This is a genomic window from Halomonas sp. V046 (genome assembly GCF_052645355.1).
Genome location: NZ_JBQXYF010000006.1, coordinates 1 through 110839 on the forward strand (window position 1 = coordinate 1; position 110839 = coordinate 110839).

General features: G+C 64.0%; 111 protein-coding genes and 1 tRNA gene (1 of these 112 cut by a window edge). 52 read left to right on the top strand and 60 right to left on the bottom strand.

The annotated features are described in order from the left end of the window. From ACUN9Y_RS09100 to leuC, 5 genes are all read right to left on the bottom strand, one after another. A partial coding sequence (locus ACUN9Y_RS09100) for a retention module-containing protein (protein WP_445460389.1) occupies positions 1 to 947 on the bottom strand: 947 nt, incomplete at its 3' end. Between the two features lie 530 nt (positions 948 to 1477). Further along, positions 1478 to 2590, bottom strand: a complete 1113-nt coding sequence (asd, locus tag ACUN9Y_RS09105; RefSeq protein ID WP_445460390.1) for an aspartate-semialdehyde dehydrogenase — start codon at positions 2588 to 2590, stop codon at positions 1478 to 1480. A gap of 230 nt (positions 2591 to 2820) precedes the next feature. After that, positions 2821 to 3894, bottom strand: coding sequence for a 3-isopropylmalate dehydrogenase (gene leuB / locus ACUN9Y_RS09110; protein ID WP_445460391.1), 1074 nt, complete (start codon positions 3892 to 3894; stop codon positions 2821 to 2823). 89 nt (positions 3895 to 3983) lie between these two features. Then, on the bottom strand, positions 3984 to 4637 hold the full coding sequence (gene leuD / locus ACUN9Y_RS09115; RefSeq protein ID WP_445460392.1) for a 3-isopropylmalate dehydratase small subunit: 654 nt from the start codon (positions 4635 to 4637) through the stop codon (positions 3984 to 3986). Positions 4638 to 4640: 3 nt separating this feature from the next. Continuing rightward, the gene (gene leuC / locus ACUN9Y_RS09120) at positions 4641 to 6098 is read right to left on the bottom strand and encodes a 3-isopropylmalate dehydratase large subunit (RefSeq protein WP_445460393.1); all 1458 of its coding nucleotides are present in this window, start codon (positions 6096 to 6098) and stop codon (positions 4641 to 4643) included. A 202-nt stretch (positions 6099 to 6300) separates the two neighbouring features. Here leuC and ACUN9Y_RS09125 point away from each other — a divergent pair, with 202 nt between their 5' ends. Both ACUN9Y_RS09125 and ACUN9Y_RS09130 read left to right on the top strand, forming a co-directional pair. Beyond that, entirely contained in the window at positions 6301 to 7215 is a 915-nt protein-coding gene (locus ACUN9Y_RS09125) for a LysR family transcriptional regulator (protein ID WP_445460394.1), read from the top strand. A 117-nt stretch (positions 7216 to 7332) separates the two neighbouring features. Next, positions 7333 to 8649: a hypothetical protein gene (locus tag ACUN9Y_RS09130; protein ID WP_445460395.1), complete on the top strand. Its 1317-nt coding sequence runs from the start codon at positions 7333 to 7335 to the stop codon at positions 8647 to 8649. A gap of 113 nt (positions 8650 to 8762) precedes the next feature. On the opposite strand, the gene ACUN9Y_RS09135 is transcribed toward ACUN9Y_RS09130, so the two are convergent. Further along, entirely contained in the window at positions 8763 to 9287 is a 525-nt protein-coding gene (locus ACUN9Y_RS09135) for a zinc ribbon-containing protein (RefSeq protein ID WP_445460396.1), read from the bottom strand. 376 nt (positions 9288 to 9663) lie between these two features. Between ACUN9Y_RS09135 and leuS the strand changes: the two genes are divergently transcribed. The 8 genes from leuS to ACUN9Y_RS09175 all read left to right on the top strand — a co-directional run bounded on the left by leuS (position 9664) and on the right by ACUN9Y_RS09175 (position 17647). Beyond that, positions 9664 to 12231 carry a leucine--tRNA ligase gene (gene leuS / locus ACUN9Y_RS09140; protein WP_445460677.1) on the top strand — a complete coding sequence of 856 codons (2568 nt, stop codon included), beginning with the start codon at positions 9664 to 9666 and terminating at the stop codon, positions 12229 to 12231. A gap of 26 nt (positions 12232 to 12257) precedes the next feature. Next, the gene (locus ACUN9Y_RS09145; protein WP_445460397.1) at positions 12258 to 12749 is read left to right on the top strand and encodes an LPS-assembly lipoprotein LptE; all 492 of its coding nucleotides are present in this window, start codon (positions 12258 to 12260) and stop codon (positions 12747 to 12749) included. A 5-nt stretch (positions 12750 to 12754) separates the two neighbouring features. Next, positions 12755 to 13819 (top strand): DNA polymerase III subunit delta, encoded by a 1065-nt coding sequence (gene holA / locus ACUN9Y_RS09150; protein ID WP_445460398.1) that lies wholly within the window; start codon positions 12755 to 12757, stop codon positions 13817 to 13819. Positions 13820 to 13997: 178 nt separating this feature from the next. Then, positions 13998 to 14525: a hypothetical protein gene (locus ACUN9Y_RS09155; RefSeq protein ID WP_445460399.1), complete on the top strand. Its 528-nt coding sequence runs from the start codon at positions 13998 to 14000 to the stop codon at positions 14523 to 14525. A 19-nt stretch (positions 14526 to 14544) separates the two neighbouring features. Further along, the gene (locus ACUN9Y_RS09160) at positions 14545 to 15678 is read left to right on the top strand and encodes a diguanylate cyclase domain-containing protein (RefSeq protein ID WP_445460400.1); all 1134 of its coding nucleotides are present in this window, start codon (positions 14545 to 14547) and stop codon (positions 15676 to 15678) included. A 162-nt stretch (positions 15679 to 15840) separates the two neighbouring features. Continuing rightward, entirely contained in the window at positions 15841 to 16221 is a 381-nt protein-coding gene (locus tag ACUN9Y_RS09165) for a PA2779 family protein (RefSeq protein ID WP_445460401.1), read from the top strand. A gap of 14 nt (positions 16222 to 16235) precedes the next feature. Further along, positions 16236 to 17222: a PA2778 family cysteine peptidase gene (locus ACUN9Y_RS09170; protein ID WP_445460402.1), complete on the top strand. Its 987-nt coding sequence runs from the start codon at positions 16236 to 16238 to the stop codon at positions 17220 to 17222. Then, entirely contained in the window at positions 17219 to 17647 is a 429-nt protein-coding gene (locus ACUN9Y_RS09175) for a DUF488 domain-containing protein (RefSeq protein ID WP_445460403.1), read from the top strand. Before ACUN9Y_RS09170 ends, ACUN9Y_RS09175 begins: the two co-directional genes overlap by 4 nt. 120 nt (positions 17648 to 17767) lie before the next feature. Here ACUN9Y_RS09175 and sthA read toward each other — a convergent pair whose 3' ends face one another. The 9 genes from sthA to ACUN9Y_RS09220 all read right to left on the bottom strand — a co-directional run bounded on the left by sthA (position 17768) and on the right by ACUN9Y_RS09220 (position 27531). Then, complete coding sequence (gene sthA / locus ACUN9Y_RS09180; protein ID WP_445460404.1) at positions 17768 to 19159, bottom strand: Si-specific NAD(P)(+) transhydrogenase; 1392 nt, start codon at positions 19157 to 19159, stop codon at positions 17768 to 17770. A gap of 99 nt (positions 19160 to 19258) precedes the next feature. Then, positions 19259 to 19516 (bottom strand): (Na+)-NQR maturation NqrM, encoded by a 258-nt coding sequence (gene nqrM / locus ACUN9Y_RS09185; RefSeq protein WP_445460405.1) that lies wholly within the window; start codon positions 19514 to 19516, stop codon positions 19259 to 19261. Between the two features lie 252 nt (positions 19517 to 19768). Then, positions 19769 to 21001: an NADH:ubiquinone reductase (Na(+)-transporting) subunit F gene (gene nqrF, locus ACUN9Y_RS09190; protein WP_445460406.1), complete on the bottom strand. Its 1233-nt coding sequence runs from the start codon at positions 20999 to 21001 to the stop codon at positions 19769 to 19771. A 60-nt stretch (positions 21002 to 21061) separates the two neighbouring features. Then, on the bottom strand, positions 21062 to 21679 hold the full coding sequence (gene nqrE, locus ACUN9Y_RS09195; RefSeq protein ID WP_445460407.1) for an NADH:ubiquinone reductase (Na(+)-transporting) subunit E: 618 nt from the start codon (positions 21677 to 21679) through the stop codon (positions 21062 to 21064). 1 nt (position 21680) lies between these two features. Then, positions 21681 to 22349, bottom strand: coding sequence for an NADH:ubiquinone reductase (Na(+)-transporting) subunit D (locus ACUN9Y_RS09200; RefSeq protein WP_445460408.1), 669 nt, complete (start codon positions 22347 to 22349; stop codon positions 21681 to 21683). A 2-nt stretch (positions 22350 to 22351) separates the two neighbouring features. After that, positions 22352 to 23176 carry a Na(+)-translocating NADH-quinone reductase subunit C gene (locus tag ACUN9Y_RS09205; RefSeq protein WP_445460409.1) on the bottom strand — a complete coding sequence of 275 codons (825 nt, stop codon included), beginning with the start codon at positions 23174 to 23176 and terminating at the stop codon, positions 22352 to 22354. Then, positions 23176 to 24402: an NADH:ubiquinone reductase (Na(+)-transporting) subunit B gene (locus ACUN9Y_RS09210; RefSeq protein WP_445460678.1), complete on the bottom strand. Its 1227-nt coding sequence runs from the start codon at positions 24400 to 24402 to the stop codon at positions 23176 to 23178. Before ACUN9Y_RS09210 ends, ACUN9Y_RS09205 begins: the two co-directional genes overlap by 1 nt. Positions 24403 to 24404: 2 nt before the next feature. Continuing rightward, positions 24405 to 25760 carry a Na(+)-translocating NADH-quinone reductase subunit A gene (locus tag ACUN9Y_RS09215; protein WP_445460410.1) on the bottom strand — a complete coding sequence of 452 codons (1356 nt, stop codon included), beginning with the start codon at positions 25758 to 25760 and terminating at the stop codon, positions 24405 to 24407. A gap of 310 nt (positions 25761 to 26070) precedes the next feature. Further along, positions 26071 to 27531 (bottom strand): glyceraldehyde-3-phosphate dehydrogenase, encoded by a 1461-nt coding sequence (locus ACUN9Y_RS09220; protein WP_445460411.1) that lies wholly within the window; start codon positions 27529 to 27531, stop codon positions 26071 to 26073. A 200-nt stretch (positions 27532 to 27731) separates the two neighbouring features. Between ACUN9Y_RS09220 and mfd the strand changes: the two genes are divergently transcribed. Together mfd and ACUN9Y_RS09230 are read left to right on the top strand one after the other, a co-directional pair. Continuing rightward, positions 27732 to 31181 (top strand): transcription-repair coupling factor, encoded by a 3450-nt coding sequence (mfd, locus tag ACUN9Y_RS09225; RefSeq protein ID WP_445460412.1) that lies wholly within the window; start codon positions 27732 to 27734, stop codon positions 31179 to 31181. A gap of 168 nt (positions 31182 to 31349) precedes the next feature. Then, complete coding sequence (locus tag ACUN9Y_RS09230) at positions 31350 to 32414, top strand: L,D-transpeptidase family protein (RefSeq protein WP_445460413.1); 1065 nt, start codon at positions 31350 to 31352, stop codon at positions 32412 to 32414. Positions 32415 to 33493: 1079 nt separating this feature from the next. Here the strand turns inward: ACUN9Y_RS09230 and ACUN9Y_RS09235 are convergent. The 17 genes from ACUN9Y_RS09235 to ACUN9Y_RS09315 form a co-directional block, all read right to left on the bottom strand. Beyond that, on the bottom strand, positions 33494 to 33757 hold the full coding sequence (locus tag ACUN9Y_RS09235) for an Lpp/OprI family alanine-zipper lipoprotein (protein WP_445460414.1): 264 nt from the start codon (positions 33755 to 33757) through the stop codon (positions 33494 to 33496). Between the two features lie 176 nt (positions 33758 to 33933). Then, positions 33934 to 34548 (bottom strand): L,D-transpeptidase family protein, encoded by a 615-nt coding sequence (locus tag ACUN9Y_RS09240; RefSeq protein WP_445460679.1) that lies wholly within the window; start codon positions 34546 to 34548, stop codon positions 33934 to 33936. A gap of 167 nt (positions 34549 to 34715) precedes the next feature. Then, the gene (locus ACUN9Y_RS09245; protein ID WP_445460415.1) at positions 34716 to 35183 is read right to left on the bottom strand and encodes a DUF6586 family protein; all 468 of its coding nucleotides are present in this window, start codon (positions 35181 to 35183) and stop codon (positions 34716 to 34718) included. Continuing rightward, a complete protein-coding gene (topA, locus tag ACUN9Y_RS09250; protein WP_445460416.1) occupies positions 35180 to 37813 on the bottom strand; it encodes a type I DNA topoisomerase in 2634 nt (877 codons plus the stop codon). Before topA ends, ACUN9Y_RS09245 begins: the two co-directional genes overlap by 4 nt. A gap of 310 nt (positions 37814 to 38123) precedes the next feature. Next, the gene (locus ACUN9Y_RS09255; protein ID WP_445460417.1) at positions 38124 to 40934 is read right to left on the bottom strand and encodes a DUF3141 domain-containing protein; all 2811 of its coding nucleotides are present in this window, start codon (positions 40932 to 40934) and stop codon (positions 38124 to 38126) included. A gap of 251 nt (positions 40935 to 41185) precedes the next feature. Next, the gene (lipA, locus tag ACUN9Y_RS09260) at positions 41186 to 42187 is read right to left on the bottom strand and encodes a lipoyl synthase (RefSeq protein ID WP_445460418.1); all 1002 of its coding nucleotides are present in this window, start codon (positions 42185 to 42187) and stop codon (positions 41186 to 41188) included. A gap of 40 nt (positions 42188 to 42227) precedes the next feature. After that, a complete protein-coding gene (gene lipB / locus ACUN9Y_RS09265) occupies positions 42228 to 42911 on the bottom strand; it encodes a lipoyl(octanoyl) transferase LipB (RefSeq protein WP_445460419.1) in 684 nt (227 codons plus the stop codon). Continuing rightward, complete coding sequence (locus tag ACUN9Y_RS09270) at positions 42911 to 43219, bottom strand: HP0495 family protein (protein ID WP_445460420.1); 309 nt, start codon at positions 43217 to 43219, stop codon at positions 42911 to 42913. Before ACUN9Y_RS09270 ends, lipB begins: the two co-directional genes overlap by 1 nt. Positions 43220 to 43345: 126 nt before the next feature. After that, the gene (locus tag ACUN9Y_RS09275) at positions 43346 to 44578 is read right to left on the bottom strand and encodes a D-alanyl-D-alanine carboxypeptidase family protein (RefSeq protein WP_445460421.1); all 1233 of its coding nucleotides are present in this window, start codon (positions 44576 to 44578) and stop codon (positions 43346 to 43348) included. A 96-nt stretch (positions 44579 to 44674) separates the two neighbouring features. Then, positions 44675 to 45649 carry a septal ring lytic transglycosylase RlpA family protein gene (locus tag ACUN9Y_RS09280; RefSeq protein ID WP_445460422.1) on the bottom strand — a complete coding sequence of 325 codons (975 nt, stop codon included), beginning with the start codon at positions 45647 to 45649 and terminating at the stop codon, positions 44675 to 44677. Next, a complete protein-coding gene (gene mltB, locus ACUN9Y_RS09285; RefSeq protein ID WP_445460423.1) occupies positions 45646 to 46707 on the bottom strand; it encodes a lytic murein transglycosylase B in 1062 nt (353 codons plus the stop codon). Before mltB ends, ACUN9Y_RS09280 begins: the two co-directional genes overlap by 4 nt. 35 nt (positions 46708 to 46742) lie before the next feature. Beyond that, a complete protein-coding gene (gene rodA, locus ACUN9Y_RS09290; RefSeq protein WP_445460424.1) occupies positions 46743 to 47903 on the bottom strand; it encodes a rod shape-determining protein RodA in 1161 nt (386 codons plus the stop codon). A 2-nt stretch (positions 47904 to 47905) separates the two neighbouring features. After that, the gene (gene mrdA / locus ACUN9Y_RS09295; RefSeq protein WP_445460425.1) at positions 47906 to 49828 is read right to left on the bottom strand and encodes a penicillin-binding protein 2; all 1923 of its coding nucleotides are present in this window, start codon (positions 49826 to 49828) and stop codon (positions 47906 to 47908) included. A gap of 52 nt (positions 49829 to 49880) precedes the next feature. Continuing rightward, positions 49881 to 50348 (bottom strand): 23S rRNA (pseudouridine(1915)-N(3))-methyltransferase RlmH, encoded by a 468-nt coding sequence (rlmH, locus tag ACUN9Y_RS09300; RefSeq protein WP_445460426.1) that lies wholly within the window; start codon positions 50346 to 50348, stop codon positions 49881 to 49883. Continuing rightward, on the bottom strand, positions 50345 to 50707 hold the full coding sequence (rsfS, locus tag ACUN9Y_RS09305) for a ribosome silencing factor (RefSeq protein WP_445460427.1): 363 nt from the start codon (positions 50705 to 50707) through the stop codon (positions 50345 to 50347). Before rsfS ends, rlmH begins: the two co-directional genes overlap by 4 nt. Before the next feature lie 107 nt (positions 50708 to 50814). Continuing rightward, complete coding sequence (gene nadD, locus ACUN9Y_RS09310) at positions 50815 to 51453, bottom strand: nicotinate-nucleotide adenylyltransferase (protein WP_445460680.1); 639 nt, start codon at positions 51451 to 51453, stop codon at positions 50815 to 50817. A gap of 47 nt (positions 51454 to 51500) precedes the next feature. Continuing rightward, positions 51501 to 52787, bottom strand: coding sequence for a glutamate-5-semialdehyde dehydrogenase (locus tag ACUN9Y_RS09315; RefSeq protein WP_445460428.1), 1287 nt, complete (start codon positions 52785 to 52787; stop codon positions 51501 to 51503). Positions 52788 to 52878: 91 nt separating this feature from the next. Here ACUN9Y_RS09315 and ACUN9Y_RS09320 point away from each other — a divergent pair, with 91 nt between their 5' ends. The 4 genes from ACUN9Y_RS09320 to ACUN9Y_RS09335 all read left to right on the top strand — a co-directional run bounded on the left by ACUN9Y_RS09320 (position 52879) and on the right by ACUN9Y_RS09335 (position 56458). Next, a complete protein-coding gene (locus tag ACUN9Y_RS09320; protein ID WP_445460429.1) occupies positions 52879 to 53748 on the top strand; it encodes a hypothetical protein in 870 nt (289 codons plus the stop codon). Next, entirely contained in the window at positions 53741 to 54670 is a 930-nt protein-coding gene (locus ACUN9Y_RS09325) for a GGDEF domain-containing protein (RefSeq protein WP_445460430.1), read from the top strand. Before ACUN9Y_RS09320 ends, ACUN9Y_RS09325 begins: the two co-directional genes overlap by 8 nt. A gap of 140 nt (positions 54671 to 54810) precedes the next feature. Further along, on the top strand, positions 54811 to 56214 hold the full coding sequence (locus ACUN9Y_RS09330; RefSeq protein WP_445460431.1) for a bifunctional DedA family/phosphatase PAP2 family protein: 1404 nt from the start codon (positions 54811 to 54813) through the stop codon (positions 56212 to 56214). A 109-nt stretch (positions 56215 to 56323) separates the two neighbouring features. Continuing rightward, positions 56324 to 56458: a hypothetical protein gene (locus tag ACUN9Y_RS09335; RefSeq protein ID WP_445460432.1), complete on the top strand. Its 135-nt coding sequence runs from the start codon at positions 56324 to 56326 to the stop codon at positions 56456 to 56458. A 13-nt stretch (positions 56459 to 56471) separates the two neighbouring features. On the opposite strand, the gene ACUN9Y_RS09340 is transcribed toward ACUN9Y_RS09335, so the two are convergent. From ACUN9Y_RS09340 to mpl, 3 genes are all read right to left on the bottom strand, one after another. Further along, entirely contained in the window at positions 56472 to 57095 is a 624-nt protein-coding gene (locus ACUN9Y_RS09340) for a LysE family translocator (protein ID WP_445460433.1), read from the bottom strand. Between the two features lie 65 nt (positions 57096 to 57160). Further along, on the bottom strand, positions 57161 to 57787 hold the full coding sequence (locus ACUN9Y_RS09345) for a flavin prenyltransferase UbiX (RefSeq protein WP_445460434.1): 627 nt from the start codon (positions 57785 to 57787) through the stop codon (positions 57161 to 57163). Continuing rightward, the gene (gene mpl / locus ACUN9Y_RS09350) at positions 57780 to 59186 is read right to left on the bottom strand and encodes a UDP-N-acetylmuramate:L-alanyl-gamma-D-glutamyl-meso-diaminopimelate ligase (protein ID WP_445460435.1); all 1407 of its coding nucleotides are present in this window, start codon (positions 59184 to 59186) and stop codon (positions 57780 to 57782) included. Before mpl ends, ACUN9Y_RS09345 begins: the two co-directional genes overlap by 8 nt. Positions 59187 to 59583: 397 nt before the next feature. Between mpl and ACUN9Y_RS09355 the strand changes: the two genes are divergently transcribed. Then, on the top strand, positions 59584 to 60843 hold the full coding sequence (locus ACUN9Y_RS09355; protein WP_445460436.1) for a 6-phosphofructokinase: 1260 nt from the start codon (positions 59584 to 59586) through the stop codon (positions 60841 to 60843). Between the two features lie 326 nt (positions 60844 to 61169). Here ACUN9Y_RS09355 and ACUN9Y_RS09360 read toward each other — a convergent pair whose 3' ends face one another. Then, positions 61170 to 62891 carry a protein kinase domain-containing protein gene (locus ACUN9Y_RS09360; RefSeq protein ID WP_445460437.1) on the bottom strand — a complete coding sequence of 574 codons (1722 nt, stop codon included), beginning with the start codon at positions 62889 to 62891 and terminating at the stop codon, positions 61170 to 61172. Positions 62892 to 63127: 236 nt separating this feature from the next. On the opposite strand from ACUN9Y_RS09360, the gene ppa reads away from it, so the two are divergent. Beyond that, complete coding sequence (gene ppa, locus ACUN9Y_RS09365; RefSeq protein WP_445460438.1) at positions 63128 to 63658, top strand: inorganic diphosphatase; 531 nt, start codon at positions 63128 to 63130, stop codon at positions 63656 to 63658. A 202-nt stretch (positions 63659 to 63860) separates the two neighbouring features. Here ppa and ACUN9Y_RS09370 read toward each other — a convergent pair whose 3' ends face one another. Continuing rightward, entirely contained in the window at positions 63861 to 65105 is a 1245-nt protein-coding gene (locus tag ACUN9Y_RS09370; protein ID WP_445460439.1) for a DUF2333 family protein, read from the bottom strand. Between the two features lie 243 nt (positions 65106 to 65348). Here ACUN9Y_RS09370 and dsbD point away from each other — a divergent pair, with 243 nt between their 5' ends. The 7 genes from dsbD to purH all read left to right on the top strand — a co-directional run bounded on the left by dsbD (position 65349) and on the right by purH (position 73471). Continuing rightward, positions 65349 to 67241, top strand: coding sequence for a protein-disulfide reductase DsbD (gene dsbD, locus ACUN9Y_RS09375; RefSeq protein WP_445460440.1), 1893 nt, complete (start codon positions 65349 to 65351; stop codon positions 67239 to 67241). Between the two features lie 194 nt (positions 67242 to 67435). Further along, a complete protein-coding gene (accB, locus tag ACUN9Y_RS09380) occupies positions 67436 to 67900 on the top strand; it encodes an acetyl-CoA carboxylase biotin carboxyl carrier protein (RefSeq protein WP_445460441.1) in 465 nt (154 codons plus the stop codon). Positions 67901 to 67957: 57 nt separating this feature from the next. Further along, the gene (gene accC, locus ACUN9Y_RS09385; RefSeq protein ID WP_445460442.1) at positions 67958 to 69298 is read left to right on the top strand and encodes an acetyl-CoA carboxylase biotin carboxylase subunit; all 1341 of its coding nucleotides are present in this window, start codon (positions 67958 to 67960) and stop codon (positions 69296 to 69298) included. Positions 69299 to 69383: 85 nt separating this feature from the next. Further along, positions 69384 to 70307, top strand: a complete 924-nt coding sequence (gene prmA, locus ACUN9Y_RS09390; protein WP_445460443.1) for a 50S ribosomal protein L11 methyltransferase — start codon at positions 69384 to 69386, stop codon at positions 70305 to 70307. Positions 70308 to 70422: 115 nt separating this feature from the next. Beyond that, on the top strand, positions 70423 to 71481 hold the full coding sequence (dusB, locus tag ACUN9Y_RS09395; protein WP_445460444.1) for a tRNA dihydrouridine synthase DusB: 1059 nt from the start codon (positions 70423 to 70425) through the stop codon (positions 71479 to 71481). Beyond that, complete coding sequence (fis, locus tag ACUN9Y_RS09400; protein WP_445460445.1) at positions 71478 to 71813, top strand: DNA-binding transcriptional regulator Fis; 336 nt, start codon at positions 71478 to 71480, stop codon at positions 71811 to 71813. Before dusB ends, fis begins: the two co-directional genes overlap by 4 nt. Before the next feature lie 77 nt (positions 71814 to 71890). Further along, entirely contained in the window at positions 71891 to 73471 is a 1581-nt protein-coding gene (gene purH / locus ACUN9Y_RS09405) for a bifunctional phosphoribosylaminoimidazolecarboxamide formyltransferase/IMP cyclohydrolase (RefSeq protein ID WP_445460446.1), read from the top strand. A 147-nt stretch (positions 73472 to 73618) separates the two neighbouring features. On the opposite strand, the gene ACUN9Y_RS09410 is transcribed toward purH, so the two are convergent. The 3 genes from ACUN9Y_RS09410 to folE form a co-directional block, all read right to left on the bottom strand. Then, positions 73619 to 75076: an NAD-dependent succinate-semialdehyde dehydrogenase gene (locus tag ACUN9Y_RS09410; RefSeq protein WP_445460447.1), complete on the bottom strand. Its 1458-nt coding sequence runs from the start codon at positions 75074 to 75076 to the stop codon at positions 73619 to 73621. A 199-nt stretch (positions 75077 to 75275) separates the two neighbouring features. Next, entirely contained in the window at positions 75276 to 75698 is a 423-nt protein-coding gene (gene folX / locus ACUN9Y_RS09415; RefSeq protein ID WP_445460448.1) for a dihydroneopterin triphosphate 2'-epimerase, read from the bottom strand. Between the two features lie 45 nt (positions 75699 to 75743). Continuing rightward, on the bottom strand, positions 75744 to 76301 hold the full coding sequence (gene folE / locus ACUN9Y_RS09420; RefSeq protein WP_445460449.1) for a GTP cyclohydrolase I FolE: 558 nt from the start codon (positions 76299 to 76301) through the stop codon (positions 75744 to 75746). Positions 76302 to 76619: 318 nt separating this feature from the next. Here folE and ACUN9Y_RS09425 point away from each other — a divergent pair, with 318 nt between their 5' ends. Then, on the top strand, positions 76620 to 77210 hold the full coding sequence (locus tag ACUN9Y_RS09425; protein WP_445460450.1) for a hypothetical protein: 591 nt from the start codon (positions 76620 to 76622) through the stop codon (positions 77208 to 77210). A 278-nt stretch (positions 77211 to 77488) separates the two neighbouring features. Here the strand turns inward: ACUN9Y_RS09425 and ACUN9Y_RS09430 are convergent, their stop codons facing one another. Together ACUN9Y_RS09430 and ACUN9Y_RS09435 are read right to left on the bottom strand one after the other, a co-directional pair. Beyond that, on the bottom strand, positions 77489 to 78478 hold the full coding sequence (locus ACUN9Y_RS09430; RefSeq protein ID WP_445460451.1) for a serine/threonine protein kinase: 990 nt from the start codon (positions 78476 to 78478) through the stop codon (positions 77489 to 77491). A 33-nt stretch (positions 78479 to 78511) separates the two neighbouring features. After that, on the bottom strand, positions 78512 to 79276 hold the full coding sequence (locus tag ACUN9Y_RS09435; RefSeq protein ID WP_445460681.1) for a ComF family protein: 765 nt from the start codon (positions 79274 to 79276) through the stop codon (positions 78512 to 78514). An 87-nt stretch (positions 79277 to 79363) separates the two neighbouring features. Here ACUN9Y_RS09435 and bioB point away from each other — a divergent pair, with 87 nt between their 5' ends. The 6 genes from bioB to ACUN9Y_RS09465 all read left to right on the top strand — a co-directional run bounded on the left by bioB (position 79364) and on the right by ACUN9Y_RS09465 (position 84199). After that, the gene (bioB, locus tag ACUN9Y_RS09440) at positions 79364 to 80452 is read left to right on the top strand and encodes a biotin synthase BioB (RefSeq protein WP_445460452.1); all 1089 of its coding nucleotides are present in this window, start codon (positions 79364 to 79366) and stop codon (positions 80450 to 80452) included. Positions 80453 to 80454: 2 nt separating this feature from the next. Next, positions 80455 to 81612: an 8-amino-7-oxononanoate synthase gene (gene bioF, locus ACUN9Y_RS09445; RefSeq protein ID WP_445460453.1), complete on the top strand. Its 1158-nt coding sequence runs from the start codon at positions 80455 to 80457 to the stop codon at positions 81610 to 81612. Continuing rightward, positions 81609 to 82355 carry an alpha/beta fold hydrolase gene (locus ACUN9Y_RS09450; RefSeq protein ID WP_445460454.1) on the top strand — a complete coding sequence of 249 codons (747 nt, stop codon included), beginning with the start codon at positions 81609 to 81611 and terminating at the stop codon, positions 82353 to 82355. Before bioF ends, ACUN9Y_RS09450 begins: the two co-directional genes overlap by 4 nt. Continuing rightward, positions 82352 to 83206, top strand: a complete 855-nt coding sequence (locus tag ACUN9Y_RS09455; protein WP_445460455.1) for a methyltransferase domain-containing protein — start codon at positions 82352 to 82354, stop codon at positions 83204 to 83206. Before ACUN9Y_RS09450 ends, ACUN9Y_RS09455 begins: the two co-directional genes overlap by 4 nt. A gap of 167 nt (positions 83207 to 83373) precedes the next feature. After that, the gene (gene bioD, locus ACUN9Y_RS09460) at positions 83374 to 84075 is read left to right on the top strand and encodes a dethiobiotin synthase (protein WP_445460456.1); all 702 of its coding nucleotides are present in this window, start codon (positions 83374 to 83376) and stop codon (positions 84073 to 84075) included. 39 nt (positions 84076 to 84114) lie between these two features. Beyond that, positions 84115 to 84199, top strand: a tRNA-Leu gene (locus ACUN9Y_RS09465). Between the two features lie 12 nt (positions 84200 to 84211). Here the strand turns inward: ACUN9Y_RS09465 and ACUN9Y_RS09470 are convergent. From ACUN9Y_RS09470 to ACUN9Y_RS09550, 17 genes are all read right to left on the bottom strand, one after another. Further along, entirely contained in the window at positions 84212 to 85297 is a 1086-nt protein-coding gene (locus ACUN9Y_RS09470) for a tyrosine-type recombinase/integrase (RefSeq protein WP_445460457.1), read from the bottom strand. Further along, positions 85204 to 85629 carry a helix-turn-helix domain-containing protein gene (locus tag ACUN9Y_RS09475; protein WP_445460458.1) on the bottom strand — a complete coding sequence of 142 codons (426 nt, stop codon included), beginning with the start codon at positions 85627 to 85629 and terminating at the stop codon, positions 85204 to 85206. Before ACUN9Y_RS09475 ends, ACUN9Y_RS09470 begins: the two co-directional genes overlap by 94 nt. Beyond that, positions 85580 to 85849, bottom strand: coding sequence for an ArsR/SmtB family transcription factor (locus ACUN9Y_RS09480; protein ID WP_445460459.1), 270 nt, complete (start codon positions 85847 to 85849; stop codon positions 85580 to 85582). The genes ACUN9Y_RS09475 and ACUN9Y_RS09480 overlap by 50 nt, the downstream gene beginning before the upstream one ends. Before the next feature lie 93 nt (positions 85850 to 85942). After that, a complete protein-coding gene (locus ACUN9Y_RS09485) occupies positions 85943 to 86215 on the bottom strand; it encodes an ArsR/SmtB family transcription factor (RefSeq protein ID WP_445460460.1) in 273 nt (90 codons plus the stop codon). A 184-nt stretch (positions 86216 to 86399) separates the two neighbouring features. After that, positions 86400 to 87974 carry a DNA cytosine methyltransferase gene (locus ACUN9Y_RS09490; RefSeq protein WP_445460461.1) on the bottom strand — a complete coding sequence of 525 codons (1575 nt, stop codon included), beginning with the start codon at positions 87972 to 87974 and terminating at the stop codon, positions 86400 to 86402. Next, positions 87971 to 88927 carry a recombination-associated protein RdgC gene (locus ACUN9Y_RS09495; RefSeq protein ID WP_445460682.1) on the bottom strand — a complete coding sequence of 319 codons (957 nt, stop codon included), beginning with the start codon at positions 88925 to 88927 and terminating at the stop codon, positions 87971 to 87973. Before ACUN9Y_RS09495 ends, ACUN9Y_RS09490 begins: the two co-directional genes overlap by 4 nt. Positions 88928 to 89158: 231 nt before the next feature. Beyond that, complete coding sequence (locus ACUN9Y_RS09500; protein ID WP_445460462.1) at positions 89159 to 89548, bottom strand: hypothetical protein; 390 nt, start codon at positions 89546 to 89548, stop codon at positions 89159 to 89161. 37 nt (positions 89549 to 89585) lie between these two features. After that, complete coding sequence (locus ACUN9Y_RS09505) at positions 89586 to 90677, bottom strand: hypothetical protein (RefSeq protein WP_445460463.1); 1092 nt, start codon at positions 90675 to 90677, stop codon at positions 89586 to 89588. A gap of 9 nt (positions 90678 to 90686) precedes the next feature. After that, positions 90687 to 91331 carry a lambda exonuclease family protein gene (locus ACUN9Y_RS09510; protein WP_445460464.1) on the bottom strand — a complete coding sequence of 215 codons (645 nt, stop codon included), beginning with the start codon at positions 91329 to 91331 and terminating at the stop codon, positions 90687 to 90689. Further along, positions 91319 to 92248 carry a recombinase RecT gene (locus ACUN9Y_RS09515; RefSeq protein ID WP_445460465.1) on the bottom strand — a complete coding sequence of 310 codons (930 nt, stop codon included), beginning with the start codon at positions 92246 to 92248 and terminating at the stop codon, positions 91319 to 91321. Before ACUN9Y_RS09515 ends, ACUN9Y_RS09510 begins: the two co-directional genes overlap by 13 nt. A 64-nt stretch (positions 92249 to 92312) precedes the next feature. Next, a complete protein-coding gene (locus tag ACUN9Y_RS09520) occupies positions 92313 to 92459 on the bottom strand; it encodes a hypothetical protein (RefSeq protein WP_445460466.1) in 147 nt (48 codons plus the stop codon). Continuing rightward, the gene (locus ACUN9Y_RS09525; protein ID WP_445460467.1) at positions 92447 to 92773 is read right to left on the bottom strand and encodes a hypothetical protein; all 327 of its coding nucleotides are present in this window, start codon (positions 92771 to 92773) and stop codon (positions 92447 to 92449) included. The genes ACUN9Y_RS09520 and ACUN9Y_RS09525 overlap by 13 nt, the downstream gene beginning before the upstream one ends. An 86-nt stretch (positions 92774 to 92859) precedes the next feature. Continuing rightward, the gene (locus ACUN9Y_RS09530; protein WP_445460468.1) at positions 92860 to 93138 is read right to left on the bottom strand and encodes a hypothetical protein; all 279 of its coding nucleotides are present in this window, start codon (positions 93136 to 93138) and stop codon (positions 92860 to 92862) included. A 122-nt stretch (positions 93139 to 93260) separates the two neighbouring features. After that, a complete protein-coding gene (locus tag ACUN9Y_RS09535; RefSeq protein ID WP_445460469.1) occupies positions 93261 to 93443 on the bottom strand; it encodes a hypothetical protein in 183 nt (60 codons plus the stop codon). A gap of 520 nt (positions 93444 to 93963) precedes the next feature. Beyond that, on the bottom strand, positions 93964 to 94203 hold the full coding sequence (locus ACUN9Y_RS09540; protein WP_445460470.1) for a hypothetical protein: 240 nt from the start codon (positions 94201 to 94203) through the stop codon (positions 93964 to 93966). Between the two features lie 569 nt (positions 94204 to 94772). Continuing rightward, positions 94773 to 95141: a hypothetical protein gene (locus ACUN9Y_RS09545; protein WP_445460471.1), complete on the bottom strand. Its 369-nt coding sequence runs from the start codon at positions 95139 to 95141 to the stop codon at positions 94773 to 94775. Between the two features lie 487 nt (positions 95142 to 95628). Further along, positions 95629 to 96429: a LexA family protein gene (locus ACUN9Y_RS09550; protein WP_445460472.1), complete on the bottom strand. Its 801-nt coding sequence runs from the start codon at positions 96427 to 96429 to the stop codon at positions 95629 to 95631. Positions 96430 to 96431: 2 nt separating this feature from the next. On the opposite strand from ACUN9Y_RS09550, the gene ACUN9Y_RS09555 reads away from it, so the two are divergent. From ACUN9Y_RS09555 to ACUN9Y_RS09635, 17 genes are all read left to right on the top strand, one after another. Beyond that, the gene (locus ACUN9Y_RS09555; RefSeq protein WP_445460473.1) at positions 96432 to 96659 is read left to right on the top strand and encodes a DNA-binding protein; all 228 of its coding nucleotides are present in this window, start codon (positions 96432 to 96434) and stop codon (positions 96657 to 96659) included. A gap of 65 nt (positions 96660 to 96724) precedes the next feature. Beyond that, the gene (locus ACUN9Y_RS09560; RefSeq protein ID WP_445460474.1) at positions 96725 to 97171 is read left to right on the top strand and encodes a phage regulatory CII family protein; all 447 of its coding nucleotides are present in this window, start codon (positions 96725 to 96727) and stop codon (positions 97169 to 97171) included. Between the two features lie 967 nt (positions 97172 to 98138). Next, on the top strand, positions 98139 to 98858 hold the full coding sequence (locus tag ACUN9Y_RS09565) for a replication protein P (RefSeq protein ID WP_445460683.1): 720 nt from the start codon (positions 98139 to 98141) through the stop codon (positions 98856 to 98858). Beyond that, positions 98855 to 99325: a hypothetical protein gene (locus ACUN9Y_RS09570; RefSeq protein ID WP_445460475.1), complete on the top strand. Its 471-nt coding sequence runs from the start codon at positions 98855 to 98857 to the stop codon at positions 99323 to 99325. Before ACUN9Y_RS09565 ends, ACUN9Y_RS09570 begins: the two co-directional genes overlap by 4 nt. Then, on the top strand, positions 99322 to 99786 hold the full coding sequence (locus ACUN9Y_RS09575; RefSeq protein ID WP_445460476.1) for a hypothetical protein: 465 nt from the start codon (positions 99322 to 99324) through the stop codon (positions 99784 to 99786). Before ACUN9Y_RS09570 ends, ACUN9Y_RS09575 begins: the two co-directional genes overlap by 4 nt. Further along, positions 99783 to 100271, top strand: coding sequence for a hypothetical protein (locus ACUN9Y_RS09580; RefSeq protein WP_445460477.1), 489 nt, complete (start codon positions 99783 to 99785; stop codon positions 100269 to 100271). The genes ACUN9Y_RS09575 and ACUN9Y_RS09580 overlap by 4 nt, the downstream gene beginning before the upstream one ends. A 193-nt stretch (positions 100272 to 100464) precedes the next feature. Beyond that, entirely contained in the window at positions 100465 to 100851 is a 387-nt protein-coding gene (locus tag ACUN9Y_RS09585) for a DUF968 domain-containing protein (RefSeq protein ID WP_445460478.1), read from the top strand. Continuing rightward, positions 100844 to 101026, top strand: a complete 183-nt coding sequence (locus ACUN9Y_RS09590) for a hypothetical protein (RefSeq protein ID WP_445460479.1) — start codon at positions 100844 to 100846, stop codon at positions 101024 to 101026. Before ACUN9Y_RS09585 ends, ACUN9Y_RS09590 begins: the two co-directional genes overlap by 8 nt. After that, positions 101023 to 101364 carry a hypothetical protein gene (locus ACUN9Y_RS09595; RefSeq protein WP_445460480.1) on the top strand — a complete coding sequence of 114 codons (342 nt, stop codon included), beginning with the start codon at positions 101023 to 101025 and terminating at the stop codon, positions 101362 to 101364. The genes ACUN9Y_RS09590 and ACUN9Y_RS09595 overlap by 4 nt, the downstream gene beginning before the upstream one ends. 223 nt (positions 101365 to 101587) lie before the next feature. Further along, positions 101588 to 102229, top strand: coding sequence for a hypothetical protein (locus ACUN9Y_RS09600; RefSeq protein WP_445460481.1), 642 nt, complete (start codon positions 101588 to 101590; stop codon positions 102227 to 102229). Between the two features lie 270 nt (positions 102230 to 102499). After that, positions 102500 to 103051 (top strand): N-acetylmuramoyl-L-alanine amidase, encoded by a 552-nt coding sequence (locus ACUN9Y_RS09605; protein WP_445460482.1) that lies wholly within the window; start codon positions 102500 to 102502, stop codon positions 103049 to 103051. A gap of 51 nt (positions 103052 to 103102) precedes the next feature. Further along, a complete protein-coding gene (locus tag ACUN9Y_RS09610) occupies positions 103103 to 103417 on the top strand; it encodes a hypothetical protein (RefSeq protein ID WP_445460483.1) in 315 nt (104 codons plus the stop codon). 80 nt (positions 103418 to 103497) lie between these two features. After that, positions 103498 to 104007, top strand: coding sequence for a hypothetical protein (locus ACUN9Y_RS09615; RefSeq protein WP_445460484.1), 510 nt, complete (start codon positions 103498 to 103500; stop codon positions 104005 to 104007). 321 nt (positions 104008 to 104328) lie between these two features. Then, on the top strand, positions 104329 to 104820 hold the full coding sequence (locus ACUN9Y_RS09620) for a KilA-N domain-containing protein (RefSeq protein WP_445460485.1): 492 nt from the start codon (positions 104329 to 104331) through the stop codon (positions 104818 to 104820). A gap of 114 nt (positions 104821 to 104934) precedes the next feature. Continuing rightward, entirely contained in the window at positions 104935 to 105474 is a 540-nt protein-coding gene (locus ACUN9Y_RS09625; RefSeq protein WP_445460486.1) for a terminase small subunit, read from the top strand. Continuing rightward, positions 105471 to 106781 carry a terminase large subunit domain-containing protein gene (locus tag ACUN9Y_RS09630; RefSeq protein ID WP_445460487.1) on the top strand — a complete coding sequence of 437 codons (1311 nt, stop codon included), beginning with the start codon at positions 105471 to 105473 and terminating at the stop codon, positions 106779 to 106781. The genes ACUN9Y_RS09625 and ACUN9Y_RS09630 overlap by 4 nt, the downstream gene beginning before the upstream one ends. Positions 106782 to 106788: 7 nt before the next feature. Continuing rightward, positions 106789 to 108168, top strand: a complete 1380-nt coding sequence (locus ACUN9Y_RS09635) for a DUF4055 domain-containing protein (RefSeq protein WP_445460488.1) — start codon at positions 106789 to 106791, stop codon at positions 108166 to 108168. Between the two features lie 67 nt (positions 108169 to 108235). On the opposite strand, the gene ACUN9Y_RS09640 is transcribed toward ACUN9Y_RS09635, so the two are convergent. After that, positions 108236 to 108376, bottom strand: coding sequence for a hypothetical protein (locus ACUN9Y_RS09640; RefSeq protein ID WP_445460489.1), 141 nt, complete (start codon positions 108374 to 108376; stop codon positions 108236 to 108238). Between ACUN9Y_RS09640 and ACUN9Y_RS09645 the strand changes: the two genes are divergently transcribed. From ACUN9Y_RS09645 to ACUN9Y_RS09655, 3 genes are all read left to right on the top strand, one after another. Beyond that, positions 108377 to 109237 carry a hypothetical protein gene (locus tag ACUN9Y_RS09645; RefSeq protein ID WP_445460490.1) on the top strand — a complete coding sequence of 287 codons (861 nt, stop codon included), beginning with the start codon at positions 108377 to 108379 and terminating at the stop codon, positions 109235 to 109237. It begins immediately after the preceding gene. 87 nt (positions 109238 to 109324) lie between these two features. Continuing rightward, positions 109325 to 109975 (top strand): hypothetical protein, encoded by a 651-nt coding sequence (locus tag ACUN9Y_RS09650; protein ID WP_445460491.1) that lies wholly within the window; start codon positions 109325 to 109327, stop codon positions 109973 to 109975. Positions 109976 to 109990: 15 nt separating this feature from the next. After that, positions 109991 to 110839: the 5' portion of a hypothetical protein gene (locus ACUN9Y_RS09655; RefSeq protein ID WP_445460492.1), read on the top strand. It continues 162 nt past the right edge of the window; only the first 849 of its 1011 coding nucleotides appear in the window; its start codon is at positions 109991 to 109993; its stop codon lies off the right edge, out of view.

Here is a 110839-nt window from a genome sequence, read left to right on the forward strand (position 1 = left end):
CCATCGGCGGTGTAGGTGTAGGCGATCTGGCCGCTGGCCGCGTCGAAGCCGGTGATCGTCAGCGTGCCGTAGCTGCCGGACAGCGTGACCGGCGCCGTGGCGCTGGCCGTCGTCACGTCCTTGCCCGCCACCGTGACCGCGGCAATCCCGGCCTCGGCGCCCACCGTCATGCTCGCGCTGACGCTCTCGCCGCTGGCTTCCACCAGGCTGTGGTGGCCGGCCCCGGCGCCACTGCCATCACCATTACCGCTGCCATTACCATCGGGAATCGTCACCGTCGGCGCGCCGGTGCTGCCAGAGCCGCCACCCGACTCACCACCAGCGCCGCCACCCGACTCACCACCAGCGCCGCCACCCGACTCACCACCAGCGCCGCCACCCGACTCACCACCAAGGCCTCCACCAGAGCCGTCACCGCCGTCACCTGCGCCGCCGCCCGTCGTCACGTCACCGTCCAGGCCGACGGGAACTACCTCCGCATGGGTGAGCGCCGAGTTCACCTGCGCCGGATCGAAATCCAGCAGCGGTCCGCCGCCGACACTTTCCGCTATCCGCAACAGACGCACGAAGTTGCTGCCGTTGTCCGCGCTTCCGCCGTCGGCTACGCCGCCCGCGGCGGCGGCACCCAGGAGTTCGAGCAAATCGCCATCGAACCGCTCGATCGCGGCCAGGACCTCTTCGACGTCGGCGTTTCCCAGCACCTGGTAGGCCGACGGATTGCCCTGGCCCGCCTCATCCAGCATGAGCACTTCCATGGCGCCACCAAACTGCGCCAGCGACACCCCGTCGGTTGAAACGACATCGACCCGTGCACCGGCGTCGGTGATCAGAACCTCTCCCTGCCGAATGACGTCGCCCTCCCCCACCTCACGAAGCTGCCCTTCTTCATCACGCACCCAAGCGCGACCGACGAGACGGGAAATAGTGGCCGACGTAGCATCAAGCATGATGGAGCCCCTCGGAAGCGACGGCTTGTAGGAGATAGGCAAGGCTTCTTGTTCTATTTTTGTAGTCTTAAAGCTACAAACTTACCTATTTAAACAATATTAGCCCGTCAGACTCACCAATACTGGCCGATAGTCCAATTTAAGACGATAATTCCTGAAATATTATAAAAACACTTTAAAAACAGCAAAGTAAACACACAATGAACACGAGAACCACAAGTCTCGCATCCTGATCAAGCACAGCAAAACCACAGCCACCGCTCTCGCCTCATCCTCCGGTACCGTGGTCGTGCCGATCAGAATGTCTCATCACCATCATGCAAAAGAATGACATCCCGCCAATGCATTAGGCGGTGGGTGCCGGCTTGAGTGGCCACAACCATGACAGCGAGCCCCAGTCTCTGCGTGGGCGCCACCGTGGCGGTTTCGCGCCAGCTGGTGCCACCCGAGCACGACAACGCAAGTGGGGCGCCCCAGGGCGCCCCACTTGCGTCTACGACGGCGACTCCATCAGGAGTCGCCTGACACGGTTACTGCTCGCGAAGAATCTTGAGCATGCGCTTTAAGGGCTCGGCGGCGCCCCACAGCAGTTGATCGCCGACGCTGAACGCGGACAGGTATTCACCGCCCATGTTGAGCTTGCGCAGGCGCCCGACCGGAACGCTCAGTGTGCCGGTGGCGGCGGTCGGCGTCAGACCCTCGATGGTAGCGTCCTTGTCATTGGCGATGACCTTGACCCACTCGTTGTGCTTGGCCAAACGGTCTTCGATCTCATCAAGCGGCACGTCCTGTTTAAGCTTGATGGTAAAGGCCTGGCTGTGGGAGCGCATAGCGCCGATACGCACGCAAAGGCCATCGATCGGCACCGGCTTGTCCGAGCGACCGAGGATCTTGTTGGTCTCGACGAAGCCCTTCCACTCTTCACGGCTCTGGCCGTTGTCGAGCTTGGAATCGATCCAGGGCAGCAGGCTGCCGGCCAGGGGCGCACCGAAGTTATCGGTCGGGAAGTCACCGGAGCGCATCGCCGCGGTCACCTTGCGATCGATATCCAGGATAGCGCTCGCCGGATCCTTGAGCTCCTCGCCCACGGTATCGCGCAGCGTCCCCATCTGGTTGAGCAGCTCACGCATGTGCTTGGCACCGGAGCCGGACGCCGCCTGATAGGTCATCGACGTCATCCATTCGATCATGTTGGCCTCGAACAGCCCGCCAAGGCCCATCAGCATCAGGCTGACGGTGCAGTTGCCCCCGACGAAGGTCTTGGCACCGGCGGCCAGCTGCTGGTCGATGACGTTACGATTGACCGGATCCAGCACGATGGTGGCGTCGTCAGCCATGCGTAGGGTGCTGGCGGCATCGATCCAGTAGCCTTTCCAGCCGCCGCCACGCAGGTCCTCATAGACCTTCTTGGTGTAATCGCCCCCCTGGCAGGTCACGATGACGTCGAGCGCCTTGAGCGCATCGAGGTCGAAGGCATCTTTCAGCGGAGGCACGTCCACGCCGACGTCGGGACCGGCCTGACCGACCTGTGAGGTAGTGAAGAAGACCGGCTCGATGCCCTTGAAGTCTCCATCTTCCACCATGCGCTGCATCAGCACCGAACCCACCATGCCGCGCCATCCGACGAAACCGACTTTCAACATGTGAAGCCCTCCAGAAATCGAGTGAGATGCATATTATACAGAAACCGGCAGCGCCTTTCAGACGCTGCCGGAGAAGTCGTTCCTGTTGCCTTTGCCACCTTCCAACGCTGAGCCGGCCACCCGGGGCGGGGCACCGGCCTCGACGGGCCAGCCCGACCGCGCGAGCGGCCTCTCAGCTCAGGGCCACGTGAACGGCACGGCTCAGCCCAGGGCAGCGCGAGCGGCTCGGCTCAGCCTAGCGCCGCGAGAACGGCGTCGCCCATTTCCGCGGTCGACACCTGGCGAGTCCCGGGGTAGGCGATATCGGCGGTACGCAGGCCATCATCGAGGACCTTGCCGACGGCCGCCTCGATGCGTTCGGCAAGCGCGGGCTCGTCGAGGGAATAGCGCAGCATCATGGCCACCGACAGGATGGTCGCCAGCGGATTGGCGATGCCTTCGCCGGCGATGTCCGGGGCACTGCCGTGGCACGGCTCGTACATGCCCTGGCCGCGTTCGTTGAGCGATGCCGACGGCAGCATGCCGATCGAGCCGGTCAACATGGCGGCGGCATCGGACAGGATGTCCCCGAACATGTTGCCGGTGACCACCACATCGAACTGTTTGGGCGCACGCACCAGTTGCATGGCGGCGTTATCGACGTACATGTGGGACAGCTCGACGTCGGGATAGTCCGCGGCCAGGCGATCCATCACCTCGCGCCACAGGATGGTGACCTCCAGGACGTTGGCCTTGTCCACGCTGCAAAGCTTCTTGCCACGCTTCTGCGCCATCTCGAAGGCGACCCGACCGATACGCTCGATCTCGCTTTCGCTGTAGACATAGGTGTTGAAGCCGACTCGCTGGCCATCGCGCTGCTCGATCCCGCGGGGCTGGCCGAAGTAGATCCCCCCGGTCAACTCGCGCACGATCATGATGTCGAGACCGGCGACGAGTTCGGGCTTCAGCGACGAGGCCTCGGCGAGCTGCGGGTAGAGAATGGCCGGGCGCAGGTTACCGAACAGGCCAAGTTCCTTGCGCAGGCCCAAAAGCCCCTTCTCGGGGCGCTTGGTCAGGTCCTCGATGCTGTCCCACTGGGGTCCCCCGACGGCCCCCAGCAGGATCGCGTCGGCGGCTCTCGCCTTGGCCAGGGTCTCTTCGGGCAACGGATGACCGTGGGCATCATAGGCGCTGCCGCCGACGAGCCCGTGTTCGACTTCCACGTCGAGACCCAGGGCCTGGCAAGCGGCCAGCACACGGCTTGCCTGGGCGGTGATTTCCGGGCCGATACCGTCGCCGGGAAGAACGAGAATCTTGCGAGTCATGGCAGACATTTCCTTAACCGCCGGCCGTCACGCCGGACTGAATCGTTGGTGCAGACACGAAACGCCCGCCGAGTGGCGGGCGCATGACATCAAGCCTTGGCCGTTTCGCGGAACAGCCAAGGGCGCTCGGCGCGATGGCGCGCCTCGAAAGCGTGAATCGCCTCTTCATCGGTCAGCGTGATGCCGATGTCGTCGAGCCCCTCGAGCAGGCAATGCTTGCGGAAGGCATCGACCTCGAATTCAAGAATCTCCCCGGACGGCGTGGTCACCCGCTGATGCTCGAGGTCGATATCGAGTCGATAGCCCTCGTTGGCTTCCACCTCGGCGAACAGGCGATCGAGCTCGTCCTCGCCGAGGGTGATCAGCAGAATGCCGTTCTTGAAGGCATTGTTGTAGAAGATGTCGGCGAAACTCGGCGCGATCACCGCGCGGAACCCGAAATCCTCAAGCGCCCAGGGCGCATGCTCCCGGGAGCTGCCGCAGCCGAAGTTGCGCCGCGCCAGCAGCACGCTCGCGCCCTGAAACCGCGGCTGATTAAGGACGAAATCCGGGTTCAGCGGGCGCTGGGAGACGTCCTGTCCGGGCTGCCCCTCATCCAGATAGCGCAGCTCGTCGAACAGATTGACGCCGAAGCCGGTGCGCTGAATCGACTTCAGAAACTGCTTGGGAATGATCAGGTCGGTGTCGACGTTGGCCCGGTCCAGCGGTGCCACCAGGCCGTCGAGGCGTTCAAACTTGTTCATGGCTCAGGCCTCCTGGTGGGCGTGGTTGGCAGCGGCGTCGCCGGCGAACGTTCGCACGTCGACGAAGTGGCCGGCGATGGCGGCGGCAGCGGCCATCGCCGGGCTGACCAGGTGCGTACGTCCACCGTAGCCCTGGCGGCCCTCGAAGTTGCGGTTCGAGGTCGAGGCGCAGTGCTCGCCGGCACCGAGTTTGTCGGCGTTCATCGCCAGGCACATGGAACAGCCCGGCTCACGCCACTCAAATCCTGCCTCGATGAACACCTTGTCGAGACCTTCGGCCTCGGCCTGACGCTTCACCAGGCCAGAGCCCGGCACCACCATGGCCAGCTGAATGGTATCGGCGACCTTGCGCCCCTGAGCGACCTTGGCCGCTTCGCGAAGATCCTCGATGCGCGAATTGGTGCACGAGCCGATGAATACCTTATCGAGCCGGATGTCGGTGATCTTCTGACGGGCATTGAGCCCCATGTACTCAAGCGCGCGGTTGATGCCTCCGCGGGCGGTCTCATCGGCGGCATCGGCCGGGTCCGGCACCTCGCCACCGATGCCGGTGACCATCTCGGGGCTGGTGCCCCAGCTCACCTGTGGCTCGATATCGGCTGCGGCCAGTGTGACCACCTTGTCGAAGGCGGCGTCAGCGTCGGACACCAGGTGGCGCCAGTCCTGGACGGCGGCGTCCCACTGATCGGCCTTGGGCGCGAAGGGGCGATCCTTCAAGTAGTCGATGGTGGTGTCGTCGACCGCGATCAGGCCAACCCGAGCGCCGGCCTCGATGGCCATATTGCACACGGTCATGCGGCCTTCCATCGACAGGCTCTCGATGGCGCTGCCGGCGAATTCGATGGCATAGCCGGTGCCCCCGGCGGTGCCGATCGTGCCGATGATGGCCAGGACGACGTCCTTGGCGGTCACACCGGCACCGAGCTCACCTTCTACGCGCACCTGCATGTTCTTCATCTTCTGCGCCAACAGGCACTGGGTCGCCAGCACGTGTTCGACCTCGGAGGTACCGATGCCGTGGGACAGCGCGGCGAAGGCGCCGTGGGTCGCGGTATGGGAGTCGCCGCAGACCACGGTCATTCCGGGCAGCGTGGCGCCCTGTTCCGGCCCGACGACGTGAACGATGCCCTGGCGCGGGTCATTGATGCGAAACTCCTCGATACCGAAGGCAGCGCAGTTGTCGTCCAGGGTCTGCACCTGGATCAGCGACACTGGATCCTTGATCCCGCTGTTGCCCTCGGCGCGCTCCTTGAGCGTGGTCGGCACGTTGTGATCCGGCGTCGCCAGGTTGGCATCGAGGCGCCACGGCTGACGGTTGGCCAGGCGCAGGCCTTCGAAGGCCTGAGGGGACGTCACTTCGTGCAACAACTGACGGTCGATGTAGATAAGCGCGGTTCCATCATCGCGCGCCTTCACCAAATGCTGCTGCCACAACTTGTCGTAAAGCGTCTGGCCTGCCATGTCTTCTCCTCCGTGGGGGCTAAAGCCCCTCTTCAAACCACGCTTCGATGTCCGATCGATACGGCCGAGCTCGATCGTCGCCGGCGCCGGGCGCCTGCCATCGCGATGAGATGAGTGTCTCGCCGCTGACAAATAAAAGCAATTCATGTTATTTATTCAAACGATTCCAGAATGGAATACTCAACTTTGCCGGGGACAGCCGATGGACACCCAAAGCCTGCAGGCCTTCTTGGCGGTGGCCGATACCAGCAGTTTCTCCCGCGCCGCGGAGCAACTCCACCTGACCCAGCCCGCGGTCAGCAAGCGTATCGCGGTGCTCGAGAATCAGACCCGGGCGCGGCTCTTCGACCGCATCGGGCGCCGGGTCAGCTTGACCGAGGCGGGCCAGGTGCTGCTGCCCCGAGCGCGCCAGATTCTGGTCATGGTCGACGACAGTCGCCGGGCGCTGGGCAACCTGACCGGCGACGTCAGCGGCAGCCTGACGCTCGCCACCAGCCATCATATCGGCCTGCATCGCCTGCCCCCCATCCTCGGCGCCTACGTCAAGCATCACCCGGAGGTACGCCTGGACTTGCGTTTTCTCGACTCCGAGCAGGCCTATCAAGGGGTCCTCGATGGCGAGATCGAGATCGCCGTGGTCACCCTCGCCGCCGAGCCCGATCCACAGCTTCAGGTCGTGCCGATGTGGATCGACCGGCTGTGTTTCGTCGCCGCCCGGGATCACGAGCTGGCGCGCCACGGGCGGCTGTCCCTGGCGACACTCTGCGAGCACAACGCCGTTCTCCCGGGGCCGCTGACCTTCACCCGCCAGCTGATTCAGGCGCGACTCGCCGATCGCGGCCTGCGCGTCTCGGTCACGCAGTCGACGAACTACCTGGAAACCCTCAAGATGATGGCCACGGCTGGCCTTGGCTGGAGCCTGTTGCCCGAGCAGATGGTCGCCCAGGAGATCGCCGCCGGAACGCTTGCCCGGCTCGACGTCGACGCCAGCCCGGTGGAACGCCCGCTGGGCTATCTCGTCCACCGTGACCGCACCCTGTCCAATGCCGCCAGGTCGATGCTCGCCCGCCTCGATGAGGTCCGCGAGAAGGCCGCCCTGAGCTGGCCTGAGCGTTAGTAGCCGGGGCGCCGCGAGCGGCCCCGCTGGGCGTGACCGGGTACCGCCGAACCGACACTGCCCCGCGCCCCGCCGCGCATCGCTGCGCTTTCATGATCACAAGGACGTCAGTTGCCGATGACCACCGCCACGCCCTTTCGCCACCGCCTCGCCGGCTTCCTCACGCTGGCGGGGTGGGCCCTGCAGGTCACGTCCTTCGTCATCCCGGCGTTGCCGAGCCCGCTGGTCAGCGCGCTGCTGTGGTCGGCCGTGGTACTGATGTGGGTCGACATTCCACGACGCAACCAGCTGCAGGCCGGCACCCTGGCGTTGGCGGGCCTGTCGATGTTCATCGCGGCACACTTCGTCTACGGCGCCAACATCGACGTCTGGCACCTGCTCGACGGCAATACCTTTGTCGTGGCCATGCTGATCGGCGTGAGTTTTATCGTGCTGATCGGGCGCCCGGGCGACAAGGGACCGCCGCGCACCCACCCGGTCACCGGACAGCGCGGGGCCGCGGGCACCTGGCTCGGCGTCCATCTGCTCGGGGCCATCTTGAACCTGTCGACGGTGTTCATGGTTGGCGATCGCCTGGAGCGTCGCGGGCCCCTCACCGACCCGCAGCTGCTCAGCCTCAATCGCGGCCTGTCCAGCGCCGCGCTATGGTCGCCCTTCTTCGCCTCCATGGGCGTCGTGATCACCCTGGCCCCCGGACTCGACTACGCCAGCCTGATCGCACTGGGGCTGCCGCTGGCGCTTGCCGGGGGGGTATTCAGCGTGCTGGAGCTGTCGCGACGGTTCGAGCTGGATGATGTGGCGGGGTTCTCGCTAGCCCCCAGGAGCCTGCTGACGCCGGTCATTCTGGCGACCCTGGTGATGGTATTTCATTATCGGCTGACGCCTGCGCTGACCATCGTCAGCATCATCACCTTCCTGATGCCGACGGTCGCTTTACTGACCAACCTGCTGCATGGCTGGCCGGCTACCCGACGCAGGCTGCGCCAGCATACCGAGTTGCGCTTGCCGGCCATGCGCGGTGAAATCACCCTGTTCCTGTGCGCGGGCCTGCTGACCAAGGGCCTCTCGACGCTGGTCGATGCCGCGACCCAAGGCGACTGGACGCTGTTTCCGACCTTCGGCACTCTGCCCGCCATGGCCAGCTACCTCGCCATCGTCGCCAGCGCCGTCGCCGGGCTGCATCCGATCATCGGCGTCTCGGTGCTGGCCTCGATGCTCGAGCTGGACGCCAACCACCAGACACTGTTCGGCTTCGTCGCCCTGGCGTCATGGGCGGTCGGCACCAGTGTCGGTCCGCTATCGGGTATCAACCTGTCGCTGCAGGGCCGCTACGGCGTCAGCGGCTATCGCATGATGCGCCACAACCTGCCGTACGCTGCCGTCATGTCGTTGCTGGTGCTGCTCGCCATCGGCTGGCTGGCCAGGGGGCTGTAGCCGGCCGATCGACGCAACAGACAAGACGCCGATGCGGGCAGGGCCCACATCGGCGTCTTTCCCTCTCTACCTCTCTACTTCTCTACCTCTCTACCACTGGGCTTCACGGCGCGCTATCCAGCGCGAACAAAATAGCGATGACCGCACTGATGACAGGCGTCGATGCGCTTCACGCCGGGAAGCTCCACGGCCGCGTCACAGTGAACGCAGGCCATGCGTCCGGGGGCGGCCATCTCGCCGGCAGTATAGTCGGCCCGAGCGGCTTCCAGGTCATCCTCCAGGCGCTCACGCTCGATGACGCTGCGATCGGCGATCGACAGCAGCGAGTCCACCACCTTGCGCGACAGCACCGCCAGGTCGATGCCCAGCCAGCTGGCCACGCCTTCGCCACCCGCCGCGAGATAGCGCCGCATGTCCTTGAGGTCGCGCTCGACCCAGGCTCGCAGCAGCGATAGCTCGTCCTTGGTGTACTCCTCGAGCTCGGCTTCGAACTCCACCGCCTCGTCGAGATCGCGCTGCAGGTTTTCCCAGGTCAGCTCGTCGGCGCCCTCCTTGAGCCGCGACAACATCCGCTCATAGCCCTCGCTCAGGCGATGATCGCCGTGGGACCGATCCTTGGACGATTGATGATCACTCATGGTGTTCTCCTTTTCCTGGGTGATGGTCAGGCTGATGCCGTGGCCGACGCGTCCCGCGTGCAAGCGCCGGACCGTGAGGGAAGCATACCGACGCCGCATCGCCGGCGACGGCCATAGCCCCCACCCGCCGTGCTGGGGTATCCTTGCGAGCATTCAGGCCTCGCCGGCGACTGGCGGGAACATGACGAAGCGCCGCCTTCGGGTCGGCGCCCAGAGCATCGACACACCAGCCCCAGCGGCCCTGCGTCTGCCCTCTCGTCTGCCCTCTTGTCTGCTCTATCTGTTGATTCTGCACAACAGCGCCGCCGGGCGATACCCTTATTCCACCGCGCAGCCCACCGGCTGCGCCCGACCTGCAAGGTACTCGAAGACCGCGATGGACGCCCAGTACAAGCCCCACGACATCGAACACGCCGCCCAGACGTTCTGGACCGACAACAAGTGCTTCAAAGCGATTGAGGACGCCAATCGCGAAAAGTTCTATTGCCTGTCGATGTTCCCCTACCCGAGCGGCAAGCTACACATGGGGCACGTACGCAACTACACCATCGGCGACGTCATCTCGCGCTTTCAGCGCATGCAGGGCAAGAACGTCATGCAGCCGATGGGCTGGGATGCCTTCGGCATGCCGGCGGAAAACGCCGCGATCAAGAATCAGGTGCCGCCGGGCAAGTGGACCTACGAGAATATCGATTATATGCGTACCCAGCTCAAGGCGCTGGGCTTCGCCTATGACTGGGAGCGTGAATTCGCGACCTGCGACCCGGACTACTATCGCTGGGAGCAGTGGTTCTTCACCAAGCTGGTCGACAAAGGCCTGGTCTACAAGAAGATGTCCACGGTCAACTGGGACCCGGTCGATCAGACCGTGCTGGCCAACGAGCAGGTCATCGATGGCTGCGGCTGGCGCTCCGGTGCTCCGGTCGAGCGCAAGGAAATCCCGCTGTGGTTTCTGAAGATCACCGACTACGCCGATGAACTGCTGGCGGATCTCGACCAGGTCGAGTGGCCCGAGCAGGTCAAGACCATGCAGCGCAACTGGATCGGCAAGTCCAAGGGCGTGGAGCTGGCCTTCGAGGTCGCCGGTAGCGAGGCGCTGCGCGTCTATACCACCCGCCCCGACACCCTGATGGGCGTCACCTACGTGGCCGTTGCCGCCGGTCATCCGCTGGCCAGGAAGGCCGCCGACGGCAATCCGGCGCTCGCCGACTTCCTCGAGGAGTGCTCCCACGGCGGCACCTCCGAGGCGGCGCTCGCCACCATGGAAAAACGTGGCATGCCCACGGGCTTCGAGGCGATCCATCCGCTGACAGGCGACCGGGTTCCCGTGTTTGTCGCCAACTTTGTGCTGATGGAGTACGGCACCGGCGCGGTCATGGCCGTACCGGCCCACGACCAGCGCGACTGGGAGTTCGCCACCAAGTACAACCTGCCCATCGCGCCGGTGATCGCCGACGCCAACGGCCAGGCCCCCGACCTTAGCGAAGCGGCGTATCTCGAGCACGGCAAGCTGATCCACTCCGGGGAGTTCGATGGCCTCGAGTTCCAGGCCGCCTTCGACGCCATCGCCGCACGCCTCGAGCGCGACGGCCACGGCGAGGTCAAGACCAACTATCGCCTGCGCGACTGGGGCGTGGCCCGCCAGCGTTACTGGGGCGCGCCGATCCCGGTCAAGTACGGCCCCGAAGGCCAGACGGTGCCGCTGACCGACGCCGAGCTGCCCGTGGCCTTGCCGATGGAGGTCACCGTTGACGCCTCGGGTTCGCCGCTCAAGAAGATGCCCTCGTTCAGCGATCTCGGCGACGGCTGGACCCGCGAGACAGACACCTTCGACACCTTCATGGAGTCGTCGTGGTACTACGCGCGCTTCTGCTGCGCCGACAACCGTGACGCCATGCTCGACGAGCGCGCCAACTACTGGCTGCCGGTGGATCTGTACATCGGCGGGATCGAGCACGCCATTCTGCACCTGCTCTACGCGCGCTTCTTCCACAAGCTGATGCGCGACTTCGGTCTGGTCGACTCAAGCGAACCGTTCCAGCGTCTGCTGACCCAGGGCATGGTCATCGCCGAGACCTTCTATCGCACCGAGGCCAACGGCGGCAAGGCGTGGTTCAACCCCGCCGACGTCGAGGTCAAGCGTGACGACAAGGGACGGCCACTCAGCGCCACGCTGCTAAGCGATGGCAAGCCGGTCGAGATGGGCGGCATCGAGAAGATGTCGAAGTCGAAGAACAACGGCGTCGATCCCCAGGCCATGATCGATCGCTTCGGCGCCGATACCGTGCGCCTGTTCATGATGTTCGCCGCCCCCCCCGAGCAGTCTCTCGAGTGGTCCGACTCCGGCGTCGAAGGCGCTCAGCGCTTCCTGAAGCGCCTGTGGCGAATCGCCGCCGAGCACGTCAATGCCGGCTCCCCAGGCCGGCTCGATAGCGCGGCGCTGGACGATGCCCAGCGCGAACTGCGGCGCAAGACCCACGAGACGATCAACAAGGCCGGCGACGACATCGGCCGTCGCACCACCTTCAACACCGCCATTGCCGCGGTGATGGAGCTGTCCAATGCCATCGGCAAGTTTGCCGACACCTCGCCCCTGGGCCTTGCCGTGGCTCGCGAGGCGGTCGAGGCCTGTGTGCTGTTGCTGGCCCCCATCACGCCCCACGCCTGCCATGGCCTGTGGCATGAACTCGGCCATACCGACGCCGTGATCGACGCCCCCTGGCCTAAGGTCGACGAAGATGCCCTGGCCCGCGACAGCGTAGAGCTGGTGGTGCAGGTCAATGGCAAGCTGCGAGCCCGCATCGAAGTCGACTCCGCGGCCGCCAAGGACGCCATCGAAGCCCAGGCTCTCGGTAACGAGAACGTCATCCGCCACACCGACGGCAAGACGATCCGCAAGGTCATCGTGGTGCCGGGCAAACTGGTCAACATCGTCGCCAACTAACGTCTTCCACCGGATAAGGAGGTCCCATGCAGCGTCGCCAATTCCTCGGCCTGTCTCTCACCGGCGCCACCGCCCTGACCCTGGGCGGCTGCGGCTTCCGTCTGCGCGGCGTCGGTGGCGAGGTCCTCGCCATCGACAGCCTCGCCCTGGCCGGGCCCGACGGGCCGTTCAAGGACCTTCTGGTCCAGCAGCTCGCATCGCTTGGCACCCAGGTCGACGCCAGCGCTCCGCTGCGCCTGAATCTCGCCCAGGAAAACGTCGAGACGCATCAGGTCGGCGTGCTCGATACCGGCTCTCAGGAACAGCAGCTGGTGCTGACCGTGCCATACACCGTGCAGCGCGTCAGCGACGGCGCCTATCTTGCCGACCGCCAGAGCGTCGAGGTCATCGAGAGCTTCTCGACCACCGACGACAACCTGCTGGCCAAGGATGATCTACGCGCCGACGCCCTGCAGACGGCTCGCCGTGAGGCCGTACGCCAGCTGATCGACCGTCTGCGCGCGCTGCCCGGTAGCTGATCGCGATGAAGGTGTTTGCCGACAAGCTGCCCGACGCACTGGCCAAATCGCTGCCGCCGATCATCATCGTCGCCGGTGACGAGCCGCTACAGCATATGGAGGCCTGCGACCTGGTGCGCCAACGCGCCCGGGAAACGGGCATCGAGGAGCGCGAAGTGCTCCACGTCGAGGCCAACTTCGCCTGGGGCCGACTGACCGAGTCGGCCGCCAGCATGTCGCTGTTTGCGTCGCGCAAGCTGATCGAGGTTCGCCTCGGCGGCGCCAAGCCCGGCCAGGAAGGCGGCAAGGTGCTCAAGGAGTACGCCGAGCACGCCGGCCCCGACAACATCCTGCTGCTGAGCTGCGCCAAGCTCGATGCCCGGGAACAGAAGAGCGCCTGGTTCAAGGCCCTCGACAAGGTCGGCCTGTTCGTCCCGGTATGGCCGGTCGATGCGTCACGCCTGGGCTATTGGCTGCGCGATCGCGCCACTCGCCACGGCCTGGGCATGAACATCGATGCCGCGCGCCTGCTCGGTGAGCGCACCGAGGGCAACCTGCTGGCGGCGGATCAAGAGCTGCAGAAGCTCGCCTTGATCTTGCCGCCCGGGGCCCAGGTCGGCCCCCGGGAAGTCGCCGGCGGCGTCGAGAACAGCGCCCGCTACGATGTCTTCACCCTGGTCGATGCGTGCCTGAAGGGCGAGCGCGAGCGGGTCCTGCGCATCTTGACCGGCCTCGCCGCGGAGGGCACCGAGGCGCCGATCATCCTGTGGGCGCTGACCCGAGAGCTACGGACCCTGCTGTCGCTGCACCAGCACCTGGATCAGGGCCAGAGCTTCGAGCACGCCTGCAAGGCCCAGAAGCCACCGATCTTCGACCGCCGCCGGCCGCCCTACCAGGAGGCGATTCGCCGGCTACCGCTCAAGCGCCTGCACAAGCTGCTGATGTTCGCCCAGCGCCTGGACCTTGCCATCAAGGGCGCCGCCAGCCTGCCCCTGCAGGCTGGCTTGCAGGACTTGGCGCTAACCCTTGCCGGTGGCCGCGGCCTGCTGGCCGAAATGCCGTCGTCCTACCGCGTGGGTTTACACAGCTAGCCGACCGCCCGGCGTCCTTGCCACAGGCTTGCCCCACCGATCCCCCATGCCCTCGGCGCCTGCGGGGATCGTCTTCTCTCGGCCATCAACGGCGGTTTCTGCATACTTTGTAATCGCGCCGACCACTGCATACGCCGTAGGATACTCTCTGGCATCCGTTACAACAGGGAGGCGGCTCATGACGGCTGATCGGCATCGGCGTCTGTGCAGTGGCCTCAGCGCCTCCGCTGTCGGCGGCTTGCTCCTCCTCGCCATGGGCGACCCGGCGCTGGCCAACGAAGCAGGCGACCCATCGCTGGCCAACGAAGCAGGCGTCCTGACGCTCGCCAGCGAGCAGCAGACGCGTAGCCTGTCACTGGCCCAGATCGAGACACACCCGCTTGTTCGGGCCCGCCTCACGCACCCAAGCGGTCCCGAAGGCCTCTTCTCGGGCATCTGGGTCGACGACTTCCTGGACCGGCATGGCCTGGCCACAGCGACGCGTGTGCGCTTCATCTCCAGCGCTGGCTATTCGGCCTTTCTGACGCCGAAGCTGCGCCGCGACAAGCGCTATCTCCTGGTCACTCGCCTGAATGGCCGGCCCATACCCTCGGCGCGTCTGGGGCCGTTGCTGCTGATCGTACCGACCGACGCCAAAGCGGTGCTCGACGGCAGCGAATCGGCCGGCCGCTGGATCTCGGGCATTCGCCGCATCGAAGCCCAATGAGCGCGCCATGACAGCCTCCATGGCACGCCCCCTCAGCGCGATGCTCATCGCCCTGCTGGTCGCCCTGAGCGCCCTCTTCGCCGTGCTGCTGGCGTGGTATCTAACCCAGGCTCGCCAGTACATCGGCGCCGACTACACCGGCCTGATCCTGGACGTGGTACGCGCCAACGAAGAGACCTATCGGCTACGTCGCCTGCTGTATGCCGAGGCCCGCGAGGAGGCCTTCCCCCTCGGCGAGCGCCTGGTGAATACCGCCACCATGCTGCAACAGCGCCTATCGCTCTATCTTCAGACCCTGGACCGCATGCCGCTGGATTCCCTGCGTGACGCCGCGTTCGCCGGCGAGATACAAGAGGCCCTCGGCCACCACGAGCGGATGACACAACTGATCGACACCTCCGACACCGCGCTGTCCCCGGCAGCGCTCGAGGCCGCCAAGACATTGGAGCAGCAGCTCGCCTGGATCTTCAGCGAAATGAACGACCGCCTGCAGTCCGCCAGTGCGGTGCAACAGCGTATCAACGAAGGACTCGCCCTCGCGGTCGTCGTGCTGGTGGGGCTAGTGCTGGCAACGGCGCTGGGGTTACTCGCCGCGCTGCTCCACCTGCAGCACCAAAGCGAGACGCTGCGCGGCCTGGCGATCACCGACTCCTTGACCCAGCTCTCCAACCGCCACCAGTGGCTCGAGCAGGCCCCCTTGCTGCTCGAGCCCGCCAATATGCCCGTGGCGTTGGTATTGCTGGACCTCGACCACTTCAAGTCGATCAACGACGGCTACGGACACCCCACGGGCGATCAGGTGCTGGAGGCCTTCGGTCGCCTGCTCAAGAGCGTCGCCAGGCGCTCTGACCTGGTCGCGCGCCTGGGCGGCGAAGAATTTGCCCTGCTGATGCCTCACACCGCCGGCGTCGATGCCGCCCGCGTCGGCGAACGCATCCGCCGGCATACCCAGGACTTTACCCTGCCGGCCCCCGCCGAACATCACTCTCTGACGGTCAGCATCGGCATTGCCGTTGCCGATACCGCTGCCGTCGACGCAGACCGCGATGCCAACGACGACAGCGAAGAGCGCTTTTCGACGCTCTACCGAAGCGCCGACAAGGCGCTGTATCGCGCCAAGGAAGGGGGCCGTAATCGCATCGAACTGGCGTGATGAAATGTCCCTGACATATTGGTTATACTTGCCCCCTCATCGCGGCCCAGGCCGCCCGGCAGGACGCCGGGCGTCCACCACGCGTCGGCCTTCCATTGGCAGGGCCGAGCGCCGTGGGTACCTTGTTCTCCCGATTCAGCCACACGAAAAACAGGAAGCCCCATGACCCGCCGCCTTATCTGCACCCTACTGATTCTCTCCCTGACCCTCAGCGCCCTGCCCGCCGTCGCCGCCACCGGTGCTCCGCTGGCGAGCACCGCCGAGGTTCTCGCCGCCCAGCAATCGAGCGATGCCAAGGCGCGCATTCACCAGGTGCTGGCCCGTGACGACGTCCGTAGCCAGCTCCAGCTTCAGGGCGTGGATGCAGACGAAGTCAACGCCCGCGTCGCCGCCCTGTCCGACAAGGAAGCCCAGCAGATGGCCGAGCAACTCGACCAGCTGCCGGCCGGTGCCAGCGTCATCGGCGTACTGTTCGCGGTGTTCGTGATCCTGCTGGTCACCGATATTCTCGGCCTGACCGACGTCTATCCGTTCACTCGCTAAGCCCAGGTGCCATGATGCTGTGCCCCTTGCACCGCTCACCCCCGAACGCCCGCCTTGCGGGCGTTCTCGGTTCCGCCGCCCGGCTGTGGCTGACGGCCCTGGTGATGATGTTGCTGGCCGGCTGTGCCAGCACGCCCGTATTGGACCCCGATGCCCTCCGAACGCTATCTCCGCGTGTCGTGCTCGACGAGGTCCCCTTTCATCCCCAGCGCGACTACCAATGCGGGCCTGCGGCACTGGCCATGTCGCTGAACGCATCTGGCGTCGAGGTCGGTGTCGATCGGCTGATCGAGCAAGTCTATGTGCCCGGCCGTCAGGGCAGCCTGCAGCCCGAAATGCTGGCCGCGACGCGGCGCCACGGCCGCATTCCCTTCCTGCTGGCGCCACGCCTTGACGCCATCTTCGCCGAGCTGGATACCGGGCGCCCGGTCGTGGTGATGCAGAACCTGTCGCTGCCGGCCTTCCCGCTGTGGCACTTTGCCGTCGCCAACGGCTACGACCTGAACGCCGAGGAAATACTGCTGCGCACCGGCGTCACGCGCCAGGATCGCGTTCCCTTCGGCCGTTTCGACGCCACCTGGGCGCGCAGCGAGCGCTGGGCCTTCGTCGCCTTGCCGGCCGGCGAGCTGCCCCGCGACATCAGCGCCAACGACGCCGTCGACGCGGTGTCGGCGTTCGAGCGCGTCCAGGGAGAAGAAGCGGCGCTGCCGGCCTGGCAGGCCGTCGCCGAGCGCTTTGCCGATCACGCGATGGCGGCCTTCGGTCTTGCCAACGCCTATCATGGCAATGGTGACATCGACGCGGCGGTGGCCGCCTGGCGTCGGGCCACGATCCTGGATCCCGATCTCGCCGCCGCCTGGCTCAATCTCGGGTTGACGCTTGCCCACTCCGAGACGCCGGGCAGCGCCCGAACACCGCTCACCCGCGCCGCACAGCTGCCCGGTCCCTGGCAGCAACAGGCACGAGAGGCGCTGGCATCACTGGAAGGAGGCACCCCATGAGCTATGACATCGTCAGCAAACGTATCTATCAGCCCATAGACGATGACGATGGGGCTCGGGTGCTGGTGGACCGCCTCTGGCCAAGGGGCAAGCCTCGCGAGTCGCTGTCGCTCACCGACTGGTACCGGGACGCCTCGCCGAGCCCGGCCCTGCGTCGCCAGTACCATGCCGGTAGCATCAACCGTTCGGTATTCGAGATCCGCTACCGCGGCGAGCTGCGCGACGCGCCCGACCACCTGATACCGTTGATGCGTCTTGCGCGGCGGGCTCGCCTGACCCTGCTGACCGCCAGCCGCGAGATCGATGACTCTCACCTGCCGCTGTTGCGAGAGGCCCTGCTCGATGCCCTGCACCGAGAGGACCAGGCAGATGCCCTGCCGAGCTCCCCGCCCTGCTATGCGGGTGACTTGCCCGAGTCGACCTGACGCCACGCACCACCGGCACAACGCGCCATCACCGCCACAACGCAACAGCGGCACCATCAGCACAATGCAACAGGGGCGCCATCATCGGCGCCCCTGCTCGTTACGCTACCCACACCGCTGTCAGAACACCCGATTCAGGCCATTCTGAGCCGCCACCCGATAAGCCTCGGCCATGGTCGGATAGTTGAAGGTGGTGCTGACGAAATACTTGAGCGTGTTCGCCGCGCCGTCCTGCTGCATGATCGCCTGGCCGATATGCACGATCTCGGAGGCCTGGTCACCGAAGCAGTGGATGCCGTAGATCTCGAGACTGTCCTGATCGAACAGGATCTTGAGCATGCCCACGGTATCCCCCGTGATCTGCGCCCGGGCGGTGTCCTTGAAGAAGGCGTGGCCGACCTCGTAAGGCACCTTGGCCTCGGTCAGCTCACGCTCGGTGCGACCGAAGGAGCTGATCTCGGGAATGGTGTAGATCCCGGTGGGCACCTCGGTCACGTAGCGGAAGTCCCGATCGAGCAGCTCGTCGACCGCATTCAGGCCCTGGTCATAGGCGGCACTAGCAAGGCTCGGCCAGCCGACCACATCGCCGGCGGCATAGATATGCGGGATCTCGGTGCGATAATGCTCATCGACCTGCAGCTGACCGCGACCATTGGGCGTCAATCCGATGGCCTCCAGGCCCAGTTCATCGGTATTGCCGGTGCGACCATTGGCCCACAGGAAGGCGTCTGCGCGCAGCCGCTTGCCGGACTTCAGGTGAACCGTGACGCCGTGCTCGTCGCCTTCTACACGGTCGTACTCTTCGTTATGACGAATCAGCACCCCGTGCTTGCGCAGGTGGTAGGACAAGGCGTCGCTGATCTCGTCATCGAGGAAGGACAGCAGGCTGCCGCGGTTATTGATCAGGTCGACCTTGAGCCCGAGCCCGGAGAAGATCGAGGCGTATTCGCAGCCGATCACCCCGGCACCGAAGATGATCAGGGTGCGCGGCGTGTGCTGCAGGCCGAGAATGGTATCGGAGCAGTAGATCCGCGGGTGGCGAAAATCGATATCGGCAGGCCGATAAGGCCGTGACCCGGTACCGATGATGACCTTGTCCGCCACCAGTTCCTCCACGTTTTCGCCGCTACCGCGAACCATGAGCGTGTGCTCATCCTTGAAGCGGGCGATCCCGTGGTAAAGGTCGATGCGATTGCGGGCATAGAAGTTCGTGCGCATCGATACCTGCTGATCGATGGTCACCCGGGAGCGCTCACGCACCTTGGGGAAGGAGAACCACCGCGGCTCGCCGATATCGCGAAACATGGTGTTGGTATTGAATGACATGATCTGGCGCACCTGATGGCGCAATGCCTTGGAGGGGATCGTCCCCCAGTGGGTGCAGTTCCCGCCGACGCGACTCTGTTTCTCGATCACCGCCACGCGTTTGCCGTGCTTGGCCGCGTTGATCGCGGCGCTTTCCCCGGCCGGACCCGTGCCGATCACCACCACGTCGTAGTTGTGGACTGCCATCGTCTCTCCTTACTGCCTGAATCTGGCTGTCGGTGCCACTAGGCCCCGCACGAAGGCGGCGCCCGAGGGCGCCGCCAGAATCACTCATGACCGCCGCGATCAGCGGCGGCTGGCGTCGTAGCCGAGATCGAGGCCGCGATTCTCGTCGCTACGACGACGCTCGCTGCCGCCACGCTTCTTCGACTCTTCTTCGCACACCTCATCCTTGCCACCGCAAATGTCGCAGCCGTCCTTGAGCCCCAGCTGATTGAGACCACCACAGGACCCGGCGATGGGCTTGCGCCCCAGGATCACGCCGATTGCCATGGCACCGACGACCAGCAGCATGGCGACCAGGACAACGAAATAGATAGTCATGAGAAGACTCCTTGAAGTCGATCCGGGGCCAATGCCCGGAGGGTGGGGCTGTGTCGCTGTGCCCCGGAGAATACTTTCATCGGCACCGTGGTGGCGGCGGCCCCGTGCCTCTGCCTTCGACAACGGACGGGCCACAGGATTCCCGCGCCGGCCATTACCGGCCTAATGAGCCCATTATGCCAGAAACGGCGCACCACCAACACAAAGGGCCGACCCACCGGGCCGGCCCTCTGCCTTCGGCTTGATCGCTAATCAGCCACCGAAGTCATCCAGCATGATGTTCTCGGGCTCGACCCCAAGATCCAGCAACAGCTTGATCACGGAGGCGTTCATCATGGGCGGACCGCACATGTAGAACTCGCAATCTTCGGGAGCCGGGTGATCCTTGAGGTACATCTCGAACAGGACATTATGGATGAAGCCGGTGGGGCCTTCCCAGTTGTCCTCGGGCTGCGGATCGGACAGCGCCAGGTGCCAATCGAAGTTGTCGTGCTCTTCGGCCAGCTTGTCGTACTCTTCGTTGTAGAAGGTCTCGCGCCAGGAGCGTGCGCCATACCAGAAGGTGATCTTGCGCTTGGTGTCCAGGCGCTTCAACTGATCGAAGATATGGCTTCGCATCGGCGCCATGCCGGCGCCGCCACCGACGAAGACCATCTCGGCGTCGGTATCCTTGGCGAAGAACTCACCGAAGGGCCCCATCACCGTGACCTTGTCGCCGGCCTTCAGGCCGAACACATAGGTCGACATCAGACCCGGTGCGTGGCTGGTGTTGGGCGGCGGCGTGGCGATCCGGATGTTGAACTTGAGAATCCCCTTCTCTTCCGGATAGTTGGCCATGGAATAGGCACGGATGACCTCTTCCTGGTTCTTGTGGGAGACGTCGAACAGGCCGAACTTCTCCCAGTCGCCACGGTACTCTTCGTCGATATCGAAGTCGGCAAACTTGATGTCGTAGGTCGGCGCGACCAGCTGCACGTAGCCGCCGGCACGGAAGGCCACTTCCTCGCCCTCGGGCAGCTTGAGGTTCAGCTCCTTGATGAAGGTCGCGACGTTGGGATTCTCGATGACCTCGCATTCCCACTTCTTGACGCCGAAGACCTCTTCGGGGACCTCGATCTTCATGTCCTGCTTGACCGGGACCTGGCACGACAGGCGCCAGCCGTCCTTCTTCTCACGCAGGGTGAAGTGAGACTCCTCGGTCGGCAGGATCGAGCCGCCGCCGTCTTCCACGCGGCACTTGCACTGGGCGCAAGAACCGCCGCCACCACAGGCGGACGACAGGAAGATGCCGTTGGCGGCCAGGGTGTTCAACAGCTTGCCACCGGCCTGGGTGGTCACGGTGTTGTCGGGATCTGAATTGATCTCGATGCTCACGTCGCCAGTACTGACGAGCCTGCTGCGCGCCGCCAGGATCACCGCCGTCAGACTAATGACGATAACGGTGAACATGACTACGCCGAGCACGATGACTGATGTATCAACCATGTCGGTTTCCTATTGCTAGCGTTGCCGGGGTTCCGGCGGCCATGGGCCGCCGGAACGCGCTCAGAGCTGGATGCCGGAGAAGGACATGAAGCCCAGGGACATCAGGCCCACGGTGATGAAGGTGATGCCCAGGCCCTGCAGAGACGCAGGCACGTCCGAGTACTTCAGCTTCTCACGAATTCCGGCCAGGGCGGTGATGGCAAGTGCCCAACCCACGCCGGCGCCGAGGCCATAGACCACGGACTCGCCGAAGTTGTAGTTACGCTCGACCATGAACAGGGTGCCACCAAGAATGGCACAGTTCACCGTGATCAGCGGCAGGAACACGCCGAGGGCGTTGTAGAGCGCCGGCACGAACTTGTCGAGGAACATCTCGAGAATCTGTACCAGGGCGGCGATGACACCGATGTACGACAGCAGACCCAGGAAGGTCAGGTCGATGTTCTCGGCGCCGGCAATGCCGGTCCAGCTCAGCGCGCCTTCGGCCAGCAGGTACTTCAGGATCAGGTTGTTCACCGGCACCGTGATGGCCAGCACCGCGACCACGGCGATCCCCAGGCCAATGGCCGATGAGACCTTCTTGGATACCGCCATGAAGGTGCACATGCCGAGGAAGAAGGCGAGCGCCATATTCTCGACGAACACCGAGGCGACGAATAGGCTCAGATAGTGTTCCATCTTACACGGCCTCCTTCGGCTGGCTGTTTTCCTTCATCACGAACTCGTTGTCTTCGACCTGCTCCGGGTTCAGCGAACGCATCACCCAGATGATCAGACCGATGATGAAGAAGGCGGACGGCGGCAGTAGCAGCAAGCCATTGGGCACGTACCAGCCACCGTTCTGCACGGTCTCCAGAATGGTCACGCCGAACAGGCTGCCGGCGCCGAACAACTCGCGGAAGAAGCCGACGGTCATGAGGATGAAGCCGTAGCCCAGACCGTTGCCGACGCCGTCGAGGAACGAAAGCCCCGGGCTATTGGTCATGGCGAAGCCTTCGGCACGCCCCATCACGATGCAGTTGGTGATGATCAGGCCAACGAAGACCGACAACTGCTTGGACATCTCATAGGCATAGGCCTTGAGAATCTGATCAACCACGATGACCAGCGACGCGATGATGGTCATCTGCACGATGATCCGGATCGCGGACGGGATGTGGTTGCGGATCAGCGAGATGAACATGCTGGAGAACGCCGTGACGAAGATCACGGCCAGCGACATGACCAGCGACACGCTGAGGCTGGAGGTCACCGCCAGCGCCGAACAGATCCCCAGGATCTGAAGAGCGATGGGGTTGTTCTTGAAGACGGGCGTGAGGATTACGCCCTTGGGAGTCGGTGCGGTCATCATCAGGCTCCTTCGGTGTCGTCAGAGATCGAGACGCTGGCCTGGCCTTCGCCGCTACCGTCGGCGCCGCTGCGAAAGCGCGCCAGATAGCCGCCGAAGCCTTCCGGGCTCAGCCAGAACTGCACCAGGTTGGTCACACCACGGCTGGTCAGCGAGGCGCCAGACAGCGCGTCGACCTCGGTGGACTCACTGGCGCCGCCTTTGACCAGTTGGATGGCCGGATCCATGGAGTCGGCAGACTCATAGATTTCCTTGCCTTCCCACTGGGCCTTCCAGCGCGGATTGTCGACTTCCCCCCCCAGCCCCGGCGTCTCGGAGTGAGAAAAGAAGGTGATGCCGTTGATGGTGTTGCCATCGCCCTGCACCGCCAGATAGCCACGCATCAGGCCCCACAGGCCCTGACCGCGAACCGGCAGCACGATCTGGTCGGGATTTTGCTCGTCGCCGACCAGGTAGATGGTAGCGAACTTCTCCTGACGGCTGATGCCGGCCCGGTCCTGCTCGCCCGACAGGGTGCGCGACTGCGCCGGATCCTTGGACGCCTGATAGCCGTCGTACTTCTCCGGGTCGACCTCGTCGGTGTACTCACCGGTCTCGAGATCCACCACCTTGGCGGTGACCGCCTGGGAGAACTCCTTCTGCACGTCCATGCCCGGCTCGTACAGATCGGCCACGGCCAGAATGTTGGACTTGCGGTCCAGCTCCTGATTCAGCTCCTGCTTGGCGCGCAGGCCAACCGCTGCGGTCGAGACGATGATCGAGCAGACGATGCACAGCGAGAATGCAACCAGCAGGATCTTCTTGATGGAGTTGTTACCTTGTGCCATCAGGTGGTCTCCTCGGCCGCAACCGCCGTGCGCTTGACGCGACGCTTGATGTTGGCCTCTACAAAGAAGTGGTCGATGAGCGGCGCAAACAGGTTAGCGAACAGGATCGCCAGCATGATGCCCTCAGGGAAGGCCGGGTTGACCACACGGATCAGCACGGTCATCACCCCGATCAGCGCACCGAAGATGAGTCGCCCCTGGTTGGTCATCGAGGCCGACACCGGGTCGGTCGCCATGAAGATCATGCCGAAGGCGAAACCGCCGACCGCCAGGTGCCAATACCAGGGCATGGCGAACATGGCGTTGGTATCGGATCCGACCAGGTTGAAGATCGCGCTCATCGCGACCATCCCCAGGAATACGCCGAGGACGATCCGCCAGCTGGCGATGCGCATGGCCAGCAATACCGCGCCCCCGATCAGGATCGCCAAGGTGGACGTCTCCCCCACCGAGCCGGGAATGAAGCCGAGGAAGGCGTCCCACCAGCTGTACTGGTCCTGCAGTGCTGCCATGCCGCTCTGGTAGACGGTGGACAACGGCGTCGCCCCAGTATAACCATCGGCCGCGACCCACACAGAGTCACCGGAGATTTGAGCCGGATAGGCAAAGTAAAGGAAGGCACGCCCGGTCAGCGCCGGGTTGAGGAAGTTCTTGCCGGTGCCGCCGAAGATTTCCTTGCCGATCACCACACCGAAGGTGATGCCGAGCGCCACCTGCCACAGCGGAATGGTCGCCGGCAGGATCAGCGCGTAGAGCACCGAGGTGACGAAGAAGCCTTCGTTGACCTCGTGCCCGCGCTTGATCGCGAACAGCACTTCCCAGAAACCGCCGATGACGAAGGTCACCAGATAGATCGGCACGAAGTAGGTCGCGCCAAGCACGAAGTTGGACCACAGGCTGCCTGCGTCATGACCGCCGGCCAGGGTCAGCACGATCATCTCGCGCCAGCCACCCATGGAATCAAACCCACCACTAATGGCCTCGTTGGCCTGCCAACCGGCGTTCCACATGCCGAACAGCATCGCCGGGAAGGTGCAGAACCACACGGTGATCATGATGCGTTTCAGGTCGATGCCGTCACGCACGTGGGCAGTGGTCTTGGTCACGCTTGCCGGCGAGTAGAAGATCGTATCGACCGCCTCATAGAGCGGATAGAACTTCTCGTACTTGCCACCCTTGTGGAAATGCGGCTCGAGATTATCGAGTGTCTGTCGAATCGCCAACATCATCAGGCCTCTTTCTCGATCATGGTGAGATTGTCGCGCAGGATGGGACCGTACTCGTACTTGCCCGGGCACACGTAGGTGCACAGCGCGAGGTCCTCTTCATCCAACTCGAGGCAGCCAAGCCGCATGCCGGTTTCGATGTCACCGACAATCAATGTCCGCAACAACTGGGTCGGCATGATGTCCAACGGCATGACCTGTTCGTAGGCGCCTACCGGCACCATGGCGCGCTCGGAACCATTGGTGGACGTCGTCGGCGCGTAATTGGTCAGACCCTTGAGGCTCGACAGGTAGATGCCCAACACCGAGTGGCGATCGCTGCCCGGCGACAGCCAGGACATGAAGGCGCGCTTGTTGCCCTCTTCGAGCAGGCTGATCTGGTCGTGGAAACGGCCCAGATAGCGCAAGCTGCCTTCGGCGGTAAAGCCGGAGAAGACGCCGCCGCTGATGACACGGGTGTCGTCGGGCTGCTTGATCTCGTGGTTATCAAGGAGCAGCTCATCGGTGCTCGCCCCAATGCGCGTGCGCACCAGGCGCGGCCGCTCGGCGCGAGGGCCACCGATGGCGACGACGCGGTGAGTCGCGAGCTTGCCCTCGACAAACAGCTTGCCGAAGGCGATCACGTCCTGGTACCCCACGTGCCAGACGCGACGATTCAGCGCGGCCGGCGACAGGAAGTGAATATGGGTACCGACCAGCCCTGCCGGATGACGACCGGTGAAGGTTTCGTGCTGGACGCCGGCAACCGAGGTGCCCGGCACCTTGGCATCCGGTGCGGTGCACAGAAACACCTTGCCCTCGGTGAGGCGCTTGAGCACCTTGAGACCATCTTCGAAGGCCTCGGGCTGCTCGCTGATGATCACCGCCGGATCGCCCGCCAGCGGCTGGGTGTCCATGGCGCTGACGAAGATATCCACCGGCACCGCGTCAAGGGCCGGCGTGCGCGAGAACGGACGCGTACGCAACGCTGTCCACAGGCCGGACTCGACCAACTGGTCGACCACCGCCTGTCGCTCGAGCGTCTCCAGCCCCTCACGGCCGTGGGCGGTGAAGGCCACTTCTTCGCCGCTGTCGTCGACCTTGATCACCACGGACAACAGCTTGCGCTTTTCACCGCGATTGATCGCAACGACCTCGCCCGCCGCCGGAGCGGTAAAGCGGACGCCATCGATCTTCTTGTCGGTGAACAGCAGCTGGCCCAGTTTGACCTTGTCCCCTTCCTTGACCTCCATGGTCGGCTTCATGCCGATATAGTCGGTACCAAGGACTGCCACATGGCGCACCGGCCGCGCATCCTCGATACGCTGCTCCGGTGCTCCCGTGATGGGGAGATCCAGGCCTTTCTTGACTTCGATCATAGTCTCGCCCAGTTGATGAATCGTAGATGATAATGGACAGGGGCTCGATGGAAATGAGAGGTATTATTATTAACGAAGTCCACATTACCAGTCACGCCGAGGCGAGCTCGAACCACCCCGAAAAATCCCCAGCATTATAAAGACAAGCCAGTGGATTGACTACATGATCGAACGTCGCAAGAAAGCTCGACTCTGCATATACCGGTGGAGAGCGGACGAAAAAACCCCTTGTTGATCAAGATCAACAAGGGGTGTGCGCTATCGCTTCGTCTCGAGCATCACGCCGCTATCGAGACCGGCAAACCTGGAATCAGCCGGCGCTGCGTGGCAGTTTGCAGAACGCGACGTTGGAGATCTGCTGCAGAATGCGAATGACCTGGCAGCTATAGCCGAACTCGTTGTCATACCAGACGTAAAGTACCGCGTGACGCCCCTGGGCGATGGTCGCCTTGGCGTCGACGATGCCGGCGTGGCGGTTGCCGACGAAATCCGTCGAGACCACCTCCGGGGAGTCGACATAGTCGATCTGCTTCTGATAGGCAGAATCGATGGACATGCGACGCAGGTAGTCGTTGAGCGCCACCGCATCGGTTTCCTTGTCCAGCGACAGGTTCAGAATCGCCATCGACACATTGGGCGTCGGCACGCGGATGGCGTTGCCGGTCAACTTGCCGCCGAGCTCTGGCAGGGCCTTGGACACGGCCTTGGCGGCGCCGGTTTCGGTCAGCACCATGTTCAGCGGTGCACTACGGCCGCGACGGTCGCCCTTGTGATAGTTGTCGATCAGGTTCTGATCGTTGGTGTAGGAGTGCACGGTCTCGACGTGACCGTGCTCGATGCCGTACTCGTCATTCAGTACCTTGAGCACCGGCACAATGGCATTGGTGGTACAGGACGCCGCGGAGATGATGCGATCATCGCTGCTGATGTCGCCATGATTGATACCGAACACGATATTCTTGACGTCACCCTTGCCCGGCGCGGTCAGCAGCGCCTTGGACACGCCCTTGCACTCCAGGTGCTGGCCAAGGCCCGCTTCGTCGCGCCAGATGCCGGTGTTGTCCACCACCACGGCATTGTTGATCCCGTAGGCGGTGTAGTCGATCTCGCTGGGCGAGTCGGCATAGATCACCTGGATCATGTTGCCGTTGGCGGTGATCGTGCGAGTTTCGGGGCACACACTGATGGTGCCGTCGAACGGGCCGTGAACGCTGTCACGACGCAGCAGGCTGGCACGCTTTTCGAGATCCTTGGCAATGTCGCCACGACCCCGCACCACGATGGCCTTCAGCCGCAGCAGGTTCCCGCCACCGGCCTTTTCGACCAGCACACGGGCAAGGATTCGACCGATACGACCGAAACCATAGAGCACCACGTCCTTGGGCTCGCCGGTACCGGCCTGCGGGTCGTAGCCATCGACGATCTCCTTGAGCTCCTCGCGCAGGAAGGCAACGGCATCGCCGCCGCCATGCTTCTTGAACGCTACCCCGAGCTTGCCGACATCGACGTGGGCCGGCCCGAGATTGAGCTCGCCCATCGCCTGGATCAGGGGAAAGGTGTCCTGGACGGACAATTCGGTGCCCTCGATCTTCCGAACGAAGCGGTGGTCCTTGAGAATACGGATGACGCTCTTGTTGAACAGCGACCGACCGAACATGGTGGTGACCACGTTGTTACGACGATACAGGCTGCCGATCAGCGGAATCATCTGTTCGGCCACGGCCTGGTTGTCGTGCCATTGCTGGAAGACGATCTCGGTTTGCTGGCTCACGGGGGACCTCAATGTCGGAAATGGAAAACGGTCGTATTATCCGGTGCACGGCGGCGCTGGGCAATCGCTGGATGGTCGCAGGCGCTGTAGGCGCATTACAGAATGCACGGTTTGACTACAAGGCGCCGATGGGGCTGGTATGATGGCGCCACTGCCCGCCTGCCCATTCACCCGCTGCGACACGACGCCTATCTATCGCCATGCCGACCTTTACGCCGCTCGATCCGCCGCGCCCCCAGGGAACCCGTGACACCTTGTACTGGCGGGAGCCCCCCGGGGCCGCGGCCGCCCTGGCCCTGTCCCGTCTGGCACAGGATGTTCCGCTGCTGGTGATCACCGCCGATACCAGCGAGGCCCTCCGGCTCGAAAGCGAACTCGCCTTCTTCGCCGACGTGGAAGTCCTGCCCTTCCCCGACTGGGAGACCTTGCCCTACGACAGTTTTTCGCCCCATCAGGACATCGTCTCGGCGCGCCTGCGCACACTGCGTCAGCTGCAGGACGGCACCCGAGGCGTGGTGCTGGTGCCGATCAATACCCTCATGCAACGTCTGCCGCCGACGGCGTACATTGCCGGCAGGGTGATGACCCTGGAGGCGGGCGCGAGCCTCGATCGCGAAGGCTTTCGCGAGAGCCTGTCGCGGGCCGGCTATCGCGCGGTGGAAACCGTCTTCGAGCCCGGCGAATACGCCCTTCGAGGGGCCCTGATCGATCTGTTTCCCATGGGCAGCGAGGCACCGCTACGTATCGACCTGTTCGACAACGAAATCGATACGCTGCGTTACTTCGACCCGGACACCCAGCGCAGCGGTGACCAGGTCGAACGCATCGAGCTGTTGCCGGCCCATGAATATTCGCTGTCACGCTCGGCGATTGCCTGCTTTCGCGAAGGCTTCGAGACCCTGTTCGACGTCGATCCGCGCCAATGTCCGCTGTACGTCGATGCCCTCAAGGGCATTCCCTCGGCGGGCCTCGAGCAGTACCTGCCGCTATTTTTCGAACGTACCGCGTCGCTGTTCGAGCACCTCGCCGAGGGTACGCAAGTCGCCCTGATGCCGGGCGCCTATGAAGCCGCCGAGCACCACTGGCAGGCCATTCAGGGCCGCTTCGAGAATCTCGGTGTCGACCCTACCCGGCCCCTGTTGCCCCCTCACCGGGCCTTCATTCCGGTGGCGGAACTGTTTGGGCTGATCAAGCACCATCCGCGCATCGAGCTGACCCGTGACGACGACCACCCGCATGCCCTGGTGCCAGCCGCCAGCGCGGCCCCAGCGGTCGCCATCAACGCCCGCGCCAAGGCCCCATTGGCGGCACTGGAGGCCTACCTGGCACAGCACCCGGCAACCCGGGTCCTGTTCCTGGCGGAGTCCCGCGGCCGCCGCGAAGCCCTCGAGGACACCCTGGCACCGGTCGCCCCTCGGCTGCACCAGGTCCGCGATTTTTCCGCGTTTCTCGACGCCACGGACCGCCTGAGCATCGCTGAAGGCGAGCTCGCCTCAGGCATGAGCCTGACGTCGCCGGATCTGGCCATCATCACCGAGAGCGAACTGTTCGGCGACGTGGTGCGCCAGACCCGGCGCCAGGCCAAGGCGACCGACGACAACGAGCTGGCGGTTCGCCACCTGTCCGAACTCAAGCCCGGCGCGCCGGTGGTGCATCAGGCCCACGGTGTTGGACGCTACCGCGGGCTCGAGGCACTCGAGGCCGGGGGCCAAGCGGCGGAATTCGTTGCCCTCGAGTACGCCGAGGGCGCCAAGCTCTACGTGCCGGTGGACAGCCTGCACCTGATTTCCCGCTACGCCGGCGCCGATGATGAACTGGCACCGCTCAATCGCCTCGGCTCCGAACAGTGGGACAAGGCCAGGCGCAAGGCCGCCGAGAAGATTCGTGATACCGCCGCCGAGCTACTCGACATTTACGCCCGTCGCGAAGCCCGTGAAGGATTCGCCTGCGCCCCGCCGGACGAGGAGTATTCCCGTTTCGTGGCGAACTTCCCGTTCGAGGAAACCCCGGACCAGCGGGTCACCATCCAGGCGGTGATCGACGACATGACCGCGCCGCGCCCCATGGATCGCGTCGTCTGCGGTGATGTCGGCTTCGGCAAGACCGAAGTCGCGATGCGTGCCGCCTTCCTCGCCGTGCAGTCCGGGCGCCAGGTGGTGGTGCTGGTGCCCACCACTCTGTTGGCGCGCCAACACTACGAGAACTTCCGCGACCGCTTCGCCGACACGGCCGTGGACATCGAAGTGATGTCCCGCTTCACCGCCGGCAGCGGCCAGAGCGAGTCCATGGGCCGGATCAAGGACGGCAAGACCGACATCATCATCGGCACCCACAAGCTGCTGTCCAAGCAACTGTCCTTCCCGCGACTGGGCCTGGTGATCATCGACGAGGAACACCGCTTCGGGGTCGCCCAGAAGGAGCGCTTGAAGAGCCTGCGTGCCGAAGTCGATGTGCTGACGATGACCGCCACGCCGATTCCACGCACCCTCAACATGGCCATGAGCGGCATTCGCGACCTGTCGATCATCGCCACGCCGCCGGCCCGCCGCCTGTCGGTCAAGACCTTCGTCCAGCAGCGCGACGAGTCGGTCATCAAGGAGGCCGTCCTGCGCGAGATCCTGCGGGGTGGCCAGGTGTACTACCTGCACAATGAAGTCAAGTCGATCGAGAGCGCCGCGGATAACATCCGCGAGCTGGTACCGGACGCGCGGGTCGGCGTGGCCCACGGCCAACTCCCCGAACGCTCCCTCGAACGAGTGATGTCGGACTTCTACCACAAGCGCTTCAATGTGCTGGTGTGCTCGACCATCATCGAGACCGGCATCGACGTGCCCAGCGCCAATACCATCGTCATCGAGCGCGCCGACAAGTTCGGCCTGGCTCAGCTGCACCAGCTACGCGGCCGGGTCGGCCGCAGCCACCACCAGGCCTACGCCTACTTGCTCGCCCCGCCACCCCGGGCGATGTCCCGCGATGCGGTCAAGCGCCTGGAGGCCATTGGTCAGGCCGAGGATCTGGGCGCCGGCTTTACCCTGGCGAGCCACGACATGGAAATCCGCGGCGCCGGGGAGCTGCTGGGCGACGAACAGAGCGGCCAGATGGAGGCCGTGGGCTATACTCTGTACATGCAGATGCTGGATCGAGCGGTAAAAGCCATCCGCGAAGGTCGCACCCCCAATATCGAATCACCACTGGATTTTGGGGTCGAGATCAGCCTCAACCTGCCGGCCTTGATCCCCGATGACTATCTTCACGACGTGCAGCAACGGCTGGTGATGTACAAGCGGATCGCCAACGCCGAGAACGAAGCGGACCTGAAGGAGCTGCGTGTGGAAATGATCGACCGCTTCGGCCTGCTGCCAGCGTCGGTCAAGACACTATTGCGCCAGACCAAGCTGCGCCAGCGGGCCGAGAGACTCGGGATCACACGGCTCGAGGCGGGCGCCGAGCGCGGCCGACTCATCTTTGGCGGCCAGACCGATGTCGACCCGCTGATGCTGGTCGAGCTGATCCAGAAGGCCCCCCAGACCTACCGCCTGGAGGGAGCCGATACGCTGCGCTTCAGCGCATCGATGGACAATGAAGAGGCACGTTTTCAAGCGGTGGAGCACCTGCTCGATGCGCTCAATCGCAAGGCCCAGGCGGCTTAAGCGGCGAAGCCGGGCCGGCAACCAGATTTTCCCCAGTGCCTAGGCGCTGGGGACTGGCGCCAAGGCTCAAGAGCGGGCAATCTATACGCCAACAACCATGCCTATTGAATACCCTTGAACGCGACCCGGGCGATCCCCGATTCTCGCCAACCTTGAGACATGACTGCGATGAACCACTCTCCCCACAGCAGGCCCCTGGCCCGTTTCGCCCTTTCACTGGGCATGGTCGGCGCGCTGGCCGCCCCCCTGGCAGCCAGCGCCGACGACCTGCCCCGGGGCTACTACCCGCTCCCCGAAGAAGGCGACCTGGTCGGCAGTGTCTACACCGTCGAAGCCGATGAAGAAGACACCCTCGTCGATATCGGCCATGACCACGGCATCGGCTACAACGAAATGGTCCGGGCCAACCCCGAGGTCAGCATCTGGTACCCGGGTGAAGGCACCCAGGTGACCATCCCCGGCCAGTTCATCCTGCCGGATGCCCCGCGCACCGGCATCGTTGTCAACGTGGCGGAAATGCGCCTCTACTACTACCCGCCTGCCGCGAACGGCGAGCAGCGTCAGGTCCAGACCTATCCTATCGCCGTCGGCCGAATGGATTGGAAGACTCCGCTGGGGACCACCACCATCACCGAGATGGTCAGGAATCCGGCCTGGTATCCGCCGGCCTCGATCCGCCGCGAACACGCCGAAGCCGGCAAGCCGCTGCCGGGCGTGGTCCCTCCCGGCCCGGAAAACCCCATGGGGTCGCGCAAGATGCGACTCGGCATCCCCGGCTACCTGATTCACGGTACCAACAAGCCTGAGGGCGTTGGTATGCGCGTTACCCACGGTTGCATTCGCATGCTACCGGAAGACGTCGAAGGACTGTTCGATCAACTGTCCGTCGGCACCCGGGTGAGACTCGTCAACGAGCCGTTCAAGCTTGGCTGGTCGGACGGCACGCTCTACGTCCAGGCCTATCCGTACCTCGAAGAGGACGAAGACGAAGGCGCCACGCTCGAGCGCGTTACCGCCGCTATCGACAAGGTCGATGCCACCATCGATGGTGCCGAGTACCCGGTGGATTACTCCCGCCTGAAGGCCGTCGTAGAGGTGCCCAACGGCGTCCCGGTCGCCCTCGAGGAACCCGAGCCCGCCAATCCGCAGCGCCTGCCAGGATCGCTCTACGATCACATTGAACTCGTGGCCTCGGAGCAGACGCTGCTCAACCAGATCAGTCACGAGGGCTGAGTCTCGCCGGACGCAGGACGGCGCAAGCCTCCATCCCCGGTGACACGCGGCAGAAGATGAACAGATCAAAAGCTGAAGAGCTGAAGAGCTGAAGAGCTGAAAAAGTTGAAGAGCGGCGCCCGAGGGGCGCCGCTCTTTTTTTCTCCCCCGCTGCCTCTTCTCCACCGCCTCCTCCCCCCTGGCCCATCTTCGGTCCCCGGCAATAACGTCGACCGGGCCAGGGCCGCCCCGGGTTGCCATCATCGCTACATCGCCTCCCAAGGCTTGCCCTGGCGCGCACCTGCATCACCGGGGGCCCCCGCCCCCTGACTCGGCGTAGGTCGCGCCCCTGAGCGCCTGTCGAACTGCCATAAGGCTTGGCGACCCCGCCGGCCAGGCTCCCGTTACTCCGTCTGGCACCGTTGCAGTGGCGCTCGCTGCATATTGTCGCCACATCGCCTCCCAAGGCTCGCCCTGGCGCGCGCCTGCATCACCGCCCCCCCGCCCCTGACTCGGCGTAGGTCGCGCCCCTGGGCGCCTGTCGGACTGCCACAAGGCTTGCCGACCCCGCCGACCAGGTTTCCATTACTCCGTCTGGCACCGTTGCGGTGGCGCTCGCTACATATTGTCGCTACATCGCCTCCCAAGGCTCGCCCTGGCGCGCCTGCATCACCGGGGGCCTGGCACCAGTGCGCTGTCGCTCGCTGCACATCGTCGCTCACCCGACCCCAGAAGCCTCGACCGCCAACACACCGCAAGACCATCGAGGCAACGACGCCCACCGCCACGCAGGACCAAACGACGCATGGCACAACCCTCGGCCCCAAACGACTCCTGATACGACCCGCCACCACGCAGGACCAAACGACGCATGGCACGACCCTCGGCCCCAAACGACTCCTGATACGACCCGCCGCCACGCAGGACCAAACGACGCATGGCACAACCCTCGGCCCCAAACGACTCCTGATACGACCCGCCGCCACGCAGGACCAAACGACGCATGGCATAACCCTCGTCCCCAAACGACTGAGGCCCCGCCAATGGCGGGGCCTCAGTCTATCGTTTCTTCACGCCCCCGAAGGAGCGAGCGAGAACGATTACTTGCGCATGGAGCTTTCGAACATGCGGTTCATCTCTTCACGGTTCTGCTGAGACAGCTGCAGAGCCGCTTGTGCGTCACGCTGTGCCTGGTTGGCAGTGTTCTGCGCCTGGGTAGCGATGCTACGGGCTTCAGCAGCGTCGGCCTGGGCAGACTCGGCAGTCATGCGAACTTCTTCCAGAGCGCTGGAGGAAGCACAGCCAGCCAGAACGGCCAGAGATGCGGCAGCGGCGGTCAGCTTCAGAGTAGTCTTCAGAGTCATGGTGTTCTCCTTGAGTCTTCCTTGGTACTGCGTTGGTGATGCCTGAGCATCAGGCTTCCTGCTAAGGCAGGACTTCTTGCAGCGACTTGTGCTGCGAAGCACAGGAGTCAAACGCTGTTTTATAATACACAACGGCGCTTGTCCATAGTCTTCAACGTCCAATGCGCCACTAAAGATTAGCGGATGACGACGCGAGTGCCAACATCAATCAGCGATGCAAGTCGCCGAATTTCCTGATCGGTCACGGCGACACATCCGTTCGTCCAGTTGAAGCGACGATGGATGTCCATGTCTCCCTCACCGACGCCATGGATTCCAATGTAGCCCCCCAGAACGGTCTCTTGAGGCGGGGAGCGATGGCGTCGATAGTAATCGAAATAGTCGTCGTAATCTTGCTGGCTATAAAGCCCGGTGTCCAATGCCATCCGTGCATGAGTCGGCGTCGGGTAGTCGAGGCCGATGAAGATATCGAATTTGCTGTCGAAATTGAAGCGATCGACGCGGAACTCCCCGAGTGGCGTGGTCCTGTCGCCCATCACTCTCTGCTGCTTGGCCCCCCCTCGACCCACCCTAACCGGTGCGAAGACTTCCAGTTCGGTGTTGCCGCGATAGACCTTCAACGTACTCTGTTTATCGTCGATCAATACCCAGATCTCGCCGATGGATTCAGGCACAATCGCCCGTCGGAGTATGTCATCCATCATCGGAAAATCCGCCGATGCGGCGGTCGGCAGCACGAGAAAGGCACCAAGTAAAATTCGGAAAAAACGTCGTCTCGTACAGCTTGCCATTGGCGTGTCGCTCTTTAACAAAAGGTGGATATCTGGTGACAAAATGTAAACGGCTTCATATCGCGCCTTCACACCCGACGCGGCACCTTGGCCGGTGAACGACGCGCCCAGCATGAGGGCCAACCATCCCCGGCATCAACATGTCTCTGAAATAAGACAATTTTACTTTACCACTCTTCACTGGTTTCTCGCAGAGCGGCTATCTCGCGTTTGGCACCGCGAACACAGGACCGTAATTCGTCGCCCAGTAGCGGCTGCCCCGCGATCGAGATCATTTGGGCGCTGCCGGCTTCACGGCGGCGTGCGGCCCCACCATCGCCGTGCAACGCCGACAGGCGGTCAACCAGCCATCCCAGCCAGGTATCGCCGTCATCGGCCAGGGCACGCAGACGCTGAACCTCGGCGACGGCCAGCCGCGGCGGTCCGAGCAACAGCTCCTGCCAGTCGTGCTCGGCCAGGTGGGCGTGCTCGGTGACATCGCGAAGCAGCGCCTCCAGAGCCAGCTCGAGCAACGCAAGCGCACCCTCCTCCTGCGCCATGCGCCGGCTATCGGCGTGCTCATCGTCCCCCGCCGGTGCATCAAGCAACAGCTCGGCCTGATAGAGAAGCTGATTGGTGCGAGCTCTCGGTGTCACTTGCGCTTGTCCTCCACCTGCCAGCGCTTGCCGTCGTAGCTAGCCTTCCAGCCGCTGGCCTTGCCGTTGTCACCGTCGGTCATGACGAACTGTTCCTTGAGCTTACGCGAGAAACGGATCTGGGCATCGCGCCCATCCGGGTCCTTGACCGGCGCCTCGAGCAGGTAGCGATACTTGTCCGGCAGCTCTTCGGCGTGGGCCTTCAGCTCGCTGACCAGGGGCGGTCGCGTCTCGCGGTTCTTGGGGAACTTGCTCGCCGCCAGGAACAGGCCGCTGGCGCCATCGCGCAGCACGTAGTGATCATCGACTTTCTGGCAGGCCAGCTCCGGCATCGGGATCGGGTCCATCTTCGGCGGCGCCACCTCACCACTGCGCAGCAGCTTGCGGGTATTCTTGCAACTGTCGCTGGTGCAGCCGAAGTACTTGCCGAAACGGCCGGACTTCAACTGCATCTCGGAGCCACACTTGTCGCATTCGATGGTAGGACCGTCGTAGCCCTTGATCCTGAAGCGCCCCTCTTCGATCTGGTAGCCGTCACAGTCTGGGCTGTTGCCGCAGATGTGCAGCTTGCGATGCTCATCGATCAGATAGCTGTCCATGGCGGTGGCACAGACGGGGCAACGTTCCTTGGCTCTCAGGGCGTCGGTCTCGGCCTCTTCACCGGCATCCGCGGCCACGGCTTCTTCGCCGGGCAAGAGATCGATGGTCGTCTTGCAGCGCTCCTTGGGCGGCAGGTTATAGCCGCTGCAGCCCAGGAAGACACCGGTGGAAGCGGTCCGGATCTGCATCTTGCGCCCACAGGTGGGGCAGTCAATATCGGTAGGCACCGGCTGGTTGGGCCGCATGCCTTCGTCACTTTCGGCCGCGCTGAGCTCTTCACTGAACTCGGCATAAAAGGCATCGAGCAGCTCACGCCAGTTGCGCTCACCCTCGGCCACTTCATCGAGGCTGTCTTCCATGCGCGCCGTGAAAGAGAAGTCCATCAGGTCCGGGAAGGATTCCTTGAGACGCTCGCTCACGATGTCACCGAGCTTCTCGGCATAGAAACGACGGTTTTCCAGGCGCACATAGCCGCGGTCCTGGATGGTCGAAATGATCGCCGCATAGGTCGAGGGTCGGCCGATGCCCTTCTTCTCGAGTTCCTTGACCAGGCTGGCTTCGGTATAGCGCGGGGCCGGCTTGGTAAAGTGCTGACGCGGATCCAGGGACGCCAGCGCCATCGGCGTGCCTTCGGCCAGATCGGGCAGCGACTGATCCTCGTCCTTGCGTCCCACCGGCGTCATCACTCGGGTGTAGCCGTCGAATTTCAGCACACGCCCTTTGGCTTTCAGCTCGTAACCATCCACCGCCACGGTCAGCGACGAGGACAGATACTCCGCCGGCGTCATCTGACAGGCAACGAACTGACGCCAGATCAGCTCGTAGAGGCGCTCCGTGTCGCGCTCCATGCCGGCAAGATCCGTGGCTCGGCGTGACACGTCCGAGGGACGAATCGCCTCGTGGGCCTCCTGGGCGCCTTCCTTGCTCGAATAGCGATTGGGTGCCTCGGGCAGGTAGCGATCCCCGTACTCCGCGCCAATGTACTCGCGCACACTCTCGACCGCGTCGCGGGAAAGGTTGGTGGAGTCGGTACGCATGTACGTGATGTAGCCCGCCTCGTAGAGGCGCTGAGCCAGGGTCATGGTCTTCTTGACCGAGAACCCGAGCCGACCGCTGGCCGCCTGCTGCAACGTCGAGGTAATGAAGGGCGCGTTGGGCTTGGACCGGGTCGGCTTGTCGTCACGACTCGTGATCGCCAGCGACGCCGTCTTGAGCGCTTCGATGCGCTTCAGGGTCTCGGCCTCGCTGGTTGGCCGGAAGGCCTCGCCGTTGTGGCGGACCAGCTCGAAGCGCACCGCCTCGCCGTCTGCCGTCGCAAGCTCGGCGTGAACGTCCCAGAATTCCTCGGGCACGAAGGCGCGAATCTCGCGCTCACGCTCGACGATCAGGCGCATCGCTACCGACTGCACGCGCCCGGCGGAGAGCCCACGTGCGACCTTGGCCCACAACAGCGGCGAGAGCATGAAGCCGACGACCCGGTCGAGAAAGCGTCTGGCCTGCTGGGCCTCGACCCTGGGCATGTTCAGCACGCCCGGGTCCTTGAACGCTTCCTGAATGGCATTCTTGGTGATCTCGTTGAAGACCACGCGACGATAGCGGTCCTCGGTGCCGCCGATGGTCTCGCGCAGGTGCCAGGCAATCGCCTCTCCCTCGCGATCCAAATCGGTCGCGAGATAGACGGTATCCGCCTTCTCGGCCAGCTTCTTGAGCTCCGCCACGACCTTTTCCTTGCCGGGCAGTACTTCGTAGTTCGCTTCCCAGTTCTGCGATGGGTCGATGCCCATCCGCCGAATCAACTGGTCGTGCGCCTTGCGCTTCTTGTAGACCGCCTTCTCATCGGGCGACATCTTGCGTGTCACCGCAGCCTGGCGGGCCCGCTCCTTGGGATCAGAGGCCGTCTTGCCAGAGCCGCTGGTCGGCAGGTCACGAATATGACCCACGCTCGACTTCACGATGAAATCGTTGCCGAGGTACTTGTTGATCGTCTTGGCCTTGGCCGGCGACTCGACGATGACCAGTGACTTGCCCATAGCACTCCACAGTGTTTGTGGCGTCGCGGTAGGTGACGCACGCCGTAAAGAATGAATCGCCCTCCCACAATCGGAAGGGTGAAAAATGCGCTTACCCTACCCCAGCACCGAATCCGGCGCCAGTCGAAGCACGCTTGGCGTCCATCGCGCCGGTTAGCCAAGCCGCATTCGGCAGCGGCGATCCCCGCCATGTCATCGCCAAAGAGACTAGACGCTACGGCCCCGGCACGACAAGGGCAACGACCCATCTAGCGCTCCAATGCACGATGCCCCCGCCAGGTGGCGAGGGCATCGTGGGCGTCTACCGCGATCAGCGCTTGCGCGGTGTCGGGGTCTTGCTCGCTGTGCTGCGCCGCCGTGATGGCGTCTTGGGTGCCGGCTCATCGCCACTCGACTCGGCTTGCCGCTGCCCATCGGAGGTAGCCGACGCCGCCTTGTCGGGGGCCCCACCCCCGGCGACACCGCTCGCCGCGTCCGCTGATCTCGCCTTGGACTTGGGCTTGGCCGTGGTCTCGGGCTTAGCCGTAGTCTCGGGCTTGGGCTTGGGCTTGGGCTTGGGCTTAGCCGCAGTCTCGGGCTTGGGCTTGGGCTTGGGCTTAGCCGCAGTCTCGGGCTTGGGCTTAGCCGCAGTCTCGGGCTGGGTATCGATGCCCGCTGACGCTGGCGCGGTTGCCTTGACTTGGCGCTTGGGCGTAACCGTAGCCTCGGCGCCAGTCTGGGAGGAAGCCGTGGCCCTGGCGGTGGGCGCCGCCGTTGCCGCCGCCTTGGCCCCCGCCTTGGCCTTGGCGGGGGTCTCGCTTGCCCCCTCGGCACTGGCCTCGCTTGCGCCCTCGGCGCTGGCCGGCGCCACGGCCTGGGGCTTCACCGCTCTGGCCGGAGCCTTGCGTGCTGTTGTGGTCGGTGCCTCGGCACCGCCGCCGCCGTCCCGACGCTTTACCGACGGTCGGGCCTGATTGAACAGCGCCTTGATCGTATCGAAGCGCTTCGCGGCACGGTCGCTGAGATCACCGCTGGCCGCGAGGATGTGCTCGATGTGCTCGATGTAGCCATCGATCGCCTCGCCATCTTCGCCCTGCAGGAGGACCGGAATGGCGCCTAGCGCTTCCTCGCGATCCAGCTTGAGGATGAAGAACTGCTCGCGCATTTCATGTTTGAAGTCGGCAAGGCCCTGACCGATATTCAGCTCCTCCTGGGAGGCCTGCAGACGACGGAAATTGCGTCCATCGGTGGCTGGCGCCCCGCCGAGCACGAAGATGATCGAGCGCATCACCGCTTGCTGAGCGCCGCCTTCCGCGACCCGAGCACGTATCTCTTCCTGGCGCCGGGCGACGAAGCGACGATGTTCGGGCTCGGAGCCTGGCACCTTGCGCTCGGTGTTGGCGGCACCACCGAGGCCGACCAGCGACTGCAGGAGGGGCTGGCCGTAGATGTCCAGAAACATGCGCTCGAGGGCCTTGTCGCGCAGGCTTCGCCAGGCATCGAGCGAGCGCGACATATGGCTCGAAACGATATCTTCATAGACCCGGAACAGATTGCTGTCATCGAGCTCATGACGATCGGCGCGCACCAAGTCGGCCAACACCGGCAATGGCACGGTCAACGGGTTGCGATCCGACATCAGCCGGTAGCCCATGCGATTGGGGTGCATGCGCCGCATCCAGTGGGCCGACTCCGGCGTCGACAGCGCCTTGATCCAGGGCTGTATAAACTGACGGTACAGGCCCAAGTTGATCTCGGACACCCGCGATACCGTGGCGAATCGCCGATCATCTTCCGGGCGCGGCTTGACCTCCCGATCCAGATCATCGAAGTCCCGCGTCTCGAACTCGAGCAGGTAGTCGCGCTCGATCAACTCGGCATCGGGGCGATCGCTGGCTTTCGACACCGTGGTTTCGTAAAGCCCCGGCGGCAGCACGTCGATGTAATCCATGTTGGCGGTGAACTCGGCGTGCTCCTTGCGTGACACGCTGCCGGACACGAAGATCCCGAGATGGCCGGTCTTGTCATGGACGCAATAGACGATGGTCTGCTCGTTGGCGATGATGTCATCGACGCCGGCGTACAGATCCTTCACCCAACCAAGGGCCTGGGGTGGCGGGGTGATGTCATCGCCCCGCGAGCAGAACACCACCACGGGAGAGCGTACGTTGCGCAGGTCGATACGACGCCCGTCTGAGGTGACCAGCTGAGCGGTGGATAGACGATTACCGACGAACAGGTTGTCGACGATATACTGAATCTCGTCGCCGCCGAGTACCACGTGGCCGCCCCACCAACGCTCGAACTCCAGATAACGATCGGCCTCGGAGTCGACGTGGGCGTAGAGATGGTACTGCTTATCCCACCAAGTGTTGGCCGGATTCAAGCGTTCGAAGTTCTGCACCAGCCAGGCACCATCGAAAAGGCCATCGCCAAGGTCACTGAGCATGTGGGTCGACCAGCTGCCCCCGGCCATGCCCCCGGTATAGCGCATCGGTGCATTGCCGCGCTCTCCGGCCCAGTACGACAACGGCGCACCGGCGATGAGTATCGGGCCGAAAATATCCGGTTCCAGTGCCGCCGCCATCATGATCTGCCAACCGGCCTGACAGTTGCCCACCACCATGGGTTTTTCACTGTTCGGGTGGCGCTCGATCACGTGGCGAACGAACGCCACTTCGGCTTCGACCACGTCCTCGACCGTCTGTCCCGCTACCGGATAGGGCATGAAGGCGATGAAATAACACGGGTGGCCGGCACGCAGGGCGACACCGATTTCGCTATCCGGCTTGAAGCCGCCGATGCCGGGGCCATGACCGGCCCGCGGGTCGACCACCACGAAAGGCCGCGCCAACTCATCGGTCTCGACGCCCTCTGGCGGATGGACCCGCAACAATTCGTAGTTGACCGGTCGCGGCAGGTGTTCACCGTAGAGCAGGATATCGGTATCGAAACCGAGCACGGTGGGACGGGTCTTCTCGATATGCTCGAGATACTGGTTGCCCCGCTGGCGCATGACATCCATGTAAAGAATGCTGCGCTCGACCGAATCCCGCCAGTACGCCACGGCGGCACGGCCGAAGCCAAAGGGATCCACCAGAGGATACAGGGGTTCTGCGATAGTCGGCATCAGAGCGGTCATAGGAACTCCTGAGGGTTGCCTGACGCGCAGGAAGGAACGAACGGTCGTGCGCCTGCGCACATTGTTGCAGTGCAATATAGCGCAAAACACCCCGGGCTGCGAAGCCCCGCCCGCCGCCTCCTGCACATTCCTCCCACTTGGACGCAGTAAACCACGCAACATTACGCGGCGGGCGCCCCCATCGGGATACCGCCGCCGGCGCATTCGCGCCGCCTGCCAAAAAAATGCCCGGCGGATGCCGGGCGTCTGGTTTACTTGACTTCGATGCCGTGGGCTTGCTGATCGGCATGGTAGGACGAACGCACTAGCGGACCCGAGGCCACATGGGTGAACCCCATCGCCCTGCCCTGCTCGGCAAACCAGTCGAAGGTCGCAGGCGTCACCCAGCGATCGACCGCCAGATGGTTGCGCGACGGCTGCATGTACTGGCCCAGCGTCAACATGTTGACGTCATGGGCGCGCAGGTCACGCATCACCTCGATGACCTGCTCGTCGGTCTCGCCGACGCCCAGCATCAGTCCCGACTTGGTCAGCACATCGGGGCGACGGGCCTTGTAGCCCTTCAACAGATCCAGCGACCACTGATAGTCGGCCCCCGGGCGCACCTTGCGATACAGGCTCGGCACCGTCTCGAGGTTATGGTTGAAGACGTCCGGCGGCGTGGTTTCGAGGGTGTCCAGCGCCACCTCCATGCGACCGCGGAAGTCCGGCACCAGGACCTCGATCTCGATGCTCGGGCTGTCACGGCGAATCTCGCGAATGCAGTCGACGAAGTGCTGGGCGCCACCGTCACGCAGGTCATCCCTATCCACCGAGGTCACCACCACGTACTTCAGGCGCATCTCGGCGATGGCCTCGGCGAGCTCGCGCGGCTCGCGCTCGTTGAGCGCATTGGGGCGGCCATGGGCGACGTCGCAGAACGGGCAGCGACGGGTACAGATATCCCCCATGATCATGAAGGTCGCGGTGCCGCCATTGAAGCATTCGCCGAGGTTCGGGCACGAGGCTTCTTCACAGACGGTGTGCAGCCCATGACGGCGCAGGGTGTCCTTGATGCGGGTCACCTCCTTGGAGATCGGCATGCGTACCCTCAGCCAGTCTGGCTTGCGCGGGATCTCTTCGGTGGGAATCACCTTCACCGGAATACGCGCCACCTTTTCGGCACCGCGTAGCTTTACACCGCGCTCGGGGCGTGTGGACTTCTTGGCCTTGGCGGCGGCGGCCGCCGCCTGAATGGCGGAGCTGTCTGTCATGTCACTGTCCTGTGATGGAGCGACCCGGAGACCGGGTCGTTCAGTCGGTGATGAGTGGCGACGAGACGCCGGCAAGCAGTGCGGGCAAGCCGTCCATCTCGATCAACTCGCGCTCGCCCAGACGCCGTGCCAGGGCACCGAGCAGACGCTCGGTCTCGACACTGACGTCCACCGAAGCGGCGGTCAGGTCGGCCAGGCGAGTCATCGCAAGGCCCGCATAGCCGCAGGGGTTGATGCGCGAAAACGGGCTGAGATCGGCCGTCAAATTGACCGCCACGCCATGGAAGCTCGCACCGCGCCGGATGCGCAACCCTAGCGAGGCAATCTTGGCATCGCCCACGTAAACGCCAGGGGCATCGGGGCGCGCATGGGCGTCGATGCCATGTTCGGCCAGGGCATCGATCACGCAGTTTTCCAGCGCGGTGACCAGGTCGCGGACGCCGAGGCGCGAGCGACGCACGTCGATCAGCGGATACACTACCAGTTGCCCTGGCCCATGGTAGGTGACCTGGCCACCGCGGTCGGTGTCGACGACCGGGATATCGCCGGGCATCAGGAGATGCTCGGGCTTGCCTGCCTGCCCTTGGGTGAACACCGGATCATGCTCGACGACCCACAGTTGATCGGGCGTTGCCGAATCACGCTCGTCGGTCAGGGTGCGCATGGCCTGCCACACGGGCAGATAGGGCTGCCGCCCCAGGCGATAAACCCGAAGCGCTTCCATTAGACCACCATGTGCACGCGGCCGGTGGCCTTGAGTTCCTCGAACAGCGCCTTCAACTGATCTTCTCCCGTCGCGGTCAGGGTCAGACGGACCGATTGAAATCGACCATTGCGACTGTCGATGACCTGCATGTCCGTGGCGTCGAACTCTGGGTCATGCCGCTGGACGATCTGGGCGACCGTTGCGGCAAAGTCTTGAGCCGCATCGCCGACCACCTTGATCGGGTAGGCGCAAGGAAAGGTGATCGTCACATCGCCGGGATCGGCGCCCACCGAGGTCCTCAGATCACGAAAGCTGCTGTCGTTCATGCGTTGCCCCACTGAAGAGATACCCGAGCATTCTACTCAACCTATCGCCACCGACCAAGACCGATACACGAAGGGGCGGCCCAATGCCGCCCCCCAGGCCGTGGCGTCAGTATCTGTCGCACGGGTTCAATCGAACCAGCCACCCACCAGGTCGCTGAAGAAGCGCTGAACCTTGTCGAACATGCGCTTGAAGAAGCCACCTTGCTCGATCGCCTCCAGCGCGACAAGCGGCCGCTCACCGACCACTTCGTCGCCGAGGCGTACTTCCATGCTGCCGACCTGCTGACCCGCGGCGATCGGCGCCACCAGGCCATCGTCGAGATTGAGCTTGGCGGTGAGCTCGGCGTTGCGCGAGCGCGGCACGGTCATGAACACGCCCTTGTCGACGCCGACACGCAGCTCGTTACTGGCACCTTCCCAGACCCGCGGCGTATTCAGTACCGCCCCCTGGTCATACAACTTGAGGGTCTCATAGTAGCGGAAGCCGTAGCTCAGCAGCTTCTGGGTCTCTTGGGCACGCGCTTCATCGGAGCTGGTACCCAGCACCACCGAGATCAAGCGCATGTCATCGCGCTTGCCGGAGGCCACCAGGCAATAGCCGGCCTCATCGGTCCAGCCGGTCTTGAGCCCGTCGACGCTGGGATCACGCCACAGCAGGCGATTACGGTTGGCCTGCTCGATGCCATTGTAGGTGAACTGCTTCTGGCGATAGATCGCGTAGTGTTCGGGGTAATCGAGAATGATGTGACGCGCCAGACGCATCAGGTCACGGGCCGATGAGTAGTGATTCTCCGAGGGCAGGCCGGTCGCATTCTCGTAATGGGTGTTTTCCATCCCGAGCTGAGCGGCGTGCTGGTTCATCAAATCGGCAAAGGGCCCTTCGCCGCCGGCCAGGTACTCGGCCATGGCGACACTGGCATCGTTACCGGACACGATGACGATCCCGTGCAGCAGGTCTTCGACCGCCACCTGGGTGCCGACTTCGACAAACATCTTCGAGCCGCCGGTGCGCCACGCCTTCTCGCTGATGGGCACCATGTCATCGGCCTGAATGTTGCCGCGATCGAGCTCACGCTCGGCAAGATACGCCGTCATCAGCTTGGTCAGACTGGCCGGCGGCAGACGCTCATCGGAATTGTGCTCAGCCAATACGCGACCACTGTTGGCATCGATCAGAATCCACGACTTGGCCGCCAACTGGGGCGGTGCGGGGATCATCACCTGGGGCTCCGGCACCTGGGGGGTGTCCGGCTGGGGCTGCTGCGCACTGGCCAGCGGCGCGGCCAGCGGGGCCACCAGCGAGAGGCACAGCAGCGCCACCGGCAACAGCGGGCGGAGGGAAGAACGTTTGCTGATCATGGTGAGGTGTCTCATAAATTCATCAGGGTAAATCGGGCGGCTCGGCGCCGCCCCGGTCATTTGGCGAGTCGGATCTCACGACCCACGCCGACGCTCTCAGCGACCGTCGACGACAAAAGTTTGCGGATAGCCCACCTGGCGCAGTGTCTGGCGCACCGACTCGGCCTGGCTGCGCCCGGCGAACGGCCCGATCTGCACCTTATGCAGACCCGCGGCGCTGGCCACTCTGACGCTTTCGTCCAGGCGGCTCTCCAGGGTCGACTTCAGCGCCGCAGCACTGTCCGCCGAGCCAAGCGCCGCCACCTGTATATACACGCGATCGCCGCCGGCACTGGCGCTGGCTGCCGGCTGAGCCGTCGGCGCCGCCGCAGGAGAAGCCCGCGGCGCCGTCTCGGAGATCGGTGGCGCGGCCCGGGCCACCGACGCTGCTGCTTGCGGCGCCGCGCCGCCCGCCCCGGGGTGGCGAGCCAGCCACTGCTGAGGATCGATAGCGCTGACCTCTACCCGACCGGTGCCCCCATCGAGGATATCCAGCCGAGCCGCAGCGGCGTAGGACAGGTCGATCTCGCGATCGTCATGAAACGGGCCGCGGTCGTTGACCCGGACGACCACTTCCCGGCCGTTATCCAGGTTGGTGACCCGAGCGTAAGTCGGCAGCGGCAGCGACTTGTGCGCGGCACTCATCTTGTACATATCGTAGATTTCGCCGTTCGAGGTCGCATAGCCATGGAACTTCTGGCCGTACCAGGACGCGGTGCCCCGATTCTGGTACCCGCGGGCGTCATCCAGCACGTGGTAGGTCTTGCCCCACACTTCGTATGTGGAACGATTGCCGGCCCGGGAAGGCGCCTCGACCCGTGGCACCGCATCCGGCACCTGGCTGACGTCGGGCGGCGCCTCGGGATAGGCATCGCCGCTCATGGCGTAGCGACCACCAGAGCTCGATGGTACCGGCGCCGGCGTGGCCGCGCCGGCGGCGGACGTCTCCGGGGCGCTGCCACCGTTACCGGCGCAACCGCTCAGCGCCAGCACGACCGACAGCGCAGGCCAGGCAAGGTGTCGTCGGTTCATGGTGCAGTCTCCGTCGCCGTCGCGTCGTACCACCCGCCGTTTCCCAGGTCCCGAACCTCGCCAATGGCCTCGGCCAGCTCGGTCACCGCCATGGCATAGAGGTAGCTATGGTTGTAACGGGTGATCACGTAGAAGTTGTTCGCACCGAAGCGGTAGCGATAGCTGCCATCCCCCATCTCCAACGCCAACGGCACGACCTTGCGCTCGGCGTCGAGTGGGTCATGCGGGCGAATTCCGGCGGCGGCGAGCTGGGCGACACTGACATCGGGGCGATCGGCGCGGTTGAAGTCGATGCCCGACGGCGGCGTGGCTGGCCCCTCGGCGTCCCAGTAGATCGGCCCGCCCGGCTGCCAGCGATGCTCGGCAAAATAGTTCGCCACGCTGCCGATGGCATCGACCGGATCGGTCCACAGGTTGCGCTGGCCGTCGTCATTGAAATCCACCGCGTAGGCCTGGTAACTGGTCGGGATAAACTGCGGGTAGCCCATGGCGCCGGCATAGGACCCCTTGAGATCGCCTGGCGCCACGTGCTGCTCGTAGGCGATTTCGAGAAAGGCCTCCAACTCGCCGAGGAAAAAATCGCCCCGGCGCGGATGATGGAAGGCCAGCGTCGACAGCGAGTCGAGCACCCGATGGTCACCGGTGATGCGGCCGTAGCGTGTTTCGACGCCGATGATGGCGGCGATGATCTCGGGCGGAACACCGAAACGAGCCTCGGCACGATCGAAGGCGTCACGATGGGTCTCGATAAAGGCGGCGCCCTCGTTGATACGCTCCTGACCGAGGAAGATACCACGGTACTTGTGCCAGGTCAGATGATGCTCCGCCGCACCGCTCATCGCGTCCAGAACCGACTGGCGATACACGGCTCCTTCCATGGCATCGTCGAGCCAGGCCCGATCGACACCGGCGTCTGCCAGGCGCTCCACCATCGCCGCCACTCTCGGCTCCGCGGCCGGATCAAAGGTCTGCGCCTCGGCCGTTAGCGGCGCAAGACACAGCAGACACCAAAGCGCCGTGCGAACGCCTCCTCTTCCCTGGATCGGGGGCACCTTCATTCAACCTCTCCCTGAATCAGCGTCTGTTGACGGCACTAGCGCGGCAACAATCGGCGGTGTGCGTGAACCGCCATGAGAATACCGAAACCGGCCAACAAGGTCACGCTGGACGTCCCCCCGTAGCTCACGAGTGGCAACGGCACGCCGACCACGGGAAGGATGCCGCTGACCATGCCGATATTGACAAACACATAGATAAAGAACGTCAGCATGATGCCGCCGCCGAGCAGGCGCCCAAAGGTGTCCTGGGCCGAGCCGGCCAGCCACAGCCCTCTCGCCACGATCAACAGGTACAACAGCAGAAAGGCCAGCATGCCGATCAACCCAAACTCTTCGCCGAGTACGGCGACGATGAAGTCGGTATGCCGTTCGGGCAAGAATTCGAGCTGTGACTGGGTGCCGTGCAGCCATCCCTTGCCCCAGAGCCCGCCGCTGCCGATGGCGGTCGTCGACTGGATAATGTTCCACCCCGCCCCGAGCGGGTCGCTCTCGGGATCGAGGAAGGTCAGCACCCGCTGGCGCTGATAGGCATGCATGTTCATCCACAACAGCGGCAACGCGGAACCGGCCAGCACCACGATCACCGCGATAAAGCGCCACGACAGCCCAGCCAACAGAATCACGAAGACCGCCGCCGCCGCCACCAGAAGCGAGGTCCCAAGGTCTGGCTGACGGGCAATCAACGCCACCGGCAGGCCGATCAACAGCGCGCACACCACCAGCACGCGCCAATTGGGCGGTAGCTCATGTCGACTGATCCACGCCGCTACCATCATCGGCATGGCCAGCTTCATCAGTTCCGAGGGCTGAAAGCGGATCACACCGGGAATGACCAGCCAACGCTGGGCGCCCATGCCGATATCGCCAAGGACCTCGACGGCGATCAACATCACCACCCCGACAATATAGGCCGGCAGGGCCCAGCGCATCAGGGTGGCCGGCGAAAAGCGGGCCAGCACCATCATCACACTCAGTGCCACGCCGAAACGAATGGCCTGGGCGATCACCATGTTGAGATCTTCCCCGCTGGCGCTGTAGAGCACCACCAGGCCGCTGCCCATCAACACCAGCAGCATGCCGACCAGCCAGGGATCGATGTGCAGCCGTTCCCACAGTGTCTTGCGCCGGGCAATGCCACTGGCCGGCGGACGAACGGGGTGACGCCCACGCAGGGAGCGAACGAAATCAATGGCCATGACTACTCTCCTGCCCCTGCGCTGGTCGTCGCGTCACCGACGCTGGCGGTACCGGGTGCCTCGGGCTCGACCGGCTTGCCGTTGTTATAGTCCAGGATCCAGGCATCGGTCATGGCCCGAGCCAGACTCGCCGCGTGGGTCGAGCCCCCCCCGGCGTTCTCGACGATGACCGCTACCGCTATCTGGGGATCTTCGACCGGTGCGAACGCCATGAACAAGGCATGATCGCGCAGCCTTTCGCGCAGCTCGGAAGCGTTATACTTCTGGTTCTGCCCCAGCGAGAACACCTGGGCGGTGCCGGATTTCCCCGCCATGCGGTACTGAAGCCCTGCCCCGGTGCGCCGGGCGGTGCCTTCTCGCCCCGACATCACCTTTTCCATGCCGCTGAAGACCCGGTCCCAGTATGTCTCGTTGCCCACTTCGATATCCGCTGGCGTATCGGGCAACTCGACCGGAACCGGCTCGTCACCGATACGCTTGGCAAGCCGAGGCCTCACCCAGTGCCCGCGATTGGCCAGCATCGCCGTGGCCGAGGCCAATTGCAGGGGAGTCACCTGCAGATAGCCCTGGCCGATACCCACCGACAGCGTCTCGCCGGGATACCAGGCCTGGTTGTAGCGTGACCGTTTCCATTCGCGAGACGGTAGCAGGCCGTCGCCCTGCCCGGCCACATCGGCGGCCACGCGGGTGCCGAAACCGAACGCCTCGAGATTATCGTGGATCCGGTCGATACCGAGCTCATGGGCCAACGAGTAGAAATAGGTATTGTTGGACACCGCCAGGGCCCGCTCGAGATCGACACGACCATGCCCCCAGCGCAACCAGTTGCGGTAGCGTCGGTCGTCATTGGGCAGCTGGTAATAGCCGGGATCGTAAATCACTTCGCTCGGGGTGATAACGCCCTCGCTAAGCCCTGACATGGCCATGAACGGCTTGATGGTGGAGCCCGCCGGGTAGCTACCACGAGTAGCCCGATTGAACAGCGGCAGGTCGATATCGGTCTGCAAGGCCCGATAGGAGGCCACATCGATCCCGGTGACAAACTGGTTGCTGTTAAAGCCCGGCACCGACGCCATCGCCAGAATCTCGCCGCTCTGAGGGGCAATCGCAACGATGGCGCCGCGGCGGCCGTCGAGCAGACTCACGGCCAGCTTCTGCATGTTCATGTCGAGGGTAAGGGTCAGATCCTGGCCCGGAACCGGGTCGGTATGCCCGAGCTCGCGCAGCACCCGCCCCCGGGCGTTGGTCTCGACCTTGCGCAACCCCGCGCGCCCATGCAGTTGATCTTCATAGAAATTCTCCACTCCGGTCTTGCCGATAAAGTGGGTTCCGGCATAGTTGCCGGGATCGAGTGTCTTGAGCTCTTCGGCGTTGATACGCCCTACGTAGCCGAGGGCGTGGGACATGATCTCGGCATCGGGATAGTAGCGCAGCAGCTGTGCCTGAACTTCGACCCCGGGCAGGCGGTGGCGGTTGACCGCCAGACGCGCGATCTGGGACTCGGTCAGGTCGCTCATCAACAGCGCCGGCTGATAAGGCCGCTGGCGCTGGCGCGAGCGCACCTTGAAGGCCGCGACGTCCTCATCGGGCAAATGGAGCAACTCCACCAGCAGTTCGAGGGTCGCGTCCAGGTCGTCGACGCGTTCACGCACCAGGGTCAGGTTATAGGTCGGTCGATTCTCGGCCAGCATCTGGCCATTGCGGTCGTATATCAGGCCACGGGTGGGCGGCAACGGCTCCACCCGCACCCGGTTCTTCTCCGACCGGGTGCTATAGACCTCATGCTGGACCACCTGGAGGTAGAACAGTCGGCCGACGAGCAACCCCGAAAGCAGGACAACCACGACGATCGCCAGCGCGGCACGCAGACGAAAGATACGCAGGTCATGCTCGGGATTCTTCAGAGTGTCGCGTCGCTCACGCATGCGAGAGGCTATCCTTGGCAGACGCTGGGGCGTTCATCGAAGGCGGGATCACTCAGCGGTGATAGGGGTGGCCTACCATCAGCGTCCACGCGCGGTAGAGCTGTTCGGCCAGCATCAGCCGAACCAGCGGATGAGGCAGTGTCAGTGGCGACAGCGACCAATGCTGCGGCGCCCGAGCCGACAGTGCCGGGGCCAGGCCGTCGGGACCCCCGATCAACAGCGCCACATCGCGCCCTTCGAGACGCCACTGATCGGCCTGGTCGGCCAACTGCTCGGTACTCCACGGCCGCCCCTTGACCTCCAGGGCGACCAGTTGCTCATCACCCCTGAGCCGAGCTTCTATGCGCTCTGCCTCCTGGGCAATCGCTCGAGCCACGTCGGCATTCTTGCCGCGGTGGCCGGGTGCGATTTCCTCGATCTCGAGGGAAAAGTCGCGCGGCAGGCGCTTGCGATACTCCTCAACTCCCTGGTTGACCCAGGCCGGCATCCGCGTTCCCACCGCCAGCAGGCGGACCCTCATGCCTTGGCCTCGTCCTCGAACGCGGCGGCATCGCTGGGCAGGTCCGCCCACAGACGCTCGAGATCATAGAGCGTGCGGGTTTCGGGCATCATCACGTGGACCACCAGATCGCCGAGGTCGACGAGCACCCAGTCGGACCCGTTCTCGCCTTCGATACCGAGTGGCTGAATCCCCTTCTCCTTGGCCGAGGTGATCACGCTGTTGGCCAGGGCCGCGACATGGCGCGTCGAGGTGCCGCTGGCGATTACCATCCAGTCGGTCACGCTGGTCAGGCGAGACACATCGAGCAGGGCGATATCCTTGGCCTTGATATCTTCCAGTGCGTCCACCACCAGCGTCTTGAGTGCGTCGATCTGCATAGCCCCTCTTCAATGGGTATTAGCTTGGACGGCCATTGTAACCGTTGACGAGGCGTCTGGCAGCGCCAATTCGTCGCTCTTTGCCAAACTCTCGTTGTTTGCAGAATTCACCGCCCGGCGTCGCCGCGATACAGGCCCTGAGCCACGATCGCCCGTTCGACGTCCGGCGCCAGCAGATAGCGTACGCTCTCCCCCTGGGCCAGTCGTCGACGCAGGTCCGTGGCGGAGATGGCCATGCGTGACGGCAGACGCAAACGCAGCAGGGCGCCGGCAGGCTGCGCCATCAGTGCCTCGACCGAGCCCACCTCACGCCCACGCAATAGCGCCTCGAGGCGCGTGGACAGCGGGCTGTCGTGGTCGGGACGGTCGATTACCACCAGGTGGGCCAGAGCGAACAAGCGCTCGGGATCGTGCCAGTCGGCCAGCTTCAAAAAGGCGTCATGGCCGAGCGCCATGATTAGCCGCGCTGTTGCGCCGTAACGCTCGCGCAGTGACGCCAGGGTGTCGGCCGAAAACGACGGCCCGTCGCGCTGCAGCTCGCAAGGGTCCGCCACCAACCCTTCGGCATCGCCGATCCCGAGGCGCAACAGCGCCAGGCGCTGACCGGACGAGACCTGGGGACGATCACGCAGCGCTGGCTGAGCCGCCGGCACCATGTGCACCCCGTCGAGACCGAGTGCCTCACGCAGTTCGACGGCGGCACGCAGGTGGCCGACGTGGACCGGGTCGAAGGTCCCCCCGAGCATGCCGATCCGCGCAGGGCGGCCGAGGGCCGGCTGCGCGATCACCACGCTCACTGGCGAACCTGACCATCGCCGAAGACCACGTATTTACGACTGGTCAGCCCTTCGAGGCCAACGGGCCCGCGGGCATGCAGACGGTCCGTCGAGATGCCTATCTCGGCGCCGAGGCCATACTCGAAGCCGTCGGCGAAGCGCGTCGAGGCGTTGACGATCACCGAGCTGGAATCGACCTCCGCCATGAAACGTCGTGCCAGGCTGTAGTTCTCGGTCACGATGGCCTCGGTGTGGCGCGAACTGTAGCGCTCGATATGCGCCATGGCCTCGTCGATGCCTTCGACGATGCGCACCGCCAGTACCGGGGCCAGATACTCCGTCTCCCAGTCCGCCTGATCGGCACAGACCATGCTAGCCACGATCGAGCGTGCACGCGGACACCCCCTGAGCTCGACGCCATGCTCGGCGTAAGCCTTTGCCAAATCAGGCAGCAAGGCCTCGGCGATGGGCGCATCCACCAGCAGGGTTTCCATCGCATTGCACACCCCGTAGCGATGGGTCTTGGCATTGATGGCGATGGCGCGTGCCTTGGTCAGATCGGCACTGGCATCCACATAGACGTGGCAAATGCCGTCCAGGTGCTTGATCACCGGCACGCGGGCCTCCCGAGAAATACGCTCGATCAAGGACTTGCCGCCGCGTGGAATGATGACATCGACGTACTCGGGCATGGCGATCAGGCGACCCACGGCGGCACGATCGGTGGTCGCCACCACCTGCACCGACGCCGCCGGGAGTCCCGCATCCGCCACCCCCTGCGCGATGCAAGTCGCCAAGGCGGCATTGGAGGCCCGAGCCTCGGAGCCCCCTCGCAGGATGCAGGCATTGCCCGACTTGAGGCACAAGCTGGCGGCTTCGAGGGTGACGTTGGGGCGGGATTCGTAGATGATGCCTATGACGCCCAGTGGCACCCGCATCCGGCCAACCTGAATACCGCTGGGACGCGAGTGCAGACCGTCGATCTCGCCGACCGGATCGGGCAGCGCCGCCACCTGGTGCAGCCCTTCGACCATCGCGTCGATACGCGCGTCATCCAGCGCGAGCCGGTCGAGCAAGGCGTCATCGAGCCCGGCCTGTCGGCCACGCTCGAGATCCTCGCGGTTGGCGGAAAGCAGGGCCGCTCGGGACTGCTCGAGACGCTCGGCGATGGCCGCCAGGGCCTGGTTCTTGGGCCCGGTAGAGATCCGGCGCAGCTGGGTCGCGGCGGCTCGTGCAGCTTGGCCGAGCTGCGTCATGTAGGCGTCGACATCGACGGCTTCAGGGGCGGTGGCGTGGTCGCTCATGCCGAACAGGATCTCCTCGGGGAATGGCCACCTGGCGACGCGCCAGCGGCCTTTCGAACACAGTCAATGGAAGGCACTAGTCTAAGTCAGCATGCGCAGCAAGTACAAAGTCGGCCTGTTCCGGGCCAACCTCGTTCTCGGTGCGGCTCTGCTCGCCTATCAGGCGGCGGTCGCCACACGCATCACCGACGCCACGCTGCTGGGGTTGGCCGCCGCCTGGCTGGCGATCACCGCCACGGTGCTGGAGTTCAGCCACCGCCACCACGCCTTCCGCCCCTGGCTGCTGGTGCCAAGCGTGTTGCTGGCGGCCCTCGTCACACTCTCCGCCGACCTGCGCGGCGAGTGGCTCTGGGCCTGGCCCTGTCTGCTGATACTGCCTCAGCACCAGTGGATGCTGGCACTGAACCTGGGCCTCGCCGCCTTCTCCTGGTGGTGGACGCTGGACTACCTCAGCCCCCACCACTGGGTGCTGTCCGGTGCCATTCTGGCCGGCCTCAGCCTGATCGCCGTGGCCCGGGCAACGCCGGTTCGCCAGGCCCAGCGCGGCGTCAAATTGCGCGCACGTCTCGCCCCGGGCCTTCCCCTGTGGCCGCTGCCGCAACTGGAGCGCGACCTGCCGCGAGAAAGCAGTCGTGCCATGCGTGATGGCGTCCACGCCGAACTGGTTCTGATTCAGACCTCCGGACGCCAGCTCTGGTCGCTGGCCCGCCAGCTGTGCTCCTGCATCCAGTGTTTCGAGAACGTCTATCGCCTCGACGGCCGTACCCTGGCGCTGATGCTGACTAGCCGCGATGCTCTCCAGGCCGACATGCGTCGCACGGCGCTGCTCGATGGCCTGGGCATCCCGGTTACCGTGCGCGCCATTGCGCTGCCCCACCTGGAGAGCCTCGCCCAGGCCATGGACGCGCTGGACAAGCAATGCCCCTCGACGCGCGTCATCGAGGAGATGCCACATGACTGAATCCCCCCACTGGGCGGCCGGTCTGCGCGCCGGCGCCGATTTCCTTGCCACGCTGGTACTCGCGGGCATCTCGCTGTGGCACTACCTGCTCGGCGAATACGAACAGATCCTGCTGCCGGCCGCGCTAGCCTGCCTGATGCTCGTCGCCACCCTGGTCGATCTGCGCCAGCCGACACGCCTGTCGGGCTACCTCCTGCTAGCCTGCGGCTACCTGCTGGCCGCGACCCAGCTCCCGACGCTGGTGGCCTACCATACCTTCTGGATCGGCGTGCCGGTCGCCGTGACATTGCTGATTCTGCCGCTGGCACCCGCGGTATTGATCAACCTGCTGATGTTTCCGCTGTGGGTCCTGGTGCTCGACGACGGGTGGCAGCAATGGGAGCACACCCTCGCGTACCTCTCACTGGTCACCGTGACGGCGCTTTCCGGCTGGGAATATCTGCGCCAGCGCGACCTCGCCAGGGCGACCGACCCGACCGACAGCGAGTGCGACGCAGTCAATCGCGTCACGCTGCATGAACGACTGGCCGGGGAGTTCCAGCGCGCCCAGCATCTCGATCAGCGCCTCGCAGTCCTGCTGCTGCACCTGCCCCAGCTCGACATGGCCAGCGAACAATTCGGCCCACGCGCCCAGCTGTCGCAGCTCGACCTCCTGTGTCGTGCGGTTCGCTCCCACTGCCGGGATCACGACATCCTCGGCCGAGAAAACCACGCCGACTTCTGGTTGGTGCTGCCCAACACCACCGAGAGCGGCGCCCTGCTGGTGCTGAAACGCCTGGAACAGGCCCTCGACGAAACACGCCTGTCCGACACCGGGCCGCTCAATTTTCGCACTCGCCTGTGTGCACTAACGCCCGGCGAGCCGTGGAGTCACTTCGAACAACGGCTTCTGGCCCGCACTCGGTCCTTGTCTCAGGCATGAAACGCCGCTAACGTCGCCGCTGGCCGCCGCGTCACCACCCCGGCCAGCCACACACACCACCGCCCGGAGATGGCTGCGATAGTCGCGCTGTTGCGCCCCGTCGGAATGATCGAGGACGACACCATGGAGAGGCTCTGGACGTGAACGCAGGGGATTGGCTCTATCAATTGACGCCGTCGCCGGGGATGCTGCTGACGCTGATCACCGCCGTCGCGCTGGTCGAATCCCTCGCCTTGATCGGCGTCGTCGTACCCGGCGTGGTACTGATCACCGCCGCGGCGTCCCTGGCGGGTCACTACGGCATCAACGTCGGCATCGTCATGGCCTGCGCTTTCGTCGGTGCGGTCATCGGCGATGGGCTCAGCTATTGGCTCGGCTACCGCTATCGCGAACAGGTCACCGCCGTCTGGCCGCTTTCCCGGCACCCCGAATGGCTCGCCAGGGGGGCGCGATTCTTCCAGCGCCATGGCCCTCTGTCGGTCTTGCTCGGCCGCTTCGTCGGCCCCGTTCGCCCCATCGTGCCGCTGGTCGCCGGGATCATGCGCATGCCGCCGGCCACCTTCACCTGGGCCAACCTGGGCTCGGCCCTGCTCTGGGCGCCGGCCTACGTGCTACCGGGCTATCTGCTCGGGCGCACCTGGCAGCAGTGGCTGGCCCTGCCCGCGGCCCTGCACCCTTGGCTGATCGGCCTCGGCGTTACCGTCGTCGTGCTGGCGATCGTGTTCTCCCTGGTGCGCCATCATGCCTATCCCCAGGGGCTTCTGTACCGAGGCCTGGCGACCCTCACCCGATACCTCCCGCGTGGCGATAGCCTGTGGCGCGCCCTGGCCCCGCACCACGAGGAAGAACCGCCGCTGGCGAGCTGGTTGCTGCTGCTGAGCGCGCTGACCGCCCTGTCGGCGTGGACACTGATCGTCCTGGCCCACAACGGCCCCCTGGCGATGGACGTCCGCCTCAACACCCTGATCGGCGCCCTGGACCTGCCGCTTTTGCATCACGCCTCCCAGGTCTTGGCCGAGGCCGGCGATACCTTCGGCGTGATCGCCCTGGTGGCGCCCTGGGCCATCTGGCTGCTGGCACGCCGCCATTTTGCCGCGCTGCTCCACATCGGCGCGGGCCTGGCAGGGATCGCCGTGCTCAACACGATCGGCAAGTCCGTGATCGGCCGCGCCCGCCCGGATGCCCCGGACTACCTGGTCCATTCGCTTTCCTACCCCAGCGCCCATACCTCCACCGCGGTGGTACTTTACGGCATGGCCGCCGCCTTTATCGCCCAGTCGCTCCCCCGAGGGCAGCGCTTCATGCCGTACTGGGTCGCCATCCTGGTGGTCGTCCCGATGGCGCTGTCGCGCATCGTGCTCGGGGTACATTGGCTGAGCGACTTGATTGGCGGCGCCCTACTCGGACTGGTGGTCTGCGCCATGGTCCAGCTGGCCTGGCTGCGCAACGAACGTACCGCGCTCCGCCCCTGCCCGCTGGTGACGCTGCTGCTGGCCTCCCTGGCCCTGGTCAGCGCCAGGGTGTTCTGGCTGCCCCCGATATAGCGCCACGGCCGGACAGCGCAAGCAGCACCTGGCATCACAAAGGCCTTGACCTCGGTGCTGCACACAGGTGGCAGACTCGAGCTTCCCTCGTCTTCCCAAGGCCTCCCCGATGACTCAGATGACTCAGATGACCGACTGCGCGATGTTCGGCGCCATGTCCTGGCTGATGCCCATTGCCGGCATTGGCCTGCTGGCGCTAGCCATGTTGGCCGGCGCGAGCCTGATCAAGGTGTGGCGACGCTGAGCCCGTCCCGCCGTTAGCCCAGCGCCAGCCACACCCCGACCCCCACCATCAAGGTGCCGGCGATACGGTTGAGCAAGCGTACGTTACCACTGCGTCCGAGCAGATGGCGCAGGCTCTTGCCGCCGCTGGCGTACAGCAGCAGACAGCCGAACTCCAGGGTCAGAATGATCACGATCAACCCGACCAGTTGCCCCACCACTGGCTGACCGGCATCGAGAAACGGCGGCAACAGGGCGACGAAGAAGGCCCAGCCCTTGGGATTGGCCACGGCGGTGACAAACCCTTGCATGGCTAGCACACGCCGCGATGCCGGCGCCGTATCTTCGATATCCGCGGGAATCGCCATGCGCCCCCGCGAGCGCCACATCAACAGCCCCAGATAGACCAAATAGGCGCCTCCCAGCCATTTGAAGACCGCGAACAGCGCCGGCATCTTCAACATCAGGGTGGCCACCCCTGCCCCTGCGGCGAAGGCCACCAGGCCGACACCGATCAGCTCGCCGACCATCATCCACAGCGCCCTGGCCACGCCCTGGGTCATGCCCAGCACCATGGCCAGCGTCATGCACATCCCCGGGGTCAAGGAGACGAGAAAGAACGTCGGTATGAAAATCGACAGGGTGGCGAGAGATGGCATGAGGTGTCCTTACCCAAGGAAGGCAGCCGGGGAATGAGAGGTGAGCCACGTAGCGTCAGGCGCCGTCAGGGAGGCGTCGACTCACCCCAACGAGGCATCAATTGATGCTCGATCCCTAGCTGATTGAGAATTCGCGCGACGATGAAGTCGACCAGATCATCGACCCCTTGGGGACGGTGGTAGAAGCCCGGCGCCGCCGGCAGGATCACGGCGCCCATCCGGGTCAGGCTCAGCATATGCTCCAGGTGAATCGCCGACAACGGCGTCTCCCTAGGCACCAGCACCAGGGGCCGCCGTTCCTTCAAGGCGACATCGGCGGCGCGTTCAATCAGGTTATTGCTGGCACCACAGGCCACCGCCGACAGGGTGCCGGTCGAACACGGACAGATGACCATGGCCGACGACGCCCCCGACCCCGACGCCACCGGCGCCATCCAGTCTTCGCGACCGAAGCAGCGTATCTGGCCGTCGGCGGCCCCGCTGCGCGCAGTCAGGGCCGCGGCGAGGCGTTCGGGCCGCGCCGGCAGGTCATCGTCTGTCTCGGTGGCGATGACCAGGTGCGCCGCCTTCGACACCATCACCCAGACCTCGTGTTTCGCGGCGACCAGGGCGTCGATCAGGCGCAGACCGTACGGCGCCCCGGATGCCCCGGTCAGCGCGACCGTCACCGGCGCCTTGAAGGCCTCAGCCATGGGCCACCTCCAGGGCCGCCAGCAGGCGCTCGTGAATGCCACCGAAGCCCCCATTGGACATCACCACGATGCGATCGTAGCGCCGCGCCTGGGCGACGACTGCCGCCACCAGGGTCTCGATATCCGACTCGCAGGCCGCCGCCACCGGCGACTCCTCCAACACCGCGTCCAGCGACCAATCCAACCCTTCGGGCTGGTACCACCAGACGGCGTCGGCATCGGCCACGCTGTGGGCCAGGCGCGAGCGTAGCGTTCCCAGGCGCATGGTATTCGAGCGCGGCTCGATCAGCGCCAGCAGGCGCCCGCGGGGGGTAGCGGCGCGCAGCCCCGACAGTGTCGCCGCGATGGCCGTGGGGTGGTGGGCGAAGTCATCGATGACCTGAATCCCGTTGACCTCGCCGCGCACCTCCTGGCGCCGACGCGGCGTCAGAAACCGTGACAGCGCGGCCGCCGAGCGTGCCAGATCAACCCCACAACGCGAAGCTACGGCCAGTGCCGCCAGGGCATTGCGCGCGTTATAAGCGCCGGTCAGGGACCAGTCGACCACGGCATCGTCTTCCACGCCAGGGTGGGTGGCGGTGCCTGGGCTGTCGTCCCGCCGGTGAATCACCCGGAACCGGCTGGCGTCATCACGCTCCAGCACCAACCGCCAGGGGGATGTCGCCTGCTCGCCCAGGCGCTCGACCGGCGTCCACACGCCCTGGGCCAGAACCCGCTCCAGGGCCGGCTCGTCGTCTGCGACCAGGATCAGTCCCTTGCCCGGCACGGTGCGCACCAGATGATGAAACTGACGCTCGATGGCGGCAAGATCAGGAAAGATATCGGCGTGATCGAACTCGAGATTGCCCAGCACTGCAATCTCTGGCCGGTAATGCACGAACTTCGAGCGCTTGTCGAAAAACGCCGTGTCGTACTCGTCCGCCTCGACCACGAAGGGGGCCTGGGGATCGCCCAATCGCGCCGAGACGCCGAAGTTGCGCGGCACACCACCGATCAGAAAACCCGGCGTCAGGCCCGCGCTTTCCAGCAGCCAGGCAACCAGGCTCGCGGTCGTAGTCTTGCCATGGGTGCCGGCCACCGCGATCACGCGACGGCCCGGAAGCACATGCTCGGCCAGCCACTGGGCCCCGGAGACATACGGTAGTCCGCCGTCGAGCACGGCCTCCACCTCGGGGTTTCCCCGGGACAGCGCATTGCCGATGATCACCAGATCCGGACGCGGCGACAGGTTCTGCGCCCGATAACCCGACATCAACGCGATACCCGCCTCCGAGAGCTGGGTGCTCATCGGTGGATAGACATTGGCGTCCGAGCCGCTGACCTCGTGGCCCAGCTCCCGGGCAAGCAGGGCAAGACTGCCCATGAAGGTACCGCAGATACCCAGAATATGAAGATGCATGGCGCCTCCGAGCGCTCGATACCCTGTCCGCTCAAGTGCTGCCGCGGAGCAAACGTCGACAAAGGCGGCAGCCTAGCATGGCGCCCCGCCGCTCTCCAGCGACACGACCGGGCCCGCGCCGCGCACACGGGCGACCTATCCCGCCACTATCCCGCCACTATCCCGCCAAGAGACAAGTCACCTTCGCCTGGGCAGGCATGTGCACGGCCGGCCAGGTGCAGGGGCGACGGCGATCCGCTAGAATCGGCCTCCAGCCAAGGCATGACCGCCCCTGGCGGCCCAGGACGCTCGCCGACCTGCCGCCGGCGGCAACGCGCCCCCGACTTGCGCGGGACGACCGCCACGCGTGCGTCCTGCCCCTATATTCTCGACGACCGATCAGGAGCCCTTTAGCCCCATGGCCCAGCACAACGCCTTCTACGCCCAATCCGGCGGCGTCACCGCCGTGATCAATGCCAGTGCCTGCGGTGTCATCGAGGCCTGCCGTCGGTACAGCGACCGTATCGGCAAGGTCTACGCCGGCCACAACGGCATTATCGGCGCCCTCACCGAGGATCTGATCGACGTCAGCCAAGAGAGCGATGACACCATCGCTGCGCTACGCCACACACCGGGCGGCGCCTTTGGCTCGTGCCGCTACAAGCTCAAGGACATCGAAAGCCACCGCGCCCAGTACGAGCGCTTGATCGAAGTCTTCAAGGCCCACGACATCCGCTACTTCTTCTACAACGGCGGCGGCGACAGCGCCGACACCTGCCTCAAGATGTCCCAACTGTCGGAAAAGATGGGCTACCCCCTGACCGCCATCCACGTGCCCAAGACCGTGGACAACGACCTGCCCATCACCGACAACTCTCCGGGCTTCGGCAGCGTGGCCAAGTACATCGCCACGTCCACCCTGGAAGCGTCGCTGGACATCGCCTCGATGTGCGCCACCTCCACCAAGGTGTTCGTTCTCGAGGTGATGGGCCGTCACGCGGGCTGGATCGCCGCCTCCGGTGCCTTGGCCGGCCAGGGCGAAGGCGAACCTCCGCACATCGTGATCTTCCCCGAGATCCCGTTTGACCGTCGCGCCGTGATGACGCGGGTCGAGCACTGCGTGAAGGAGTACGGTTATTGCGTCATCGTGGTCTCCGAAGGCGCGCGCTACGAGGATGGCACCTTCCTGGCCGACTCCGGCAACACCGACGCCTTCGGCCATCGCCAGTTAGGCGGCGTAGCACCCACGCTGGCCGGCATGGTCAAGCAGGACCTGGGCTACAAGTACCACTGGGCGGTGGCGGACTACCTGCAGCGCGCGGCTCGCCACCTCGGCGCCAAGGTCGACGTCGAGCAGGCTTACGCCGTCGGCGAGAAGGCGGTGGAACTGGCCCTCGACGGGCAGAATGCGATGATGCCGGCGATCAAGCGTACCAGCGATACCCCCTACCGCTGGGAAATCGAGGCGGCGCCGCTGTCCGAGGTGGCCAACCGCGAGAAGTTCATGCCCCGTGATTTCATTCGCGAGGATGGCTTCGGCATCACCGACGCCTGCCGCACCTACCTGTCACCGCTGATTCAGGGCGAGGACTTCCCGCCCTTCGAGAACGGCCTGCCGAAGGTGGCAAAACTGAAGCTCGCCCGCGTCGAAAAGAAGCTGCCGCTGTTTACGCTCTAAGGCGCCTTGCCTCGGCGCTCGCCCGCCATCCTGGCACACCACGCCACGTAGCCCCGGCCACGTAGCCCCGGCAACTTGCCGGGGCTACCTGGGTCTGGCACCCGCGAGAAATGACCCGCTCTATCGCAGTAGCCAGGACAGCACCAGCAAGATCAGCAGAATGCTGGCCGGTTTTGGCAGCCAGGCCCTGGCGGACCATGTTCGCGCCGACTCCTCTTTCTGCTCCTCTTTCTGCTCCTCTTTCTGCTCCTACGCCTGCTGCCGACATGGCCTGCTGCCGACATGGCCTGCTGCCGACATGGCCTGCTGCCGACATGGCCCTCGCTCTAGCGCAATAGCCAGGACAACACCAGCAGGATCAGCAGGATGCCGGCGATGCCTTGCCAGAAATTTGCCGGCTCCTTCAACACCCTGGGCGATGTCCGCTCGCCCCGCCCTTGGCGGCTCGGCCTCAGGCTGTACAAAAACTCCGACAGACGCCGAAAGCGTAACGACCGCTGCGGATCGAGGGCGCGCCGCAAGGCGTCGTCCAGCTCGACACCGACCTCCGGGTTACGCCCCCTGGCACTGCGATAACCGAGCTGCTCGAGGTCGGTATGGGTGCGTAGCTTGTCGGTCGGCACCGCGTAGGGCAGGTCCCCGGTCACCAGCCAATACACCGTCGATGCCAGCGCATACTGGTCACTGCGCCGGCCCACCTCATCGTCCAGAGCGTACTCCGGCGCACTGTGCTCGTTGAGGCCGACCTGCTGGACGAGCTGACGCGAGCGCCGATGGCCGTCGACGTCGCGCAGGTGGCAGGCGCTGAAATCGGCCAGCACCACCTGCCCATGCGGGTCGATGAGCACATTGTCGGGATGGACCTGCTGGTGAAGCAGGTCGCGATGATGCAACGCCTGGACCGCCTTGCCCAACTGCATGGCGATATCCAGGCGCTGCCCTAGACTCGCCTGGGGGTGCCGTCGCGCCCACTCGGTCAGCGTCATGCCATCGACGTGGCGCATCAGGTAGTACAGATACCGTCGTGGCCGGGAGGGTTCGATCACGCGGACCACAAACGGCGAGTGGACCCGCTCCACCACCCACTGTTGAAGCAGGAAGTGTTCCAGATAGGCGTTGCGAGTGGAGAGCTCCGGGCTCGGCGCCTTGAGCACACATTCGCGCTGACTGTGGACGTCACGCACCCGGTACACACGCGAGTGCGCGGTGCGCGACAGCACCTCCTCGACCTCGAGGCCATCGACCCGATCGCCCGGCACAAACTCCGGGGGAATCGGCAGGTCACCATAGACGCGGCTCGGCGTATCCGGCGTCTCATCCGGCAGCTCGTCGATGCGCACCAGCTGAAAACAGAACGGATCACTGCCATAGCCGCGCTCCCCGGCCCGCGCCCGAGCCGCCTCGGCGAGGCGCTCGCAGGCCGCATCCAGATCGCTGGCATCCTGGCGTATCAACCCGACGTAGTCCGACGGCATCAGGGTGCCGCGCACGCCCTGGGTGGTCAGCAGGAAGATGTCCCCCTGTTTCAGCGGTACCTGTGCATAATCGATATCGATGGTGGCATCCATGCCCAGCGCCCTGGCCGGGTAGCGATACCCGCCCAGATCGGTGACATGGTCGCGCGACAACTGCTCGAACTCGGCGCCGCGCAGGCGAAACACCAGGGTGTCTCCGACGTGAAACAGATGCGCATCACGACCGAGAAACACCATGGTCGACAGCGACGACACATAGCTGCCGTCCTGCATCTGCCGAGTCTGACCGTGGCACCAGGCGTTCAACGAGCGCAGCACCCGGGTCGCGGCGGCCTTGACGTCCCAGTGCTCCGGCGTCGAGTAATAGTCGGCGAGAAACCCCCTGACGCTGAGATCGCCTGCCTGCTTGGCGAGGGCATGGCGCGAGGCGGAGTCGCTGATCAACGCACAGGCGCCCTTGGTGCCCATTTGTCCGTCGTCGGGCAGACATACCGACATGGAACTGCGATGCCGACGCCGTTCCGGCGCGACGAAAGCCTGCCCATAACTCAATGCTAAACGTGCGGTGGCCACGAACTCCTCCCGAGACGACCCGACCAAAGGACGCTTTGTTGCAGTGCGCCATGACTCCTGAGCGGGCCATGATACACGCACTACCCCTGACGTGGCTCGCCGCACCGCCAACGCCACGATGCCAGGACCCACGCTCGCCCCTGCGAACCTCAGGATTGGTAATCGCGGCGTGAGATTCGTATAATCCGGGCGTTTTTCCGCCTGAATCGGATATCCGCCCAACGAAGGACGCGAGCATGAACTTCGACAACATCCCCGCCGGCAAGGACCTCCCCAACGACCTCTATGTCGCCATCGAGATCCCCGCCAACCACGCGCCGGTGAAATACGAGATCGACAAGGACATGGGCGCTCTGCTGGTCGACCGCTTCATGGCCACGCCGATGTTCTACCCGGCCAACTACGGCTTCATTCCCCACACCCTGGCAGACGACGGCGACCCCCTCGACGCCCTGGTGGTCACCCCTTACCCGGTGACACCGGGCAGCATCATTCGCGCCCGTCCGGTCGGCATCCTGAACATGACCGATGAAGCCGGCGAAGACGCGAAGCTCGTGTGCGTGCCGCACCCGAAGCTGTCCAGCCTCTACGACGACGTCCAGGAAGTGACCGATCTGCCGGAACTGCTGCGCCAGCAGATCGCGCATTTCTTCGAGAACTACAAGGATCTCGAGAAGGGCAAGTGGGTCAAGGTCGAGTCCTGGGAAGGCGTCGAGGCGGCGCGCAAGGCCATCGAGAAGTCCGCTGCAGCCTATCGAAAAGCCTGAAGCCTGGACTGGCCACCGATCCAGGCTGGCTTCCGATCCAGGCAACCATCGCCAGGTGAGCCTGAGCGCCCTGACCTGGCAGCCTTGATCCGTCAGCCTTGATCCGGCCCACCTGGTCCGCGACGGCCACCATCACAGAGGCCGCCCCGCTTGCGCGGGGCGGCCTCTGTGATGGTGGCGCGCCGACACGACTCGCTGGCCACTACTCTTGCGGCGCGTCCTCGCCGGCGGCCTCACCCTGCGGTGGCGCCAAGGCGCCGGAGTCCGCTTCGTCGGTTGCCATTCTGCTCTCGGTCGGCTCGCTCTCGGCCATGTCTCCCTCGGCGGCGAGATCAGAGGCTGGCGTGTCTACCACGACCTCTTGCCCTTCCGGTATCTGCTGGGCCGACGGATCGTCACCGGCTGCCTCGGGCACCTGATCGACCTCCGTCACCGGTGGTTCGATGGCCTCGGGCTCGGACGCCACGCCGCCCAACCCTTCGACCAGTCGGTCGATGATCGTCCGCGCCCGGGTCAGATCATGTGCCATCATCAACGGATAGTTGGCGAAGACACCGAACCCCGAGCCACTGAGCACCACGGGACTCCATAGGGGCCGCTGGCTACGCTCGACCTCGACCAGCAGGCGTTGCCAGTCCTCGTCGAGCCCGGCACCGGCGATGGCATCGGACTGGTCGCGCTCGACGGCCTCCAGCAACTGGCGCAGCGCCCAGGTCTGGCCGCGGGCCTGGTGAAAGACGTTGTCGACGCGATACCACGGCACGTCGGTGTTCTCGGCCGCGGCGATACCGAAATCTGCCAGCATGTCATCATCGCCGACGCTGGCCGACAGCTGCTCGATCAACGCATCGAGGCTCCCGCCGACATCGTCCAGCCAGGGTCCTACGCCGCGTCCCCGAGCCCCGAAGGCCGCCGAACCGGATTCACCGAAGGTCTCCAGGTAGGCGTCGAGTTCGGCCCGCGCCGCCTCGAGACGGTCCTCGGTCGAGGTGTTGAACCAGTCATCGGGATCGGCGCCGAGGGCCTCATTGATTCTCGCCACCGACTCCCCAGAGCCGCCCTCCATGGTCGGCAGCGACTGCGTCAGCAGCGCAGCCTGATTCAGCACACCAAGCTCCCAGGCAGGCATGTTATCCATCACAAGCCCAGGGGGAAGGATGTCGTTGCGCAGATAGCCACCGGGCTTGTCGAGCAAGGTATCGACCAGGGTCGCGAGGGTCGCCACCGTGACCGCCCCTCGCGAGGCCGGCGTCGCCACGGCACGCTGCTCGGCGGTCGCCGTTTCCACATCGAAGCGCTTGGGTGCCAGGCTCCACCACACACCGAGCACGATGGCCACCACCAACGCCAATGCCACCAGGGCGACAAGCGGTTTCCATAGCCACCCGTACTGGGGACTTTCCAACTGCTCACGACGACGCTCGGCGCGCATACGGCGATTGACCATGGGCGGCACTCCTTACAGAAATAGCAGATAAAATGGGCTAACTCCGGGGCGACCGGCTGGCCTGCCTGCGAAGAGGGACGGCTCTCCCCGAAGTGGTAAAGTACTCTAGCATCTGATCATAGCGCGTCCTCGCCGGGAACCCCGGCCCGTTCACGGGGTCTGAGAGCGAGGCTCGATCCCTGGCGCGCAACGTCGCGGCATATCCCGTCACACCCGCCATACCCTCGTCAATAAGGACACGACGTGCTCTTCGCCATCCGCCTGCTGACCCTTTGCTGCCTGCTGCTGCTCCCCTGGACGGCTCAGGCCCAGTTCTTCTCGTCCTCGAGTTCCTCCGAATTTCTGCCGGTCGACCAGGCCTTCCACCCCAGCGCGTGGCAGGACAAAGATAGCCTCTACATCGGCATCGACAACGCCGACGGCTACTACCTGTATCGCCATCGTTTCAGCGTCGACGCGGCGGATGCCTCGGTGCGCCTGGGCACGCCACGGCTGCCCCCGGGCGAGGCCAAGACCGACGAGTTTCTCGGTGACGTTCATGTCTTCTACGATCAGGTGGTGTTCGAAGTGCCGTTGGACGCGGCCCCCGATGGCCCCATCGACATCGCGCTCACCTTCCAGGGGTGCGCCGACGCCGGCCTCTGCTACCCCCCGGAAACCGTCTCCCTGACCGCCGCGCCGTCGAGCCCTCCGGCCGTCTTCGCCGAGGCCGCCGCGGCCCTGTACCAGGGCGACGGAGACGCCCCTGCCGAGACCTCGGCGAGCACGCCCCCCGACAACGCCAGTGACTCGACCGCCTCCACTCTCTCGGCGCCGCTCAGCGAAGACGGCCGCTTCAGCGCCGTGATGCGCGATGCCAGCCTGCCACTCGTGCTCGGCCTGTTCTTCCTGGCCGGCCTGGGCCTGACCTTTACCCCTTGCGTACTGCCGATGGTGCCGATCCTGTCGTCCATCATCGTCGGCCAGAACCCGACCCGAGGCCGCGCCTTCGTGCTATCCGGCAGCTATGTCGCCGGCATGGCGCTGACCTACGCCGCCGTGGGCGTGCTGATGGGGCTGTTCGGTGCCGGCCTCAATCTCCAGGCCCGCCTGCAGTCGGCGCCGGTACTGATCGTCTTCGCGCTACTGTTCACGGCCTTCGCCCTGGCCATGTTCGGCGTCTTCAATCTGCGCCTGTCCTCCGGGCTTGGCCAGCGCATCGATGCCTGGCAGGCCAAGGCCCAGCGCAGCGGCCCTCTGGGCCTTGCCGTGGCAGGCGCCCTGTCGGTGCTGGTGGTATCGCCCTGCGTATCGGCGCCACTGGCCGGCGCTCTGGTGTTCATTTCATCGACCGGCGACGCCTTGATGGGCGGCGCGGCGCTGCTGGCTCTGGCACTCGGCATGGGGGTTCCGCTGTTGCTGGTGGGCGGCTTCGGCACCACCCTGCTGCCCCGCTCAGGCGCCTGGATGGACGGTGTCAAGGCGGCCTTCGGGGTGTTGATGCTGGGTGTCGCGATCTGGCTCGTCGAGCGCCTGCTGCCCGGGTCCGTGGCGTTGCTGTTGTGGGCGGGACTCGCGGTGGGTACCGCCCTCGCCCTCGGCGCCCTCAACCTGTCCAGCGGCCAGGGCTGGCCGCGGGTGCGTCAGGGTGGCGGCATCCTGTTGCTGGTATGGGGCATCGCCCTGGTCATCGGCGCCGCCCGCGGGGCCAATGACCCGCTGCGCCCGCTGGCCATTGCCCCGTCGCCAAGCGCGAGCGGCCAGACGGCCGTGTCAGCGCATGCCGAGGTCACCGTGGTGGATACCCTCGCGGACCTGCAACAGACCCTGTCGGCCTCCGGCCAACCGGCCTTTGTCAATGTCACCGCCGAGTGGTGCATCTCGTGCAAGATCATGGAGCGCGACGTGTTCCCCGCCGCCGAGGTCCAGCGCGCCCTGGCCGACTACCGCTGGATCGACGTCGACGTCACCGATAGCGATGCGGCCAGCCGCGAGATCCTTGATCATTTCGGCCTGTTCGGTCCGCCGAGCCTGATGTTCTTCAACGGCGCGGAGGAACTTCGCCAGGCCAGGATCCAGGGAGAACTGGACGCCGAAGCCCTCGCCAGCCATGCCCGGGAGGTAACCACCTTCCTCGCCGCAGGCGCGACGACATGAACCTTACCGCCACCTACCCGAACAGCGTTCGGTCACTCTGGACAACCCTGGCGAATTTCGGCAAAATCCGCATACTTCGAGTTTTCGCCTGATAGAGACGGCAAGAGACGCCATCTTGCCGCGATCTCAAGCAACTTAGCTCGGGTTTACAACGCCCGAGCCTCCTCCCGAATTCAACCGATCGAGACAACGTCATGGATATTCGTAAGGTCAAAAAGCTGATCGAACTGCTGGAAGAGTCCAACATCAGCGAGATCGAGATCCAGGAAGGTGAAGAATCGGTGCGCATCAGCCGCCATCCCAATGGTGGCGCCTGGCAGCCGGCCCCGGTCGCGCAGCCTTGGGCGACCGCTCCCGCCCAGGCCCCGGCAAGCGCGCCAGCAGCTGCCGCCGAGCCGGCCGTCGAGGCGGGCCCGAGCTACCAGGGCAACGCCATCCTGTCCCCGATGGTCGGCACCTTCTACCGCTCCCCGGCTCCCGGCGCCAAGACCTTTGTCGAGATCGGCAGCACGGTCAAGAAAGGCGACACCGTGTGCATCGTCGAGGCCATGAAGATGATGAACCAGATCGAGGCGGATCGTGACGGCGTGATTGAAGCGGTGCTGGTGGAAGATGGTGAGCCGGTCGAGTTCGACCAACCGCTGGTCGTCATTTCCTAAGCGGCGCTGACACCCTCAGCGGCTCTCCGTTTCCTCCCACATTCGGCGGACACCACCATGTTGGACAAGGTTCTTATCGCCAACCGCGGCGAGATCGCCCTTCGCATCCTGCGCGCCTGCAAGGAGCTCGGCATCAAGACGGTCGCCGTGCACTCGACGGCCGACCGCGAGTTGATGCACGTGCGCCTGGCAGACGAGGCGGTGTGCATCGGCCCGGCCTCTTCTGGCCAGTCGTACCTGAACATCCCCTCACTGATCAGCGCGGCCGAAGTCACCGACGCCAGCGCTATCCATCCGGGCTACGGCTTCCTGTCGGAAAATGCCGACTTCGCCGAACAGGTCGAGCGCTCCGGCTTCACCTTCATCGGCCCCCGGGCCGAGACCATTCGGCTGATGGGCGACAAGGTCAGCGCCATCGAGGCCATGAAGAAGGCCGGTGTGCCGACGGTGCCTGGCTCCGACGGCCCCCTCGGCGATGACGAGGGTGAGCTTCTGGCCACCGCCCGTCGCATCGGTTACCCGGTCATCATCAAGGCCGCCGCCGGCGGTGGCGGTCGTGGCATGCGCGTCGTGCACACCGAAGGCCACCTGCTCTCCGCCATCACCGTGACCCGCACCGAGGCTCATTCGGCCTTCGGCGACGGCACGGTGTACATGGAGAAGTTCCTCGAGAAGCCTCGCCACGTCGAGGTCCAGGTCCTGGCCGACGGCAAGGGCAACGCCATTCACCTGTACGACCGTGACTGTTCATTGCAGCGCCGCCATCAGAAGGTACTGGAAGAGGCACCGGCCCCCGGACTCGATCCCGATGCCCGCGCCCGCGTCCTCGAATCGTGCCGCGAGGCCTGCATCACGATCGGCTATCGCGGTGCCGGCACCTTCGAATTCCTCTACGAGGACGGCGAGTTCTTCTTCATCGAGATGAACACCCGGGTCCAGGTCGAGCACCCGGTCACCGAGATGGTCACCGGCGTCGACATCGTGCGTGAGCAGCTGCGCATCGCCTCGGGGCTGCCGCTGTCGATCAGCCAGGAACAAGTGGAGCTCAACGGCCACGCCTTCGAGTGCCGCATCAACGCCGAGGATGCCCGCACCTTCATGCCATCGCCCGGCAAGGTGACGCTGTATCACCCACCCGGCGGCCTCGGCGTGCGCATGGACTCTCACGTCTACACCGGGTACACCGTACCGCCCCACTATGATTCCCTGATCGGCAAGCTGATCACCTGGGGCGTCGACCGCGAGACGGCGCTGACACGCATGCGCAACGCCCTCGACGAGCTGCTGGTGGAGGGCATCAAGACCAACACCGAGCTGCACAAGGATCTGGTGCGCGACGGCTACTTCCAGCAGGGTGGCGTCAACATCCACTACCTGGAAAAGAAGCTCGGCCTGTAACCACAGCGAGCCTTCGCGGGGCGGCCCAGGCCGCCCCGCTGCGTTTCCTTCCGGCTGTCCTTCTTCCCGACTCAGGAGCAACCTCATGCCTTGGCTCCAACTGAAAGCCCAGGTGCCCCCCGAGCAGGCCGAACTCCTCGAGGAGTTGCTGCTCGCCGAGGGCGCCACCGCCATCACGCTGCAGGACGCTCACGATGAACCGGTATTCGAACCGGACCGAGGCACCACCCCGTTGTGGGACGCCACCATCCTGACCGGGCTCTACGACGACCTGGAGGGCCTCCAGGCCATGCTTGAACGCCTGGCGGCGTCCTGGGCCGAGGCCATGCCCGAGGAGCCCTGCCCCGAGATCGACCACGAACTGCTCGACGATCGCGACTGGGAACGGGAATGGATGCAGGACTTTGCCCCGATGCAGATGGGGCAGCGCCTGTGGATCGTCCCCAGCTGGCATGAGCCCCCCGAAGACGATGCCGTCAACCTGCACCTTGACCCGGGCCTCGCCTTCGGTACCGGCACCCACCCGACCACGGCGCTGTGCCTTGAATGGCTGGACGCCCTGGCGCTGACCGGCGAACTCGAAGGCATCGAGATGCTCGACGTCGGCTGCGGCTCGGGTATTCTCGCCATCGCGGCGCTGAAACTCGGCGCCCATGCTGCCGTCGGCACCGACATCGACCCACAGGCGCTGAGTGCCAGTCGAGACAATGCCGAGCGCAACGCCATCGAGCCAGACCGTCTGGCGCTGCGCTACCCCGAGCAGATGAACGCCGAGCGCTTCCCCCTGGTCGTCGCCAACATCCTGGCCGGCCCGCTCGTCGAGCTCGCACCGACCATCGCCAGTCACGTGGCGCCGGGCGGCCGGCTGGCGTTGTCCGGGATCCTCGAGAACCAGGCCAACGCCGTGCAGGATGCCTATCGTGACCAGGGGTTGATCATGGATGAGCCGGAAATCCGCGAGGGCTGGGTACGCCTGAGCGGCCTGCGGCCGCGTCGGGACGACGCCTGAGTCGATACCAGGCGTCTTGGCCCAAGGCGCCCCGACCAGCCAATCGTTCCGTCTCGCCTTCACCCTCGACGATTCCACGCGTATGATGTGCAGCCCCGAAACCACGACCCGAACCATGTCAAAGCCTCGCCCCTTGCCCAACATCGGCCCGCATCGCCTCGCGAGCCCCGTGATCCTGGCCCCCATGGCCGGGGTTACCGACCGTCCTTTTCGGACGCTGTGTCGGCGCCTCGGCGCGGGCCTGGTGGTGGGTGAGATGGTCACCTCGGACCCGAGCCTATGGCACACGCGCAAGTCGCGCCTGCGCATGGATCACCGCGGCGAACCCGGACCGCGAGCGGTTCAGATCGCCGGAGGCGACGCCGAGATGCTGGCCCAGGCGGCGCGACTCAACGCCGAACAAGGCGCCGAAATCATCGACATCAACATGGGTTGCCCGGCGAAGAAGGTCTGCAACAAGGCGGCGGGATCGGCGCTATTGCGCGACGAGGCGTTGGTGGCCGAGATTCTCGACGCGGTGGTCGCTGCCGTCGACGTGCCGGTGACCCTGAAGATTCGTACCGGCTGGTGCGAGGACAGCAACAACGCCGTTCGTGTGGCCCGCATGGCCGAAGATGCCGGCATCCAGGCGCTGGCCATACATGGCCGCCACCGCCAGCAGCGCTATCAGGGCCAGGCCGAGTACGACACCATCGCCGACGTGGTATCCCGGGTCCATATTCCGGTCTTTGCCAATGGCGATATCACATCCCCCGAGAAAGCCCGGGCGGTGCTCGACTATACTGGGGCGAATGCCGTGATGGTCGGCCGAGGCGCCCAGGGCAACCCGTGGATTTTCCGCGAGATCGACCATTACCTGACCCATGGTGAACGCCTGCCGAGGGCCGACGACAGCGAACGCCGCGACGTTCTCGTCGGGCACCTGGAGGCACTCCACGCCTTCTACGGCGACCCCATTGGAGTACGCATCGCGCGCAAGCACCTGGGCTGGTACCTGGCCGGCGACGCGCGCTTTTGCGATGAGGCACGCCGCGAGCTGCGAGCAACCTTCAATGCACTCGACTGTGCCCAGCGCCAACAACGCTTTATCGACGAACTGTTTCGTCACGACCCTGCCAGCGCCCCCGCGCGCGTGGCCAAGGCCGTGGCACATCATGGAACCCGCGCCGCATGACCAGCCGACAAGCCATAGACCAGACGTCCTCCGTTTCCAACCTGGACGCCGCCAGCCGCGAGCTTAACGGCATCGACACCGGTCAGCCGGGTGCCAGCCGCGACGACCGCCCACTGCGCGAGGCCGTGCTCTCGGCCATGCAACGCTACTTCGATCACCTGGACGGCGGTACGGTCACCGACCTCCACGCCATGGTGATGGCCGAGGTAGAGGCCCCCTTGCTGTCTTCGGTGCTCGACTACACCCGAGGCAATCAGACCCGCGCCGCCGAAATGCTGGGCTTAAACCGCGGCACCCTGCGCAAGAAGCTCAAGCACTACAACCTGATCTGACCCCCGGCGGGCGCCTCGGCGCCCCGCCGGCGCCGGCCCCTCGGCCCCGCCTTTTCGTCCGCAATAGAGACTCTTCCATGGCCCACTCCTCCCCCACCGCCATCCGTCGCGCCCTGATCAGCGTCTCGGACAAGACCGGCATCGTCGATTTCGCTCGTGAGCTGTCCGCGCTCGGCGTCGAACTGCTGTCCACCGGCGGCACTTACCGCCTGCTGGCCGAGAACGCCATCGCCGTCACCGAGGTCTCCGAGCACACCGGCTTTCCCGAAATCATGGACGGCCGGGTCAAGACCCTGCACCCGACCATCCACGGTGGCATCCTCGGCCGTCGCGGACAGGACGACGCGGTCATGGCGGAACATGGCATCGCCCCCATCGACATGGTCATCGTCAACCTGTACCCCTTCGCGGCAACCGTCGCCAAGCCCGACTGCAGCCTCGAGGACGCCATCGAGAACATCGATATCGGCGGCCCGACCATGGTTCGCGCCTGTGCCAAGAACCATGCCCATACCACCATCGTGGTCAAGGCAGACGACTATGGCCGGGTCATCGACGAGATGCGTGCCGGCCAGGGCGGCGTGAGCCAGGCGACGCGCTTCGATCTCGCGGTGAAGGCCTTCGAGCACACCGCCGGCTACGACGGCGCCATCGCCGACTATCTGGGCCGCCTGGTCGAAGGCGCCGACGATGGTTACCCGCGCACCTACAACCTGCAGCTGACCAAGAAGCAGTCCATGCGCTACGGCGAGAACCCGCACCAGAGCGCGGCCTTCTACGTCGACGGCGACGCCAGCGAGCCGAGCGTCGCCACCGCCGTGACCCTCCAGGGCAAGCCACTGTCGTTCAACAACGTCGCCGACACCGACGCCGCCCTCGAGTGCGTCAAGAGCTTCGACGACACCGCCTGCGTCATCGTCAAGCATGCCAACCCCTGTGGCGTGGCCGTCGGCGAAACGGCTCTGGCCGCCTACGACAAGGCCTTTGCCACCGACCCGACCAGCGCCTTCGGCGGCATCATCGCCTTCAACGTGGCCCTCGACGCCGACACCGCCCGCACCATCATCGACCGTCAGTTCGTCGAGGTGATCATCGCACCGGGCGTCAGCGATGCGGCCAGTGCCATCGTCGCCGAGAAGAAGAACGTCCGTCTGCTCGACGTCTCGGCCAACTGGCCCGGCACACGTGAGCCCAGCCGTGACCTCAAGCGGGTCACCGGCGGCCTGCTGGTCCAGGACCGCGACCTGGGCATGGTCGAACGCGACGACCTGACCGTGGTTTCCGAGCGCGTGCCGAGCGAGCAGGAGATGCGCGATCTGGCCTTCGCCTGGAAGGTCGCCAAGTTCGTCAAGTCCAACGCCATCGTCTATGCCAAGGGCGGCCAGACCATCGGCGTCGGCGCCGGCCAGATGAGCCGCGTCTACTCCGCCCGCATCGCCGGTATCAAGGCCGCCGACGAGGGCCTCTCGGTGCCGGGCTCGGTGATGGCAAGCGACGCCTTCTTCCCCTTCCGCGACGGCATCGATGCGGCCGCCAGCGCCGGTATCACGGCGGTGATCCAGCCCGGCGGGTCGATGCGTGACCAGGAAGTCATCGACGCGGCCAACGAGGCCGGCATCGCCATGGTGTTTACCGGCATGCGCCACTTCCGCCACTAAGGCCTCTGCGCCGCCTCGCGGCGACCCTGGCGCGGAAACCTCAGGCACAACGAAAAACGCCCCCACTGAATTTTCAGTGGGGGCGTTGTGTTGCTACGGTCTGACGCTCAGCGAGCGCGCAAGGCGGCCGGTCAGGACGGTCCGCCGTCAGCCTAGATCAATGCACAGATACTTGGTCTCGAGGAACTCTTCGAGCCCCTGGTGGCCGCCTTCACGCCCCAGCCCCGAGGCCTTGACCCCGCCAAAGGGAGCGGCGGCGTTGGAGATCAGGCCGGTGTTGATACCGACCATGCCGTACTCGAGGGCATCGGCAACGCGCCACACGCGTCCCAGGTCGCGTGAATAGAAGTAGGCCGCCAGGCCAAATTCGGTGTCGTTGGCCAGCTCGATGGCGTCTTCCTCGTCTTCGAAGGCGAACACCGCCGCCAGCGGGCCAAAGGTTTCCTCCCGGGCAACTTTCATCTCGCGGGTCGCGCCGCTGACCAGGGTCGGCGTGAAGTAGTTCCCGCCCAGCGGATGCGGGTGCCCGCCCAGCCACAGCTCCGCGCCGCTGTCCACGGCATCCTGGATATGCTCGTTGACCTTGTTGACCGCCTTGTCATCGATCAACGGGCCGATGTTGACACCCACGGTCGTACCATCACCGACCTTGAGCTCGCTATTCATGGCCACCGACAGCTTCTCGCTGAAGGCGTTGACGACACTGGAATGCACCAGGAAGCGGTTGGTGCAGACGCAGGTCTGTCCGGCGTTGCGGAACTTGGCCGCCATGGCGCCGTCCACCGCCGCATCGAGATCGGCATCTTCGAACACGATAAAGGGCGCGTTGCCGCCGAGCTCCAGGGAAATCTTCTGGATGTTCTGGGCCGCCTGGGCCATCAGGGTGCGGCCCACCTCGGTGGATCCGGTGAAGGTGATCTTGCGCACCACCGGCGAGTCGGTCAATGCCGCGGCGATCTCGGCGGCCGACCCCGGCACCACGTTGAAGACCCCGCGCGGTACGCCGGCTTGCTCGGCGAGTTGGGCCAGCGCGGTCGCCGACAGCGGCGTCTGGCTCGCCGGCTTGACCACGATGGTACAGCCGGCGGCAAGGGCCGCACCGGCCTTGCGGGTAATCATGGCGGCGGGGAAGTTCCACGGCGTAATCGCGCCACACACGCCCACCGGCTGCTTGGTCACCACGATACGTTGATTGGCATTGGCGGCAGGAATGGTCTCGCCGTAGACACGCCGCCCCTCTTCGGCGAACCAGCGCAGAAAGCTCGCCGCATAGACGATCTCGCCAGCCGCCTCCTTGAGCGGCTTGCCCTGCTCAAGGGTCATGATGGCGGCCAGTTCGTCCTGATGGTCCAGCATCAATTGATACCACTTCATCAGAATGTCGGCGCGCTCCTGAGCCGTCATCGCACGCCATGCCGGCAGCGCCGCTTCGGCAGCGTCAATGGCGCACTCGGTCTCGGCGCGCCCGAGCCGCGGCACCTGCGCGATCTGCTCGCCAGTGGCCGGGTTGAGAATATCGATCTGCTCGCCGCTGTCGGCGGCCACCCAACTGCCATCGATGTAGGCAAAGGGGCGATACAGCGGCATATCATGTAGGGCTTTCATGGGGGCTCCTGGGCAAATGGCAGCGTGGGCAATCGCTTTCATGCTAAGCGTTTAGCCCCCGGACCGCCAACCATGCAGGCCAACCATTTTCCCCGACGCCAGACAATGGCGACGTGGCGAGACCCGCGGCTCGTTACCCTGCCCGGACCCCGCCGGCGGGGCGCCACGCGGTTCTCGGTCCAGCACCGCGCGTGCGAAATTAGCCGCCGTGAGGCGCCGGACGACGAGGCTCACGAGAGGCCGACAGCGTGATCGAGACCGAGTCGGCAAAGCGCAGGGCATGGGGCTTATCGATCTCGACCTGGGTGGTCAGCACCTGCTCGTGACTCATGATCAGGTCGAGCACCTCACGCGTCATGCGCTCGAGCAACAGGAAGCGGTTGTCTTCCACGTGGGCGATGAGCTCTTTGGTGATGGTGCGGTAGTTCAGCGCCTGTTCGATATGGTTGAACGCCACCGCCTTGTCCGCTCGATAGCGAATGACGGCGTTGATCACCACGTCCTGGCGATTCTGGATCTCGTCGTCCTTGATCCCGATGAAGGTGCGCAGCCGCAGGTTCTTGATGCGGATCGTCGCCAGATCATGATCCAGGTGCTGGTCATCCAATACGTGAAGGGACATGGCCTCTCCGGGAGTGCTTGGCTACCTGTCTCGCCGTGCGCCTGCTCAGCGATTGTTGACGAGGGTGAGAAATTCCTGACGCGTGCTGGACTTGTCGCGGAAGGCCCCCAACATTACCGAGGACGTCATGCTGGAATTCTGCTTTTCCACGCCACGCATCATCATGCACAAGTGACGCGCCTCGATGACCACCGCGACGCCAGCCGCACCGGTCACCTGCTGGACGGCATCGGCGATTTGACGGGTCAAGTTCTCCTGAATCTGCATGCGCCTGGCAAACATGTCCACGATACGCGCGAACTTCGACAACCCCAGCACCTTGCCACTGGGCATGTAGGCGATGTGGCACTTGCCGATGAACGGCAACAGGTGATGCTCACACATCGAGTACAGCTCTATATCCTTGACCAACACCATCTCGTCGGTATCGGAGGTAAACACCGCACCGTTGATGATTTCCTCGAGCGACTGGGTGTAGCCACGCGTGAGGAACTGCATGGCCTTGGCCGCCCGCACAGGGGTATCGACAAGGCCTTCGCGATCGGGGTCTTCGCCCAACTCCTGGATGATGCTGCGGTAGTGGTTGGCGAGCGTGTCAGTCATGGTCAGGCCCTTCAGGGATAGCGACGTTCGGTGCTGCGATGGCCCGGCCACCACATCTTATGCAAAAAATGTACATTGGTGCACACTTTGTATAACAACAATGACATCCTGGCGGCTAGTCTACCTCAACGGAGGCAACGACGCAGTCCTGAGCCCTGTTCGTGGCGCCGACCGACGAACCGACGTCAGAACCGACGTCAGAACCGACAGGCCAGCGTGGCAGAGTGTCGCGGAAGTGGCCCTGCGGCTGTCGCCCACCATCGCCTATGCTATCGTCAGCGTCTCGATCCTGTTATCGCCAGTCCCGCGAGCCCTCCCATGCGACTTCCTTTCCCTCTCGCTTCATCGTCCTTGTTGCTGATCCTGGCCGGCATGGTGGCGCTGGTCCCCGTGTCGTCGGCACAGACCGAGCAACCCCAGGCACCCGCCGAAGGCAGTCGCCCTGGCAGCATCCTGGAGCTACCCGCCAAGGCACGCTTCGATGTCCACCTGGTTGACGCCATCGAACTCGCCGGCGGCGATGCGCGCCAAGACGACATCATGCTAGCCCCCGTTGCCGATGCCCAGGGCCGCTCTGCCCTGCCGCACTACTGCGTCATGGTGGGCGATGCCAAACGCGATGGCGATCGGCTGCGGCTGACCACCCAGACCGTCACCTGTGTCGAAGCCGAAGGCGGCGACAGCCATATCTTCTCGGGTGAGCTGGTCGCCGGAGCCTACGCGCCCGATGGCCAGTTCGGTCTCGAGGCCTGCACCGAAGACCGCTGTGAGCTATCCACCGAAGCGGTGTTCCAGCTCGAGTTGACCAACCCGCTGTCTATCGAGCAAATGGCCAACCCGTCCGCCGAGATCAATGCCAAGCGCCGCGCCGAAGGCCCCACCGCCAAACCGGACGACACCAGCGAATAGCCCCACGTCTTCGCCCATCGCTGACATCGCCATCGGTTGGCCGAACGCTTTAACAGCGCCATCCGACTAGCAGCGCCACCCGCGACGCGGCCACGCAGCGTCGCCGGTCATCGCAACGCACCGCGCCCGCCGGATTGGAAGGTGCGCTGCGGGCGCGGTGCGCTGCGGATCTGCATGGCACGCGGCATCTTCGATGGGCGCACGGCGGCCAGCCCGCTGACCACGAGCCAGCCGCATCGACCGCCCTGGACGCGTTTCCACGGCTCCGACTGACCGCACTAGAAGCGTGCCAGCCACCGTTCGTCGCTCATCGCCAGGCGCTGCTGTTCTAGCTCGCGCAAGTGACCATCCCAGTACCCGGCGTCGGCCAGCCACGGAAAGGCGGTCGGAAACGCCGGGTCTTCCCAACGCGCCACCAGCCAGGCGCTATGGCGCATCAGCCGCAACGCCCGCAGCGGTTCGATCAGCGCAAGCTCGCTGCGATCAAATTCCAGCGCCTGCTCGTAGCCCTCGATGACCTCCGACAACTGCATCTGACGCTCTTCCGGCCCCTGGGCCGTGAGCAGCATCCACAGATCCTGCACCGCCGGGGCCATCAAGGCATCATCGAAATCCACCAGCGCGAAGCTGCTATCGCGGCCGAGAATATTGCCGATATGCAGGTCGCCATGGACGCGCAGACAGCGCTTGAACGCCGACTCATGCGGCTCCAGGCAACGCACCAGCGCGTCAGACACGCGCTCGTAGACAGCGCGTTGCTTCTGGCTCAGCCACTGGCTCGACAGGATCGTCTGCCGAGCCTCGTTGGCCATCAGTGTCGGGGCCAGACGCCGCCGGTGGTCGAACGCCCGCTGCTGGCCGATCTCATGCACCTGTCCGACGACCTCGCCGAGGGCAAACAGGTGCTCGGGATTGTCGAGCTCAGGCGCCTGCCCCGGTAGTTGCGGGAACAGCGCCAGGCGCATCCCCTCGACGTGGTGGAGACTGACCCCACTGTCGTTGCGCCAGGGCGCGGCGACCGCGACCGACGCCGACGACAGCTCTTCAAGAAAGTCGTGCTCTTCCTGGATCTGGGCATCGCTCCAACGCTCGGGCCGGTAGAACTTGGCCACCCAGCGGCGGCGCTCGTCATCATGGACCAGATAGACCCGGTTCTCGTAGCTATTGAGCGCGAAGGGTTCCCCCGGCAGCCATAGCCCGAGGGATTCGATGGCACCAACCACGCGTGCCGGCGACAGTTCGGCGAAGGGATGTAAAGAGGCGGACATGGCGACTCCGAACCAAAGGGGCAAAGGCGCATGCTAGCAGAGCTCCGACCGCGGTGTCCTCGCCAGCGCCCAAGCCTCGACGTGACAGGCGCCGCGGCGGCGGCAGGCCCGAGCCAGGCTATCGAGCGTCGCACCGGTCGTCATCACGTCGTCGACGAGCGCAATATGCTGTGGCAAGCGCCCATCGACGACGAAGGCGTGGCGCAAGTTGTGCCGCCGCTGGCGCCGATCGAGGCCGCGCTGGGAGCCGTCATCGCGCCGCCGGCGCGCGACGCAACACGGGATTCCCAAGCGCCTCGCGAGCTGGCGGGTCAACCACTGCGCCTGATCAAAGCCCCTTTGCCTGGCGCGCTCAGGGTGCACAGGCACCGCCACCAGTGCCTCGGGCATGGGACTGACCTGGCGCGCGTCCCCGGGCTCCTCGAGCGATCGCTCGAGGAGCCCTTCGAGAAACACGGCCACCAGCAGCTGACCACAGCGTCGGTCGGCGCCAAACTTGTAGCGCTGCATCAGTTGGCGCACCTCCCCCCGATAGAGCAGCGGGGCCAGGGTCGCGTCGAAGGAAGCCGGCCGGACCAGGCAACGACCACACAGCGATGGCGCGGCCACGGACAGCGGCTCGCCGCAGCCGGGGCAACCCCGTCGATTGAACGGCAAGTGACGGCGACAGGTGATGCACAGCGGTGCCGCCCGCTGCCACCCCACAGGCCGCGAGCCACGCCTTTCATCCCCAAGCGATGCCAGACACAGGAAGCAGCGTCCCGGCAAGAGCCGCGCCAGCCAGTAGTCAACCTCCATAGCCACCCGGGTTGACAGCTCCGACAGGAGCCTTATCCTTAGCGTCAACCCGTGACCCTCCTTAGAGTTGACCATAGCGAGCCCTCCATGTCCGCCATGCCGCATGCCCTCGATTCCACCCTAGACAAGGCCGGCGTCCCGCGCCACGACTGGTCCCTCGACGAGATCGAAGCCCTCTTCGCATTGCCCTTCAACGACCTGCTGTTTCGAGCACAGCACGTCCATCGTCAACACTTCGACGCCAATGCCGTGCAGGTGTCGACGCTACTGTCGATCAAGACCGGCGCCTGCCCCGAAGACTGCAAGTACTGCCCGCAGTCCGGCCACTACAACACGGGCCTCGACAAGGAAAAGCTGCTCGAGATCGACAAGGTGGTGGAGCAGGCCCGATCGGCCCTGGACGCCGGCGCCAGCCGTTTCTGCATGGGAGCGGCCTGGCGTAGCCCGCGTCAGCGCGATCTCGAGGTAGTGCTTGAGATGGTCAAGAGGGTCAAGGCGCTGGGCCTTGAAACCTGCATGACACTGGGCATGGTCGATGGCGATCAGGCCCGCCAACTGTCCGATGCCGGCCTCGACTACTACAACCACAATCTCGACACGTCACCGGAATACTACGGTGAGATCATCACCACCCGTAGCTACGCCGAGCGTCTCGACACCCTGGGCAACGTCCGCGACGCCGGCATGAAGATCTGCTCCGGCGGAATTCTCGGCATGGGCGAGGCTCCGCGTGACCGCGCGGCGCTACTCCAGCAACTGGTCAAGCTGTCCCCTCACCCCGAATCCGTGCCGATCAACATGTTGGTCAAAGTCCCAGGAACACCGCTGGAAAACGTCGCTGACCTCGACCCCATCGAGTTCCTGCGCGCCATCGCCGTTGCCCGCATCCTGATGCCGGCGAGCCACGTGCGCCTCTCTGCCGGCCGCGAGCAGATGGACGAATCGACCCAGGCGCTGGCCTTCTTGGCCGGGGCCAACTCGATCTTCTACGGCGATACGCTGTTAACCACCGGCAACCCTCAGGTCGAGAAAGACCGTGCCCTGTTCACCAAGCTCGGCATCTATCCTGAACGCCGCGACACCTGCCACAGCGACGAGGAACGCGAGGGCGAGCTGACCCAGGCCATGCAACGCCAGGCCTCCCAGGCGCTCTTCTACGACGCCGCGGCGGTCTAACGATGAGCATCGCATGCCGCTGGCCTGACCATCTCGCCGAGCGTGCCCGCCAGCGACACGACAGCGGGTGTTGGCGGGTGCGACGCACTCGCCCCAGCGCCGACGCGCTCATCGATTTTGCCAGCAACGATTACCTCGGCCTCAGCCGCGACCCGCGCCTGGCCGAGGCCGAGGCCGAGGCCGCGTGTCGCTTCGGCGCCGGAAGCGGCGCATCGCACCTGGTCAGCGGACACCTCGAGGTACACGAAGCGCTGGAGGAGGCGCTGGCCCGACTGACCGGCCGCCCGCGCGCCTTACTGTTCTCCACCGGCTACATGGCCAACCTCGGTACCTTGCAGGCCCTGTGCGACTCACGGGTTCACGTCTACCAGGACCGCTTCAACCACGCCTCTCTGATCGACGGCGCCCAATTGGCCGGGGCTCGCTCGCGGCGCTTTCATCACGCCGACCTGACCGATCTCGCGCGCCTGCTGCGGCGTAAGCCGGCGGCGGATCGCGCCCTGATCGTCAGCGATGGGGTGTTCAGCATGGATGGCGATATCGCCGACGTCCCAGGCCTCGCGGCGCAGGCCAGGCACCACGACGCCTGGCTGATGATCGACGACGCTCACGGCCTGGGCGTGCTCGGCGATGCCGGCGACGGCTGCGTCGGGCGCGGTCACGGCAGCGACCAGGTCCAGGTGCTGGTCGGCACCCTCGGCAAGGCCCTCGGTACCGCCGGCGCCTTCGTCGCCGGTGACGACGCCCTGATCGACCACCTGATCCAGTTCGCCCGCCCCTACGTTTATACGACGGCCCTGCCTCCGGGGGTCGCCGCGGCGACCCTGGCAGCGCTGGAAGTGATCAAGGACGAGCCCCAGCGCCGCAAGCGCCTGGCGCACAACATCGCCGCATTTCGCGCGGGAGCCGCGCAATTGGGCCTGCCCTTGATGGCCTCGACCACGCCCATTCAGCCGCTACTGCTCGGCGATGAGGCCCGGGTCCTGACCTGGGCCACCCGCCTCGGCCAGTCGGGCTTGCGCGTTGGCGCCATCCGTCCGCCCACGGTGCCCAAGGGCCAGTCGCGCCTGCGCATCACGCTTAGCGCCACCCACCGCCCGGAAGACATTCACGCGCTGCTCGAGGCCCTGGGGGAGCTCATGACGGAAGCCGCAACATGACCGCGCTGGTCCTGCTGTCGGGCTGGGGGGTCGACGCGCGCGTATGGTTGCCGTTGACTCCCTACTGGTCGCCGGCCACTCACACCTCGCGTCCCGACTGGCCTGGCGTGGGGCAACGCCGGAAGCGTCCGATGGCAGACGCCGAGGCATTACCGGCCATGGCCGCGGCGATGGCCGACGACCTGCCCAGTGATGCGGTCTGGGTCGGCTGGTCGCTCGGCGCGTTGTACGCCGCCGCGCTGCTCGAGTACCTGCCCGCACCGCGGGGCCTGATCATGCTCGGCATGGGCCCCCGCTTCTGTCATCCCGAGGGCGTCGATCATCATGCCCTGGAACGCTTTCGCCAGGCCTTCCAGCGCGCCCCGGACGCCACCCGAGACCATTTTTTGCGCTGGCAGCTCCGCGGCGAACCCTCACCCAGAGAGTCCCTTCGCGAACTGCGCGGCTGGCTCGGCGACGAGCCGCCGGCCGACACTGACACCCTGGCGAGGGGCCTCGATGCCCTGGCCACACTCGATGTCGAAAGAACGCTATCCGCCGCCCGCTGCCCGGTGGTGCACCTGTGCGGCGACAGCGACCCGCTGCTGGCGCCCGAGGTTCGCCGCGCCGCCCATGAGCGGATTCAAGACGCCGGCCACAGCCCGATGACGAGCCAGCCATCCCGCCTGGCAGCCGCCATCGAACGCCATGCCAAGGCCATGCAAGCATCCCCCACACAGCGCTCCTGTGAGGCCAGCCCATGAACCTGCCTCTACCCTCCGCCGCGCCACGCCAAACGCGACCCGCGACGCCGCCGGACACCGACGACCTGGCGGCGAACTGGCAACGCCGCGTCGCTCGTGCGTTCTCGCGTGCGGCATCGGGCTACGCCGAGCAGGCCGTTGCCCAGGCCCAGATGGCCCAGTCTCTTGGTGACTATTTTCCTGCCCAGGCACGATCTATCGTCGACGTTGGCTGCGGCCCGGGGTCGCTGACCCCAGCGATACGTCGACACTACCCCGAGGCACGCTTGCTCGGCGTGGACGTGACACCGGCCATGCTCGACGAAGCCAGGCGCCGTCACGGTGCCAACCGAGTGGCTGGCGCAGGCGACAACCACTGGCTGTGCGCCGATGCCGCACGACTGCCGCTGCGCGATGGTAGCCAGGACCTCGTCGTCTCCAACCTGGCCATCCAGTGGTGCCTCGACCTGCCGGCGGTACTCGCGGAATTCGCTCGGGTGACTCGCCGAGGCGGCCGCACCATCGTCAACACCCTGGCGCCAGGCACTCTGGCCGAGATCGACCTGGCCTGGTCGCGACCCGCCACCTCCAGTGGTGTCCTGGCCTTCAGCGATCTCGCGACCCACCGCCAAGCCGCAGCGCTTGGCGGTTGGCGACGCATCCACATCAGCCAGCGACGGGAACGCTTCTACTATGCCGACCTGGCCGCCGTCATGGCCTCGGTCAAGGGCGTCGGCGCCCAGGTCGCCAGGGACGGTGTCCGGCTGACCCGAGGTGACATCGAGCGTGCCCGGTCGCGTTACGAAACACTCCGCACACGGCGAGGCCTGCCGGTCAGCTATCAGTGCCTGACCCTGGTGCTCGAGCACTAAAGCCACCGGGGGCGACATCAACGCCTCTGGTTGCCGGCGACAACGCCGATGACAGTGCCGATGACAGTGCCGATGACAATGCCGATGACAATGCCGAAGCGAGACTCGTGCCGCCGCGGCTCGGCTCGACGGCCCCATGCCCCATGCCCTTGACCACGAGGCCTGCCATGCCCTGCTATTTCATCACCGGCACCGATACCGACGCCGGCAAGACCCTGGTTGCCTCGGGCCTTCTGGCCCTGGCCCGCCGACAGGCCATGACCACCCTGGGCCTGAAACCCGTCGCCTCGGGGTGCGAATCCACGGCGCTTGGCCTGCGCAACATCGATGCCCTGACCCTGCAGGCTCAGAGCACGCCCGCCATGGCCTATGAGCAGATCAACCCTTACGCCTATGCACCGCCCATCGCCCCCCACCTTGCCGCACGCTACGCCGGGGACCGGCTCACCCTCGAGGGTCTGGTGCACGCTCTCGCCCCGGCCCTGGCCGAGCCACGCGACCTGGCCCTGGTCGAGGGCGCCGGCGGCTGGCGTGTGCCGCTCAACGACGACGAAGACCTCGCGGGCCTGGCCGAGCGCCTGGCGCTACCGGTGATCCTGGTGGTCGGCCTGAAGCTTGGCTGCCTCAATCACGCACGCCTGAGCGCCGAAGCGATCCGCGCCGACGGCCTGCCGATCGCCGGGTGGGTGGGCAACCTGGTCGACCCAGGGTTTGCCGCCGATGCAGGCCTGTTCGGCGACAACATCGATCACCTGCGGGCCCGCCTGGCAGCGCCGTGCCTGGGTATCGTGCCGAGACTCGATGGCCAGACGCCAAAGGCCCGAGCCGAGGCCGCAGCAATGCATCTCACCCTGCCAACAGGCCATTGACTTTAGGGGCATCTATCGTAAAATGTGCCCGCCTACCGTGCGGATGTGGTGGAATTGGTAGACACGCTAGATTTAGGTTCTAGTGCCTTAGCGCGTGGGAGTTCGAGTCTCCCCATCCGCACCATTTTGATTTGCCTCAGCTTTTCCCGATTCCGACCACGTTGTCTCGACGCACTAGATTATCGAACGTGACCGAATCGTGACTTAGCTGATTCACGGCCTCCCTCACTCGATGCGGCGCAAGATGGGCATATCGCTCCGTCATCGTTATGCTGGAATGACCCAGCAGCTCCTTCACGACCTCCAATGGAACACCGTCTGTTACCAGCCAGGATGCAGCAGTGTGCCGAAGGTCATGAATGCGGATATCAGATAGGCCAGCCTGCTTTGCTGCCTGAGCAAATCCGCACCTCAAGGACTTCACTTGAGTTCCGCCCTCACGGGCGAAGACCCAGGGCGAGTGTGGCGCGTTCTCAGCACGCCATGCCGCCCTTCTCTTTATCGCCGCTACTGCCGTTGCGTTCATCGGAACCATTCGGGGCTTTCCTGACTTGGTATGCCGAGCGTTCAGCGTGATCGACTCCCTCTCCCTATCCAGCCCTATCCTCGACCAGTCAAGGTTGAGCAGCTCCCCTCGCCGGCATCCCGTGTGGACGGCGACCTCTACGAAGTCTGCCAGCAGATCCCCGTGACGCAGCTTCCTCGCCTCGGCAATCAGTCTCCCGACTTCAGCCCTAGTCAAGTACCGCTCCCTGTGGTGTGGCTCCCTCAGCATCCTGCCCTTCACCGGGTTGGGCAGGTCCCACTCCCATTCTCGGTTACAGTGGTTGATGGCTGACGACAAAGCAGCTAACTCCCGGTTTATCGTGCCATTGGCCCTGCCTTCATCCTTACGCTTCCGGCAATATGCCTTGATATCCTGACCCGTCAGATCATTCACCTGCCGGCCCCTGAAGAACGCCAGCAGGTTTTTTGTCTGCCGCTTCAATGTCTCGAGACTACGCAGGTGTTCAGACCCACGCAGGTACTCGAGCATCACTTCCTCGAACAGGCGAGGCAGCTTAACCTCCCAGTGCTGTTCCTTGTGTGCCTGGGATCGCCATTTCGCCTCTATTGCCTTGGCCTCGTTCAGGTCCGTGGTTCCAGTAGATCGTCTAACTCTCTGGCCGCGTTCGAGGTACGAGGCCCACCAGTATGATGAATCCGACCTTCTGTGTGGCATGCAGTCTTCTCCCCTGTCTGCACGCCGGGCGCACCGTGAGCCTTATACTCTTGTGCGTCGGCGTCAAGCTCTGCCAGTCGTCTGATGCTTCCAAGCGTGACCTTGCGTCCCTTTCCGCTGCCGACTGCCCGCAACACTCCCTGCTGTACCCATCGCCTCACCGTCCAGTGAGTTACGCCGAGCATTTCGCCCGCTTCGTTGTATGTCAGGAGCACTTTTTGCATCGTGTCCTCCGGCAAAAAGAAAGCCGCCTCGAGGGCGGCGTGATGACTGGATTTCCTACTAGCGATGGCGTCGTTGCCATTCAATGAGCTCAAGCACGGCAGGGTCATCGGCGACTCGATAGTAGATTGACACCCCTTCTCGCCTTGAATCGACGATCAGCGCGTTGCGCATCAATCGAAGGTGCTTGCTGATGGTGGGCTGAATCACCGATAACTCAGCAGCTATCGCAGTCACATTCATCTCACCATGTGATTCTAAAGTCTCAAGGATTGCAAAGCGCTCTTTGTTAGCCGCGATGCGAAGCAGCTCGCGAGGGGTAATTGGCATGACTGCGCCTACACATGAACTTTGTCGCATATTACACCTAGCTCCCAGGCCAAGCCACGCCGTCGCATGGATGCTAGTGCGATGATTGAATTACTACTGGCTGTGCCGTCGTTGCCATTCGATCAGCTCGAGTAGTGCCGCGCTCTCAGCGAGGTGGTAGTAAACGGCTCGACGTTCGCGCCGCGTTTCTACGACGTTCGCATTCCGCATGACTCCGAGATGCTGGCAAAGCGCTGATTGTTTCACTGACACCTCGGCATTGATCTCGGAGACTGTCATCTCGCCACGAGCCTCAAGCATGTCGATGATCTCGACGCGGATTTCGTTCGACGCTACGCTTAGTAACTTCGCAGTATCGACAGGCATAGCGACTCCAGCTGTTGTTGTTTTATGCATATTAGGCCGGACCGGAGAATCTATCTATTTGGCTTCGAAGGCGGCAGCTAACGCTTGGGGTTCGGCGCTGCTCCATCACCAGGAAGTCAGGCGGGCTCTCCAGCGCCGGCCCTTCCAATTCACTCGTCTTGATTCGCATGCGTCCTCCTTGCGGCTATGCCGCCTTGTCTTGTGGTGCCGGCATAAACCGGCGCTCATGAGTGAAGTTCGCCTCGACGATGGCCTTAGCCGGCGGCGGGCTGACGCTGTTGCCGATCAGCCTGACCTGCTGGTACTTCGGCACTGGCTTGCCGTTGACCTGGGCAAACTCGTAGTGGTCGGGGAATCCCTGAGCTGCCGCCAGCTCGTGGGGCTGCAGCATCCTCATGCCAATGTCGACGATGGCGTACTGCTCGCCCTCGATGGTCACGGTGACCAGCCCGAAACGATCTTTCGTCGGCATGGTGTGCATCGGGTCGTCCAGCACCTGCCCGACGCCCTGCCCGTAGTACTTCACCAGGAACGCCATGACCGCCGCGGCGTGGGTGCCGCCGGCACATACGGTAGGCAATGGATCACGTAGGTCTCTGCCACCGCGATCGCTCCCCTTGAGGTTCACCAGGCTAGCGGCCACCAGGGCGTTATGATCGGTAGTGGTGACTGTAGGCATTGGGCCCCGGAGGTCGGCGCCGACGACGCCGGTGTAGTGCTTGGCGAGAAAGGCAGCAACCAGCGCGTGTTTCTGGCCACCGGCGACCACTGTGCCGAGCGGGCGCTCGATATCTAAAGCGCGAGGGCTTTGGCCTGGCGCTTCGCCATAACCTGTCTGAACTAGTGTCGGAGCCACCACCGCGAAGCTTCCGCCTTTCGGCCAAGCTGTGACTGTTCGCAGCGGCTCGCGGATGTCATTGGCCTGCACGGCGCCACCACCATAGTTGGCGATCGGCACGATGAACGGGTCGCCGCTCTCAACGACGTAGCGCATGACGCCCTTGGCAATGCGCTTGAGCGTGTTGTCGGCCAGGGGGCGGTCACGCTCGAAGATCGACGGGCACGGGATCGACCAATCGATACACTCGGCGGCGGAGCGCCATGGCTTCATCTTGCGCAACCGAGCCGCCGGTGACGCCGGGTCACAATGCGTTGGCTTGGGCCACTTGATCGGGAGTCCGTCGCGACGGGCCACCAAGAACAATCGGCGGCGGATGGTCGGCGCACCGTAGTCGCACGCTCGTAGAACTTTCCACTCCACCTGGTAGCCATGGCGCCGCAGGCAATTGACGAAGCCTCGGAACGTCTCGCCTTTCCGCTCAGGGTTAGGACGAATCTTTCCATCGTCGCCCTTCATCAGCGGGCCCCAGTCCAGAAACTCCTCGACGTTCTCCAGGGCGATGATCCGCGGCTTCACCTTGGCTGCCCATCGGGCGGCCACCCAGGCCAGACCGCGAACGCTCTTGCTGACCGGTCGCCCACCCTTGGCCTTGCTGTGATGGCGGCAGTCTGGCGAGAACCAGGCGAGCCCCACCGGACGACCGGCGGCGGCCTTCTCGGGATCGATGTCCCACACGTCGGCGACACTGTGCTGAGAGCCCGGGTGATTCGCGGTGTGCACGGCTATGGCCGTGGCGTCGTGATTGATGGCGAGATCCACCGGGCGCCCCAAGGCCTGCTCGATACCCTCGCTGGCACCGCCGCCGCCGGCGAAATTGTCGATCACGAGCTCATGGCCGAACAGGTTCAGACTGGTCATGGCTCCTCCTGTCGAAGCAAGTCATCCTTGTGGCCCGCGCCATACTGCTGAGCCTCGCCGCCCATCCACTCCACGACGCGATCCACGCTTTCGCCCAGGGCCTGAGCCATCAGCAGGAAGTCGGTCTCGAGGCGGGCTACAGCGTCATCGCCGTCATCAGCCTCGTTCGCCTCGTCAATCAGCGCGTCATCGAAGCGAATTGCTTTGATGGCCAGGTCATCGTGGAGCACGAAGGTCATACGTCCCTCAAGCCCCAGGGCGAGCTTGCTTGCCTGGCGCCCGCAGACCAGGTGCTCGTGCATATCGCTGCTGTCGAGGTCCACCTGGCGGGCTCGGATCACGCCGTCATCACCTTTTGCCTTGAGCTCGACCTGATCCCCGATCTGCATGTCGGCCGGCCGGCTACCGGGGTCAGCAAGCCAAGTCGTCATGGCGCGCATCGGAAGGGTCTGCGTAGCAAGCGGCGTGACCTTGAGGCTGCCCAGCGTCTCGCGCATCAGGTCCAGGGCTTCCTCTGCACGCTTGCGGCTCGAGGTGGCCACGCCGATCAGGTTGCGGCGCACGTCCCACCACACGTCGACTCGCTGCGTCCGCACGAATGCCCGCGGCAGCAGCTCCTCGTAAACCTGCTCCTTGATCGCCTGCTTCTCCTGGCGGCGCAGCTTGCGGCTCTCGGCGACCTCGATCGCCTCGACTCGCTCCTCGACTTCCTCTCGCACCACTGAGGCAGGAAGGATTCGCTCTTGCCGGCACATACTCATGAGGCGATGACCTTGAAGCTCATGCAGGTAGCGATTACCGCCGCGACCGGCCGGCGACACCCAGCCCACGCGACGTGCTTCGCTGCCACTCAGAGGGCGTAACGCCTGCTCATAGAGCGCCGGCTCCAACTGATCACTAGCCAGCTGGCTTGCTTCGTGCATCCGGTAGAGGTGGAGATTCTTGAACCACATGATCGTGCTCCCACGAAAAAGCCCCGGCGTGTGCCGAGGCTGAGAAAGAAATTGCCGCTTCACGTGCGGTGCCCGGCCATCCCTGACATCTCCCGCAATTGCGGTTCTCGCGTCCGGCACGCACCGGATAGCGAGGGAGGTCGACGCCCGGATAGCTGAGAGCGATATTTCTGCCCGTCCACTCCCTGCGGTAAGCCCGGTCATTGGCGCCACCGGGCACGGCGCGTTCAATCATGCGGCCTTGCGGCGCTGCTTAGCGGCGTCGATACGGCCAATGGTCATGCGTGGCCACGAGGACCAGAGCGAGTCACCAAGGGCGTTTCTGAGCGCCTTGTTCTCGATGCCGATGTCATGAGCCAGCGTGGTTCGGGTCAGTCTGCGGTCACGGTACTCTCGAGCGATGTTTGCCAACGGGCGGGCATGCAGCGCTTCAAAGTTTCGAATGGCTTGCGCGCTGCTGTGAGCCGGATGCTCTAGCCCGCGCTCTTGGGCTCGAGTTTTCACAGCATCACGAGAGCGACCGATGCGGCGAGAAATCTCCGCCACCGGAACGCCGGCGGGGTAATCGCGATCAAGGATAGTTAGCTCTCTGGTGGTCCATCCTCTCCAGGTGCGTGCCATACGGCCTCCCACAAAAAAGGCCCCGATGTGGGGCCCGTCAGTAGTTGATCGAGATACTGGGTATCTGCCCTTTCGCAATGAGCGTGATAGCCGTTTTGGCGCAGTCCTCCGGCATCCCGCCGGCGATCATGGCCTCAAGAGCGGCGCGGTTGATGCGGGTGCGATGCTCTTTGTTCGCCTGGCGCTGTACTGCGTCCTCTTGCTGGCGGCGCTGCTCTGCCAGCCGCTCTTCCTCCATGCGACGGTGCTCATCCTGAATGCGCTGCCGCTCTTGCTCTGCCTCACGCTGGGCTTTATCCATCGCCTCTTGGTGCTCGCGCTCCCGACGCTCTGCGGCCTCCCTGGCCTCGCGCTCCTTGCGGGCGGCCTCATCTCGCGCAGCTTGCTCACGCTGGGCCACGGCATTCCGCTCGGCCTGTGCAGCCGCCTCGGCTTCACGACGCGCCCGTTCCTCCGCCTCTCGGGCGATACGCTCCTCGCGTTCCTTCTGCTCACGGGCCTCGGCTTCGGCGCGCAGGCGGGCAAGCTCGGCCTGCTCTGCTTCATGCTTCTGCTGACGATCGAAGGCTACGCGGAGGGTAGAAACCACGTACTCCTTTACTCGGTGTGCCTCGGCCTCATATTCCTGCCAAGACTCGTCGATCTTGGTTTTTTCCGCTTGATTGATCAGCTCTGCGACCATGTCAGCAGGCTCGCCATCAGCAAGGGCTACGTGAGACTTCAGCGCCTCAATGCGGGATTCGTAGCGCTCCTTGCGCGCCTCCTCTGCCGCCTCCCACTCATTCAGCGGCCCGCGCACCTCGTCGCGCCACCCATCCAGCGTGTCACGCCACCGCTTGCGCTCGGCGTCAATGGTCTTGGGTAGCTGCTTGAGGTCGGCGACCAACTCCTTGCCCATGTTGTCGATCGCTGTCTTGCTACGAGCGATCTTGTGGGCCATGGAGGCGTAGGCCTGGCGGCCCTTGTTGGTATCCAGCGCCGGCGGGGATGCCATGAAGGCATCGACCTCACCGCGGATCGTTGCCAGATAGGGATCAAGGCCCTGTTCGGCCTTGAACACCTTGAGCGCGGATTCCTTGTCTGGCACGGTGACCAGTTCGGTTGATTCTTTCTCTGCGACTGCGGTCATGCTGTCCTCCTACGCTGCCTTGGTTCGCAGCAGTTGTTCGTATTCGTCCACCATGGCCTTAAACGCCAGAAGGTCGTCCTCGAGCTTTCCGATGTACTCTTCGTCGCGCTCGAACTCCTTGAACCAGAGTTGCTTGCCGATCGACTCAAGTGCCGGGCAATAGAGGCCGATGTGCCACCACTTGCGACCCGTGATCCACATGCCGCCCTGCACCTGGTCAATGACGGTGCTGATGTCGTTATCGATGTGGAAGGCACGAAGCTTGTCGGGAGCGATGAAGCACTTATATTCACTGCCACCCTCGGGATCGATCAGGCCATCTGCCGACGCACCGAAAAAACCGCAGTCGGTGGTGACGAAGCCGGCATGCTGAACCATCAGGCCGGTGGCCAGCTCGTGCTCCATCCGCGCCTTTGGCTCAAGCTCGTGACCACGGCGCATCTGCCAGGTCTCGAACCCTTCATCCAGTGGCTCACCGCTAATTCGCTCGATTGCCAGGCGAAAGGCGTAGTCGCGAGCAGTCTTGGTGGGCATGCCCTTCTCTGGCCCACTTTTCAGCGTGGCTCGGGCCGTCTCGAACATACTGGCGGTGATACAGCCGGCGCGGGCGAGGTGCCAATCAGCGCTACCCTGGTCGCACTCTATGATTCGCATTGTGTCTCTCCTTCATAGGTGTTTGATTCGGACTTCTTGAGTTCGGCACCACGCTTCTCGACAGCCGCTTTGAACTGGCTATAGGCCTCCATGTCACCAGCCTGCTTGATTGCGGCGAGCCCGCTTTGCCAGACACCCTTCAGAGCCTCTGTGCCTTCGGCCTTCACCACCTGACCAATCCACCGAGACGCCAGCTGGTCGTCCCGTGGCGCCCCCTCAGGCGCCAAGCCTTCATTACCTTCGGTGTTGAGGTGGTGAATGGCCTGCTCAAGCTGTTCGGTTTTGGGCCAGTACTTGTAGGCGCGCTTCACGCAGGTCTTCTTCGCCATCTCGCCCCAGTCGGTGACCCAAGGGCATGACTTGCCTTTCGACTGGTAAGCCTTCCATGCGCTTGAACGGTCGCGGATGGCATTCACCTCGTCCACGCTCATCGTCTCGGTGAGGTAGTCACCATCTGCTGTCTTGACGACCACATAGACGCCCACCGGGTCGCCACGGTCTTTGGCGAAAGGGTTGAAACTATGCAGCGGTGGACGATCCATGCCCTGGAGCGCGAAGCTGTCGTTGACGAGAACTAGCTCGGCTTGAGCCCAACGAATGGAGCCGGCTGCCATGGCAAGATCCATCAGCCCGATGTAGCTGATATCAAGGCAAATCTTGCCGTCGCGAGGCACCAGGTAGGCCTGTTTTTTGGCTGGATTAAGACTGATCCCAATAGCGGCGATATTGGTCACCGCATTGACGACTGACTGTCGATTGCCCATGGCCACCTTGACCATGTAATCGCTGGCCTGGATCGCCTGAACGGCAAAACCGGCCTCGCGTTCGAAGTTCAGCCCCGGCTCGCTCAGCACCGCGGCGAACGAGTCCCGCGTGTTATAGATGTCCTCGCGGATAGTGGCGATTGCGTTGCTCATTGAGCTATCCTCACCTTGTGTATTTCGCATCCGCCCCACCGATGGCAGTCGGTGGGGCTTTTTGTTAGTCGATCCCGTTGCGCGCCGGGCTCGTGCTGTTGATCATCGATCGCACAGCGTCATAGCCGTGCTGGTGGCCGTATTCGGTGTCGATGTCTTGGGCGCCACACCCGGCCAGGGTGAGCACCGCCAATAAGATCAGTGAGCGCATGCGGCCTCCTTCTCCTCTCGAAGCCCCTTCTTGGCCAGGCGCAGTGCGATCTGCTCCCGCTTGACCTGAATTTGCTGGGATACCCTCAACTGGCTGAATCTCGTCTTGCACTGACTGACCTGGTGCAGACAGTCCGGCCATTCCTCCATCAGCGCCGCGTCAACGTCGCCGGCGTCGTACCCGCCCGGCAGGTGCCCGTGATCAATGAAGGAATCCAGAGCCAGCTCGGCATCCATATCGAAGGCGTCATCGCTTTCCTTCCGGCGCTCGCCGACGGCATCGGTAGTCAGTTGGTGATCGAGTGCTGTGTTCATATCGCTCTCCTAGCGCCACCAGACGGCGCCGATGAATGCCAGCGCGAACAGGATCGCGCCGATAACTGGCCATGAAGTGTCGGGGGTCATGACTCGCCCTGAATGTTGTCCGAAACCCACTTGCGCATACGCTCCCAACGCTGCTCGGGGGTTTCATCTCGGAACCAGGCCTCGTCGTTCATGAAAACGATCTCTCGCACCATCGCTTCGGAGATGTTCAATTGCTCAGCCCAATAATCCGTTTCCTCCGGGTCGCGAGACTGGGTGTCCAACCCTCTTGCGTGAGCAACGGTGCCGAGAGTGCAAAAGCCACCGTTGAACTCCATGTGATCCCTGACCAGCTGCTTTTCTGGCATCGCATCCATCGCGTCTCGGAGCTCTCGCAAGAACGTCTGCCCCCGTCTTCCACGGAGAGCGGAATTTACGGCGCCTCGCCAACGGATTAGCGCCCAGGTGTCGTCTTGGTCATCTATGTATCCGCTTCTGCTCATACCGACCTCCAAATTTCGATGCCTGGCGTCACGCCCTGGGCCGCCATGGCCTTGCGCTGCTGCCAACGCTCTCGGCGCATCCAGCGGCGCCGGTGCTCGCTCGTGATCATCTTGTCGGTCCAGTGCTCACCGACGTGAGGCCGCAGCCCGAGGCGACGGCGTGCTGTGTCTGCGGTCATGCGACCTCCTGGAAGAAAAAAGCCCGCACGATGGCGGGCAATGCAGGGAACAGATGGTGATGCGGGTGCATCGGGGAAGACTGTGAGTGATGGCGGCCCACAACGGGCGACCTCCCAACTCCATGGTTAGGTGCGCTAAGCCTCACGTCTGGCAACTGCTCCAGGGGCAGCGCTACCCCTGGGTTATTGCCAATCGCTACGCAACCGATCACCGCACTCGCGAAATGCCGGGCCGTCGGTTAACACTGCGCCACGCCATCACTCACAACCCTCTCCGATGGCCCCGTACTCTGGCCCGGGGCGGGGCGCTGGGCCCAACTGACGCATGGGATCGCGTGGTGCTCAGTCGCCTTCTTCCATCTCGTCTATGCAGCTCTGGCAAGCCAGTGCCTGGTACCCAAAAGCGACGATGACCTCGGCTGGCTCGTGCGCCTCAATTGGGTTGTCGCAGCCGGGGCATACCGGCATGTCCTCTGGTCCTTCGATATGCATCACTCCCCCTCGCCCGTAGGCTCCGTTGTCACGCGCTTCTCGGCTCAGGCATCCAGCCAAGCGCCCTCTGCTCGGTAATCTGCGATACGGCGTCGCCGTCGCAAAGGTGCTGCCAGGCACCGCAATTGGAGTTGGTGCTATAAGGCTTCTTCCACCAACAGAGGCGATACCAGTTGCCGTCTTGATTCCGCTCTTTGACGATAATCTTGGTACCGTCTCGCGGGGCTTCATCCATCGGCCTTAGCCGCATTTCAAGTTCGTTCGGCATCGTGCTCTCCTGTCCGTTGTCATCCGAAAGCGGTGGCCGATGCTGATCTCCGGCGTGCAATGCGGGAATCGAACCCGACTCTCAGGGTGTTGAGCCCTGCCAACTGCCTTAGTGGCCCACTGCGGAAGCTCCGAGTCACCGGCCTAGGAACCCATCACCTCTTTGCTCCCTGCGCATCAGCCTGCGCATTCACCGCTTTCGGATGGGCTCTGCCGTGGCAAAGCCCGGAATCCTCTCCGGTACTTCGACAGCCCCGGTTGGCGTATCCCCATCAGCCCCTCGCGCCTTCTATGTCTACGCTACGGACTGGCTGGTTCGTCAGATTGTTAAAGAGCGTGGCCAGGTGGCCGGTGGTGGGCTGCTGCCCTGTCCACGGATATAAATATGAACCAGAGGTACAATAACCGTCAAGACCAAAAGTACATTTTTCTTGTGACCAGATGAACCAAAGGTCTACTCGATTGAATTTTTGGCACAAAAAAACCGCCTCAAGGGCGGCTATCGGGCGGGGATGCTACACGCGGGCACAAAAACCCGCCTCGCGGGCGGGTTCTTGGATCGCGGCATGTCTAACTCTCGGGCAATACCGTTTCAGATGAGCCGGAAGCGGGGCGCGACTCGACCTTTGACTCGATCCTTTCGACACTTTGCCGCAACCAAGCGCCCTGGTCAGACACCGTCTGCTGGAACGCCGTCAGATTGCCGTACAGGATGGTCGCTACCAATCCAATGACAGCAAGTCCGGTGCCGATCACCGTCCAGCGAGTGGATCGATTGCTTGCCTCAGCCCGCTCGACGGCCTTTTCAACACGCTCAACGGACTTCTCGGCGCGCGCGTCGGCCTGCTCCTGGAAGCGCTGCAAGGCTTCCATGCGAGCATCCAGCTTAGCTTCGATGCCTTCCAAGCGTGCATCGATGTAACGATCTTGGGTGCTCATGGAAGAGTTTCCCAGTGAAGAAGGCTCTGTGCCGTCAGGATATCCCTCTCCACTATCGCCATCAACATCTTGAGGCGGCAAGCGAGACCCGTCGTACCTGGAGTGTTCCTGTATGGGCTTGACCAGAGGGAACTTGCGCTCTTGGTTACTCACGATCAGGCTCCCAGGGCGTCAAGTTGAGGCGCATTACTACTGTCTGCTTCCAGTACCACGTAGTGCGACCGCAATGAGTGCACACCGTTGTCACGAAAACCATCGGCTCCACTGACATGTTTGAGACAGGCTGACTGAACTCATACACAGCTTCAGTATCCACGTCTGCCGGGATCAGCATTCCTTCTCCGTGGCAGCCGTCGCAAATGTTGGGCGCTTCAATCAAGGTCAGGAAGCGACTGACGTCATACACGCTCAACGGATCATCGTACTGCTTTAGGTCTCTCGCCATCCCTGCCGTCCTCTGATGGTTTCCGCCGGGCCCGGAAAAGCCTCATGACGCCCTAGGCGTCCTCATCCACATCGTGGCGATCACCACGCCAATGATCTCGCAGTTGCCGTTGATCGGCACCCAGGGGTCAGGCCAGCTCGGGTTGCGGGCCTTGAGCATGCGCCCGCCGCCGGGCTCCTCGACGAACTGCTTGAACGTGGCTTCGTTGCTATCGGTCAGAACGGCGACCACGTCGTCACCATCGAACGGCAGCACCTCGGGGTCGACGTAGATAATCAGGTTGGGCTCATACCTCGGCAACATCGATTGCCCTTTCACGCGTAGTGCGAACGTGGCGTCGGAGCATGCCGGCGGGCGCGGCACCATCTCTTCGCCAAGGAAGTCGACGTTACACACTTCGGTCCAGGCGCCTGCCTGCACCCACGAGATCACCGGGACATAGCCCTGCATCTTCGGTGGCGGCGCGACGTTAGACTCTTTGAACGCTGGATGCTCGGCAACGTTGCTCGACTCCAGCATCTCACCCTCTCCGTAATGCAGCCATTCGGTGCGCACGCCGAGCGCCCGCGCAATGGCGGGCATCTTGTCGACTCCTGGCGTCGACTCGGCGTTGAGCCATTTGCTCGCAGCTTTAGGCGTTACGCCCGCTGCCTCCTTGAGGAACACGCCAGAGCCGTGTGGCTGCACATGGGCATTGACCAAGGCGCGCCTTAGTCGCGCAGCGAACTCGTCCCGCAAGACCTGCTTATTAGATTGAACCATGCGTTCAATGATGGATTGCCTTGCGGGGACTGTCAGTACAGGTTTAATATGTACTGTAGGTTCATTTTGCTGAGGAAACATTCATGCACTCCCTGCGAGAACTGTTCGACAAGGTGGGCGGCATGGAGGCAGCGGCCCTAGCTTGCGGCGTCTCTGTCCGAGCGCTCTACAAGTGGGCTAATCGCAACTCCCTGCCTCGCACCGAATACACCGGGGAGACCCGTTATGCCGAAGCCCTCGCAGGGCTTTGCCGTGACGTGACGGCGGACGAGATTCGCCGCTCCTTCTCTCCCAGCGGCATCGCCGCCTAACCACACCCACAGACTACCCCGGCCCTGGCGCCACGGGCAGGTTTCACCACCAGCGAGACATACACATGGACAAACTTACAGCAGCCATTCAGGAAGTCGCCGAGGACTACGGATACAAGCGCCTCGCCGCAGCGGTGGGCTGTCCGTACCAAGTGCTGGTGAATCAGTGCAACCCGATCAACGACCGCCCCATCTCGCTGCGCAAGTTCTGGCTGATGTTCTCCATCACCAAGGATATGCGCCTGCTGGTGGCGTTTCTGGATGAGGTCGGGGCGGTGGCCGTCGCCAAGGGTAAGCGCGACGAGGACGCCAGTCTGTTCGATCTGGTGGTGAATCACCAAGTCGCCGCTGGGACTGTCGCCCAGGTGATCCGCCAGGCGTTGGATGACGGGCTGATCACCGCCGAGGAATCGCGGGATATCCGCAACGCCATCCGCGGCGAGATCGATTGTTTGACCGCTCTGGAATCAGAGCTGATGGAAATGGCCGAGCCGAAGCTGGCAAAGGCCTGATGCAACGAAGCCCCGCCGGCGACCAACCAGAACGGGGCTTCATAACTACCTATGGAGTCAATCATGGCAGAACCCGCAAAGGTTTACCACCTGCCCCCACAACCCAGGAGGCGCCCGCGTGTGAATTCCTGGCGCTGGAACGAGCTTGAAGACGAAGCGCTTGAATCACTGCCAGCAGAGATTGAGCGGCTTTACCTCCGTGGTATCCGTAAGCACATGGACTACGCCACCGGGGTTACTGGTAAGAAAAGACGCGTCTCTATGGATGGGTTTGCGGAGCTTCTGAACCACTACCCGCCCGCTGGAAGCAAAGAGAAGCCGAGACTGTATAGCCGTCAGCAGATCACTCGGATGCTCGACAAATTGGAATCCCTTGGCCTCATCGTTCGGTTGCATCGCGGCAAAGGCGTCAAAGCAGCCATGGAGTTCCATCTACCACTGGCATGCAATGACGCCGAACAACAGCGAGCCGAGAGCGAGCAAGCAGGAGCGAGCCAAGAGAAACCGCGTGAATACTGGCCCGATGCCGGTAACAGCGAGCAAGGAGCGAGCAATGAGGAGCGGTCCACTTCCGGTTATCCGGTAACCCACCTCTCTCCTAACGGAGAGAGTGTTCCCGCACAAAAATCCTCATCGAAGCGACGCCACTGGGGAGACCCAATCGATCACGAGATCGCCGAATGGATGGCTGGGATCGTCGATTCACTCCCAGGCGGATCTGAGAAACGAAACATGGATTCCTGGGCTAACACGATCCGCTTGATGCGAGAGCAGGACGAGCGCGGCCCGGACCACATCCGCAAGCTCTTCGCCTGGGCCACTCAGAACGAGTTCTGGCAATCCAACGTCCTCAGCCCCGCCAAGCTGCGCAAGCAGTGGAAAAAGCTCGCCATCCAGTTCAACCGTGATCGCACAGGAACCAGCCATGCAAGCCGCCAAGGATCTAGCGCACAGCGCACAGACCGCGATGTCATCGCATCACGCCTCGCAGACCCCAACGACTCAGACTGGATCGACGGGCTCTTCGACGAAGACAGACCAGCTCAGGGCACTGGTGAACCGGATATTCACTCGACTGGAAGCGATTTACCCCCGGACATGGCGAACGGCTTTCACGACGCCGGAGATGCTTTCGCTGGCGAAGCGGGAGGTAGCTACATCAATGGCGAAGTGGTCGGTACTACCTACGAGCCATGCGGCGGACATGGCGCTGGAGCGGATCAAAGCCGAGGGCGGCGAGTGGCCCCCGAGCGTAGCGCGGTTGATCAAGAGCCTGCAGCCAAGGCCGGAGGATTTTGGAATGCCTGAGGCAGAAGTCGCGTTCAACGAGGCGATCCAGCACGCGCAGCGTCCGGCAGATCATGCGTGGTCACACCCGGCCGTTCGCATTGCTGGCGTCGGTGTCGGCTGGTTCGACCTGGCCAATGCTTCCGGCGAACGCCAGATCAATATCGCTCGCTCCCGTTTCGGCAAGGAGTACCAGGCCATCGTAAACCGCGTCATGGCCGGCGGTGAGGTCGAGTCACGCGGCCTAATCGGACATGACGGCCAGCTATCTGCGGCAGAACTGGCCGAGCGCAACGGTCGCGAGCAGATGGCAGCCGACGCCGAGAAGCAGTTCGGGCGGCGCATGTCTGGCGAGGAAGGAGTGAGCAAACTGCGCGAGCTTCTCGGAGGCATGTCATGAAGCTTTCCAACGCTGAGCTCCCCCGCAGCTACTGGGCCAAGCTCGCCAAGCGCAACGGCATTAGCGATGGCACCTTCCGCACCCGCGCCTACCGCGGATGGAGCTACAAGGCCGCGGCCACTACTCCGCCTCGCAATGCCGGCAATCGAACGCCGCAGCCTGAGAGCACTGCCAGCAAACAGCGCGCTGCCGGATTGGACGCCACGGCAGTCTGGCGCTATCGGCAGAGCCATCCAGATACCGAGCTTTCCGTTGATCAGATCATCGAGAAGCTCCAGGAGCGCCGCGCCAGGCCGAACATCACGGAGATAGCCCGCAAGGCCGGATTGAGCCCAGCAACGGTGCTCACCCGCATTGGTCGCCAGGGCTGGACGCTGGAACAGGCCCTGACCCGTCGCCCAATGACTCACCGGGAGGCCGGCAAGATCCGCGCCCAGCAGATGCACGGCAAGGGAGGTGTGGCATGAGTAAGGAATTGACCTACCAGATCGCCACCCTGCGGGACCTGGGCGGCGTCATCCAGATGGCGACCCGAATGGCTGGCCGAGGCCTGGACGCTGGCCCCGTCGAGCTGGTGCTTCGTCGGCCCGGCCGCGTCCTGGGCCAGAACGGCAAGTTCCACGCCATGATCACCGACATCCACCGCCAGGCCTTCCGCGGCTACTCGTTCGACGGCGTGAAAGCGGTTCTGGTCAACCAGTTCGCTATCGAAATGGACGAAGCCGGCACGCCGCTGGCCCACCCTGGCGAGCGCGTGTGGGACTGGAAGACCAAGGAGCCGGTCTACGTCCGGCCGACCACCACCAAGTTCCGCAAGGCCGAGGCCGCCGCCTTCATCGAGTTCCTCTACGCCACCGGTACCGAGCTGGATGTGCAATGGAGTGAGAGAGCCCAGTCGATCTATGACGATTACCGGGAGGCTGCATGACTCACGATGAACTAGTCATTCGCGCAGAGCGCTGGCTCAAGAATATGGGGTGCGGCGTCGTCTTCAACGACCGTTTCCGCGCAGCGACTCACTCTGGCGAGCAGCCGGACGCTATCGGATGGCGTGACGGCCTGTCGATCCTGGTCGAATGCAAGGCGACGCGGGGCGATTTCCTTGCAGACAAGAAGAAGCCTTTCCGCATGGTCTCGTCGCTAGGCATGGGGGACTGGCGTTTCATGATGTGCCCGCCAGGGATGATTGCCCCTGACGAACTAACGCCTGGCTGGGGGTTGCTGTATGCCCATCCGCGAAAGGTGGAGAAGGCTCGCGGGGTGCCGGCCAACTGCCATTGGTGGACCAAGAAGCCCTTTGATGGGAATAAGCGCAGCGAGAACCAGCTGATGTACTCAGCTCTGCGCCGCCTCAGCATCCGAGGGCATTTCGAAACCATCTACGAATCAGTCTCGGCGAGAGGTGACCAATGAACCCGACATTTGCCCTATTCGCCTTCGCCATCGTGTCCTGCCTCGGCGCCTGCGCAGCGCTGGCGTGGGCGCAGCGCGAGGACAAGCGCCGGGCCCGCGAGTCCATTCAGGATCTGTTGGATAGGATCGACAGGAGGGATTCGTGAGGAGATCAGCAATTCAGCGGAAGACCCCGCTTCGCAACCGGGCGCCGATGGCCCGCAAGCCTATGCAGAAAGCCCGCAGAAAGCCGCAGAAAGCGTCGAGCGACACCCGGTGGCGCAGCCCGGCCTATCTGGCGTTCGTCCGCTCCCTGCCCTGCTGTGCGTGCGGTGGCCGTGCCACGGACGCCCATCACGTCATCGGCCTTCACTGGGGCCTGTCCGGCATGGGCACCACGGCCCCGGACAGCTTCGCCATGCCGGCCTGCCGAGAATGCCATCGGGATATCCACACCCGGCCGGGAATGCAGGCCCGCCAGCCCTGGTGGTTGACCGACACCATCAACCGCGGTCTCGACCACTTCACAGACGAGCCCATCGTCGGCGCTCTGGCCGACGCCCTCGAATTCATCGCCGCCCGGGAGAACGCACATGACTGACCACATCGACAACGCGCTGATCCGGCACGAGCGGCACCTGGAGTGCCAGGGCTGCGGATCGGTCCCCGGCCAGTATCACGCCCCCGAGTGCCCCAGCGTGAATGCATTCGCCGTTGGCCGGATTCGCCTGGGTGATGAGGCGCCCGCCAAGCGCGCCCAGGAGCAAGAGCAATGAACGACCTCGCCCTGGGCCGCATGAAGGCCGGGAAGATGAACCAAACAGAGGCGGCCTATGCCGCCCTGCTCGAGCAGCAGCGCACCGCTGGCGAGATTGCCTGGTACCGCTTCGAAGGGCTCAAGCTGCGCCTCGCAGACAACACCTTCTACTCACCCGACTTCGCGGTTATGCGAGCTGATGGACTGATGGAGTGTCACGAGGTCAAGGGCTTCTGGCGGGACGACGCGCGCGCAAAGATCAAGATCGCCGCGGACCTCTACCCCTTCCGGTTCATCGCCGTCATGAAGCGCCGGAAAAAAGACGGCGGTGGCTGGAGTGAGGAGGTGTTCGAGTGACCTACGGCGAGCGCCCCGAAGGCATGATCGACTACGACTGGCTAATCGAATGTCAGTGCCGCCATGTCGCCAGAGAAATGAAGGTGGGCCGAGACAAGGCGGCCCGAGGGGCCATATTCGAACGCTGGCGAGGGATATGTCCCGCTATCAGCAAGGACCGAGTAGGGAAAATCTGGCGCGAAGGCGTGCCAATGCCGGGTAATGACACACGGGAGAACGCAGCATGATCATCACCAAAGACACCCGCATGGCCTGGGCCCTGGCTCGAGATGACGGCATGAGAAGTCAGCACGAGATCATCGTCGCCCGCCTGGAGCAGGGGTGCGATATCAACCCAGGCGCAAAAGGAGGCGCCGGTGCTGGCCTTCTCGCCGACTATGCCCGCGTCCACAGCTGCATCGAGGCCATGTCCGCCCCAGAGCGTCACGTGGGAGACGCCCTGAACTGTCGCGGCGTCCTTAGTGATGGGTCGCACAAAAAGGCGACGATTCAAGCCGCGCTGGCGGTATCGCAACTCGCCGCCCAAAGAATGCCCGGGTTCCACCGCTGGTCACCGGCCCGGCAGCAGATGCTCTATTGGGTTGCCCTTGCCGCTATCGAAAGACAATGGGTGCTGCTCTACGACATACCAGAGAAAACCGACTTCAAAGGGCGCGAGGAAGGCCGAACTTTGAGCGAGCCCTGGAAGATCGGGAAGTGGATTCGCGGCAAGCATGGCCAGTCGCTGGATCTGAAAAACTGGGGGAAACAGTGGTCAGACGCATGGGTGTTGCTTCAGGAGGTGATTCAAGAGTTGGACTTTTCAGGGATTGAAACGCTTAATTCGCGGTGTTACATCCAAAATAGTTGGAGAAAAGCCGGATGACAGTATTGCGAGGGTAGGCGATATGGACTAGTCTACTCCCATGCTGGACGGCATACGCCCAAACAGCTATCACATCTCAAAGCCTCGCCCTCACCGGCGGGGCTTTTTCGTTCCTGCGCCCTGGCCTACAGCCGGGGCGTAGTTCGTTATGCCGCCCTGCGAGCCTTCCCTCGCCCTGGTCGGGCGGCACCCTTTCTCGTGATGACGCCCACCTGGTGTCTCTCTTGCCTGCCCACGTCGGCGGGCATTTTTATTTCGAGGTGCATGATGATGGCTTTGCAGACTCGCACCCTATTCGTGTCCGCCGGCCACTCCATGTCCGACCCTGGCGCAACCGGTAACGGCCTGACCGAGGCTGACGTGGTGCTCGACTTGCGCGACCGGCTTTGTGACTACCTCGCTGCCAAGCTCGTCTTCGCCCGCGACGGCGAGCCCGGCCAGAATCTACCGCTGCGCCAGGCATGCGAGATGGCCAAGCGCCATGATGTCGCTGTCGAGTTCCACTGCAACGCCTTCTCCAAGCCCACCGCCACCGGCGTCGAGACACTGTCCGATGAGAGCGGTAAACGGCTAGGTGCCATCCTCTGCCATTCAATGGCGAGCGTCATGGGTATCGCCAACCGCGGCGCCAAGGGTGAAGGTTCTGGTCAGCACAGCCGCCTGGCCTTCGTCCGCGCCGGCGGGATCATCGTCGAGCTGTTCTTCATCACGAACCCTGACGACATGAACGCATACCGCGACAACCTCGACGCCCTAGTGGCTGAGATCGGCCAGGTGCTGATCAACGAGGTGTGCGAGCCCGAATACTCCGACGCTGCCTAAGAGCGGTGCGGCCCCGACTTATTCAATGCGCAGGCCCACCGAGGAGGCGGGATGTCTGAAGCCAATCCCGATACTGCCGTGAGGTCTAAACCAATTCTTGAACGACACCTACAGACCGTGCTGCTCGCCTTGGTGGTCGCCCTTCTTGGCTGGTCAGGCAACACCACGCTGACTCTGATTGAGACATCGGCCCGGCAAGACGAACGCATCAGCACCTTGATCAGCCTGACCGAGAACCTGCGGCAGGATCTGCGCGACGTCGGCACCAACTACATGAAGGTCAACGACGCCGCCATCTACCGGTCGCAGATCAACGGCCGCATCGACGCTCTCGATGGGCGCCTGAAACGATTGGAGGACCGGTGATGAAGTGGAGGGATGTTGGTGGCTTTCTATCCGAGATCGCCCCGGGCGTGGGTCAAGCGCTCAAGGAGGCTGCCCCGGGCATGGTTCAGGTCGCTGGAGCCGCGGCTGGCAATGCCGTGCTACCTGGCGCTGGCGGCCTGGTCGGTGCTGCTTTGGGTCGCCGCGTCGCTGACGCGCTCGGTACTGAGGCGACGCCGCAGGCGGTAGTGAGCCAAGTGCAGGCTAATCCCGAAGGCGCCAAGGCCAAACTGAGGGAGCTCGACATCGAGCTGACTCGCCTCTACCTAGAGGATCAGCAGAGCGCCCGGGACATGCAGATTGCCGTTCTGCAGTCACAGAATGCCGGATGGCTGGCCCGCAACTTCGTGTACCTGCTCGGCACGCTGGTGATCGTGGCAGTGTTCGCCTACATCGGCGCCATCACGTTCGTCGAGCTGTCTCCTACCGGAGAGCGGTACGCCGACATCGCCGTCACCGGTATCGCCGGCGGCCTGATCGGGAGCGTGGCCGGCTTCTTTCTCGGCGGAAAGCAGCGGCAGATCGACGGCCCGGCGCCCCGCACGTTCATGGACGCGATCAAGACGCGATAGACACCCACGGCCGCAGGAAGGTGACCGCCCTTCGGAGAAAGCGCCCAAGGGCCCTATTCAGCCTGTCGTGTTGAGCAATCCATTACACCGACAGCGTATGGCGGATAAATCCCCGGCGATGTATTCGCCTTTCGTAAAGTAAACAGCACCACTCAAGCCCTGGCACCCGCTGGGGCTTTTTTGTACCTGCGCCACGCACGGCGTAATAACCCAAGAGCCTTTCAGAAAGAGCCCAGGTGAAGCGTCGGTAAAAGCTGGCGAGCTTCTCTTGGGGCTGGCGTTTCTGTGCGACTGGGCTCTTTGCTAAAAGGAAAACGCACCATGCGCAACGTCATTCCTTTCGACTACCAAGGCCAATCTGTTCGCTTTGATGAGGATGGGTGGATCAACGCTACCGACATCGCAAAGCGCCACGGAAAGCGCCTGAGCCACTGGCTCGCAAACGATGAGACGAAGCGATACATGGCCTCGTTGGCCCGCCATCTGAATATCCGGGATTCCGGCTATTTGATTCGAGCGCATAGAGGCCGTGGTGGCGGCACATGGCTCCACCCAAAGTTATCCGTTGCATTCGCTCGCTGGATTGACGTCGATTTCGGCGTATGGGCAGACATGCTCATCGACGACATTGTTCATGGCCGCGCCACCCTTCGTCAGCAGTTAGATGATGCTTGCCGGGCATTAGATGATCAGGACCAGCGCGGCAGCATGGCCGGTACCGAGCTAGCCCGACATCGCTGGGTTAAGCCGCCGCTGGAGCAGAGAGTCGCTTATCTCCGCGACCAGATGCAGCTCAAGCTGGACGTGGCATAAGCACAACGGTGGTCAATCTGACCACCCCTCGGGATCCGGGTCCGCATGCTCGAGGATCAGATGCAGCTGCGCCTGCTCGCGTGAGCCCAGCCCCACCTATTCGATGAGGCAACCATGACCAAGAAGACTGCCCGGGAGGCTGTCGCGCTGACAGCACGGCAGTCTCGTTTCGTGGATGAGTACCTGCTGGAGCCGAATGCGACTCAGGCATACATCAGGTCCGGCTACAGCCCTAAAGGCGCCAATACGGCCGCCGCACGCCTGTTGGCAAATGTTCGCATTCAAACAGCCATTCAGCAGCGCATGGACGAAAGGTCTAGGCGAACGCAGGTCGACGCCGATTACGTACTCCACCGACTGCATGACATTGATCAACTCGACATCATCGACATCCTCGACGACGCCGGCAACGTGAGGCCCGTCAAGGAATGGCCGAAAGAGTGGCGACAATCGATCACGGCCGCTGACCTGCACGAGATGCAAGTCGGTGACGTGATGACTGTGGTTCGCAAGATCAAGTGGCCCGACAAGCTCAAGACGCTCGAGCTGATCGGCAAGCACGTCAGCGTGAGAGCCTTCGAGGAAGACAAAGGCGCCGGATCAGACGACCTCGCTACTGCCCTTTCCCAGCTTGCGGAGAAGCTACCCGGATGACCCCTGCCCTCCAGCGACAACTCGACCGCTGGTATGGGCTCAAGGACATCCCCGAGCAAGTCCGACTGATCAATGAGCAGGTGCGGTTCAAGGTGGTGCCGGCTGGCCGCCGATCCGGCAAGACCGAGCGGGCCAAGCGCTACCTCGCCAAGCAGGCCATGAAGAATGCCGGCGAGAAGTATTTCGCCGCCGCTCCGACACAAGACCAGGCCAAGAAGATCTGGTGGGACGACCTGTGTGCCATGACACTCTCAGCGACTCACCCGACTCAACCCAAGGTAAGCCCTCAGCCGGTCATCTTCCTGCCCAACGGCACCGAGATACACGTCATCGGCCTGGACAAGCCGCAGCGCATTGAGGGCATCGCCTGGACTGGCGGCATCATTGACGAGATCGCAGACATCAAAGGCAGCGCCTGGGAGGCCAACATCCTGCCGGCGCTGAACACCGTCAGCCCTCTGCGCCCTGACTACCGGGCCTGGTGCTGGCTGATTGGCGTGCCTGACGGCCTCAACCACTACTACGACCTCTACCAGTACGCGCTTAGCTCGGGTGACCCAGAGTGGGCAGCGTACCACTGGAAATCTGCTGAGATTCTGCCGCCCGACGTGGTGGAATCGGCCAAGCGCATCATGTCAGCCAAGCAGTACAAACAGGAGTTCGAGGCCAGCTTCGAGACTGCCACCGGCCGCATCTACGAAGACTACAGCAAGCACAACCACACCGACGCCAGCATCGCACCGCACGAGCAACTGTGCTGGATGCACGATCAGAACTTTACGCCGCTGTCGTCCGCCATCGGTGTCCGCCGGGGCGATGACCTGTATCTGCTCGACGAGATTGTGCTCGAGAGCGCTATCAGCCGGCAGTCAGCCACCGAGTTCGTCGAGCGCTATGCCGATCACGAGAACAAGCACGTTCTAATCTACGGCGATCCCGCGGGGCGAGCTGGCGAGAAGCACGGCCACGCTTCCGACTACACCGAGATTGAAGACGTGCTGCGTGAACATGGCTGGAAGTTCAGCCGCAAGGTCAAGAAGAAGGCCCCGGCCATCAAGGATCGCCAGAACGCCGTCCGCGCCAAGGTATGCACAGCGACTGGAGAGAGAAGCCTTTACGTCAATCCAACCACTGCTAAGTGGTGTGACAAAGGGCTGTCGACCGTCCAACTCCAGAAAGGCTCGACGTTTCAGGAAGACCAGACCAACCAATACCAGCACATCACCACGGCCATCGGTTACATGGTCGAGGCTGAGTGGCCCATGACAGGCCAGGTGGCTGCCATCGGCCCCATCAAGTTCAAGTGAGGTTCCAATGCCCGTCGATACCAAGCACTCGCATTACGCTGCGCACCAGGAGCAGGCACAGCGCGTGCGCGATGCCGTGGCGGGCTCCGATGCGGTCAAGAAGCGTCGCGAATCGTACCTGCCCAATCCGGACAGTGACGACGAGGAGCGCTATGAATCGTACATCAAGCGAGCAGTCTGGCTGGGCGTCACATCGCGCACCCATGCCGGCATGTTGGGCGCAATCTTCCGCAAGGCCCCGACTACTGCCCTGCCCAAAGCAATCGACTACATGCAGGATGATTCGGATGGCTCTGGCGGCAGCCTTGAGCAGTTCGCCAAGCTGACATCCTCTGGCCTGATGCAGGACGGCCGCCGCGGCGTCATGGTCGACTACCCGGAAGCTGCGGATGGCCTGACCCAAGAGCAGACGCGCGGGCTCAAGGCCACCTTGCGTCACTACGACAGCGCTTCGATCATCAACTGGCGTCGAGAAGGCGAGCTACTGATTCTGGTAGTGCTCCGAGAGTTCTACGAGAAAGGTGATGACGAGTTCACCAGCGATCTTGCCGAGCAATACCGAGTGCTCCGCCTGGAAGATGGCGTCTACACCCAGCAGGTCTACCGGGATGGCCAGCCTGCCGGAGAGAAGATTTCGCCGCGAATGGGCAATGGCAACCAGTGGCCAGTGATCCCCTTCCAGTTCCTCGGCACCGTTAACAACGACGAGACGCCCGACAAGCCGCTGCTGCTGGATATCGCCGATCTGAACCTGGCGCACTACCGGAACAGCGCGGATGTGGAGGAAGCGTCATTCATCGTCGGCCAGCCTCTGATTCACGTCGATATCGGCGAGACGACATCCGAGGCATGGACAGAGCTCAACCCGAACGGCATTGCCGTGGGCTCCCGGCGCGGCGTCCAGACAAAGCAAGGCTCACTGACCATGGTGCAGGCCGAGGAGCGCAACTTGCCCCTCAAGCTGATGGAGCACAAAGAGGCGCAGATGCTGGCCATCGGGGCCCGCCTGATCGAGCAGCATGGCGGCAACGAGACTGCAGAGGCTGTGCGCGCCCGCTCAGGAGCTGAGAACGCCAACCTGTCTACCGTGGCCACCAACGTCTCGGACGGACTGAGCAACTGCCTGCAGTGGGCTCTTACGTTCATGACTGCTAAGGCGGTCGGTCCCGTCGATACCATCGAGTTCGACCTGAACCAAGAGTTCTACCCGCAGGACGCTGACCCGCAGACCATCATGGCAATGATCCAAGAGGTTGATCGCGGCCTGATTGCCAAGCCGGACTATCGAGCATGGCGCCGAAAGACTGGCGTCATTGCTCCTGACCGTACCGACGATGACATCGATGCCGATGCGCAGACAGGTGGGACTGACCTTGGGGTGATCTGACATAGTGATTACGCATGGCTAGGCTTAGCGGCCGAAGGGAGAAGCTGATTTGACTTCAGATGTTCGCCTACTCGAGCGGCTGATTCGCCACCAGATATTCGTTCAACAGTTCGGCGGCAGCCAGGTTAAACGGGCCATGCCGATCATCCGGCAGCTCGCCAAGGATCTTCGACAGCGCATCCAGGCCGCCGAGGCTACCGAGTTCCAAATGTCGCGCATGGCGGCCCTGGAGGCCGATCTTCGCTTCATCGCCGCTCAGGCTGGCGACGAGATCCAGCAGGCCCTGGACCTCGAAGACTTCGCGGTCCAGGAGGTGAAGTTCACCGAGCGCCTGCTGGGCGCAGCGGTCACCGTTGACCTGGCCGAAGGCATTTCCCCAGAGGTGGTCCGCGCCCTGACGACTCGCCGCAAGATGCGGCTGGTCAGCGGCGACACCATCAAGCAGCTCACCATCCCCGAGATGTGGAGCGAGTTCGCCGGTGCCGCCGCCAAGGATGCCCGGCGCGTTGTCGAGAAGGGTATTCTGGCCGGCGACACTCAGCAGCAGATGGCGCGTGGCGTAGCGGAGATCGTCAGCACTCGCACCCGCCGGCAGGCCGAGGCTGTCGTCAGAACTGCGACCAACGGTATTGGTGATGCGGCGCGCGGCATGGTCTACGACGCCAACGCCGACCTCCTTGAGGGAGAGCGTTTTTTAGCCACTCTCGATGGGCAAACGACAATAACCTGCGCCGGCTATGACCAGTCCGTTCACCCGCTTGGGCGGGGGCCTCGCCCTCCTCTCCATTATGGATGCCGATCGATTCGCGTACCGGTGATCAAAGAGCAGTATCGCCTGTCGACGCTGGGCGAACGGGCCTCGATGGATGGCCCGGTCTCCAACCAGATGACCTACGGCGGGTTCTTGCGAAGGCAGTCAAAGGAATTCCAAAACGAGGTCTTGGGCAAGCGTCGGGCTGAACTGTTCCGGTCTGGCAAGGTGCCGATCGACAAGTTCACCGACAGTCAGGGTCGAGTCCTCACGCTTGATGAACTTGCCGCCCGCGAGGGGCTAACGCTAGCCGCCTGACACCACCACACATCACGGCCCCGCCACTGAGCGGGGCTTTTTTATGCCCGCAGGTCGCGGGCGGCCGCATCAACACGGGAGATGATGATGCCGATGCAGATCGAACACGAGGGCCAAACCCTCACCGTCTACACCGAAGACGAGATGAAGACCAAGATCGACGATGAAGTCGCAGGACTCAAGGTCACGAACCAGCAGCTGAAAGATGAGAAGCGAGAGCTCTCCGACAAGATCAAGACTGTCGACGACGAGAAGCGCCAGGCCGAGGAGGAAAAGGCCCGCGCTGATGGCGACCTTGAAAAGCTGCAGCGCCTGATGGACGAGCGCATTGAGGAGCAGCGCAAGGCTCATGACAAGTTGGTCGGCGATATCCGCAAAGAGAAGGTCGGCGGTGCTCTCAATGACGTGGTGACCCGCCTAGGCGCCGGCGGCACTCGCAACGAAGATCTGCGCGACCTGCTCAAGACACGGTTTGAGTTCGACTACGACAACGACACCGGCAAGGTCACTGTCTCGGGTGACGGCATTTCCTCGCTGGATCAGTTGGAAAAGACCATTCAGGAATCCGGGCGCTATGACGCCTACCTGGCTGGCAATCAGGCGTCGGGTGGGGGCTCCCCCGGCAGCCAAGGCGGAGGCCCCGCCGGCAAGAAGCTGTCCGACATGAACGAAAAAGAGCGCATCGAGTTCAAGCAGCGTGATCCCGAAGGGTTCCGCCAAGCGCTCTCCAACCGATAAGCAAGGAGCCTCACAATGGCGACTGTTCGACTTTCCGATGTGCAGTTCGACGAGGACGTATACCTCTCGTACCTGCAAGAAGACCGCCCCGACCGAAATGCCTACATCGCATCTGGCGTCGCGGTGACCAGCAACGAGCTTCAATCTCGCGCCAACGGCGAAGGTGGCCTGACCTCGATCCCGTACTGGAAGGATCTCGACGCCTCCGGCGAGAACAACTCCAGCGACGATCCGACTCAGAAGGCCACCCCGGACAAGATCGGCACCGGCAAGATGGCGGCCCGCAAGATCTTCGTCAACAACGGCTGGCAAGCGGCCAACTTGGTCTCAAGCCTGATCGGCAACGAAGACCCGATGCGCCAGATCGCCTCGCGCACATCTGCGTACTGGGAGCAGCGCTTCGCCGCTCGCGTCCAGGCCATCACGCTCGGCCTGTTCAACCAGAACGATGCCGGATCAGGCGACATGATCTTCGACGCATCCATCGAGGACGGCGCCAACGCGGCTGCCGACAACAAGTGGACCTTTGATGGCTTCGTCGATGCTCGCGCCACCATGGGCGAGTCTGCCGACAAGCTGGCCCTGCTGGCTGTTCATCCGGACACCCTGACGCAGATGATCAAGCAGGAGAAGATCGATTTCGTCACCGACTCGCAGACTGGTGTGCGCATCCCGTTCTACAACGACTACCGCGTCGTTGAAGACAAAAAGCTCCCGGTGATCGCCGGCACCACTAGCGGATTCCGCTACGTATCCGTGCTCTACCGACAGGGCATGATCGGTTACGGCGAAGGCACCCCCCGTCGCCCGGTGGCGGTCGAGTTCGACGAGGCTGCTGGTAACGGCGCTGGCATCGAGACTCTG

Excerpts from the sequence above, each read along its gene's own strand:
- asd (WP_445460390.1), bottom strand. The coding sequence starts at position 2,590 with ATGTTGAAAGTCGGTTTCGTCGGATGGCGCGGCATGGTGGGTTCGGTG.
- leuB (WP_445460391.1), bottom strand. The coding sequence starts at position 3,894 with ATGACTCGCAAGATTCTCGTTCTTCCCGGCGACGGTATCGGCCCGGAA.
- leuD (WP_445460392.1), bottom strand. The coding sequence starts at position 4,637 with ATGAACAAGTTTGAACGCCTCGACGGCCTGGTGGCACCGCTGGACCGG.
- leuC (WP_445460393.1), bottom strand. The coding sequence starts at position 6,098 with ATGGCAGGCCAGACGCTTTACGACAAGTTGTGGCAGCAGCATTTGGTG.
- ACUN9Y_RS09125 (WP_445460394.1), top strand. The coding sequence starts at position 6,301 with ATGGACACCCAAAGCCTGCAGGCCTTCTTGGCGGTGGCCGATACCAGC.
- ACUN9Y_RS09130 (WP_445460395.1), top strand. The coding sequence starts at position 7,333 with ATGACCACCGCCACGCCCTTTCGCCACCGCCTCGCCGGCTTCCTCACG.
- ACUN9Y_RS09135 (WP_445460396.1), bottom strand. The coding sequence starts at position 9,287 with ATGAGTGATCATCAATCGTCCAAGGATCGGTCCCACGGCGATCATCGC.
- leuS (WP_445460677.1), top strand. The coding sequence starts at position 9,664 with ATGGACGCCCAGTACAAGCCCCACGACATCGAACACGCCGCCCAGACG.
- ACUN9Y_RS09145 (WP_445460397.1), top strand. The coding sequence starts at position 12,258 with ATGCAGCGTCGCCAATTCCTCGGCCTGTCTCTCACCGGCGCCACCGCC.
- holA (WP_445460398.1), top strand. The coding sequence starts at position 12,755 with ATGAAGGTGTTTGCCGACAAGCTGCCCGACGCACTGGCCAAATCGCTG.
- ACUN9Y_RS09155 (WP_445460399.1), top strand. The coding sequence starts at position 13,998 with ATGACGGCTGATCGGCATCGGCGTCTGTGCAGTGGCCTCAGCGCCTCC.
- ACUN9Y_RS09160 (WP_445460400.1), top strand. The coding sequence starts at position 14,545 with ATGGCACGCCCCCTCAGCGCGATGCTCATCGCCCTGCTGGTCGCCCTG.
- ACUN9Y_RS09165 (WP_445460401.1), top strand. The coding sequence starts at position 15,841 with ATGACCCGCCGCCTTATCTGCACCCTACTGATTCTCTCCCTGACCCTC.
- ACUN9Y_RS09170 (WP_445460402.1), top strand. The coding sequence starts at position 16,236 with ATGCTGTGCCCCTTGCACCGCTCACCCCCGAACGCCCGCCTTGCGGGC.
- ACUN9Y_RS09175 (WP_445460403.1), top strand. The coding sequence starts at position 17,219 with ATGAGCTATGACATCGTCAGCAAACGTATCTATCAGCCCATAGACGAT.
- sthA (WP_445460404.1), bottom strand. The coding sequence starts at position 19,159 with ATGGCAGTCCACAACTACGACGTGGTGGTGATCGGCACGGGTCCGGCC.
- nqrM (WP_445460405.1), bottom strand. The coding sequence starts at position 19,516 with ATGACTATCTATTTCGTTGTCCTGGTCGCCATGCTGCTGGTCGTCGGT.
- nqrF (WP_445460406.1), bottom strand. The coding sequence starts at position 21,001 with ATGGTTGATACATCAGTCATCGTGCTCGGCGTAGTCATGTTCACCGTT.
- nqrE (WP_445460407.1), bottom strand. The coding sequence starts at position 21,679 with ATGGAACACTATCTGAGCCTATTCGTCGCCTCGGTGTTCGTCGAGAAT.
- ACUN9Y_RS09200 (WP_445460408.1), bottom strand. The coding sequence starts at position 22,349 with ATGACCGCACCGACTCCCAAGGGCGTAATCCTCACGCCCGTCTTCAAG.
- ACUN9Y_RS09205 (WP_445460409.1), bottom strand. The coding sequence starts at position 23,176 with ATGGCACAAGGTAACAACTCCATCAAGAAGATCCTGCTGGTTGCATTC.
- ACUN9Y_RS09210 (WP_445460678.1), bottom strand. The coding sequence starts at position 24,402 with ATGTTGGCGATTCGACAGACACTCGATAATCTCGAGCCGCATTTCCAC.
- ACUN9Y_RS09215 (WP_445460410.1), bottom strand. The coding sequence starts at position 25,760 with ATGATCGAAGTCAAGAAAGGCCTGGATCTCCCCATCACGGGAGCACCG.
- mfd (WP_445460412.1), top strand. The coding sequence starts at position 27,732 with ATGCCGACCTTTACGCCGCTCGATCCGCCGCGCCCCCAGGGAACCCGT.
- ACUN9Y_RS09230 (WP_445460413.1), top strand. The coding sequence starts at position 31,350 with ATGAACCACTCTCCCCACAGCAGGCCCCTGGCCCGTTTCGCCCTTTCA.
- ACUN9Y_RS09235 (WP_445460414.1), bottom strand. The coding sequence starts at position 33,757 with ATGACTCTGAAGACTACTCTGAAGCTGACCGCCGCTGCCGCATCTCTG.
- ACUN9Y_RS09240 (WP_445460679.1), bottom strand. The coding sequence starts at position 34,548 with ATGGCAAGCTGTACGAGACGACGTTTTTTCCGAATTTTACTTGGTGCC.
- topA (WP_445460416.1), bottom strand. The coding sequence starts at position 37,813 with ATGGGCAAGTCACTGGTCATCGTCGAGTCGCCGGCCAAGGCCAAGACG.
- ACUN9Y_RS09255 (WP_445460417.1), bottom strand. The coding sequence starts at position 40,934 with ATGACCGCTCTGATGCCGACTATCGCAGAACCCCTGTATCCTCTGGTG.
- lipA (WP_445460418.1), bottom strand. The coding sequence starts at position 42,187 with ATGACAGACAGCTCCGCCATTCAGGCGGCGGCCGCCGCCGCCAAGGCC.
- lipB (WP_445460419.1), bottom strand. The coding sequence starts at position 42,911 with ATGGAAGCGCTTCGGGTTTATCGCCTGGGGCGGCAGCCCTATCTGCCC.
- ACUN9Y_RS09270 (WP_445460420.1), bottom strand. The coding sequence starts at position 43,219 with ATGAACGACAGCAGCTTTCGTGATCTGAGGACCTCGGTGGGCGCCGAT.
- ACUN9Y_RS09275 (WP_445460421.1), bottom strand. The coding sequence starts at position 44,578 with ATGATCAGCAAACGTTCTTCCCTCCGCCCGCTGTTGCCGGTGGCGCTG.
- ACUN9Y_RS09280 (WP_445460422.1), bottom strand. The coding sequence starts at position 45,649 with ATGAACCGACGACACCTTGCCTGGCCTGCGCTGTCGGTCGTGCTGGCG.
- mltB (WP_445460423.1), bottom strand. The coding sequence starts at position 46,707 with ATGAAGGTGCCCCCGATCCAGGGAAGAGGAGGCGTTCGCACGGCGCTT.
- rodA (WP_445460424.1), bottom strand. The coding sequence starts at position 47,903 with ATGGCCATTGATTTCGTTCGCTCCCTGCGTGGGCGTCACCCCGTTCGT.
- mrdA (WP_445460425.1), bottom strand. The coding sequence starts at position 49,828 with ATGCGTGAGCGACGCGACACTCTGAAGAATCCCGAGCATGACCTGCGT.
- rlmH (WP_445460426.1), bottom strand. The coding sequence starts at position 50,348 with ATGAGGGTCCGCCTGCTGGCGGTGGGAACGCGGATGCCGGCCTGGGTC.
- rsfS (WP_445460427.1), bottom strand. The coding sequence starts at position 50,707 with ATGCAGATCGACGCACTCAAGACGCTGGTGGTGGACGCACTGGAAGAT.
- nadD (WP_445460680.1), bottom strand. The coding sequence starts at position 51,453 with ATGCTCGGGGGGACCTTCGACCCGGTCCACGTCGGCCACCTGCGTGCC.
- ACUN9Y_RS09315 (WP_445460428.1), bottom strand. The coding sequence starts at position 52,787 with ATGAGCGACCACGCCACCGCCCCTGAAGCCGTCGATGTCGACGCCTAC.
- ACUN9Y_RS09320 (WP_445460429.1), top strand. The coding sequence starts at position 52,879 with ATGCGCAGCAAGTACAAAGTCGGCCTGTTCCGGGCCAACCTCGTTCTC.
- ACUN9Y_RS09325 (WP_445460430.1), top strand. The coding sequence starts at position 53,741 with ATGACTGAATCCCCCCACTGGGCGGCCGGTCTGCGCGCCGGCGCCGAT.
- ACUN9Y_RS09335 (WP_445460432.1), top strand. The coding sequence starts at position 56,324 with ATGACTCAGATGACTCAGATGACCGACTGCGCGATGTTCGGCGCCATG.
- ACUN9Y_RS09340 (WP_445460433.1), bottom strand. The coding sequence starts at position 57,095 with ATGCCATCTCTCGCCACCCTGTCGATTTTCATACCGACGTTCTTTCTC.
- ACUN9Y_RS09345 (WP_445460434.1), bottom strand. The coding sequence starts at position 57,787 with ATGGCTGAGGCCTTCAAGGCGCCGGTGACGGTCGCGCTGACCGGGGCA.
- mpl (WP_445460435.1), bottom strand. The coding sequence starts at position 59,186 with ATGCATCTTCATATTCTGGGTATCTGCGGTACCTTCATGGGCAGTCTT.
- ACUN9Y_RS09355 (WP_445460436.1), top strand. The coding sequence starts at position 59,584 with ATGGCCCAGCACAACGCCTTCTACGCCCAATCCGGCGGCGTCACCGCC.
- ppa (WP_445460438.1), top strand. The coding sequence starts at position 63,128 with ATGAACTTCGACAACATCCCCGCCGGCAAGGACCTCCCCAACGACCTC.
- ACUN9Y_RS09370 (WP_445460439.1), bottom strand. The coding sequence starts at position 65,105 with ATGGTCAATCGCCGTATGCGCGCCGAGCGTCGTCGTGAGCAGTTGGAA.
- accB (WP_445460441.1), top strand. The coding sequence starts at position 67,436 with ATGGATATTCGTAAGGTCAAAAAGCTGATCGAACTGCTGGAAGAGTCC.
- accC (WP_445460442.1), top strand. The coding sequence starts at position 67,958 with ATGTTGGACAAGGTTCTTATCGCCAACCGCGGCGAGATCGCCCTTCGC.
- prmA (WP_445460443.1), top strand. The coding sequence starts at position 69,384 with ATGCCTTGGCTCCAACTGAAAGCCCAGGTGCCCCCCGAGCAGGCCGAA.
- dusB (WP_445460444.1), top strand. The coding sequence starts at position 70,423 with ATGTCAAAGCCTCGCCCCTTGCCCAACATCGGCCCGCATCGCCTCGCG.
- fis (WP_445460445.1), top strand. The coding sequence starts at position 71,478 with ATGACCAGCCGACAAGCCATAGACCAGACGTCCTCCGTTTCCAACCTG.
- purH (WP_445460446.1), top strand. The coding sequence starts at position 71,891 with ATGGCCCACTCCTCCCCCACCGCCATCCGTCGCGCCCTGATCAGCGTC.
- ACUN9Y_RS09410 (WP_445460447.1), bottom strand. The coding sequence starts at position 75,076 with ATGAAAGCCCTACATGATATGCCGCTGTATCGCCCCTTTGCCTACATC.
- folX (WP_445460448.1), bottom strand. The coding sequence starts at position 75,698 with ATGTCCCTTCACGTATTGGATGACCAGCACCTGGATCATGATCTGGCG.
- folE (WP_445460449.1), bottom strand. The coding sequence starts at position 76,301 with ATGACTGACACGCTCGCCAACCACTACCGCAGCATCATCCAGGAGTTG.
- ACUN9Y_RS09425 (WP_445460450.1), top strand. The coding sequence starts at position 76,620 with ATGCGACTTCCTTTCCCTCTCGCTTCATCGTCCTTGTTGCTGATCCTG.
- ACUN9Y_RS09430 (WP_445460451.1), bottom strand. The coding sequence starts at position 78,478 with ATGTCCGCCTCTTTACATCCCTTCGCCGAACTGTCGCCGGCACGCGTG.
- ACUN9Y_RS09435 (WP_445460681.1), bottom strand. The coding sequence starts at position 79,276 with ATGGAGGTTGACTACTGGCTGGCGCGGCTCTTGCCGGGACGCTGCTTC.
- bioB (WP_445460452.1), top strand. The coding sequence starts at position 79,364 with ATGTCCGCCATGCCGCATGCCCTCGATTCCACCCTAGACAAGGCCGGC.
- bioF (WP_445460453.1), top strand. The coding sequence starts at position 80,455 with ATGAGCATCGCATGCCGCTGGCCTGACCATCTCGCCGAGCGTGCCCGC.
- ACUN9Y_RS09450 (WP_445460454.1), top strand. The coding sequence starts at position 81,609 with ATGACCGCGCTGGTCCTGCTGTCGGGCTGGGGGGTCGACGCGCGCGTA.
- ACUN9Y_RS09455 (WP_445460455.1), top strand. The coding sequence starts at position 82,352 with ATGAACCTGCCTCTACCCTCCGCCGCGCCACGCCAAACGCGACCCGCG.
- bioD (WP_445460456.1), top strand. The coding sequence starts at position 83,374 with ATGCCCTGCTATTTCATCACCGGCACCGATACCGACGCCGGCAAGACC.
- ACUN9Y_RS09470 (WP_445460457.1), bottom strand. The coding sequence starts at position 85,297 with ATGCCACACAGAAGGTCGGATTCATCATACTGGTGGGCCTCGTACCTC.
- ACUN9Y_RS09475 (WP_445460458.1), bottom strand. The coding sequence starts at position 85,629 with ATGACCCTGCCGTGCTTGAGCTCATTGAATGGCAACGACGCCATCGCT.
- ACUN9Y_RS09480 (WP_445460459.1), bottom strand. The coding sequence starts at position 85,849 with ATGCCAATTACCCCTCGCGAGCTGCTTCGCATCGCGGCTAACAAAGAG.
- ACUN9Y_RS09485 (WP_445460460.1), bottom strand. The coding sequence starts at position 86,215 with ATGCCTGTCGATACTGCGAAGTTACTAAGCGTAGCGTCGAACGAAATC.
- ACUN9Y_RS09490 (WP_445460461.1), bottom strand. The coding sequence starts at position 87,974 with ATGACCAGTCTGAACCTGTTCGGCCATGAGCTCGTGATCGACAATTTC.
- ACUN9Y_RS09495 (WP_445460682.1), bottom strand. The coding sequence starts at position 88,927 with ATGTGGTTCAAGAATCTCCACCTCTACCGGATGCACGAAGCAAGCCAG.
- ACUN9Y_RS09500 (WP_445460462.1), bottom strand. The coding sequence starts at position 89,548 with ATGGCACGCACCTGGAGAGGATGGACCACCAGAGAGCTAACTATCCTT.
- ACUN9Y_RS09505 (WP_445460463.1), bottom strand. The coding sequence starts at position 90,677 with ATGACCGCAGTCGCAGAGAAAGAATCAACCGAACTGGTCACCGTGCCA.
- ACUN9Y_RS09510 (WP_445460464.1), bottom strand. The coding sequence starts at position 91,331 with ATGCGAATCATAGAGTGCGACCAGGGTAGCGCTGATTGGCACCTCGCC.
- ACUN9Y_RS09515 (WP_445460465.1), bottom strand. The coding sequence starts at position 92,248 with ATGAGCAACGCAATCGCCACTATCCGCGAGGACATCTATAACACGCGG.
- ACUN9Y_RS09520 (WP_445460466.1), bottom strand. The coding sequence starts at position 92,459 with ATGCGCTCACTGATCTTATTGGCGGTGCTCACCCTGGCCGGGTGTGGC.
- ACUN9Y_RS09525 (WP_445460467.1), bottom strand. The coding sequence starts at position 92,773 with ATGAACACAGCACTCGATCACCAACTGACTACCGATGCCGTCGGCGAG.
- ACUN9Y_RS09530 (WP_445460468.1), bottom strand. The coding sequence starts at position 93,138 with ATGGATGCGATGCCAGAAAAGCAGCTGGTCAGGGATCACATGGAGTTC.
- ACUN9Y_RS09535 (WP_445460469.1), bottom strand. The coding sequence starts at position 93,443 with ATGACCGCAGACACAGCACGCCGTCGCCTCGGGCTGCGGCCTCACGTC.
- ACUN9Y_RS09540 (WP_445460470.1), bottom strand. The coding sequence starts at position 94,203 with ATGCCGAACGAACTTGAAATGCGGCTAAGGCCGATGGATGAAGCCCCG.
- ACUN9Y_RS09545 (WP_445460471.1), bottom strand. The coding sequence starts at position 95,141 with ATGAGCACCCAAGATCGTTACATCGATGCACGCTTGGAAGGCATCGAA.
- ACUN9Y_RS09550 (WP_445460472.1), bottom strand. The coding sequence starts at position 96,429 with ATGTTTCCTCAGCAAAATGAACCTACAGTACATATTAAACCTGTACTG.
- ACUN9Y_RS09555 (WP_445460473.1), top strand. The coding sequence starts at position 96,432 with ATGCACTCCCTGCGAGAACTGTTCGACAAGGTGGGCGGCATGGAGGCA.
- ACUN9Y_RS09560 (WP_445460474.1), top strand. The coding sequence starts at position 96,725 with ATGGACAAACTTACAGCAGCCATTCAGGAAGTCGCCGAGGACTACGGA.
- ACUN9Y_RS09565 (WP_445460683.1), top strand. The coding sequence starts at position 98,139 with ATGTCATCGCATCACGCCTCGCAGACCCCAACGACTCAGACTGGATCG.
- ACUN9Y_RS09570 (WP_445460475.1), top strand. The coding sequence starts at position 98,855 with ATGAAGCTTTCCAACGCTGAGCTCCCCCGCAGCTACTGGGCCAAGCTC.
- ACUN9Y_RS09575 (WP_445460476.1), top strand. The coding sequence starts at position 99,322 with ATGAGTAAGGAATTGACCTACCAGATCGCCACCCTGCGGGACCTGGGC.
- ACUN9Y_RS09580 (WP_445460477.1), top strand. The coding sequence starts at position 99,783 with ATGACTCACGATGAACTAGTCATTCGCGCAGAGCGCTGGCTCAAGAAT.
- ACUN9Y_RS09585 (WP_445460478.1), top strand. The coding sequence starts at position 100,465 with ATGGCCCGCAAGCCTATGCAGAAAGCCCGCAGAAAGCCGCAGAAAGCG.
- ACUN9Y_RS09590 (WP_445460479.1), top strand. The coding sequence starts at position 100,844 with ATGACTGACCACATCGACAACGCGCTGATCCGGCACGAGCGGCACCTG.
- ACUN9Y_RS09595 (WP_445460480.1), top strand. The coding sequence starts at position 101,023 with ATGAACGACCTCGCCCTGGGCCGCATGAAGGCCGGGAAGATGAACCAA.
- ACUN9Y_RS09600 (WP_445460481.1), top strand. The coding sequence starts at position 101,588 with ATGATCATCACCAAAGACACCCGCATGGCCTGGGCCCTGGCTCGAGAT.
- ACUN9Y_RS09605 (WP_445460482.1), top strand. The coding sequence starts at position 102,500 with ATGGCTTTGCAGACTCGCACCCTATTCGTGTCCGCCGGCCACTCCATG.
- ACUN9Y_RS09610 (WP_445460483.1), top strand. The coding sequence starts at position 103,103 with ATGTCTGAAGCCAATCCCGATACTGCCGTGAGGTCTAAACCAATTCTT.
- ACUN9Y_RS09615 (WP_445460484.1), top strand. The coding sequence starts at position 103,498 with ATGGTTCAGGTCGCTGGAGCCGCGGCTGGCAATGCCGTGCTACCTGGC.
- ACUN9Y_RS09620 (WP_445460485.1), top strand. The coding sequence starts at position 104,329 with ATGCGCAACGTCATTCCTTTCGACTACCAAGGCCAATCTGTTCGCTTT.
- ACUN9Y_RS09625 (WP_445460486.1), top strand. The coding sequence starts at position 104,935 with ATGACCAAGAAGACTGCCCGGGAGGCTGTCGCGCTGACAGCACGGCAG.
- ACUN9Y_RS09630 (WP_445460487.1), top strand. The coding sequence starts at position 105,471 with ATGACCCCTGCCCTCCAGCGACAACTCGACCGCTGGTATGGGCTCAAG.
- ACUN9Y_RS09635 (WP_445460488.1), top strand. The coding sequence starts at position 106,789 with ATGCCCGTCGATACCAAGCACTCGCATTACGCTGCGCACCAGGAGCAG.
- ACUN9Y_RS09645 (WP_445460490.1), top strand. The coding sequence starts at position 108,377 with ATGTCGCGCATGGCGGCCCTGGAGGCCGATCTTCGCTTCATCGCCGCT.
- ACUN9Y_RS09650 (WP_445460491.1), top strand. The coding sequence starts at position 109,325 with ATGCCGATGCAGATCGAACACGAGGGCCAAACCCTCACCGTCTACACC.